The 95,600-nt window shown below is 60.6% G+C and carries 77 protein-coding genes and 5 pseudogenes (1 of these 82 running past the window's edge); 36 read left to right on the top strand and 46 right to left on the bottom strand.

Features of this window, described 5'->3' with window-relative positions:
* The 4 genes from B5P46_RS15740 to B5P46_RS15725 all read left to right on the top strand — a co-directional run.
* The coding region (locus B5P46_RS15740; RefSeq protein ID WP_164986496.1) for a transposase at positions 1-132 on the top strand (132 nt) is incomplete at its 5' end.
* 444 nt (positions 133-576) lie between these two features.
* Positions 577-1,662, top strand: a complete 1,086-nt coding sequence (locus tag B5P46_RS15735) for a cytochrome-c peroxidase (RefSeq protein WP_129419457.1) — start codon at positions 577-579, stop codon at positions 1,660-1,662.
* A gap of 31 nt (positions 1,663-1,693) precedes the next feature.
* Positions 1,694-2,014, top strand: coding sequence for a plastocyanin/azurin family copper-binding protein (locus tag B5P46_RS15730; protein WP_129419456.1), 321 nt, complete (start codon positions 1,694-1,696; stop codon positions 2,012-2,014).
* A gap of 29 nt (positions 2,015-2,043) precedes the next feature.
* Positions 2,044-4,767 carry an EAL domain-containing protein gene (locus B5P46_RS15725; RefSeq protein WP_348639852.1) on the top strand — a complete coding sequence of 908 codons (2,724 nt, stop codon included), beginning with the start codon at positions 2,044-2,046 and terminating at the stop codon, positions 4,765-4,767.
* 59 nt (positions 4,768-4,826) lie between these two features.
* Here the strand turns inward: B5P46_RS15725 and pepT are convergent, their stop codons facing one another.
* From pepT to B5P46_RS15675, 9 genes are all read right to left on the bottom strand, one after another.
* Entirely contained in the window at positions 4,827-6,059 is a 1,233-nt protein-coding gene (gene pepT, locus B5P46_RS15720) for a peptidase T (RefSeq protein WP_129419455.1), read from the bottom strand.
* Between the two features lie 105 nt (positions 6,060-6,164).
* A complete protein-coding gene (locus tag B5P46_RS15715) occupies positions 6,165-6,917 on the bottom strand; it encodes a metallophosphoesterase (protein ID WP_129419454.1) in 753 nt (250 codons plus the stop codon).
* 70 nt (positions 6,918-6,987) lie between these two features.
* Positions 6,988-8,046, bottom strand: a complete 1,059-nt coding sequence (locus tag B5P46_RS15710) for an ABC transporter ATP-binding protein (protein WP_129419453.1) — start codon at positions 8,044-8,046, stop codon at positions 6,988-6,990.
* Positions 8,047-8,050: 4 nt separating this feature from the next.
* Complete coding sequence (locus tag B5P46_RS15705; protein ID WP_129419452.1) at positions 8,051-8,881, bottom strand: carbohydrate ABC transporter permease; 831 nt, start codon at positions 8,879-8,881, stop codon at positions 8,051-8,053.
* Between the two features lie 4 nt (positions 8,882-8,885).
* Positions 8,886-9,821, bottom strand: coding sequence for a carbohydrate ABC transporter permease (locus B5P46_RS15700; protein ID WP_129419451.1), 936 nt, complete (start codon positions 9,819-9,821; stop codon positions 8,886-8,888).
* A 210-nt stretch (positions 9,822-10,031) separates the two neighbouring features.
* Complete coding sequence (locus B5P46_RS15695; RefSeq protein WP_129419450.1) at positions 10,032-11,291, bottom strand: ABC transporter substrate-binding protein; 1,260 nt, start codon at positions 11,289-11,291, stop codon at positions 10,032-10,034.
* A gap of 32 nt (positions 11,292-11,323) precedes the next feature.
* Positions 11,324-12,496 carry a PLP-dependent transferase gene (locus B5P46_RS15690; RefSeq protein WP_129419449.1) on the bottom strand — a complete coding sequence of 391 codons (1,173 nt, stop codon included), beginning with the start codon at positions 12,494-12,496 and terminating at the stop codon, positions 11,324-11,326.
* Positions 12,493-13,215, bottom strand: a complete 723-nt coding sequence (locus B5P46_RS15685) for a FadR/GntR family transcriptional regulator (protein ID WP_129419448.1) — start codon at positions 13,213-13,215, stop codon at positions 12,493-12,495. The genes B5P46_RS15690 and B5P46_RS15685 overlap by 4 nt, the downstream gene beginning before the upstream one ends.
* Positions 13,216-13,561: 346 nt before the next feature.
* Positions 13,562-19,177 (bottom strand): alkaline phosphatase D family protein, encoded by a 5,616-nt coding sequence (locus B5P46_RS15675; RefSeq protein WP_129419447.1) that lies wholly within the window; start codon positions 19,175-19,177, stop codon positions 13,562-13,564.
* Positions 19,178-19,448: 271 nt separating this feature from the next.
* Here B5P46_RS15675 and B5P46_RS15670 point away from each other — a divergent pair, with 271 nt between their 5' ends.
* From B5P46_RS15670 to B5P46_RS15660, 3 genes are all read left to right on the top strand, one after another.
* Entirely contained in the window at positions 19,449-23,471 is a 4,023-nt protein-coding gene (locus B5P46_RS15670) for an AAA family ATPase (RefSeq protein ID WP_129419446.1), read from the top strand.
* A 302-nt stretch (positions 23,472-23,773) separates the two neighbouring features.
* Entirely contained in the window at positions 23,774-24,052 is a 279-nt protein-coding gene (locus tag B5P46_RS15665; protein ID WP_129419445.1) for a hypothetical protein, read from the top strand.
* Between the two features lie 366 nt (positions 24,053-24,418).
* Complete coding sequence (locus B5P46_RS15660; protein WP_129419444.1) at positions 24,419-26,044, top strand: carboxylesterase/lipase family protein; 1,626 nt, start codon at positions 24,419-24,421, stop codon at positions 26,042-26,044.
* A 66-nt stretch (positions 26,045-26,110) separates the two neighbouring features.
* Here B5P46_RS15660 and B5P46_RS15655 read toward each other — a convergent pair.
* A pseudogene (locus tag B5P46_RS15655) lies at positions 26,111-26,940 on the bottom strand (SDR family oxidoreductase).
* Positions 26,941-27,050: 110 nt separating this feature from the next.
* Between B5P46_RS15655 and B5P46_RS15650 the strand changes: the two are divergent.
* Positions 27,051-27,956, top strand: a complete 906-nt coding sequence (locus B5P46_RS15650; protein ID WP_129419443.1) for a LysR family transcriptional regulator — start codon at positions 27,051-27,053, stop codon at positions 27,954-27,956.
* A gap of 36 nt (positions 27,957-27,992) precedes the next feature.
* Here B5P46_RS15650 and B5P46_RS15645 read toward each other — a convergent pair whose 3' ends face one another.
* From B5P46_RS15645 to B5P46_RS15635, 3 genes are all read right to left on the bottom strand, one after another.
* Positions 27,993-28,883 (bottom strand): LysR substrate-binding domain-containing protein, encoded by an 891-nt coding sequence (locus B5P46_RS15645; protein WP_129419442.1) that lies wholly within the window; start codon positions 28,881-28,883, stop codon positions 27,993-27,995.
* A 210-nt stretch (positions 28,884-29,093) separates the two neighbouring features.
* On the bottom strand, positions 29,094-29,909 hold the full coding sequence (locus B5P46_RS15640) for an endonuclease/exonuclease/phosphatase family protein (RefSeq protein ID WP_129419441.1): 816 nt from the start codon (positions 29,907-29,909) through the stop codon (positions 29,094-29,096).
* Positions 29,910-30,004: 95 nt separating this feature from the next.
* A complete protein-coding gene (locus tag B5P46_RS15635) occupies positions 30,005-31,468 on the bottom strand; it encodes a phospholipase D-like domain-containing protein (RefSeq protein WP_129419469.1) in 1,464 nt (487 codons plus the stop codon).
* Between the two features lie 215 nt (positions 31,469-31,683).
* Here B5P46_RS15635 and B5P46_RS15630 point away from each other — a divergent pair.
* The 4 genes and pseudogenes from B5P46_RS15630 to B5P46_RS15620 all read left to right on the top strand — a co-directional run bounded on the left by B5P46_RS15630 (position 31,684) and on the right by B5P46_RS15620 (position 36,105).
* Positions 31,684-32,324: pseudogene (locus tag B5P46_RS15630) on the top strand (UdgX family uracil-DNA binding protein).
* Positions 32,325-32,466: 142 nt separating this feature from the next.
* Positions 32,467-32,721, top strand: a complete 255-nt coding sequence (locus tag B5P46_RS15625; RefSeq protein WP_129419440.1) for a DUF2934 domain-containing protein — start codon at positions 32,467-32,469, stop codon at positions 32,719-32,721.
* 317 nt (positions 32,722-33,038) lie between these two features.
* Positions 33,039-33,212 (top strand): hypothetical protein, encoded by a 174-nt coding sequence (locus B5P46_RS34440; RefSeq protein WP_164986495.1) that lies wholly within the window; start codon positions 33,039-33,041, stop codon positions 33,210-33,212.
* A 175-nt stretch (positions 33,213-33,387) separates the two neighbouring features.
* Positions 33,388-36,105, top strand: a complete 2,718-nt coding sequence (locus B5P46_RS15620; protein WP_129419439.1) for a hybrid sensor histidine kinase/response regulator — start codon at positions 33,388-33,390, stop codon at positions 36,103-36,105.
* On the opposite strand, the gene B5P46_RS15615 is transcribed toward B5P46_RS15620, so the two are convergent.
* Positions 36,102-36,461 (bottom strand): hypothetical protein, encoded by a 360-nt coding sequence (locus B5P46_RS15615; protein ID WP_129419438.1) that lies wholly within the window; start codon positions 36,459-36,461, stop codon positions 36,102-36,104. The two genes, B5P46_RS15620 and B5P46_RS15615, sit on opposite strands and share 4 nt — an antisense overlap.
* Before the next feature lie 219 nt (positions 36,462-36,680).
* On the opposite strand from B5P46_RS15615, the pseudogene B5P46_RS15610 reads away from it, so the two are divergent.
* Positions 36,681-36,927: pseudogene (locus tag B5P46_RS15610) on the top strand (DUF3175 domain-containing protein).
* Between the two features lie 6 nt (positions 36,928-36,933).
* Positions 36,934-37,659, top strand: coding sequence for a glutathione S-transferase family protein (locus B5P46_RS15605; protein WP_129419437.1), 726 nt, complete (start codon positions 36,934-36,936; stop codon positions 37,657-37,659).
* Positions 37,660-37,734: 75 nt separating this feature from the next.
* Here the strand turns inward: B5P46_RS15605 and ligD are convergent, their stop codons facing one another.
* The 5 genes from ligD to B5P46_RS15580 form a co-directional block, all read right to left on the bottom strand.
* Complete coding sequence (gene ligD / locus B5P46_RS15600) at positions 37,735-38,613, bottom strand: non-homologous end-joining DNA ligase (protein ID WP_129419436.1); 879 nt, start codon at positions 38,611-38,613, stop codon at positions 37,735-37,737.
* The gene (locus B5P46_RS15595) at positions 38,610-39,617 is read right to left on the bottom strand and encodes a DNA topoisomerase IB (RefSeq protein ID WP_129419435.1); all 1,008 of its coding nucleotides are present in this window, start codon (positions 39,615-39,617) and stop codon (positions 38,610-38,612) included. Before B5P46_RS15595 ends, ligD begins: the two co-directional genes overlap by 4 nt.
* Before the next feature lie 15 nt (positions 39,618-39,632).
* Complete coding sequence (gene glgX, locus B5P46_RS15590; RefSeq protein ID WP_129419434.1) at positions 39,633-41,789, bottom strand: glycogen debranching protein GlgX; 2,157 nt, start codon at positions 41,787-41,789, stop codon at positions 39,633-39,635.
* A 95-nt stretch (positions 41,790-41,884) separates the two neighbouring features.
* Positions 41,885-42,679: an SDR family NAD(P)-dependent oxidoreductase gene (locus tag B5P46_RS15585; protein ID WP_129419433.1), complete on the bottom strand. Its 795-nt coding sequence runs from the start codon at positions 42,677-42,679 to the stop codon at positions 41,885-41,887.
* Between the two features lie 189 nt (positions 42,680-42,868).
* Positions 42,869-44,083: an MFS transporter gene (locus B5P46_RS15580; RefSeq protein WP_129419432.1), complete on the bottom strand. Its 1,215-nt coding sequence runs from the start codon at positions 44,081-44,083 to the stop codon at positions 42,869-42,871.
* Positions 44,084-44,393: 310 nt separating this feature from the next.
* Between B5P46_RS15580 and B5P46_RS15575 the strand changes: the two genes are divergently transcribed.
* Positions 44,394-46,199, top strand: coding sequence for a caspase family protein (locus tag B5P46_RS15575; protein WP_129419431.1), 1,806 nt, complete (start codon positions 44,394-44,396; stop codon positions 46,197-46,199).
* A 3-nt stretch (positions 46,200-46,202) separates the two neighbouring features.
* Here B5P46_RS15575 and B5P46_RS15570 read toward each other — a convergent pair whose 3' ends face one another.
* The gene (locus B5P46_RS15570; protein WP_129419430.1) at positions 46,203-46,685 is read right to left on the bottom strand and encodes a GNAT family N-acetyltransferase; all 483 of its coding nucleotides are present in this window, start codon (positions 46,683-46,685) and stop codon (positions 46,203-46,205) included.
* Between the two features lie 278 nt (positions 46,686-46,963).
* Here B5P46_RS15570 and B5P46_RS15565 point away from each other — a divergent pair, with 278 nt between their 5' ends.
* Entirely contained in the window at positions 46,964-47,902 is a 939-nt protein-coding gene (locus tag B5P46_RS15565; RefSeq protein ID WP_129419429.1) for a transglutaminase domain-containing protein, read from the top strand.
* A gap of 193 nt (positions 47,903-48,095) precedes the next feature.
* Here B5P46_RS15565 and pcaF read toward each other — a convergent pair whose 3' ends face one another.
* Genes pcaF through B5P46_RS15550 form a run of 3 tightly spaced genes read right to left on the bottom strand, consistent with a single transcriptional unit; the run spans position 48,096 to position 50,719 of the window.
* The gene (gene pcaF / locus B5P46_RS15560) at positions 48,096-49,301 is read right to left on the bottom strand and encodes a 3-oxoadipyl-CoA thiolase (RefSeq protein WP_129419428.1); all 1,206 of its coding nucleotides are present in this window, start codon (positions 49,299-49,301) and stop codon (positions 48,096-48,098) included.
* Positions 49,302-49,310: 9 nt separating this feature from the next.
* On the bottom strand, positions 49,311-50,015 hold the full coding sequence (locus B5P46_RS15555) for a 3-oxoacid CoA-transferase subunit B (protein ID WP_129419427.1): 705 nt from the start codon (positions 50,013-50,015) through the stop codon (positions 49,311-49,313).
* Positions 50,012-50,719 carry a 3-oxoacid CoA-transferase subunit A gene (locus tag B5P46_RS15550; protein ID WP_129419426.1) on the bottom strand — a complete coding sequence of 236 codons (708 nt, stop codon included), beginning with the start codon at positions 50,717-50,719 and terminating at the stop codon, positions 50,012-50,014. Before B5P46_RS15550 ends, B5P46_RS15555 begins: the two co-directional genes overlap by 4 nt.
* Before the next feature lie 264 nt (positions 50,720-50,983).
* Here B5P46_RS15550 and B5P46_RS15545 point away from each other — a divergent pair, with 264 nt between their 5' ends.
* Entirely contained in the window at positions 50,984-51,742 is a 759-nt protein-coding gene (locus B5P46_RS15545) for an IclR family transcriptional regulator domain-containing protein (RefSeq protein ID WP_129419425.1), read from the top strand.
* Positions 51,743-51,797: 55 nt separating this feature from the next.
* Here the strand turns inward: B5P46_RS15545 and B5P46_RS15540 are convergent, their stop codons facing one another.
* A complete protein-coding gene (locus B5P46_RS15540; RefSeq protein ID WP_129419424.1) occupies positions 51,798-53,342 on the bottom strand; it encodes an acid phosphatase in 1,545 nt (514 codons plus the stop codon).
* Between the two features lie 198 nt (positions 53,343-53,540).
* Between B5P46_RS15540 and B5P46_RS15535 the strand changes: the two genes are divergently transcribed.
* The gene (locus B5P46_RS15535; protein WP_129419423.1) at positions 53,541-54,830 is read left to right on the top strand and encodes a cytochrome-c peroxidase; all 1,290 of its coding nucleotides are present in this window, start codon (positions 53,541-53,543) and stop codon (positions 54,828-54,830) included.
* A 57-nt stretch (positions 54,831-54,887) separates the two neighbouring features.
* Here B5P46_RS15535 and B5P46_RS34435 read toward each other — a convergent pair whose 3' ends face one another.
* Positions 54,888-55,127, bottom strand: a complete 240-nt coding sequence (locus B5P46_RS34435; RefSeq protein ID WP_164986488.1) for a hypothetical protein — start codon at positions 55,125-55,127, stop codon at positions 54,888-54,890.
* Positions 55,128-55,230: 103 nt separating this feature from the next.
* On the opposite strand from B5P46_RS34435, the gene B5P46_RS15530 reads away from it, so the two are divergent.
* The 7 genes from B5P46_RS15530 to B5P46_RS15500 all read left to right on the top strand — a co-directional run bounded on the left by B5P46_RS15530 (position 55,231) and on the right by B5P46_RS15500 (position 63,758).
* Positions 55,231-56,157 carry an ArsR/SmtB family transcription factor gene (locus B5P46_RS15530; RefSeq protein ID WP_017957935.1) on the top strand — a complete coding sequence of 309 codons (927 nt, stop codon included), beginning with the start codon at positions 55,231-55,233 and terminating at the stop codon, positions 56,155-56,157.
* A gap of 210 nt (positions 56,158-56,367) precedes the next feature.
* Positions 56,368-57,876, top strand: a complete 1,509-nt coding sequence (locus B5P46_RS15525) for an alpha-N-arabinofuranosidase (RefSeq protein ID WP_129419422.1) — start codon at positions 56,368-56,370, stop codon at positions 57,874-57,876.
* 198 nt (positions 57,877-58,074) lie between these two features.
* Positions 58,075-59,979: an ABC transporter substrate-binding protein gene (locus tag B5P46_RS15520; protein ID WP_129419421.1), complete on the top strand. Its 1,905-nt coding sequence runs from the start codon at positions 58,075-58,077 to the stop codon at positions 59,977-59,979.
* A 113-nt stretch (positions 59,980-60,092) separates the two neighbouring features.
* Complete coding sequence (locus tag B5P46_RS15515) at positions 60,093-61,097, top strand: ABC transporter permease (protein ID WP_028741746.1); 1,005 nt, start codon at positions 60,093-60,095, stop codon at positions 61,095-61,097.
* Between the two features lie 3 nt (positions 61,098-61,100).
* Entirely contained in the window at positions 61,101-61,958 is an 858-nt protein-coding gene (locus B5P46_RS15510; protein ID WP_129419420.1) for an ABC transporter permease, read from the top strand.
* Position 61,959: 1 nt separating this feature from the next.
* Entirely contained in the window at positions 61,960-62,949 is a 990-nt protein-coding gene (locus B5P46_RS15505) for an ABC transporter ATP-binding protein (protein WP_129419419.1), read from the top strand.
* Positions 62,946-63,758 carry an ABC transporter ATP-binding protein gene (locus B5P46_RS15500; RefSeq protein WP_129419418.1) on the top strand — a complete coding sequence of 271 codons (813 nt, stop codon included), beginning with the start codon at positions 62,946-62,948 and terminating at the stop codon, positions 63,756-63,758. Before B5P46_RS15505 ends, B5P46_RS15500 begins: the two co-directional genes overlap by 4 nt.
* A 108-nt stretch (positions 63,759-63,866) precedes the next feature.
* Here the strand turns inward: B5P46_RS15500 and B5P46_RS15495 are convergent.
* Together B5P46_RS15495 and B5P46_RS15490 are read right to left on the bottom strand one after the other, a co-directional pair.
* Positions 63,867-64,076 (bottom strand): annotated as a pseudogene (locus tag B5P46_RS15495) (zincin-like metallopeptidase domain-containing protein); the annotation flags it as partial.
* A 243-nt stretch (positions 64,077-64,319) separates the two neighbouring features.
* Positions 64,320-64,574, bottom strand: coding sequence for a hypothetical protein (locus tag B5P46_RS15490; protein ID WP_129419417.1), 255 nt, complete (start codon positions 64,572-64,574; stop codon positions 64,320-64,322).
* 276 nt (positions 64,575-64,850) lie between these two features.
* On the opposite strand from B5P46_RS15490, the pseudogene B5P46_RS15485 reads away from it, so the two are divergent.
* Positions 64,851-64,998, top strand: a pseudogene (locus B5P46_RS15485) (transposase); the annotation flags it as partial.
* 46 nt (positions 64,999-65,044) lie between these two features.
* Here B5P46_RS15485 and B5P46_RS15480 read toward each other — a convergent pair.
* The 3 genes from B5P46_RS15480 to B5P46_RS15470 are packed head-to-tail and all read right to left on the bottom strand — an operon-like array spanning position 65,045 to position 69,163.
* Positions 65,045-66,115 (bottom strand): lipocalin-like domain-containing protein, encoded by a 1,071-nt coding sequence (locus tag B5P46_RS15480; protein WP_129419416.1) that lies wholly within the window; start codon positions 66,113-66,115, stop codon positions 65,045-65,047.
* Positions 66,105-68,507, bottom strand: coding sequence for an FtsX-like permease family protein (locus tag B5P46_RS15475; protein ID WP_129419415.1), 2,403 nt, complete (start codon positions 68,505-68,507; stop codon positions 66,105-66,107). Before B5P46_RS15475 ends, B5P46_RS15480 begins: the two co-directional genes overlap by 11 nt.
* Entirely contained in the window at positions 68,504-69,163 is a 660-nt protein-coding gene (locus B5P46_RS15470; protein ID WP_129419414.1) for an ABC transporter ATP-binding protein, read from the bottom strand. The genes B5P46_RS15475 and B5P46_RS15470 overlap by 4 nt, the downstream gene beginning before the upstream one ends.
* Before the next feature lie 1,016 nt (positions 69,164-70,179).
* Between B5P46_RS15470 and B5P46_RS15460 the strand changes: the two genes are divergently transcribed.
* Positions 70,180-70,485 (top strand): hypothetical protein, encoded by a 306-nt coding sequence (locus B5P46_RS15460; protein WP_129419468.1) that lies wholly within the window; start codon positions 70,180-70,182, stop codon positions 70,483-70,485.
* A 341-nt stretch (positions 70,486-70,826) separates the two neighbouring features.
* Positions 70,827-71,261, top strand: a complete 435-nt coding sequence (locus B5P46_RS15455; RefSeq protein ID WP_129419413.1) for a hypothetical protein — start codon at positions 70,827-70,829, stop codon at positions 71,259-71,261.
* A gap of 720 nt (positions 71,262-71,981) precedes the next feature.
* Here the strand turns inward: B5P46_RS15455 and B5P46_RS15445 are convergent.
* From B5P46_RS15445 to B5P46_RS15405, 9 genes are all read right to left on the bottom strand, one after another.
* On the bottom strand, positions 71,982-72,203 hold the full coding sequence (locus B5P46_RS15445; protein WP_129419412.1) for a hypothetical protein: 222 nt from the start codon (positions 72,201-72,203) through the stop codon (positions 71,982-71,984).
* A gap of 210 nt (positions 72,204-72,413) precedes the next feature.
* A complete protein-coding gene (locus tag B5P46_RS15440; protein ID WP_027687847.1) occupies positions 72,414-72,620 on the bottom strand; it encodes a hypothetical protein in 207 nt (68 codons plus the stop codon).
* Positions 72,621-72,684: 64 nt separating this feature from the next.
* The gene (locus B5P46_RS15435; RefSeq protein ID WP_129419411.1) at positions 72,685-72,924 is read right to left on the bottom strand and encodes a DUF982 domain-containing protein; all 240 of its coding nucleotides are present in this window, start codon (positions 72,922-72,924) and stop codon (positions 72,685-72,687) included.
* A gap of 356 nt (positions 72,925-73,280) precedes the next feature.
* Positions 73,281-74,651, bottom strand: coding sequence for an alpha-glucosidase/alpha-galactosidase (locus B5P46_RS15430; RefSeq protein WP_129419410.1), 1,371 nt, complete (start codon positions 74,649-74,651; stop codon positions 73,281-73,283).
* A 22-nt stretch (positions 74,652-74,673) separates the two neighbouring features.
* Positions 74,674-76,341, bottom strand: a complete 1,668-nt coding sequence (locus B5P46_RS15425) for an ABC transporter ATP-binding protein (protein ID WP_129419409.1) — start codon at positions 76,339-76,341, stop codon at positions 74,674-74,676.
* Between the two features lie 10 nt (positions 76,342-76,351).
* Positions 76,352-77,488, bottom strand: a complete 1,137-nt coding sequence (locus B5P46_RS15420) for an ABC transporter permease (protein WP_129419408.1) — start codon at positions 77,486-77,488, stop codon at positions 76,352-76,354.
* Between the two features lies 1 nt (position 77,489).
* Positions 77,490-78,497 (bottom strand): ABC transporter permease, encoded by a 1,008-nt coding sequence (locus B5P46_RS15415; RefSeq protein WP_026188757.1) that lies wholly within the window; start codon positions 78,495-78,497, stop codon positions 77,490-77,492.
* A gap of 173 nt (positions 78,498-78,670) precedes the next feature.
* The gene (locus B5P46_RS15410; protein WP_129419407.1) at positions 78,671-80,758 is read right to left on the bottom strand and encodes an ABC transporter substrate-binding protein; all 2,088 of its coding nucleotides are present in this window, start codon (positions 80,756-80,758) and stop codon (positions 78,671-78,673) included.
* A 123-nt stretch (positions 80,759-80,881) separates the two neighbouring features.
* Positions 80,882-82,348, bottom strand: a complete 1,467-nt coding sequence (locus tag B5P46_RS15405; protein WP_129419406.1) for an alpha-glucosidase/alpha-galactosidase — start codon at positions 82,346-82,348, stop codon at positions 80,882-80,884.
* Between the two features lie 60 nt (positions 82,349-82,408).
* On the opposite strand from B5P46_RS15405, the gene B5P46_RS15400 reads away from it, so the two are divergent.
* Positions 82,409-83,434, top strand: a complete 1,026-nt coding sequence (locus tag B5P46_RS15400) for an AraC family transcriptional regulator (RefSeq protein ID WP_206735358.1) — start codon at positions 82,409-82,411, stop codon at positions 83,432-83,434.
* A 29-nt stretch (positions 83,435-83,463) separates the two neighbouring features.
* Here the strand turns inward: B5P46_RS15400 and B5P46_RS15395 are convergent, their stop codons facing one another.
* A complete protein-coding gene (locus B5P46_RS15395; protein WP_129419405.1) occupies positions 83,464-84,525 on the bottom strand; it encodes a class I SAM-dependent methyltransferase in 1,062 nt (353 codons plus the stop codon).
* Positions 84,526-84,774: 249 nt separating this feature from the next.
* On the opposite strand from B5P46_RS15395, the gene B5P46_RS15390 reads away from it, so the two are divergent.
* Genes B5P46_RS15390 through B5P46_RS15370 form a run of 5 tightly spaced genes read left to right on the top strand, consistent with a single transcriptional unit; the run spans position 84,775 to position 88,445 of the window.
* On the top strand, positions 84,775-85,095 hold the full coding sequence (locus B5P46_RS15390; protein WP_129419404.1) for a helix-turn-helix domain-containing protein: 321 nt from the start codon (positions 84,775-84,777) through the stop codon (positions 85,093-85,095).
* Positions 85,096-85,098: 3 nt separating this feature from the next.
* Positions 85,099-85,359 carry a hypothetical protein gene (locus B5P46_RS15385; protein ID WP_025397793.1) on the top strand — a complete coding sequence of 87 codons (261 nt, stop codon included), beginning with the start codon at positions 85,099-85,101 and terminating at the stop codon, positions 85,357-85,359.
* A 9-nt stretch (positions 85,360-85,368) separates the two neighbouring features.
* On the top strand, positions 85,369-85,608 hold the full coding sequence (locus B5P46_RS15380; RefSeq protein WP_017957896.1) for a hypothetical protein: 240 nt from the start codon (positions 85,369-85,371) through the stop codon (positions 85,606-85,608).
* Entirely contained in the window at positions 85,605-85,871 is a 267-nt protein-coding gene (locus B5P46_RS15375) for a hypothetical protein (RefSeq protein WP_129419403.1), read from the top strand. Before B5P46_RS15380 ends, B5P46_RS15375 begins: the two co-directional genes overlap by 4 nt.
* A 12-nt stretch (positions 85,872-85,883) precedes the next feature.
* Positions 85,884-88,445, top strand: coding sequence for a GcvT family protein (locus B5P46_RS15370; RefSeq protein ID WP_129419402.1), 2,562 nt, complete (start codon positions 85,884-85,886; stop codon positions 88,443-88,445).
* 105 nt (positions 88,446-88,550) lie between these two features.
* Here the strand turns inward: B5P46_RS15370 and B5P46_RS15365 are convergent, their stop codons facing one another.
* A complete protein-coding gene (locus B5P46_RS15365; RefSeq protein WP_129419401.1) occupies positions 88,551-89,288 on the bottom strand; it encodes a phosphatase PAP2 family protein in 738 nt (245 codons plus the stop codon).
* A 193-nt stretch (positions 89,289-89,481) separates the two neighbouring features.
* On the opposite strand from B5P46_RS15365, the gene B5P46_RS15360 reads away from it, so the two are divergent.
* A complete protein-coding gene (locus B5P46_RS15360; RefSeq protein ID WP_129419400.1) occupies positions 89,482-90,024 on the top strand; it encodes a hypothetical protein in 543 nt (180 codons plus the stop codon).
* 6 nt (positions 90,025-90,030) lie between these two features.
* Here the strand turns inward: B5P46_RS15360 and B5P46_RS15355 are convergent, their stop codons facing one another.
* The 5 genes from B5P46_RS15355 to B5P46_RS15335 all read right to left on the bottom strand — a co-directional run bounded on the left by B5P46_RS15355 (position 90,031) and on the right by B5P46_RS15335 (position 94,820).
* Positions 90,031-91,518, bottom strand: coding sequence for an HAL/PAL/TAL family ammonia-lyase (locus B5P46_RS15355; protein WP_129419399.1), 1,488 nt, complete (start codon positions 91,516-91,518; stop codon positions 90,031-90,033).
* The gene (locus B5P46_RS15350) at positions 91,515-92,291 is read right to left on the bottom strand and encodes an ABC transporter ATP-binding protein (RefSeq protein ID WP_129419398.1); all 777 of its coding nucleotides are present in this window, start codon (positions 92,289-92,291) and stop codon (positions 91,515-91,517) included. Before B5P46_RS15350 ends, B5P46_RS15355 begins: the two co-directional genes overlap by 4 nt.
* A gap of 27 nt (positions 92,292-92,318) precedes the next feature.
* The gene (locus B5P46_RS15345) at positions 92,319-93,023 is read right to left on the bottom strand and encodes an ABC transporter permease (protein WP_129419397.1); all 705 of its coding nucleotides are present in this window, start codon (positions 93,021-93,023) and stop codon (positions 92,319-92,321) included.
* Between the two features lie 10 nt (positions 93,024-93,033).
* Positions 93,034-93,759 carry an ABC transporter permease gene (locus tag B5P46_RS15340; protein ID WP_129419396.1) on the bottom strand — a complete coding sequence of 242 codons (726 nt, stop codon included), beginning with the start codon at positions 93,757-93,759 and terminating at the stop codon, positions 93,034-93,036.
* Positions 93,760-93,977: 218 nt separating this feature from the next.
* The gene (locus B5P46_RS15335; RefSeq protein WP_129419395.1) at positions 93,978-94,820 is read right to left on the bottom strand and encodes a transporter substrate-binding domain-containing protein; all 843 of its coding nucleotides are present in this window, start codon (positions 94,818-94,820) and stop codon (positions 93,978-93,980) included.
* A 196-nt stretch (positions 94,821-95,016) separates the two neighbouring features.
* On the opposite strand from B5P46_RS15335, the gene hutC reads away from it, so the two are divergent.
* Positions 95,017-95,600: the 5' portion of a histidine utilization repressor gene (gene hutC, locus B5P46_RS15330; protein ID WP_011654961.1), read on the top strand. Its footprint extends 172 nt past the window's final position; 584 of the gene's 756 nt are visible here — the first part of the coding sequence; its start codon is at positions 95,017-95,019; its stop codon lies off the right edge, out of view.

Below are 95,600 nucleotides of genomic sequence, written 5' to 3'. Positions count from 1 at the left end.
CACCGAAAAGCCCATCTGCCAAACTGGACCCACATGTACAATTGGCATCGTCCTCATGGTAGCCTGAAATCAAAAACACCCATCGGTCGCCTCGGTCTCAACCGAGACAACCTGTTGAGGCTCCACACCTAGAGCGGTTTATGTTTTTGCCGCCTTGCTCTCCGGGACAATGCCCGACTCCACGCCTAACTCTGCCAGTGGCCGAAACATCCACATGGAAAGCCGCGCCTTGCCATATTTTGCGATCAGGGACCACTTCGGCTCATTGAATTCCGCCCAAGCAGCGATCCTTGGAGAGCTGGCGGAAGCCATTTTGGGCATATGTCCATAGCACGATGCATAGTCAGCACGCCCAGATACCAGAAGCTCCACAATCGCCAGAGAACAATTGAGATAGATTATTTAGCAAATATTAATACAACTGAAGAATGCTTTGGCGGCGCACTGCAGTCGGGGGTATTGATTAAATGCAGACTGCTGCATCGAAGGCATAACGAACAAGCGGCTATGCGAAGCTTTCACGCAGGAAGCGATCGCGGCAATCAGCTGATATCGGCCCATGACGAGGTACGCGACATGCCTGCACCTCATTTTCGACGCACAACGCTGTTCGGCGCGACAATAGCGACGATCCTTCTCGGCGTCGCCGGCTCTGCGAGCACCAGCTTCGCTGCAGTTGTCGTTGGGGAGACGTATCGCATCGATACCAGTTCAAAATCCGCTGCCGGTATCGAGGCGATGAAAGCCGAGTACCGGCGGCCGGACTCGATCCTGTTTCCTGCGGATAATCCTTACACGCCGGAAAAAGCGTCCCTCGGCAAGAAACTCTATTTTGACCCACGTCTTTCGTCGACTTCCGCGCAGTCCTGCGCCAGCTGCCATAACCCGGGTTTTGGCTGGGGAGACGGGCTGTCCGTGGGCGTCGGCCATGGCATGGAGAAGCTAAGCCGCCGCTCGCCCACTGTCGTCAACGCTGCCTGGGGGGCAATTTTCATGTGGGACGGGCGCGCTGCCAGCCTTGAAGAACAGGCGCTCGGGCCGATCCAGTCCGCCCGTGAGATGGACATGCCGATCGATCGTCTTGTCGATCGCCTCAACTCCATCTCCTCATACGGGTCGCTGTTTGAGAACGCTTTCCCAGGCGAAGGGGTGAACCCCAACACGCTTGCAAAAGCGATCGCCGCTTATGAACGAACCATCGTCTCCGAACAAGCGCCGTTCGATAGCTGGGTTGAAGGAGACGAGCAGGCGATCTCCGAACAGGCGAAGCGCGGTTTTGTCGTCTTCAACACAAAAGGTCAGTGCTCGTCCTGTCACGAGGGCTGGAACTTCACCAATGACGGCTTTCAGGATATCGGCCTTCCCAGCACCGATATCGGGCGCGGGCAATACCTGCCCGACATCGTCAAGATGCAGCATGCCTTCAAGACGCCGGGTCTACGCGAGATAGCCAGCCGGGCTCCTTACATGCACGATGGGTCTCTTGCCACGCTTGAGGATGTCGTCGAGCACTACGCCCAAGGCGGCATCGACAGGCCAAGCCGTTCCGATCTGATGAAGCCGCTCGGCCTTACGCCGCAGGAAAAAGCCGATCTGATCGATTTCCTCAAGACCTTGACCAGTAACCTCAGCCCTACGGCAGTGCCGACCCTGCCTCGCTGAAACCTGTCAACCCGGATACCAGGAAGATACCATGCGCCAGCTGATCTTGATCACCTTCATAGTTCTCACCGGTTTTTCGATGGGTGCGCTGGCGGCCAGCTTGACCATTCATCAGCAGGGCCGCAAGTTTTCCTCTGACAGCGTCAGTATAAAGGCAGGTGAGAAGCTCACATTCGTGAATGACGATACGGTTCCCCATAATATCTACTCGGCCAGCAGCGGAAACGAATTCAACCTCGGATCACAAGCCCCTGGAACGTCGACTGATGTAACCTTCACCGAAGCCGGCGACGTGCAGGTGCTATGCGCAATTCATCCGCGGATGAAGATGGCCGTGAAGATCACAAATTAATCTTGCGGGCTGTTCCCAGGGGAACCGTAATGTCGATTCTCTACAAATTTTTCGGGGCATTCAGTATCGTTGTCGCCCTTGCCTGTGGGCTGGCGTTCTATGGCATTCGCAGCATATCCAGCACGGGCGATCTTGTCGTAGACCTCTACGACGGCCCGCTGATGGGGATCAATTATGCGCGCTCGGCGCATGCGGCATTGAACGAAGCCCGCCTTCTTCTGCAGCCAGGGCCTGGCGAGGCTCCGCCGAAGGAAACTGCCGAAAAGTTCGAAAAACTGCTCGCGAATATTACGGACAACCTGCAAATAGTTCGCGAGCGGGTTAAGACAAAAGACGTCACGGTCGCCTTGGAGCAGGCCGAAAGCCGGCTTCGCGACTGGTCGAACGCGGAACTGCAAATTCTCAAACCTCCGACAGGTGGTTTGACCACTATCCCTGCGCCATTTGCGATCACCCGGAAAAGTGAAGCCACCGTGGCCGCTCTCGACGATTTGGTGGAGATCGTCGCCGCATATGGCTTCGACTACCGAATGCAAGCGGAAGCGAAGGCAACGGCGGCGCGTGCCACCATGCTGACGCTTGCTATAGGCGCGGCACTGGCAGGGCTGACGCTTGCGATCGCTTTTGCCTATTCCATGAGCAAACCGATCTTTGCCGCGATGCGGGTCGCGGAACGTGTCGCAACCGGCAATTTCACAGACAAGATCGACATCCGCCGCCGCGATGAGCTCGGCCGTCTTCTGAACTCGCTGGCGGCCATGCAGAGCACGCTCAAGGCTCGCGCGGATGAAGATGAGGCCGCCAGGATCTCAAAGGAGCGGCTGACACGAATGCTCGCCGCACTTAACGCAACCAACGAAGCGATCATGCGAGCGAAAACCCGCGAGCAGCTCTTCGAATTCGTCTGCAAGGCGGCAATTGCCGGAGCCAGGTTTACATCGATGACCATCGCGGTGGCAGAACCGGGAAGCGAGTTTCTTCGCATAGCAGCGGTGGCCGGTCCCGGCGCCAAGGTGCAAAAGGGCCTGAGGATTGCCACTTCCGACGCCTATCCCGAGGGAAGAGGATTGTCGGGAATAGCCTTCCGCGCAAAGCGTCCCTGCATCAGCAACGATTACCTGGCCGACGTTCAATCCCAAGCCTTCCACGAAGCCGTTCGCCGCACGGGGACGAAATCGGGTGCAGCCCTGCCCCTGCTCAGCCAAAACAACGCGGCAGGTGTCCTGCTTTTTCTGTCCGCCGAGATCGGAACGTTCACGCCGGAGTTCGTCGAGCTGCTGCAGCGGCTTGCTGCAAACGTTTCCTTTGCGCTCGAAGGTTTCGACCGCGCCGATGAAAAGGAAAAGGCCGAAGAACGCATCAAATATCTCGCCACACACGACAACCTGACCGATCTGCCGAACCGGGCGATGTTCAACCAGCTGCTGGGTTTCTCGATGCAGGAGGCGAGGCGCTACGATCGGCGATGCGCAGTTCTGTTCATCGATCTCGACAGGTTCAAGATCATCAATGATACCCTTGGTCATGCGGCAGGTGATGCCCTGCTGATCGAGGTTGCGCGCAGGCTCCGGAGCGGCGTGCGCAAGAGCGATGTCGTCGCCCGACTGGGTGGCGACGAGTTCGTCATTCTCCTCAATGAGATTACCGAAATCCAACAAGTGGCAACCATCGCACGCAATCTGCTTGCGTCGGTCGACAAAACCATGGATCTCGGCGGACACGAATGCGGCGTTACTGCCAGTATCGGCATCGCGATGTTCCCCGAGGACGGCGACAACGAACAGACATTGATGAAGAACGCCGATATTGCGATGTATCTTGCCAAACAGGAAGGCAAGAACGACATCCGGTTCTTCTCGACCGAGATCGCAACGCAATCCGTCGATCGGCTGATGCTGGAAGCAGGCTTGCGTCACGCTCTCGACCGAAACCAGCTCTGCCTTCACTACCAGCCAAAGCTTGATGTCGTGACCGGGCGCATAGCGGGCGTGGAGGCTCTGCTGCGCTGGAACCATCCGGAACTTGGAATGCTTCCGCCCATGCGGTTCATACCGCTCGCCGAGGAGACCGGTTTGATCGTCGCGATCGGCCGCTGGGTCTTAAAAACAGCTTGTGCGCAGAATGTGGCATGGCAGCGCGAAGGGCTTCCCCCACTTTCCATGGCAGTCAACGTCTCGCCACGGCAATTCCTCGATGAAAATCTGTTGCGGGACATCGATGATGTGCTTGCCGCCACCGGAATGAATCCCAATCTTCTCCAGATCGAGATCACCGAAAGCATGGTCATGCTCAATGTGGACCGGGCAATTCAATTGCTTGATTCCATTCAGAGCCGCGGTGTCCGGCTTGCGATCGATGACTTCGGCACCGGCTATTCGTCGATGTCGTTGCTGAAGCAGTTCCCGATCGACACCATCAAGATCGACCGGTCCTTCGTTCGCGATCTGCCGCACGGCTCCGAGGACAAAGCCATTGCCCAAGCGATCATCGCCATGGGCAAAGCGCTCGGATTGACGATCGTTGCCGAAGGGGTCGAGACGATGGAACAGAATGCATTTCTCACTCAGAATGCATGCGATGAAATCCAGGGCTTCCTGTTCAGCAAACCTCTTCCGTCGGAGAATATCGCCGAACTGCTCCGGCTCCAGCACGTCGATGCGCCAAGTCTTCAGCCGGAATTGAGCAACATCATATTGGATAGCGGCAAACAAGGTCACTGGATCAGCGAACCGGTCTCGGCGAGGGTGGAATAAATTCCATTCCTTGCCACAAGGGCCGGCGGCATTTCGCTTCAGTCAAAACATGAACCGCTCTAAGCGCGCTCTTCCCAGACCTTTGCAAGTTCTATGATCGTGCGGACTGCCTTTTCCATGTCCTGGCGGCTCACCCATTCGAGCGGCGAGTGGAAAGCATGGCCGCCGGCGAAAATGTTCGGGCACGGCAGTCCCATGAAGGAAAGGCGCGAGCCATCCGTGCCGCCGCGGATGCTGCCGCGCACCGGCGTCATGCCGGCCCGGCGCACCGCCTCGATAGCGTTCTCGACGATCTCCGGGTGACGATCGAGCACCACCTTCATATTGCGATACTGTTCCTTCACCTGGAAATGATAGGTCGAGCCGGGATAGGCTGATATCACGTCCTTGACGATGCCTTCGAGCATCGTTTCCTTTTCCGTGAGCCCCTTGTCGGTAAAGTCACGGATGATGAAGCTCAGCAACGCCTTCTCCATCGAGCCGGTCACGCCGGTCGGATGGATGAAACCCTGCCGACCTTCCGTGGTCTCGGGGGCAAGATCCCTCGGCAGCCGGTCGATGATGGCGCCGGCGATCTTGATGGCGTTTTCCATGCGGTCCTTGGCGAAACCGGGATGGATCGCCACGCCTGATATGCTGATCTCGACGCCGTCGGCCGAGAAGGTCTCATCCTCGATATGGCCGGCCGTCTCGCCGTCCATCGTATAGGCGAAGTCGGCACCGAGTTTCTTCAGGTCGACCTTGTTGACGCCGCGCCCGACTTCCTCGTCGGGCGTGAACAGGATCTTGATCGTCCCGTGCCTGATATCGGGATTGCCGACGAGCATCTGAGCCGCGGTCATGATTTCGGCCAGTCCGGCCTTGTCGTCGGCGCCGAGCAATGTCGTTCCATCGGTCGTGACGATGTCGTTGCCGATCTGGTTCTTCAGCTCGGGATGATCGCTGACCCGGATCACCCGGCCCGTGTCGCCGGCAAGCTTGATATCCCCGCCGGCATAGTTCCTGACGATCTGCGGCTTGACATCGGTGCCGCTGAAATCGGGTGCCGTATCCATGTGCGAGCAGAAACAGATGACCGGCACCGTCTTGTCGCTATTTGCCGGAATGGTCGCGTAGACATAGCCGTGTTCATCGAGATGCGCGTCCGCAAGACCGATGTTCAGCAGTTCGTCGACCAGAACCCGGCCGAGATCCTTCTGCTTGCCGGTGGTCGGTTGCGTCGACGAGGCAGGGTCGGATTGCGTGTCGATAACGACATAACGGAGAAAGCGGTCGAGAACAGTGTCGGTCATGGCATCCAATCCAGCAAGATCACACGGACGATATAGCCCTCCTGGGCGATGCGGCAAAAGATTTTTCCGCTCGCAGCACGTGAGGAATGACCCGTTCAATCCGTTTCATGCGCTCCTGTCGGATGCCGGAATCGATACCACATGCGAAACCAGCCGGACGTCACTGACCTCATGCACGAGCAGGGATGGAGCGTCGATCACCGGAAGATCGGCCCGACCTTCCAGCAGAAGCGGATTGGGCGGGCAGAGGGAGCCGCAGGTCTGGACAGGGATCGACCCCAGGCGACCAAATGCGGGTCGGTGAACATGGCCGCAGAGAATCGCCAGCGGCAGCCTGTCCATCGCCTCCAAAGTGCTGAGAAGCGCAGTGCTGTTCCTGCATCCGACCTGGTCCAGCACCTCGATGCCGATCCTGAATGGCGGTTGATGCATGAACAGAAGGGCGGGCGCCGTCACGTCGGCAAGCGCGCTCATCAGCCACGGCAGATGCGGCAGGACGTCGCCGTAGCTCTGACCGGCGACGGTCACATCGACACCGAAGAGGGTCAGCCCATCGATGGCTGCCCGGAAATGCATCGGTCCGGTCGCACTGATCCATGGGTCGACGGCGGCAAGTTCGGAGCGCATCAATTGCAGATCATCACCGTTGCCCGGCAACAGGTGGACAGGGCAGTCCAGCGACCGCAGGCTTTCGGCGACCAGGCGATAGCCTTGCCGCCATCCGTCGTCCACCAGATCTCCGGTGACAACAAGCGCATCCGGGCGGAACGTCCTCAGCCAGCCTATCGCCCGCTCCAGCGTCCGGAGCGACGAAAGGTCCGGCCTCGCATGGATATCGGATATCTGTGCAACAAGCATGTTCTGCCTCCCCGCCCCCGCCGAAGACAGTATGCCAAAACCGACAGCAACGGGCCACCGGCCCAGTGGCTCAGTCGACGCGTTTTCCTTCGCCGTCGAACACGTGCAGATACTGGGGTGGGAAGGCCACATTGACCTTCGGGCCTGCCTTCAGCGCTTCGCGGTTCAGCGTGAAGATCTTGAACGGCAGACCATGCAGGGCAAGGTGGAGGATGATGCCGAAGCCTGTCGGTTCGACGAGTTCCACATCCGCGGCAAGCCCCGCCCCGCTGTCGCTCATCAGCACATGCTCCGGCCGGATGCCGAGCGTCACCTTTGCGCCGTCTGAAAGCGGCAAAGGTTTTGCAAGCGGCACGATCGTGCCGTCCTTCAGCTTCACGCCGCCTGCATCATAGCTGGCCTCGAGGAAATTCATCCCCGGCGAGCCGATGAAGCCGGCAACAAAGAGATTGGCGGGGCGGTCGTAAAGTTCCAGGGGACTGCCGACCTGCTGGACCACCCCGCCATGCATGGCAACGATCCGGTCCGCCAGCGTCATTGCCTCGATCTGGTCGTGGGTCACGTAGATCGAGGTCGCCTTCAGGTCGCCATGCAGTTTCTTGATTTCGGCGCGCATCTGTTCGCGCAGGCGCGCATCGAGGTTGGACAGCGGTTCGTCGAACAGGAAGGCCTTCGGCTGGCGCACGATGGCGCGGCCCATGGCGACGCGCTGGCGCTGGCCGCCGGAAAGCGCCTTCGGCCTGCGTTCGAGCAGCGGATCGAGGCCGAGCTTGGCGGCCGCCGCGGCGACCGCGCTTGCAATCTTCTCCTTCGCCACCTTCCGAAGCCTGAGGCTGTAGCTCATATTGCCGGCGACGTTCATATGCGGGTAAAGCGCATAGGACTGGAACACCATGGCGATGTCGCGATCCTTGGGATGCAGCTCGTTCACCCTATTGCCGGCGATGCGGATTTCGCCACCGGTGACCTCCTCCAGCCCGGCGATCATCCGCAGCAGCGTGGACTTGCCGCAGCCGGACGGACCGACGAGCACGACGAATTCGCCGTCCTGGATTTCCAGGTTGACGCCGTGCAGCACCTGCACATGGCCATAGGCTTTGTGGATATTCCGGATATCGATCGATGCCATTTGTTTAACCCTTGACCGCGCCGGCTGTCAGGCCCTGGACGAGATAGCGCTGGATGAGCAGGAAGAAGAGGCCGGCCGGAATGAGCGCCATGACGCCCGCCGCCATCATCTGCCCGAAATCCACCGAGAATTTCGAAACGAAGGTGAGAAGGCCGACCGGGAAGGTCGCCGCGTCATTGCCGTTGATCAGCATCAGCGCGAAGAGCAGCTCGCTCCAGGCGGCAGTGAAGACGAAGCCGAGTGTGGCGGCGATGCCCGGCAGCGTCAGCGGCAGGATGATCTGGCGAAACGCCGTGAACTGCGTCGCCCCGTCAATCTTCGCCGCCTCTTCGAGATCCCTCGGGATGCCGTCGAAGAAGGACTGCATCAGGAAGGTGGCGAAAGGCACATTGAAGGCGGTGTAGACGATGACGAGCCCGGTCAGGCTGTTGGTCAGATGTAAGGGTGACAGGATCTTGAAGATCGGCGCCACCAACATCACCAGCGGAAACATCTGGGTCAGCAGCATCAGGGCGACGATCCAGTATTTTGCCCGGAAATTGAAGCGCGACAGCGCGTAACCGGACAGCGAGGCGCAGATCGTCACGGTGACGGCCGTCGAGGCCGAGACGATCAGGCTGTTCTTGAAGAAGGTCGGAAAGGCGCTGTGCCGCAGCACGAAAGCATAGTGATCCCATGTCGTGCGCGACGGCCACATGCGCACGCCCTCGCTATAGAGCAGATCGTTCGGCGTCACCGACACCTTGAGCAGCCAGAACAGCGGAAAGAGCGCGAAGGCGATGTAGCAGAGGATCGCCAGACGGTGTGCGATGGTGGGAATGACGGATCGTTTCATGATCTCAATCCTTGTTCAGCAACGTCTGCCGGAGCAGGATGATCAGCATCGAATAGGCCAACAGCAGTACGAGCAGCACCAGCGCGATCGCCGAGGCATAACCGAAATCGAGCCGCCTGAAGGCTGTCGTGAAGATGTAGCTGGCGACGATCTGCGTCCGGTCGGCCGGACCGCCATTGGTCATGACGACGATGAGATCGGCGAAATTGGAAATCCACACGGTGCGCAGCAGCACGGTGATGGCGATCGTTGGCGCCAAAAACGGCAGGGTGATCGAGCGGAAGCGCTGGAACCAGCCGGCGCCGTCGATCGACGCCGCCTCATAGAGATCGCGCGGGATCGCCTGCAGCGCGGCAAGCAGCGTGATGGCGAAGAAGGGAATGCCCCACCAGACATTGGCGACGATCGGCCCCCACATCGCATAGTTGGGATCGGACAGGATATTGCCCGGCTCATGCATCAGCCCGAGGGCGAAGAGCCAATGCGGGATTGGCCCGATGACCGGATTGAACAACCAGGCCCAGTTGAGGCCGGCGAGGAAAGACGGCACGGCCCAGGGCAGGAAGACCAGCGCCTGCGCGATTGCCCGGCCCTTGAACGGCTTGTCGAGCAGCAGCGCCAGGATCAGCCCGAAGACGAACTGCAGGACGACGGAGGCGCCCGTCCACCAGAGCGTGTTCCGCAACGCCCCGTAAAAGGCGGCATCGCCGGCAAGCTCGCGGAAATGATTGAGCCCGATGAAGCCACCGGAAAACGGATTGAGCAGCTGGATATCGCGGAAGGCGTAGGAAATCCCGACGGTCAGCGGCACCAGCATCACCGCGATGATCAGGATCAGCGACGGCGCGCTGTAGAGATAGGGCTCCGAAGCATCGGCAACGCGACGCAGCCATGGCCTGCGGTCGCGACGCATGTCGAGCGTATCGGCGGAAATGGTCATCGGTCTGCAATTTCCATTGTCTTACCCGGTTGGGAATTTGTGATGCTTTTGAATGGAGAGACCCGGAGCCCCCTCATCCGACCCTACGGGCCACCTTCTCCCCGAGGGGAGAAGGGGAACGGAAAGGTTGCGGCATATTCCCTTCTCCCCAGCGGGGAGAAGGTGCCGGCAGGCGGATGAGGGGGATTCTGGCTCAAAGCCCGCTATCTGCTACTTCTTCGCCAAGAACTTCTGCTGCGCCTTGGTGAGGTATTCCGCCCACTGGTCGGCCAGATCTTTCGCCGAGATATCGCCGAGCAATGCCTGCTGCGAGGTCTTGATCGCCAGCGAATCCTTGAAGAAGGCGAATTCCTCGAGGTAGGTCGGCATGACTGTTGGTACCGTGTTCGGGTCGGCCAGTTCCTCGAACCAGCCCTTGAACTGGTCACCGGCATAGAAGGGATCCTTCTCGGCCGCCGTATAGGCCGGCAGGGCGCCGATGCGCTTGTTCCACTCGATATTGCCTTCCGGCCCTTCGAGGGTGGCGATCAGCTTCCAGGAGAGGTCCTTGTTGCCGCTGGTCGAAAACATCGACCAGCCGCCATAGCCGATCGTCGGGAAGGACTTGCCATCCGGACCCTTCGGCAGCGGCATGACGCCGAAATCCTCCTTCTTCATGCGTTCGGCAATGGCGATCAGCGCATCGGGATCCTGGTCGAGGAAAGCGCAGGTGCCGGAATAGAAGCCGGCAACGACTTCGTTGAAGCCCCAGTTGACGCTGTCCTTCGGCGCATAGCCCTTCTTGTAGAGGTCGACCATCCATTCGATTCCCTTGGCCCAGCCGGGGCTGTTCATCGTCGAGGTGCCGTCGTCGTTGAAATACTTGTTCGAGCCGGCCATCGTGGCGGCAAAGATCATCCAGCCGTTGAGGCCGCCCGCTCCGCCGCGCATGCAGTAGCCGTATTTGCCTGGCAGTTTGGAAACCTTTTCCGAAGCGGCGGTGAATTCCTCCATCGTCTTCGGCGGCGCGGCGACGCCGGCTTCGGCAAGCAGCTTCTTGTTGTAGAACATCGCCCTGAGATAGAAGCCGTAGGGCAGCATATAGGCGGTGTTCTTGACGTCGCGGCCGAGTTCGAGCGCGCGCGGCGTCAGCTCCTTGGTGTGCTCCCACTTTTCGAGGTAGGGCTCCAGGCTCTCGAGCATGCCGTTATTGGCATAGAGCGACAGCCAGGTATCGGGCATTTCCATCACATCGGGCACGTCGCCGGCCGACACCATAGTGGCGAATTTCTGGAAGGCTTCGTTCCAGGGCAGCGAGATGATGTCGACCTTGGTGCCGGGATTGGCGGCTTCGAATTTGCCGACGATCGATTTCAGCGTTTCGGTGCGCTCCGGGCTGGTGATGACTTCGACGAGCTTCAGCGTCGTATCGGCAAAGGCCGTACCCGCCATCATCGAAGCAAAGAGCGTCGAGATTATTAGTTTTTTCATGGCTCAGTTCCCCCTTTTTAGGTTCTTGGGTTTCAGGATTGCGAGGCGGCGGCGAGCGCCTCCTCGATGTCTCTCCACAAGGCCTCGGTTCCTTCGAGACCAACATGGAGGCGTACGGATCGCGCATGGATGCCGAAGGTTTGCGCAGAATTCGGCTGCGCCTTCTGCTGCAGCACCACCTCGCCCGGTACGATCAGGCTTTCATGCCCACCCCAGCTTACACCCAATTTGAAGAGCTTGAGATGATCGGCGAAGGTGCGGATATCGACGCCGTCGCGGAAGATGAAGGAAAACAGGCCCGAGGTGCCGTTGAGCCCGGCGGGCAGGCGGTTGGCGAGCCCCGGGTGGCAGACCGCCTCCACAACGTCGAGCTTCTGCAGGCGCCTGGCGATTTCGAGGCCGGATGCCTCATGAGCCCGCATGCGCAGCGGCAGCGTGCGCAACCCGCGGATCAGCAGCCAGGCGTCGAACGGCGAAAGCTTGCCGCCGAGATAGGGATAGGCCTCGGCCTTGACGCGCGCAATCATCGCCTTCGAGCCGGCGATGACGCCCGCCACCACATCGCTGTGGCCGCCGAGATATTTCGAGGCCGAATGAATGACGAGATCGACGCCGAGTGTCAGCGGCCGCTGGAAGAACGGGCTTGCCCAGCTGTTGTCGATTATCGAGATGGCGCCGTGTTGTCTGGCGAGTGCGGCGAGGGCGCCGACATCATGCGCCTCCATCACCCAGCTCGTCGGGCTTTCCATGTAGAACAGCTTGGCGCCGGGCAGCGCCTTGGCGACCGCCTCCTCGTCGCGCCCGTCGACATAGGTCACCTCGATCTTCATCCGCTTCAGGATGGTGCCGAACAGCCGGAAGGCATCGGGATAGACGTGCTTGACAGCGACGATGCGGTCGCCCGGCTCGACGAAGCTCAGCACCGCCGACGAAATCGCCGCCATGCCGCTGGCAAAACCCAGCGCATCCTCGGCCTCTTCGAGCTTTGCCAGCATCTCCTCGAAGGCGCGCACCGTCGGGTTCAGGCCACGCGTATAGATCGGCCGCACCTTCTCGCCGCGATAGGAGGCGATCATGTCGTCGTAATCGGAAAAGGTGAAAAGCGAGGTCTGGAAAATCGGCGGCACGACGGCGTCTGCGAAGTTGCCTTCGTCATGCGCGGTGATGAGGGAAGCAAGATCGAACGGTTCTGCGCCGTTGCTCATTTGGACATTTCCTTGATGTCTTCCTCGACGATATCGAGAATTTTCAATGTTTCGGCACGCGCCGCTTCGGGATCCCCGGCAGCGATCGCGTTAAAAAGGGCGCGGTGAAAGGGAAAGGACCGGCGCGCGAAATCCTGCCGGTCGAAGGGATGCTCCCAGAAACGCTCGAAGGTCTCGCGCATCTGCTCGAGAAGCTGGCGAAACAGCGGATTGTGGGCGGCGTCATAGACGGCGAGATGGAAGGCCAGATCCTCCGGCCCGGAGGTGCCCTTCTCCAAGTGCACCCGCTCCATCGCGTTCAGCTTTTCCTCGATGACGACGAGGTCCTTTTCGGTGCGCCGCCGCGCCGCGACCATGCCCGCCTCGCATTCGATGCCGCGGCGGACCTCCAGCGTCTGCAACAGCACGTCGCGCAGATGAACCGTGTCGAGCGACAGCGGCATGTGGATCGTCGCCCTGGAAACCGGTTTCAGCAGATAGGTGCCGCTGCCCTTGCGCGTCTCGATGACGCCGAGCGCCTGGAAATGGCGGATCGCCTCGCGAATTGTCGAGCGGCCGACGGCAAGGGCTGCCATCAGCTCGCGCTCGGCCGGCAACCGGTCGCCCGCCTTCAATCGCGCTTCCTCGACATAATCCGCCAGCGCATCGGTCACCTGACGCGCGCGGTCCATGACCGGAAGCGGCCGGATCACCGGCCTGTCGCTGCTATTTGCCTTCATGGTTCCCCATTTTCTTATCAGGCAGCCGACCTCGAGAATTGGTCTGACATCTTAGCATTTCTCAAAGAGGGGAACGCGTCAAGGGGTGTTTGTTCGTGTCGAGTGCGTTAGAATTTCCGGAAATTTCAGGGTGATTTTCGAGGTACCCAGCTTAAGATTTTCGAAGATCAGGATGGTAGCTATTTTTGGGATTTTTATCCTAAGATGGTTTCGCTGGCATTGAGTCGCTCGCGTCGCAGTCGGAGAATGAGCACACACTGACATCGAGGATCAGGGCTACGCGGGTGCCGAAGACCAACGAGTCTTCAGGCGGAAGCGACTGAACAGCCAAGTTTCTTGCAGGCTATCACGCGTCTTCATGCATTTCGCCGATAACGATGGTCTGGACAGACCCGGCGAACTCATAATCTAGTTTCCAACGTCCTTCGTCCTGGCGGACGAAAAAAAACGTCGCCCCGTCTCCGGGAGGCGGTCGGGTGGCTGTCACGGTGCATCCATAGTCAACGGCTGAGTACTCAAACTCAAAGCACTCCCGTTCCACGATATCTTCGTCGATGCTGTTCGCGAAAGGGTACGGAGCGTACATTGCCGCGGTATGAATTGAGTGGACGGTGGTTATCAGGTTCCCATCGTCTTTGCCTGTCAATTGGGCACTCGCAATGCAGCCTCTGTGCTCGTCTCCGGAGAGGAACACGACATGTTGGATGCGCTGAGAAGCAATAAATCCTAGAACCTCTGCCATGCTGGCGGGATATCCGTCCCAACCATCCGAATGCAGCGCGCTCAGGTTGCTAGATGTGAGACGGGCATCGCGCTGAATTGCGCGGCGATGGCGTGGAAGGAACATCGCGGGTGTCACGATAAACTTGGGTCCGGGGCGCGAGTCCTTGAGCCAGCACTTGAGCTTTCCCATCGTTTCGTTGTCGCCGGGCTGAAACAAATGTGCGCGCTCGAGGCTTGCATCGACTCTACGATGTGACCTTTCAGTCCGGGTATCCAGCATAAAGAAAGGATACCCGTCGAACTCGAACGCCTGCAGGTCCGCGTTCATCCCGCGTTGGTATTTGCGGAACGCCTTCTTGCCGGCCCTCAGCTTTTCTTGATTGCACTCAAGATCCGGGTCGGAGAGTGGCTCCCAGTTGTCGTCGATTTCGTGGTCGTCCAAGAGCATGAAGGATGGAATGCGACGTAGGACGTTGCGTACGCTTGGCTCTCTCAACCAAGTCTCGTATGGAAGCCGATAACGATCATCCTCCTGGGCTGGATCGTAGAGGCCGGCAGTCGGATCCACATACACCTGATCCCCAACGAAGAGGGCGAATTTCGGTTTGATGCCCTTAGCAGCATCGACCCGTTCGCCAACGCGGGAGTATGATCGGTAAGCAAGCGCTGCATCCACAAAGCCTGCGGGGTATTGGCACGAGGCTATGATGAAGCTTGTGCCGCTCGGCAACGGACCCACCGGAGCCGCCTGGGGAGGATCGTACGGGACAACTCCGTCCATCAGATCGCGCCCGCCTTCGACGAGTCGGTCCAATGCTGCCTGCCCAAATGAATCGCCCTGCTGCAAGGACGTGGGAACGGCGCTGGCGTTCTGGTCGGGTCGCGACCGGTTGACCGCGGCCAGCGCAGCTTCCGAAAACCGTTCGAAAACCCGATAGTCAAATCCCACAACTTCCTTTGTGGGATCGGCGTTAGACCTTAGGTGGTCCGCTTCAAAGACCTTCTCGTCTTTGGAAACTGCATAGAAACTTTCCGGAACGAATGGCGGCGTGACTCTGTCCTCCGCATAGGCGAGGAGCACAAGCAGTGCATTGCCGGGGGAACCCGGCATGGACTGCGGAAGCGGCGCTTCGAAAACAGCCCAGCCGTCCTTTTGCAGGTCTGGTGACCAGTAGATCATCATGTGCGTCGTTACGTAGCTTAGGTCCCATGGCAGGCCATCCGGCCTGCCGATACCATTCTCATCGACCCGAACGCGCAACATGATGACGGCCTCTGCTCTCCGCAGATAAGGCACCGACCCGAGTCGTATGACGAGAGCAGTTCTGCCTTGCTGGGGTTCCACCGTAAGGACCGGCCCGATCCATGGCGGGTATGCCGTGACCTCGGTGTCGGGCGTGCCGGCCTTCGGAAAATTCGAGTCGAGGAACTGCTCGATTCTTCTCAGCGTCGCGTGCCTTGGCTTTCCCACCACCGCGTCTTGATGGCCCGCACCTTTGTTGAGGAACGGCTCATCATAGATGCGCCCTGCGTCTTTCAGAACTTTTCGCATGCGGTCCACGGTTGAAGGATGAGTGAGGCCGGTATCCGTGCCATGAATGCTGAGAGTCGGAAAATTCCAATGAGCCGCGAAATTATCGCGCGACACGAGTTCATTCTTGCCATGGAAATCCGTCATCATGGCGTAGCGCACGAAGTGCAAGGTCTTCGATACGGTCTTTAGGCTCATGGCACCGAAGTGTTCTTTGATAAATCGGAGTGTGTGCGGATCCATGTTCGCAGCATTGAAGGCACGGCCGTAGAGTGCATCCATACGATGACGCGTGCGTGTCCATGGAGTTCGCTTCCACGGCCAAACCGGATTCTCAATGTCGAATTCTTCGATTGGATAAGGAAGCGTCGATAGTACCCGATCCCAAAGGTCGTCAGCAAGAGTGGGACTCTGCGGATTGAAACTGTAGGCATCCGGCAGAAACTCAAGCAGATAACGCAAAACGTAGGCGCGGAAAATGTTGGCCGGTGTGAACACCATCAGAGGACCGACCTGAATAAACGCCGCGCGGTCCACTATCTGGCCCAACTTTCCCGAGAGTGCGGCAATGCTGAAGTAGACCGCTCCCATGCAGTGAGCGATGACATCGACCTTGTTGCCGTTTGCCTGTGAGGCGACGAACTTCAAAACGGTGGTGACGTCCTCCGCGCCCACTTGGTCGAAACTCCAAGCATCCGCCGCGGTCGGATGCGCGGGACTTATCCTTAAGTCAGCAATCCAGACGTCCCGACCCGTCTTCCAGAAATAGCTGGCAAAGTTCGGATCTACAGCGTGGTGGGCGAATGTCGTTCCACCTGCGCTGTACCCGTGAAACATCACCAGCGGTCGCTTCGCCGTACCAGGATTTGGATATCGGGTCAGCAGCAACTTAGCCGTAGACGTGTTGCCTCCGAGATCGGGCTTTCTGGGTCCGATGACAATCGTTTGCCTCACCGCTTGGACGGTACCGCCCCCAGGTATTTTGAGAACGGCCGGTGGCCTGAAGTCAATGGGTTTCGTTGGCCCTGTGTCCTTGTCAGGGGCACGGAAACTCCAGATATGCAATCCGAGCAGAAGCCGTAGGAAGAAGCCGAAGAAGGTGGCGAGTTCAGCTAGAGCGGCGACGCCGTCGCGCTGCCTAGTTATCCGGAAGAGCGGCACTCCCAAGCGAGCGAGATAGTTGGGGTCAAGCCTCAGCACCCGTTCCGCCGGCGTTCCCTCGGCCGCCGGAAACCTCTCCAATGCGACCTCCATGAGTTGCCGCCAGGGATTGCAACGGCGTTCGTACGTGAATCTCTTTGTGCCAACAATGCGGTGGTCGTCGGGGGACAATGCGAGGCCCTTGTCAGGCTCCCCTACCTCAAGTTCATATACGAACGCCCTGATTTCGCCCGACCGGCTGGCGATCGCCAGGCCCGATCGGACACGCTGCCAGAACCCTGGTCCTCCATCCCCATCGACGAGCGCTTGGTAGACATCACGGAGGCCGCGATTCAGCAACCACGCGCTGCCTGCGCGCCAAATCCTTCCGACCACCCATGTCGCTTGACGCTCAAAGATACGAAGAGTGCCCGTTAGCGGCGCGCTAAATTCGGCTGCCTCATCGAATTGGTCTTCCTTAAGTCCCGAAGGAGCCCAGGTCTGCTGGAGTAAGTTCCACTTCTTGACGGGATAAATCCGGAGCATACTTCGCACTGAATGCGTGGATGCCTCAGAAACCTTCAAGGTTGTGCTGTTACTCGCACCGGAAATTAGTTTGGCAAGCTCTGTCTGTTCAAAGCGAAGTGTAATCTCCACTATTTTCTCGACAACCGATCCATCGTTACCTCGCAGGGGTACCGGGCCGACGAGCCGCTCAATGCACTCGACGGCGGTGCCCGGTTCTGAGAGGGCCTTGTCTGTATCGCGGAAGGTGGGCCTGCTCAGCTCCGCAGTTGAACCGGCTTGTGGCGGTAGTTGATAGCCCCAATTATCTGCCAAGTTCTCAGCCGCACGAAGTGCGATTGCAGCGATGGTCAAAGCAGGATTCGTGCCTAGTGCAGTTGGTACAATCGAGCCATCTAGCACCACTAGCCCATCATGGACCGGAACACCGTCATCCGTCGAGAATACTCGACCGAGGTGGTCGACGACCCCGTCGCCCCCGCAATTGCCCATGGTACACCCTCCGAGCGGGTGTACGGTAGTGAGCGGACCGCGCTTGTTCTGCAGCAGCCACGACATGTTGTCGGGGAGTAGCTTCCAAAAGGGGTTCGGGATCATGCGCCCGCCAGAGGTTCCTATGAATTCCGCAAGCGTATTGACCTCCTTGTCGAACACGGGGTGATCCGGCAGTTCATCCCAACGCATCCTTGCGGTGCCATCGTCCTCACAACGTCTTTCGGCATCGAGTTCGAGATGCCCGGCAGCTCCATCGTCGGCCATCACCGCATAAACGGCCGAATTCTGCACTCGGGCAGCAGGAGTTGTATAGTTATCGTTCGGGAAGCCTTGCTTGTGTTTCGTCCAATCGATCTGATCGAGGCTGTGAAGCGCATCAACTGTAGAGAAGATTTCGGTAAAGGCGATGCGCAGGCTTGCCGGGACCGACAGTTCTTCGATCAGCACCCCCGCATCCTGGCGCAGATCAATGACGCCCGTAATGGTCGGACCGATTGCGCGCTTCGATGGTTGCACGGCCTCGTCGGCGACCGTGTTTACGGAAGTCGATGTGGCGTAGTCGGTTATCAGCATGTCGCCGTTTGTGGAACAATGATTTCCGAGGTGAGGAGCTGAGAGTGACAGGCCGAGTTCCTGCGAGCGTTTCATAATCTCGTAAGAGCCCAACGTGCCCGCGGCCACGATTACCTTGCTCGCCCGCACCCTCAGGACTTCGCGATCGCGGGCTCTCAGGGTCGCGTTAGTGTAAACGCAATTGACGATCCAAAATCCATTACCTGGTTCAATGCTGAGGACCGTTGCGCCGCTGAATATTTCCGCGCCATGCTGCTGCGCGGCCACGAGCAGGTTCACGTCAAGTGAGTTCTTTGCCCCGAAATTGCATCCGGTTGCGCAATCGCCGCAGCGCCGGCACTTGCTTAGCCTCACGTGGCCAGAACTCAACGTCTCCCGCATCGCAACGGTGATAGCTGCGTCGCGAAAATTCGACGGGGCGACCTTCCGTATCGACCGATACTTTTGGGGAGGGCCATCCGGGTGCTTTTGTATGGTGTTAAGGTCATCCGGAATTCCTCCTCCGAGCAGCTCGCGAGCTCGCTCGAAATACTCCATCCAGGTGCCGAGACTACTGAGCTGATGTGGCCACCGCTTCTGGAATACGCTTTCCAACGGGATTTCCAGAACCCCGGCATTAATAAGGGACCCACCGCCGACGCCATTTGCCACGACCGTTGTCACTTCCGGCCCGATACGAACATCGAAGAGCCCCTCTTTGTTGCCGTCACGGCGGACGTGCCGCGGCAATTCCGCTAACCCGCTGGGAAAGGAGCCGGGTAGATATTCTCTACCTCGCTCCAGCACTCCTACCTTCAAAACCCGGCCCCCGGTGGTACGTCCAGCCAAAGTGAATGCGGCCATGGCTCCGCCGTAGCCGCTTCCCACGACTAACACATCAAAATGGAGATCCTCGGGGGCTTTGCGCACCCGATCGATGAGCCCCTCGAATCCTTGCGAGATCCAAGCTGTCTTGGAATTGTTATCCGTGCTCATCCGACCCTCCGCAATTCGGCGGTGTCGTGCTAACGGCAGGACCGCAATGATCGCGACACTCGACGGCACTTTCGTTTTGCACGCCAGGAATGCTTCAGGAGATATCTCGTGCGACCGCTTGATTGGCCGGGGCGCACGAGAATGGAGTGTCCGCTTCCCCCTTAGCGATTGCTAAATAATATGCGAGAGTGCCAAGCTCGGCGAGAGGAATTTGCACTTTGACGCGAAAAGTGCTTTTCGCGCGACCCTTGTTCACGCCCGGACTCGTGCCATGGAAGAGATTGCGAAAACGCTCGAAGGCTTTCTGCCACTGGACCTGCTCCGTCGCATCCACGGCGCTCGCGGAGAGCGGCCTGCGTCGGTAGAGTTCTCCGCTGCGGTTATATTTGTGGATGTTTCCCGGTACACGGCGCTCGTCGAACAACTGGCCCGGCGCGGCAAGGAGGGGCTCGCTCAGATTCCACGGCTGCTGAGTCTTTCTTATGCACGCTGCGCGGAACTCATCTGCGGCCAGGGTGGCGAGGTGCTGTATTTCGCCGGAGATTCTCTTCTCGCCTATTGGGACGCCGACAAGACGGGACTTTCCAGTGCCGTGAAAACTGCGGCTGACTGCGCGCGAGCTATCTGCGAGGAGAGCCGAAACGGCGCAATATCCGAGTCCACCCCGGAGCGACCGACGCTTCATATCGGCGTTGGTGCAGGGCAACTGTGGATAGCGGCGGTTGGAGGCGAGCCTGTCTGGAATCTGGTCGCGGCCGGTGACGCCGTAAGGCAGGCCGCCCGATCTCATTCTCTGGCTCGCGGCTGGGAATTCGTGCTGTCCCAGGAGGCTTCCATAGCGTTAGCGGGCGAGAGCCTGGTGGGAACTGGCACTGCCGAGGGAATTCCTTCCGTACGGTCGCTGGATCCCGAGTGGCTCATTGGGTTCCTTCCGATGCCGTTGCAGGAAATCCTAAGAGAGTCGACCCCAATTCTGCCGAAGGAAGACGAGTGGCAACTCGATGCACGCAAGAGCAGCCAGCGAATCGTACGGCCGGACGCCCTCGCAGAAATCAGACCGGTTTCCGTAGTCTTCGCGCGAATCAGTGGGCTTGAAGACCAGCGTGCGAGCGCCTTGGCTGCGCACCAAAAGGTTTCTGCCTCTCTGCAGAGGATATCGATCCAAAATGGCGGGCCTGCCGGCGAACTGCTGTTCGACGACAAAGGGCTCATTTTTATTTCGGCGTTCGGTGCACGGGGCGCGTTTCACCGCGACGACCCTACTCGCGCCATCCTGACCGCCCTCTCCATCCACCAGAGCGTCAAGCAGCTCGGCCTTATTGCCTCAATCGGGGTGGCCACGGGCGAAGCGCTTTTCCGCGTCGTGGGCAGCCTACGTCGCCGGCAGTTGATGGTCCTCGGTACGCCGGTCAATCGGGCGGCTCGCCTTGTTGCTACTGCGTCCGACGATGTAATCTGCGACGAGCCGACGGAGCGCGCGAGCCGGGCGGCATACACGTTCGACCGGTGCGGCAGCCTGCAGCTAGAGGGTCTCGGAGACATTGCATCTGTTTTCCGCCCGCTCGAACTCAGCTTCAAACCGACGCCCCAGTCGATACTCATAGGGCGTGAAGGCGAAATCGCATTTTTGGACAATGTCTTCCAGGAGGTAAGACAGGGCGATAGTCGACTTGTTATGGTAGTAGGTGAGCCGGGCATCGGGAAAACAAGGCTGATCGCAGCGTTCACGGAAAACCTGCGCATGGCTGGCATCGATGTCTCGGTCTCCCCTGCCGAGCGCGACGATCGGCGCAGTTCGCTTCTGGCTTGGCGGCACGTGCTTGAAGGCCTTCTGGGGCTGCCGCCCAATGCCGAGGGATCCGTCATTCTCCAGGGCATCAACGCGCGACTGCATGCGGCGACCTGGATAACGGACCGCCTCCCGTTGCTCAGCGACGTTCTCTCGATCGATATTCCTCAGAATGAAGGCACACGGCATCTGGAAGGCGCTCATCGTGCCGACGCGATGATGCGCCTTCTTGGCGATCTGGTGGGAGCCCTCGCACCGCGCCCGCTCGCGCTTGTGCTAGAGGACTGCCAGTGGCTGGACTCCGCCTCATGGCGTCTTGTCGAGTGGGTCCTCGGGTCGGTCCCGGCATTGTTGCTGGTGCTTTGCATACGCTCCGGGGAAATATCTGACGAGTTCCTGCATCTGCGGAGGCGCACCGAGGCAGCGAATGTCAACGCTCCGTGGTCGGAGGCAGACGACGTCGCAAGGATGTGCCGGATCCTTGAGCTCGACGAGTTGAACGACACCTCGATAAAGGAGCTCGTCGGCCAAACGCTGGGAGACGAGCGTCCGCATGACGAGCTCGCCGGCCGAATTGCAACCCTGTCAGGAGGTAATCCCTTCTTCGCGGAAGAAATTGCCCTGACCTTGAAAAGCGAGGGATTGATCGCGGTCCGAGACGGACTGTGGCGTCCCATCCGGCCACTTCAAGACTTATATCATTTCGAAGGCGTCGAACGGGTGATCAGAGAACGGATCGACCGCCTTGACGGCACCTCTCAGGATGTCCTCAAGGCCGCCGCGGTTGTTGGGAGGTCATTTAGCATTCTCGAACTTCAGGCGCTCCTGCGTGACGAGGTGGGCGAGCACAGCCTGCGTCTTGCAGTGGAAAGGCTGGTGGATGCGCATCTCGTTCGCCAGTTCGGCCAAAGCGGACGTTATGAGTTCCGTCACGATCAGACGCGGGACGTGGTTTACGGGTCCATACCCACTGACCTGCGTCTCGAGTTGCATGAAAGGTTGGCTCACTGGCTCGAGTGCAGTCAGCTCGAAACTCTGGGCGGCGATTTGTCCCTGCTGGTGCAGCACTTTGAGGCATCGAACAACAAGGAAAAAGTCGTCAAGTATGCCGATTTAGCGGCCACGAGGGCGCTGCAAATGGGAGCCTTTCGGGAGGTCGAGGCCTTCCTGAACATTTGCATGGCTCACGAGGCGAAGGACGCGAATTGGTCACCTGAGCAAAGACTTCGGGCTGTTCAGTGGCGCAGGAAACTCGCGGAGGCCCACTACAGTCGCGGCGACATCCATGCTCAAGGCGTCGCGATACGAAGGGCGCTCAGCATGGCCGGGCACCCTGTTCCGAACTCTTCTGCGATGACATTCGTCCGTTTCACCGCTAACGCCGCTCGGCTTGCTCTTCAGCAGCTTATGCCGTCACATTTCTCAAAAATGATTGGTCGCGAGGACCTGCGAGCATGGGAGCGCGAGATGGCACGCTGCCTGAACCAGGCGGCCACGGTCGACTACTTTGAACTGCGTTTTACACGCGGGATGTGCAATCTATTCGAGGCCGTGTCACGGGCGGAGCGCACAGGATGGACGATAGAGCTGGCCATCGCTTCGTCACAACTCGCCTGCGGCTTCGGAATCATGGGACGACGCAACGTTTGCCAATATTTTATGGCCAAGGCAGAGCGGATAGCAATCGAACTCAAAGACCCCGCGATCCAGTCGCACGTGTATGGCATCGACGCGCTCTGGCAGGTCGGTCGCGCAGAATGGGCGGCGCTGGATAGGAGGATTGCGCAGGCTCAGGAACTCTGCGTACGAGCAGGAGACCAGTTGCGGTGGTGCAACGCGGAGACGGTGCGTTTCTGGTCGTTATATTACCGCGGCGATCAATCCGCGCTCGACCCGTCCGCCAGCGCGCTTTTGGCGCGCGCTCAGAACGCTGGGAATATCCAACAGGAGATCTGGGCTCTTCGGTGCAAGGCGCTATGCGCGCTGAACGCTGATCAGCCAAGAGTGGCCGTCGACATTCTTCGTCTTATTACGTCGGCAATGTTCGGGTCAGTGGATCAAGCAGCACAAATATCGGTAAAGGGGACGCTTTCCTTGGCGCTCGCTCGGACGGGCAACCATGCGGAGAGCGTGATCGCCGCAGCCGAAACTCTCCGCCTGCTGAGAGCGTCGAACCGCCCCACTTCCCATAGCACCCTGGTGGGCCTCTCGGGCATATGTGAAGTCTTCCTACGCGGCCGAGAAGCCAATCTTTCTCGTGAGTACGAAGAATGGCGGCAGTGGGAGGCGCAGGCGATCCGAGAACTCAGGCGGTACACCCGAGTGTTCCCGATCGGAGCACCTCAGCTCGCGTTGTGGTACGGCATGTCCCTTTGGCTGGAAGGACGCGAGGACTATGCGACCTCCATCTGGAAGGAGGGAATGGCTTTGGCGCAACGCCTGTCGCTCAGACGCGACGAGGTGATTATTGCCGCCGAGTTGCGTCGACGACGGGACCGCTTGTAGAACGCTGGCAGCGTAAATCGCCGCTGGAAGACTGCCCCGCCACCTCTGGCTACCATTCGAGAAGCGCACTTCTCGACCGGATCAACTTTCCGATCAAGCAACCATTGTGACGGGTATTATTCACAGGCTCGATTGTCTTGTGGCAGTATTCTAAGTTGCGCCATTCGATCTCATCGGCGAGCTGGAGTTCGCCGAGGTGGTGGACGACCGTAAGCGGTGTCCCGCTTCCATATTTGACTGAGGTGCGCCGTGGAACCGGCTCTTTCTTCAGATGTTCCTCTCGATCAGCAGGGAGCTCTCAAATGACCTACGTCGCATCGCCAAGCTACGACCGTAACGACGCCAGCCGCGCTTCGAACCTCCGTCAGTGTCTCGATACCGCCAGACACCACCTCGATGAGACTTCGCACAACTCGGAAACCGAGAAAATCGAAACGCTCGTGGCTTCCGCCATCGAGGCGGGTTGGGAAGAGGATGAAGTGCGCGAGGCACTGAGCGCCGGCGACGAGCAGGGAGACAAGATACAGGAGCGCAAACCACCCGTCCCAACGATTGGGGTGGTCCCTTCGTCATCTTTCTGACCAGTGGCGGACGCTAACGCGGTCCGGGCAAGCGGCGCCATGTATCTCGCCGCCTAATCACCTGTGCGGATAGTTGGCCAATCGCTACCACTTTGGCGCCGAGTGGTGTTCCGTCGGGCGTGCTCAAGACGCTCGATGTCCGGCAGGACCAAAGCGCGCAGAAGCGGCCCGCGCGTTGGATCTCCTGGCTCTGGAGGCCGGTCGGCAAGAAGACCCGTCCAAACCCTCCGGCGTGATCCTCTCTCCAGCAAACCATCTGACTGTGGCCTGACAATTGTCGGCGCCGACCTAGTTAGTCACCGACGGCCGGGGATGGCGACCGTCGGGCTTTTGAAAACTCGAAATCAACGACAAGAGGATAAGTTGATGAAAAGGACGTTCTTATATTATTGCGCTTTAATATCCGCGCTGTCGGCGGTGACAGCGCCCATTGTCGGCGCGCCGGCTCTCGCCGAAGAGTTTGTTGCTTCGCAGAGCAAGACGGTCGTCGAAACCAACAAGGGCAGTCTCGTCGGCGCACTCGACGATGGCATCTACAGCTATCTTGGCGTTCCCTACGCACATGCCGACCGCTTCATGCCGGCGGAAGAGGTCGCGCCTTGGAAAGGCATCCGTCCTGCAGTCACCTATGGTGAGAACTGCTTCATCCCCCGAATGAAGGAAGTGGCCGGCGACGAACTCTTCAATCCGCACCGCTATCTGCCGATGAGCGAAGCCTGCCAGTTCCTGAACATCTGGACGCCAGCGATCAAGGACGGAAAGAAACGGCCGGTCATGGTTTGGATCCATGGGGGCGGCTTCACCAATGGCTCCGGCATCGAGCTGACCTCTTATGACGGCCATAATCTGAGCAAGGACGGCGATGTCGTCGTCGTCACCCTCAACCACCGGCTCAACGTGCTCGGCTTCCTCGATCTTTCCGCCTATGGCGAGAAGTACAAACGATCGGGCAATGCCAGCGTCACAGATCTCGTCGCTGCGCTGAAATGGGTCCACGACAATGCTGAAGCCTTTGGCGGCGATCCCGGTAATGTGACGATTTTCGGCCAGTCCGGCGGTGGCTACAAGGTGCGCGCCCTGATGGGGACGCCTTCGGCGAAGGGCCTCTTCCAGAAGGCGATCGTTCAGAGCGGCTCGCGGACCGATTCCGTCATCGATCAGGCGTCCTCGCGGAAGGTGGCCGAATTGACGCTCGCCAATCTCGGTCTCAAGGCCAGCGACATCGACAAGCTTGCCGACGCGGACTATTACGATCTCCTTGCGGCAGCCGACAAGGCCGTCAAGGAGGCGACCGCCCAGGGCGCGAAGGACGCCCGCTATGCACCCGTTCAGGACGGCGACTACATTCCGGCAAACCCTGTCGGGACACAGTGGGTCGACCAGGCCAAGGACATTCCCCTGATGGTCGGGAACACCCTCAACGAGTTCGAGACGGTGATCAATCACAAGGCGGGCGAGCTCCTTGCCGACAACAAGAACAACTGGGACGAAGACAAGTCTCAGGCCAAGCTGAAGGAGCGCTTCGCCGACAAATCCGACGCGGTCGGCAAGGCATTCATGGCGGCCTACCCCGAGAAAAAGATCGCCGACGCCTATTTCCTGGATCTGCGCTTCCGGCCGGGCGCCATCCGTGATCTCGACCTGAAGGCGAAGCAGAACGGGGCTCCGGTCTACTCCTACATGTTTGCCTACGAGTCACCGGTCCTGGATGGCATTGCCATGGCCTGGCATTGTGCGGAACTGCCCTACGTGTTTGCCAACGCCGCCCTGGTTAAGACGTCGACCGGCGGTGGCAGCGATGCGCTCACGCTTTCCAGGAAGGTGAGCCAGGCCTGGGTCAACTTCGCGCGCAACGGCAAGCCGAGCGCCGAGGGCTTGCCCGACTGGCCGGCCTACACAACCGACAAGCCGGCGACCATGGTTCTCGACAAGCAGTCCCGCGTGACAGTCGATCTCGATCGCAAGCTGCTGCAGGCTGCAGGCGCCCTTTAACGCCAATTGGACATACAGCGCCGGCTGGCATAGACCCGGCCGGCGCCGGCAGCGGCTGGCCGTGGGTCAGCCATCGACATCCGTGGAGATCGTCACCTCCTTGAAGGCGTCGAGCTCAGCCAACCGCTCGACTAGTGCTTTGCGGATCGAGGCATAGCTGCCGGCGCCGAGCGCCAGCCGCTTCGGAGCCGAATGTTGTTCGGCAGCCTCGATCATCGCCTGCGCCATCTTGACGGGGTCACCCTTGGCTTCGAACGTGCCGTCGGCGATGGCGCGGCGGATTTCGCCGGCGGCGTCGCGTCATAGGCTTCCATCGGTTGCGGCGCGACCAGGCCGCGCCCGAAATCGGTCCGCGCCGGACCTGGCTCGGCGATGATGAACTCGATGCCGAAGGGGGCGACCTCCTGCGAAACGGCTTCGATGAAACCTTCGATGCCCCATTTGGTCGCATGGTAGAGGCTGAAATTCGGATAGGCGATCTGCCCGCCTTCCGAAGACACCTGCAGGATGCGGCCGCCACCCTGCGCCCGCATATGCGGCAGCGCTGCCCGGGTCACCTGGATCGAGCCGATCAGGTTGGTATCGATCTGATGGCGGATCTGTTCGTCGCTCACCTCCTCCGCAGCGCCGAACAGGCCGTAGCCGGCATTGCTGACGACGACGTCGATCCGGCCCATCGCTCCAAAAGCGGCGTCGACGACTGTGCGCACCGCCCCATCATCGCTGACGTCAAGTGTCGCGATCCAAAGGCTGTCGCCGTAACGCGACGTCAAATCGTCGAGCGCTTCCGGCCTGCGCACCGTCGCCGCGACGCGATCGCCGCGCGCCAGCAGTTTTTCGGTCATGATGCGCCCGAAACCGGAGGAGGCGCCCGTTATCATCCATGTCTTTGCCATTGTCTTAGCCCTTCATGCCGCGGGATTGCGGCTGCTCTTGAAGTTAAAGATAGATAAGCCTATTCCTGCTTCCATCCGTCGAATGCTGCATGAGTTGGTGAATTTTAGCCATGAATTACAAGCCGACCCTTGCCGATCTGAGAGCCTTGTCTGCCATCGTCACTCATCGCAGCTTCCGCAAGGCCGCTGACGAGTTGGGCCTGTCGCCTTCGACGCTCAGCCATATGATGCGTTCGCTCGAAGCAAATATGGGCGTTCGGCTTCTCAACCGGACGACCCGCAGCGTCGCGGCGACGGAAGCCGGCGAGCGCCTCGTCACCCGTCTGACGCCACTGTTCAGGGATTTCGATCTGGCGCTCGATGAGGTCAACGAATTCCGCGGCCATCCCAGCGGCACATTGCGGATCAATACCAGCGAGATCGCCGCGCGGGTGCTGCTCGATGCCGCCGTCCCGACCTTTCTCACCCGCTATCCCGACATATCGCTCGATCTCGTCACCGACAATCGGCTCGTCGATGTCGTTGCCGACGGTTTCGATGCCGGCATAAGACTTCGCGAGGCGGTGCCGCTCGATATGATCGCGGTGGAATTCGGCGGCGATACCCGCTTTGTCTCCGTCGCTTCGTCGGCCTATCTCGCCGCGCATCCGGCGCCGCAGACACCGGACGAATTAAAGACCCACGCCTGCATCCGCTTCCGGCTGCCAAGCGGCAAGCTCTTCCGCTGGGAGTTCGAAAAACACGGCCACGAGCTTGCCGTCGACGTTCCGGGCGTGCTGACGCTCGACCATGTCGAGCTGATGGCGCAGGCAGCGGCAAAGGGGCTCGGCATCGCCTATGTCTCGGATCGCACCGCCCGGCCGTTTCTCGAAAGCGGCGCGCTCATCACCGTGCTGGACGACTGGTGCCCCGTAATTCCGGGCCTCTGTCTCTATTATCCCGGCCACCGTCACGTGCCGCAGGGTTTGCGGGCCTTCATCACGGTGCTGACCGAGGTCGAGCGTCACGGTCGATAGGCCGCCTTGGCCGAGTTTTGCCGATATCGGCCGCCTTCAGAATGCTTCGATCCGGGAGCTGATCCAGCGAACAAAGAGTGAGGCAGGCGGGGCGAGCCGCTCAAAGCTGCGCGCGACCAGCCAGTAGGCGCCGTGGACAACGGCAAGCTCGGACAGGCGAAGCAATCGGCCCGCCCTGATCTCTTCTTCGGCGAAGATATCGTCCATCAGCGCTATGCCCTGCCCGCGCAGGACCGCCTGCATGACCAGCCCGCCATCGGCATAAACCGGCCCCCGCGCGGTTTCCGGCATGGTGATGCCTGCCGTCTCGAACCAGCGGAACCACACGTCGCGGGTCTCCTCATGCAACAGCGTATGACGGAGCATGTCTTCCGGGCGGTCGATCGCAGGCCCTGCCTTGAGCAGCGCAGGTGCTGCGACCGGCACCATCCTGGCATCGGCAAGATGTCCGCTCTCCGTCCTCGGCCAAGCAGTCACGCTGGCGCTGTGGCGGATGGCGATCTCGGCCTGCCCGCCCCGGAACTCGATCAGGCGTGAATCGGCGTCGATCGTCACGTCGATCTCAGGATGCCGTTCCCGAAACTCCGGCAGGCGGGGAACGAGCCAGCACGCTGCAAAGGAGGGTTCCGCGCTGATCGTCACCGCTGCCGTTGCCGGCCGGCTGCGGATTTCTTCCAGGCATTCGTCGATCCGGTCGAAGGATAGCGTCAGGATCGCCAGCAGCTTGTTGCCCGAGGCGGTCAGATGGACGCCGCGATGGCGGCGCTCGAAGAGCGCTTCGCCCAGCAGCGTCTCCAGCTCGCGGATCTGCCGGCTGACCGCCGCCTGCGAGATGAACAGCTCCTGCGCTGCCAGCGTGAAGCTTTCGAGACGGCCGGCGACCTCGAAACTCCGCAAGGCCGTCAATGGCAGGCGTCCGCGTTTCATCCATAACCTCAAGTCATTCGAGGCCGACGATAAGCTCGTTTGAAGGCGCGAGGCAAGAGGCGGCATATGATCGCGAAGGAGAGATATCGATGCGCAGACGGATATTCGAGATCATATTGAACGCCATCCGGCTGGCGACGTTTCAGCCATGGCCAGGTGAAAGCGCTGGCCGAAGTGACAAATGCGACAGGACCCACTGTCGCCATGACATCAGCCCGGCACGGGTTCCAGATCGATCAGCGCCTTGATCGGCAGGTGGTCGGAGGCGATACGTGCGAGCGGCGTATCATGGGCTTCCACCTCCGAAATGATCCCCTTGCGGTTGGCGATGATCCGGTCGAGCGCCAGAAGCGGCAGACCGGCGGGGAAACTCGGGACGGCGGGCGGCAGCGGTCCAAAGGCGGATTGGAAGGTGTTGAGCGAAGAACGGTCGCCGAGCCGCCATTCGTTGAGGTCGCCGAGCAGGATGGTCGGCATCTCGTGCCTGTCTTTGATGAGCTCGACCAGTGTGCGGGCCTGCTGGGCTCTGTTGTGACGCAGCAGGCCGAAATGCGCGGCTATGATGCGCAGCACCCCGCCCTGCTCCAGCTCGATTTCGGCGACCAGCGCGCCGCGCGGCTCCAGCCCCGGCAGCTTGACCTGGTGCACGTCATGCACCAGCCCCTTCTTGAAGAGCACGACATTGCCGTGCCAGCCATGCGCCTTCGCCATGCCGGCAACTGGCACCGGGATCAGCCCCGTCTCTCGTTCCAGCCGGCCGAGATCGAGAATGCCGGTGCGCTCGCCGAAGCGTGTGTCGGCCTCCTGCAGCGCGATCACATCGGCGCCGATTTCATGGATCACCCGGCTGGTGCGCTCCGGATCGAAGCGGCGGTCCGTGCCGACGCATTTGTGCACATTGTAGGAGGCGATCAGCGTTCCCGCACTGCGCGGCCTTGCCTCCGTATGGGCTGCGTCGAGCCGCTTTTTCCTGCTCCTGATCGAGGCGAGAATGCTGGCGGGAAGGTTGTCTTTTCTGCCGTGCATCGGAAGGCGCACTTGTTCCGTTGATCGAAAAGGCTACTCACTCCGCAGTATAGGCGGCCGAGCGGAACTTGCCATGTCCGATCACAAAAAATCCGTCAGAGATAGGGCGAACCCAGCCATAGCACCTTCTCGAGCAGCCGTACCGCGAAGGGTCGCGCGCGCAGGCTCTCGAGCGTTACCGGCGTTGCCGCTTTCAAGGTTTCCTCGATGTGCTCGTCGATCTCGGCGGCGAAGCCCTCGTTCAGCACTTCGAGATCGACCTCGAAATTCAGCCGCAGCGAACGCGGGTCGAGATTGGAGGATCCGACATAGGCCCAGGTGCCGTCGATCGTCAGCAGCTTCGAATGGCTGAAGCTGCCGGTGGAGCGCCAGATACGGCAGTAGTTCTTGAGGATCTGATCGAATTGCGCCGTCATCGCCCGGTCGACCAGCACGAGGTTGTTGAGCGCCGGCACGACGATATCGACTTCGACGCCGCGCCGTGCCGCCGTCACCAGGGCACTGATGAGTTCACGGTCCGGCAGGAAATAGGGCGACATGATGCGGATCGATTGGCGCGCCACGGAAAAGGCGCCCATCAGCATTTTATGGTTGGTCTCGACGCTGCGGTCCGGGCCGGAGGCGACGACGCGCATCAAGATGGGATCGCCGGGGCTGCGCTGCGGCGGTTCGATGCGCCAGGCCTCGTCGTTCAACAATTCCTGCGTCGAGAAGCGCCAGTCTTCGGCGGCGAGGTCGAAAAGATCGGCCACGACCGGGCCGGTGACGCTGAAATGCGTGTCGTGGGCAAAGCTCTCGCCCGTCGCCTCCTCGCTGAAGCCCGCCCTGATGTTCATCCCGCCCGTCAGCGCAATTTTCCCGTCGACGATCAGGATCTTGCGGTGGGTGCGCAGATTGGCATAGGGCAGCCGCAAGCCCATGATGACATTGCCGTTGAAGACAGCGACCGTGACGCCGCCTTCGCTTAGATGGCCAAGAATGCTCGGCACCGAATAACGCGCACCGACCGCGTCGATCAGCACCCGGACCTCCACACCACGCCTGACCGCCGCAATCAGCGCATCGGCGATGCGAAGGCCGACCGCATCGCGGTCGAAGATATAGGTTTCGAGCAGGATGCTGCGCGTCGCCTCGTCGATGCTTGATTTCATCGCCGCATAGGCCTCGTCGCCGGTCTCCAGCATGTCGATCGTATTGCCTGATGTCAGCGGATTGCGCGTCACCCGGTCGCCCAGTGTCTGCAGCGCCGCAAAGCGGCGGCCGAACTGGCTGATCACCGTCTCGGCCTCGGCGTCGAAGGTCTCCAGTTCGTCGAATTCGGCCGCAAGCAGCAGCGCGTCGCGGCGGACACTCAACGATTTGCGGCGGATGCGGTTGATGCCGGCAATCGCATAGAGCAGCGCGCCGATGATCGGAGACAGGATGATGACGCCGACCCAGCCGATCGCGGCGCGCACCTCCTCCTTGGTCATGGCGGCATGGATCGCCGCCGCGGCCCCCATGGCGATCGAAACGACAAAGAGGATATGCGGCCAGTAGGTCGACAGGAGATAGAACATCGCTGGCGAATATAGCCGCGAAACGGCGGCGTTCAATCAGGCGGCCGCTCTCCCATGACGCGAATTTTTTCACCGTGACCATTTTGCCGGCCGGCGACCGACCGCGAATGCGCCGAAGCTATCCGCCTCCTACCCATTTCCGAAAGCGCGCATTCCCTAGCGGGAACAATGCCGGCACAGATCGATTGATCCCGAGGAGACTGAGGATCGCCATCATGAACATAGCTGCAAATGTCGGTCCGGCCCTGGCGCTCGAAGTGGCGGATGCCGACAGCATTGCCGAACTCCGGCGTCAGGCGGAAGGCTGCACCCGTTGTGATCTCTACAGGAATGCCACGCAAATCGTCTTCGGCGAAGGCCCTGTGAAAGCCGAGATCGTCCTCGTCGGCGAGCAGCCGGGTGACCAGGAGGATCTGACCGGCAGGCCTTTTGTGGGTCCCGCCGGCCGGCTGCTCGATCGCTGCTTGGAAGAGGCCGACCTCGACCGCCAGCGCTGCTATGTCACCAATGCCGTCAAGCACTTCAAGTTCACGCCGCGCGGCAAACGGCGGCTGCATGCAAAACCGAATGCCGGCGAGATCAGGCGTTGCGCCTGGTGGCTCGGCGCAGAGCTCACATCCTGCAGCCGAAGCTCGTCGTGACGTTCGGCGCAAGCGCGCTTTATGCGCTGCTCGGGCCGAAGGTGAAGCTGACGCCGGAGCGCGGCCATATCCTCTATCCGGCAAACCGTCCGCCTGTCCTGGTCACCATCCACCCCTCCTATCTCTTGCGCATTCGCGACGAGGCGGAGCAGCGCCGGCAGCGCTGGGATTTCGTCTCAGATCTGCACAAGGCGGTGGAGTTTCGGCCCCGGTGAAGGCCGATCCTCAACCCTAATATGCTGCGATGCGAAATATTTCCGGTTGCGGCGCGATTTCGCTTGAAAGAGTTCCACTCCTCTGGAACCATCCGAAGAGTATCGCGTTCGAACGACGGCATCATGTGACTGGAGATCAGCGATGGCAGAAACTCGGGAAGAGTGGATCAAAAAACGTGCATATACCCTCTGGGAAGAAGAGGGTTATCCGACAGGGCGAGATTCCATCCATTGGGAACAGGCACGACACGAGCGCGACACGCTCGAGGGTTCTGCTGCGTCTTCCGACGGCAAGGAAATCAAGCCCAAGGCGAAACGCAGCGTGACGGGCAGCAAGACGAACGGCGTCGTGACACCGGCACCGAAACGGACTGCGAGCCGCAAGACGGCGTCCTGAACACCGGAATACCGAGCACGTCGAGAGAAAAGGGCGTCGTCGCGACGCCCTTTGATCCTTCTTTGTCATATGCCTGAATTAGTTGTGCTTTATGGAATTTCAGAGGTGGGCTTCCATGCGGGGGTGAACAGAGGCCGGATGACGCTGCAAGCTTTGAGGCTTCCGAAAAAAATTGAACCTTCGCCCGATAACGGGGAACAAGAAGATACGATGACTGTTTATGGCGGAACGGGGAAGTTGCCATGAACAACGGTCATACCGAAATCCTCTTTTTAACCAGCAACCGCGTTTCGACTGCGATCGTGTGAAGGATGGAGATGTCGCTCCTGCTCATCGCCGCGTTGCTCTACCTCGGTCTCGCGCTCGGATTCATCCTTGTCGTCGACAATCTCGTCGGGCTGGTCTTCCGCGATCCGCGCGCGCCGGTGCAGCTGGTCTCCGTCTACATCGGCCGCGCCTTCGCCGCATCGCAGAAACTCTATCGAAAGTAACAGCCCGCAGGCGCCGTCCGCAGACTACTAAAACTGTTGAACGCCCGGCAGTTAAGGATATTTCGACCGCGCCCTTTCCCTCCTATCGGAAGCCTCTATGTTGACGGTTTGGAAGGGCTGAAGCCCGAGGTGGCCGATCACCCCGGCGCGGCTGACGACAAGAAAGCGATTTTGAATGGGAAGCGTCGGGAACGGCTGGCCGAGAGCCGGCGGCGAAATCGGCGAATTGTTACGGCATCCGGCTTTCCACGCCGTCGGTCTCGGTCCGGTCGAAAGCTGGCCTGCGTCTCTCAAGCATATCGCCGAAATGGTGTTGAATTCGCGCCAGCCCAAATTCGTTGCCTGGGGTCCGGATCTCGCTTTTCTCTACAATGACGCCTATGTGCCGGTTTTCCCGGAGCGGCATCCCGATGCCCTCGGACGACCCTTCCGTGAGGTCTGGGCGGATATCTGGGAACAGTTCTCGCCGATTATCGCCAGCACTCTGGAAGGCAGTTCGCAGCTCTTCAAAGAGCTGCTCATCCCGATGCGCCGCGACGGCCGTACCGAAGACACCTGGTTCACCTTCTCATACACCCCGCTGCGCGACGATGACGGCAGGGTCGCCGGCATCCTCTGCGCGGCCCTTGATGTCACCGACCAGGTGTCGGCCAAGCGCGGCGAACAGAACGCGTTGGAAGAACTGCGTGCAAAATCGGAGGCGCTTGCGGTCGTCAACCGGGCGGGTGCGGCGATCACCGCCGAGCCCAGTGTCGAACGCCTCACCCAGATTGTCGTCGATGCCGGCGTGACACTGACCGGCGCGGAATTCGGCGCCTTCTTCTACAATGTCGATGATGGCGAGGGCGGCAGCTACATGCTTTATGCGCTCTCCGGTGTCGATCGGAAGAACTTCGAGAAATTCCCGATGCCGCGCAATACCAAGGTCTTCGCGCCGACTTTCAACGGCGAAGGCATTATGCGCTCCGACGACATCCTGCTCGACCCGCGCTACGGGCAGAATGCGCCGCATGCAGGCATGCCGAAGGGGCATCTTCCGGTCAGGAGCTATCTTGCCGTGCCGGTGAAATCACGCGACGGCAGCGTCATCGGCGGCTTGTTCTTCGGTCACGGCCAGCCCGGCCGTTTTTCCCAAGCGGCCGAGGCGAGTCTCGTCAGCCTCGCCGGCCAATCGGCCGTCGCGATCGACAATATCCGGCTCTTCCGTGCCGCCAAAGTCGAAATCGACCAGCGCCGCGACATGGAAGATCAGCTGCGGAAACTCAATGAAATGCTCGAGGTCCGCGTCGCCGCCGAGATTGCCGAACGCCAGCAGGCCGAAGCAGCACTGCAGCAGTCGCAGAAGATGGAATCGATCGGCAAGCTCACCGGCGGCGTTGCCCATGACTTCAACAATTTGCTGCAGGTGATCTCAGGCAATCTGCAGCTTCTCGGCAAGGACGTGGCAGATAACGGCCGGGGCAAGGAACGTATTTCCAACGCGCTTGCCGCCGTCGAACGCGGCTCGCGGCTGGCAAGCCAGCTGCTCGCCTTCGGCCGCCGCCAGCCGCTGGAACCGAAGGTCATCAACATCGGCCGTCTCGTCACCGGCATGGACGACATGCTGCGCCGCGCACTCGGCGAGGAGATCGAAGTCGAGACCATGGTCTCCGGCGGTCTCTGGAACACCTTCGCCGATCCGATCCAGATCGAGAACGCACTGCTCAACCTTGCGATCAACTCCCGCGACGCGATGGATGGCGCCGGCAAGCTGACGATCGAGGTCGGCAACGCCTTCCTCGACGATTCCTACAGCCGCACCCATCCTGAAGTCACCGCCGGCCAATATGTCGTGCTGTCGGTCACCGATACCGGCTCCGGCATGGTGCAGGAGGTGATGGAGCAGGCCTTCGAGCCCTTCTTCTCGACCAAGCCGGAAGGCAAGGGCACCGGTCTTGGCCTGTCGATGGTCTATGGCTTCGTCAAGCAGTCCGGCGGCCACGTGAAGATCTACAGCGAGATCGGCGAAGGCACGACCGTCAAGCTCTACCTGCCACGCTCGTTCCAGAGTGAGGATCGCATCACCAATGTCGACAGCGTGCCGGCAACCGGGGGCACGGAAACCATCCTTGTCGCCGAGGATGACGAGGGTGTGCGCACGACTGTCGTCGAGATGCTGACGGATCTCGGCTACTACGTGCTGAAGTCCAAGGATGCGCAAAGCGCGCTCACCGTTATCGAAAGCGGCGCCCATATCGACCTGCTCTTTACCGATGTCGTCATGCCCGGCCCGTTGAGGAGCCCGGAGCTTGCGCGCATGGCGCGTGAGCGCCTGCCCGATATCGCCGTGCTCTACACATCGGGCTATACCGAAAATTCGATCGTCCATGGCGGCAGGCTCGATCCCGGTCTCGAACTGCTCTCCAAGCCCTATACGCGCGAGGAACTCGCCCGCAAGATTCGCCATGTGCTTGCCAACCGGACGCGACGCCGCCAAGGGGCAAGCGATGCCGCAGCGCCCGCTCCCAAACAGCCCGATATCGCCGGTGAGAAGCTGAAGCTGCTGCTCGTGGAAGACGACGCCTTCATCCGCATGGATACTGCCGAGATTCTGCAGGATCTCGGCTATGACGTCATCGAGGCTGATAGCGGCGAACGAGGCGTGGAAATCCTCGGACACACCATCGTCGATATCATCGTCGCCGATGTCGGCCTGCCCGGCATGTCGGGTCCGGTCTTTGCCGCCAAGGCGCGCGAGGCCTTTCCGTCGGTCGGCCTGGTCTTTGCCACCGGCAACAGCAGTCTACCGGATGCAAACCGCTTCTCCGGCTCGGTGCTGCTGTCAAAACCTTTCAGCAGCACCGCGCTCGAAAGGGCCGTCAAGACCGCCGTCCAGCAACGGCCGATCGGCTAAAGCACTTCCGTTTTTTGTGAATGGGCGCCGTCGAACTCGGGATATTTGCGGATCAGATCCACCTCACTCATGCAGCTGTCATCGCGCGCCGTCAGTTCGATCGAGATCGTGTCGGTAGGGTCGAGACGGCCGTCGTCGTGATAGACGGGAATGCGCGCGCCGCTCTGGCTGACCAGCACGGCATCTCGCTCGAAACCCCTCTGCAGCAGCCAGTCGCGCGGCGCCATCAGGCGGATGTCGACCTCGTAGGAACGGCCCTTCCCTTCTTTAAGGCTGACGGTATAGGTGACCGGCGATACCTGGCCGTTCACGTCGATCGCGCCGTTTCCATCGGCTTTGACGATGTGTTTTTCCATGTTCTCGGCTCCTTCTTATGTGCGGGCCTGTGTGCAGGCTTTTCCCATCGGAAACCTGATAAAACCGGCTTTTGTTCCGAATCCAGGCGTTGCGGCAATGATCGTGGCCGGAACTTTTGTGCTCCTGACCGGTTCAGTCCCTTTGCAAACCGACCACCAATGAAAGATCGGCAACCGGGGGCGTGCCATCGGTCGCATCCGGGAAAAGGGATTTTCGACATGGCCAAAACCAAGAAGAAATGGTCGCAGGACGTCACCGGACACAGCGATGCGATGGGCCTGAAGGAAGGTGTGTTCAAATCGGACGATCCGAAGAAGATTGCGCGATCCGTCAAGCACTCCGCCGAGGAGAGCAATCGCCGCAAGTCGAGCCCTTATCGCGCCGCCATGTCGATGCCGGCGCGGAACCCTTGAAAAGGCCAAGGACGAACTGCGAAAAGACTTCGATCGTCAACCGAAGGATTGAGCAGACATGGCCTATGAGCTTTATTATTGGGACGGCATCCAAGGCCGCGGCGAATTCGTGCGGTTGGCGCTGGAAGAAGCCGGCGCCGACTATATCGACGTGACCCGTCAGCCCGGGCGCGGGACAGGCGCCATGATCGACATCATGGAGAGCGAAAGCGAACCGCACATTCCGTTCGCCCCGCCCTTCCTGAAGGACGGCGACCTGATTATCCCGCATGTCGCCAACATCCTGTTTTATCTCGGTCCGAAGCTCGGCCTTGCGCCCGAGGATGAAGGCCTTCGCCATGTCGTCAACGGCCTGCAGCTGACCGTCACCGATTTCGTCGCCGAAGTGCACGATACGCACCACCCGATCGATATGTCGCTCTATTACGATGACCAGAAGCCAGAGGCAAAAGCCCGCTCGGCCGCCTTCATCCGCGACCGCATTCCGAAATTCCTCGGCTATTTCGAGCGTGTGCTGCGGCGGAACCCGAAAGGCGCCGACCATATGGTCGGCGATGCGCTCACCTATGTCGACCTCTCACTCTTCCAGGTGATCGAGGGCCTGAATTACGCCTTTCCGAAAGCCATGGTGAATCGCAAGGCGGAATATCCCGCCCTGCTGGCTCTGCATGATGCGGTGGCGAAACGTCCAAACATTGCTCGCTATCTCGCCTCTCCCCGCCGCCTCGCCTTCAACGAGGAAGGGATTTTCAGGCATTATCCCGAGCTGGACGGTGCGGGCTGAGTTAAGAGCAATTCCAGGAAAAGTGCGAAGCGGTTTTCCGTCCGGAATTGCGTAAAAGCAAAAGGATAGAGCCGTTCATTCGAGCGGCACCGCCGCATCGAAGAAATTTCCCCACGGGTCTTCCGGCCGGGTCTCCAACCGTTGCGGCACGTTGCCGAGTGTGAAAGCAGCCGGACCGGTGACCTCGTTCAAATCAGCCCAATCGAGCGGCATGGAAACCGGCGCACCCGATCGCGCCCGCGTCGAATAGGCCGCGACCGCCGTGTTGCCGCGGCCGTTGCGGAGATAATCGATGTAGATATGCCCACCGCGTTTTGCCTTCGTCGCGGTTGCCAGATATTTCTCCGGCGCGTCGGCCGACATGCTTTCGGCCAGTGAATGGGCGAAATCCTTCACCTCCACCCAGCCGGCCTTCGGCGCAAGCGGCGTCACCACATGCAGCCCCTTGCCGCCCGACGTTTTGACGAAGGCAGCCAGGCCACGGGATTCCAGCCGTGTCTTCAATTCAAGCGCTGCTGAAATCACCGCGCTCCAGGCCACGTCCTGCCCGGGATCGAGGTCCATAGTGATCATGTCGGGTTTTTCCCAATTGTCGGTCGTTACGCCCCAGGGATGTATTTCGAGCACGGCCGATTGCACCAGCGCCACGAGCCCGTTGAAATCGCCGATGTGCAACAACTTTTCGCCGTCCGCATCCTGCGGGTCGGCGATCTCCTCGATATGCGGATTCATCCCCTTCCAGGCATGTTTCTGGAAAAACCGCTGGTGGCTTTTTATCCCGTCCGGCAGACGCAGCAGCGCCAGCGGCCGATTGACAACATAAGGCGCCATGAACGGCCAGACCGCGGCGTAATAATCCGCGAGCGCCTGCTTGGTCACGCCCTCATCCGGCCAGTAGAGCCGGTCGGGATGGGTCAGCGATACGTCCGATGCCGGCGGATGTCTGGGGCTCATTCTTCGATCTCGCGTGTGAGGAAATCAAGTAGCCTGTTTTCCTCGGCCCGCAAGCCCCGCAGCGGCTCGTTGCCACTCTCGACCAGCGGATGATCGTTGCCGGCAAGCGCGATGATTGCGGGATGGATATAGCTCGAGCGCGAGATCGCCGGTGTGTTGTGCAGCGCCTCGGCCGCGGCTTCCGACATCTGCTTTACCGTCGGCCGACCGCCGCCGACGATCGTCTCACGTGCCGCCCCGAAGGCCGCCAGCGATCCGGCCCAGGTGCGGAAGGTCTTCGCCGAAATGGGAATTCCCGATACTTCGGCCAGATAGGCGTTCAATCGGCCGGAATCGATTGGCTTCAGCGCCCCGCTGTCATCCTTCCAGACGAAGAGCTTGCGGCCGGGCAGGTCTGCTATCTCCTCCAGGATCTTCTGCAGCCTGGGATGCTTGAGGCTGCGCTGGACGCGCTTGCCGCCCTTGGCGCGGAATTTCAACTTTATCTGCCCGTCGACGATTTTCAGGTGGCGCTTCAGCAGCGTCGTTGCTCCATAGGTGCCGTTTTCCCTGACATAGGCCTGGTTGCCGACGCGTAAGTGCGCCTCGTCGAGCAGCGTCGTCAAAGCCGCAAGCACGCCGTTGACATCCTCCGCCCCGGTGTCGAGATGGCGCAGCACGGTGCGGCGTATCTTGGGCAACGCCCGGCCGAACTCGATCAGCTGATGGAATTTTCCCGCACTTCGGAAGGATTGCCATTCCTTGTGGTAGCGGTACTGCTTGCGCCCGCGCGCATCGAAGCCCGTCGCCTGCAGATGGCCGTTGTCGTAGAGGCAGATCCAGACATTTTCATAGGCCGGCGGCAGACCGAGCGCGCCGATGCGCGCCCGCTGCAATTGGTCGGCAAGCGTTGTGCCGTCAGGCATGACATAGCTGAAACCCTTGCCTTTCCTTCGCCTGCGGATGCCCGGTTCGGTATCGCTGACATAGACAAGGCCAAGTTCGGTGATCGTTTCGGCATTCATGCTGTTAAAGACCTGCTACTTATCGCGGCGGCCGAACTGGAACCACCGTCGGCGCTCGGCCTTGGTCGCGTCCTTCGGCGGCTCGGTCTGCCCCTTCGGTGCGAAGACCGCCACGCTCTGAGCATAGACGATGACCGGGTTCTCCGGCTCGTGAACCTCGAAGGCATCCGTCTCCGTCCCCGTGTCGAGAATCCTCGACCACTGTTTCAGCCCGTTCACAACAGGCAGGTGAACCTCGCAGTCGCCGCCGGCATTGAGGATGAGGAAGAGGTCGTCCATCGTCTCGGTGTCCGGTGCATTCACACTCCTTGAGACATAGACGCCGAGCACCTGCAATCCGTCGTCGTTCCAGGCCCCATCGTCCATGAAACCGCCGTCCGGCTTATACCAGGCGATCTCGATGCGGCCGTCCTCGGCGGTCTCGCCGGTCAGGAACCGCTCCTGCCGCAAGACCGGATGGGCCTTGCGGAAGGCGACGGCCTGCCGGCAGAAGTCGAGGAAGGGATCATCGAGCCCCGCCCAATCCGTCCAGCCGATCTCGTTGTCCTGGCAATAGGCGTTGTTGTTGCCGCCCTGGCTGTTGCCAACCTCATCGCCGGCAAGGATCATCGGAACGCCCTGGGAGAGCATCAGCGTCGCCATCATGTTGCGGCGCCTCCGCGCCCGAAGGCTGTTGATGTCCTCGTTATCCGTCACGCCTTCGGCACCCATATTGTCCGAATGATTGTCCGAATGTCCGTCCCTGTTATCCTCGCCGTTCGCGTCATTATGCTTGTCGTCGAAGGACACCGTGTCCATCAGCGTGAAGCCGTCATGGGCCGACAGCAGATTGATCGATGACGTCGCGCCGCGATCCGAGTGGTTGAACTGTACCGCCGAGCCGGTGATGCGTTGCGAGATCTCCGACACCATGCCGCCATCGCCCTTCCAAAAGCGGCGCACGTCGTCACGAAACTTGTCGTTCCACTCACGGAAGGGATGCGGAAAGCCGCCAACCTGATAGCCGCCATCGCCCACGTCCCAGGGCTCGGCGATCAGCTTGACACCGGCGAGGATCGGATCCTGGCGGATGGCGCCGAAGAACAGGCCCTGCCGATCGAATTCCATATCCTGGCGACCGAGCGTGCTGGCAAGGTCGAAACGGAAGCCGTCGATATGCATGACGCCGACCCAGTAGCGCAGGCTGTCGAGCACCATGCGCATCACCATGGGATTGGCGGCATTCAGCGTGTTGCCGGTGCCTGTTGTATCGAAGGTGTGGCGGGGATCGTCGGGTGAGAGGGTATAATAGCTGGCATTGTCGAGCCCGCGGAAGGAGAGCGTCGGGCCCTTCTCGCTGCCTTCAGCGGTGTGATTGTAGACGACATCCATGATGACTTCGATGCCGGCGGCATGGAACTTCTTCACCATGGTCTTGATTTCGGTGATCTTGTTGCCGGACATGTAGCGCGATTGCGGCGCGAAGAAGCCGAGCGTCTGGTAGCCCCAGTAATTGCTGAGGTTGTTTTCCAGGAGATAACGATCGTCGAGGAAATACTGGATCGGCAGCAGCTCGATCGCCGAGATGCCGAGCTTGACGAGATGGTCGATGATCGGATCGCTGCACATGCCGAGAAAGGTGCCGCGCAGCCGGTCGGGCACCTTCGGATGCGTCATCGTCAGGCCGCGTACATGCGCCTCGTAGATGATCGTGTCGGGCCAGGGACGGCGGATTGCCTCTTCACCCGCCCAGTCGAAATCCGGATCCTGCACCACGCCCTTGATCATGAACGGCGCGCTATCACGTTCGTCGAAGGAAAGATCGTCCTTGCCGATCTGGTAGCCGAACAGTGCGTCGTCCCATGTCAACTCGCCCGTCACCTGCTTCGCATAGGGGTCGAGCAGCAGCTTGTTCGCATTGAAGCGATGACCAGCTTTCGGATCGTATGGACCATGGGCGCGATAGCCGTAGACCGTCCCCGGGTTGACGCCGGCGATATAGCCGGACCAGATATCGCCTTCGCGCTTTGGCAGCGGCAACCGTGCGACCTCCTTCTTTCCATCAGGCGAGAAGAGGCAGAGCTCAATCTGTTCTGCATGAGCTGAGAACACCGCGAAATGGGTGCCCGAACCCGTATATTCCGCCCCGAGCTCCGGCTTGAGGAAGTCGAGTTCTGAAAATGAATAGCTCATAATGCCCCGCTCGATAAAAAGACCATGCGGGAAACGTAACGGCGGCTCGAAAGTTCCCTTGCCTTGCAAGGGAAGATCGCTGGAAGAGGCGGAGACTAAGGCATCAACTGTCCGCCGTTGACCTCGATAATCTGTCCGGTAATGTAACCCGACAGGGTCGGCGAGGCGAGGAACAGATAGGCCCCGACGCAATCCTCTGATGTGCCGACGAAGCCCATCGGGATCGATTTGCGCTGCAGCTCCATCTGCTCGTCATTGGTATAACGCTCGTGAAAGGGTGTGGCGATAACGCCCGGCGCCACCGCGTTGACACGGATCCTGTCGGCGACGAACTCCTTGGCATGACCGCGCGTGATCGTCGAAACGAAGCCCTTCGACGCTGCATAGAGGATCGCACCATTGCCGCCGCCGTTGCGCGCGGCGATCGAGGTGGTGTTGATGATGAAGCCACCCTGCTTCCTCAACCACGGATGCGCCGCACGCGTTGCCGCCAGCACCGAACGGGCGTTGAGGTCCATGACCGCGGCATAATGCGCGTCGGTATATTCCGAGGTCGGCTTGCGCCCCAGCATGCCGCCGGCATTGTTGATAAGCCCGTCGAGATGGCCGAAGGTCTTCGCCGTCTCCTCGACGACGCGTTCGGTCTCGCCTTCCCTCGAAACGTCGCCCTGGATCAGATGCACCGTGCCGCCGGCAGCCCGGATCTCCTCTGCAAGCTTCTCCGCCGGTTCGCGGCTGGCATTGTAATGCACACCAACCTTGGCCCCTTGAGCCGCAAAGGCGCGGGCGAGTGCCGCACCGATCCCGGTCGAGGCGCCGGTGATCAGCACGGCCTTGCCGGACAGGTCCGGCAGCTTGATGGATGCGAGCGATTGCGCAAGTTCGACCATGGCGACGATTGCCTCCCGAAAAACCAAGGACATAGGTGATGAAACGAATAGGAGAAGTCTTATCAGGGGAAATCGACGAAGGGCAATGCACGAAAGCGGGAGATTGCATCGCCATGGGAGCGCTACGCGGTCTTCATGCAAGCGGCCAACGTCACCGACGGCCGCCTGAAAAAACCGAGAAGAGTCTCGTTACGGCGCCACGCCAAAGGCCGGCCGTGGCTCTTGGCGGGCGAGAGGCGGGAATGCCAGCGCTATCGCCGCAGCCCCCAGCCCAACCATCGCGGAGCCGATGAACAGCCAGGAATAATTGGCGAAAGTGTCGAATATCCAGCCGCCGATGAGAGGGCCGAAGGCCATGCCGAGGCTGGAGAGCATCGTTGCTGCACCGAAGACCGTGCCGATGATGCGCGGCCCGAAATATTCCCGCGCCAGCACGGCATAGAGCGGCATCACACCGCCATAGGCACTGCCGAAGACGATGGCGAGCGCATAGAATTCGCCGAGTTGGCTGACGAAGAGATAGCTCGCAAGGGCTGCCGCCTGCACCAGCAGGCCGGCGACCAGCACCGGCTTCACCCCGATCCTGTCGGCAAGGCTGCCATAGAGCAACCGGCCGCCCAGTCCCGCCAGGCCCTCGACGCTGTAGATGCTGACGGCCGCCATCGGTGCTACGCCGCAGATCGTCGCATAGTTCACCATGTGGAAGATCGGCCCGGAATGCGCCGCACAGCAGGCAAAGAAGGTCAGGCCAAGCACGATGAATTGCGGCGATCTAAAGACTTTCGACAGTTGCGGCCGGGCGCCGTCGGCCGCGAACTCGGTTCCGGTGTCAGTGGTCTCGGCAGGCGGGCGCCTGACCAGAAGCGCGGCCGGCACCAGCAGCACCCAGGCAGCAATGCCGATGATCAGCATGGCCGGCCGCCATTCATAGGCCGAGATCAGCCAGCGCGCGAAGGGCGAGATGGTCATCGGCGCAACGCCCATGCCGGCCGAGACCAGCGACACTGCAAGGCCGCGGTTTTCGTCGAACCAGGCGGTCGTCGCCGCGATCATTGGCGCGAAGAACGTGCTGGCGGCCAGTCCGACAAGGATGCCGTAGGTTAGTTGGAATTGCAGCAGCGTCTCGGTGCGGCTCGCGAGAACCAGTGCCAGGCCGAGCAGAATGGACCCGATCATCACGACGATGCGCGGACCGAAGCGGTCGCTTGCCGCCCCCCAGAAGAAGCCGCCGAAACCCATGACGATGAAGTTCAGCGTCATCGCGCTCGCTATGCCGACATGCGACCAACCGGTCGCCGTCGCGATCGGCTCCTGGAAAATCGCCAGCGAGAACATCGCGCCGAGCGCGACGCATGTCATCAATGCGCCCGCGGCGACGATGACCCAACGATAGGAAACACCCATGGCTACACAACCTCCATGCCGACAGAGTGATCGCGACGCATGCGGCAAGCCTACCGCATTTCGCGCCCGCGATCTCAAGACGTTTGGGCCGCGGCGGATTCGACAGCGCGCACATATCTTTTTTCCGCGTGTAAATTGCTCCAGGCATCAATGGCGATCATCGTGCATAGGCTTTGCTCGAAATTAAGTCGATGCTAAAATGTCGCATTGGACAGCAGTCATTCGAGGCACGCACCCTCGCCTGTCAGCTGAGGGGAATTTTCAAGTGACATCAAACATTTGATTTGTGACGGCCTTGGGGGAGGTGATCATGATGCGAATGTGCCTGACATGTCTGCCTTTGCTCTTGATGACCATGATCGGGTCTCTTGACGCGACCGCCGCAGAAAACGGCCGGAGACTGGCGCTCGTCATTGGAAACTCAACATACGAAACCGCCAGTGCGCTCCCCAATGCCACGCGCGATGCGCGTGCGTTCGGGGCTTTCCTCTCCGCCCAGGGATTTGATGCAGACATCGTCGTCGATGCGAACCGCAGCCAGCTTGCGGAAGCCGTCGCGCGTTTTTCGCGCAAGATCACGGCCGACGACGTAGCACTTTTCTACTACGCCGGGCACGGCATGCAGCTTCGCGGCGAGAACTATCTCGTCGCCACCAACGCCCGGCTTGCGAGCGAATTCGACGTTGCTGCAGAGACGCTCGCTCTGGAAGACGTGATGCGGGCGATTGAAAGGAAAGCCAAGATCACCCTCGTCTTCCTGGACGCTTGCCGCAACAATCCGCTGGCCAACCGCCTCAACGAAGAGATCGAGGGAGCAAGCAGAAGCCTTGCGACGCGAGGGCTGGCGCCGGTAGAAACGGAGAGCGCAGGCACCATGATTGCTTTTGCAGCCGCGCCCGGCCAGGTCGCAGCCGACGGGCGTGGCGAGAACTCCCCCTTCACCACAGCGCTGGTGAACCATCTGGCGAGCCCGGGGATTGAAATCGGCACCGCGTTCAAACGGGTGATCCGCGATGTTCGAACAGCGACCGACGGCAAGCAGTCGCCACAGATTCTGTCGTCCCTATCGCTCGAATTCTATTTCGCGCCCGCCCTGCAACAATCGGAGCAGTCGCCAATCGTCACACCGACGGTTGATCCGAAGGCAACAGAGGCCGAGGCTGATTTTCAGAAAGCCTTGCGGATCAATACGCCACGCATCTGGACGTTTTTTCTCGCAAAGCATCGCAGCGGCGAAAAGGCCGATGTCGCCCGGCAGATGCTGTCAGTCATGCAGCCCAATGCTGTCGCCTCGCTGTTGTTCCCGACGCCGGAGCAGCGCGAGACCGAACTTACCCTCAACAAGGCGAAGAGAAGTGAGGTCCAGCTCGCCCTTGCCGCAAAGGGCTTCGGCACAGGAAACGCCGATGGCGTGTTTGGTGCGCAGACCCGCAGCGCCATAAGCGACTACCAGAAATCCGCCGGCCTTGCCGGTACCGGTTACCTCAATGAACCGACGGCAAAGGCGCTCGGGATCAACGTGGTCAGGGCCGCGGACGGTCTTTATTCCTCGCCCGCGGCGAGGCGGTATCTGCGGAAGGATTTCGAAGGACTGGAAACAGATGAGCGTGTCTGGAAAGTCATCGACTGCGCTCCACGGGAGGAAAAGGTCTACGGTTCGCTCCAAGGGCATATGTACGCGGTGATGTATTCGCAATCGACAACGTGGAAATTGGCGGATCTGGCGGCCAAGCGCTGCGGCGGACATCTGGCGACGATCACTTCGAAAGAAGAGAACGATTTTATCGTCTTGCTCTTCAGCAAGGACGACCGCCTCGTCGATTCCGAATATGACGCATCCCGGAACGAGACAAACAGACATGGACCGTGGATCGGCTTGATCCAGGACGAAAGCGGCCGGGAGCCCAAAGGCAGCTGGCGCTGGGTGACCGGCGAGACGATGACATTCACGAAGTGGCTGCGAGACATGCCGAACGAACACAAACCGGGCGACGATTTCGGCATGTACTACGCCAATGCTTCCGGCAAACGCGATCCGAAGGAATTGCGGGTCGACAGCTGGGACGACATGGGTCCATCGAATTCGTCGCACAGCTTCGTGATCGAATTCGAATGACAGCTAGAGCCTGCGAAACATCACCAAAGCGTCGACATAACCCTGCGTCGGATGAAGAAACACGCCGGGGAGACGGCCAACGACATCGAAGCCGAGAGACTGCCACAGCGCGACCGCACGTTCATTGCTGCTGACGACGAAATTGAACTGCATGGCTCGAAAGCCTCGCGAGCGGGCATGCTCCAGGGAATGGTCATGCATCAGCCGGGCGACGCCGCGGCCGCTCGCAGCAGCATCGGTCATGTAGCCGCAATTGCAGACATGCCGGCCACCGCCGGCCTGATTGGCCTTGATGTAATATGTGCCGAGGATCACACCTTCCTCTTCGGCGACGAAGGTCTCACGGTCCGGTCCCCACCAGTAGGCAAGCGCATCGGTTTCCGAGAGATCGCGATCGAGCGCATAGGTCTCGCCGGCGCGGATCGTCGGGCCGATGATCCTCCAGATAGCGCCTTGATCGTCATATTCCGCGGGTCGGATCAGCATGCCGGGTTTTTTATCGAAGCAGAGCGCAGCACGCAACGCTGCGCGCGCTCAAAGTCTTTCGAGCGCGGCTGATTATATCGTGCCGGTCACCGATGCACGCTGTCGACAGCGAATACGCGCGGTCTCCACAAGCTCCAATGCCATTGTGCCGGCGATGCGGCCTGAGATGCAGAGCGAAGGGGCGAATAGGGCGCAAATGTCAGCAACCAGGATCAAGCACCCCCTCAGACCCTATGGCAGAAACAGGCGTACTGGCAGTTGACCCGCAGGAGGTTCTCATGAACGACACGATCCCTTCCGCCCTTTGCACGGACAATGACGGCGCTCAGCGTCGCAAGCATGAACATTATACAAGGCATTCTGCCTTTAGCGCGCCCGGCCGCCATTCCGCGCTCCTCGACATGCTGCCGTCCGATCCGGGCGGCGTCGCCCGCACGGTCCAGGCTTTGCTGATCTACGAACACGCCGCAGAACCACTCTATGGTTACAAGGTTCCCGAAGCGCGCCGCGCCGAAAGCCATATCCGCCCGATCGAGAAAATGGTTGATGCGTTGCTAGCGCTTGACGATCGCCCGCTCTCCTGCGCCCGGCCGCCCGAGAAGCGTCTGGTTGGCATCTGCCGCCATTACATGTTACTTTCCGTCGCAATCCTTCGCCAGCACGGAGTTCCCGCCCGAGGCCGCGGAGGCTTCGGCGCCTACTTTAATCCAGGCAAGTTCGAAGATCATTGGGTCTGTGAATACTGGAAAGCGGGTGATGGGCGCTGGGCCCTGCTGGACAGTCAGCTCGACGAGGTTTTCATCCGGAATCTCGAAATTGGTTTCGACATCCATGACGTCCCGCGCGCCCAATTCTTGACCGCGTCCGAGGCTTGGCGCAGATGCCGCAGCGGAGAACTCGATCCGAACCTGTTCGGCATCGAGTTTGAGCAGCTTCGTGGTCTGTGGTTCATTGCCGGCAACCTGATCCGAGACCTCGCCACCATCAACGGTCGCGAAGTCCTGCCCTGGGACGTGTGGGGTGCACAACCCGCACCAAATTCAACGCTTTCGGACTCCGAACTGGATTTCTTTGACGAGGTCGCCTTGCTTACGGCCGATCCGGATGCAGATATCGACGCGTTGAACCGGCGATTTTTCAAGGATACGAAACTACGGCTGCCCGAAAGCGTCTTCAACTCATTGCGTGAGCGTCAGGAAAGATTGTTAGAGGGCTGAGAGGCTGCGCGGAGGGTCGAAGATTGCAGCTCCCCGCAAGGACCCTAGCTATCCTGCCACCATTCTGCCCTGCCGCATCGGCCGCGACGGGAAGTCCGATGCCAGGATTTGCGCGTGTGATATGATGGGCTTGGCGCTGTAGCACCGTGATTTGGAGATGTGGCGACGTCTCGGGATCTGACGTGTGGCGCCCTCAAATCCTTTCCAGTGCGATCGCAATCCCCTGCCCGACACCGATGCACATGGTCGACAGCGAATAACGTCCGCCGGTTTCGGCAAGCTCCAGCGCCGCCGTGCCGGTGATGCGGGCGCCCGACATGCCCAAGGGATGGCCGAGCGCGATCGCGCCGCCATTGCGGTTTACCCGTTGATCGTCATCGGCTATCCCGAGTTCGCGCAGCACCGCCAGCCCCTGGCTGGCAAAGGCCTCGTTGAGCTCGATGACGTCGAACTGGTCCTGGGTCATGCCGAGCCGCGCCATCAGCTTGCGCGAGGCCGGGATCGGTCCGATGCCCATCACCCTCGGCGGAACCGCGGCGGCCGCGCCGCCGAGGATGCGGGCGATCGGCGTCAACCCGTATTTTCGCGCCGCCGCTTCGGAGGCGACGATCAGCGCCGCCGCGCCGTCATTGACGCCGGAGGCATTGCCCGCCGTCACCGTGCCGCCTTCCTTTTTGAAAGGTGTCGCGAGTTTCGCCAGCGTTTCGATCGTCGTCGCGCGCGGATGCTCGTCCTTGTCGACGATAACAGGATCGCCCTTGCGCTGCGGGATGACCACCGGAGTGATCTCCTTCGCCAGGCGTCCGTTTGCCTGGGCGGCGGCCGCCTTCGCCTGGCTTCGCACCGCGAATGCATCCTGATCCTCGCGGCTGACATGATAGTCTTCGGCAACGTTCTCACCGGTCTCCGGCATGGAATCGACGCCGTACTGCTTCTTCATCAGCGGGTTAACGAAGCGCCAGCCGATCGTCGTGTCGTGGATCTCAGCCGCGCGTGAAAAGGCCGTCTCGGCCTTCGGCATGACGAAGGGCGCGCGCGACATACTTTCGACGCCGCCTGCGATCATCAGCTCGGCCTCGCCGGAGCGGATGGCGCGCGCCGCCGTGATTACCGCATCCATGCCGGAGCCGCAGAGCCGGTTGATCGTCGTGCCGGGAACCGTGATCGGCAGGCCGGCAAGCAGCGCCGACATGCGCGCGACATTGCGGTTGTCCTCGCCCGCCTGGTTGGCGCAGCCGAAGATCACGTCGTCGACCGCTTCCCAGTCGACGGCGCCGTTGCGCGTCATCAGCGCCTTCAAAGGGATAGCGCCGAGATCGTCGGCGCGCACTTGGGAAAGCGAGCCGGCGAAACGGCCGATCGGCGTTCTGATATAGTCGCAGATAAAGGCTTCGGTCATGGCTTTTCCTCAGAGTTGCGGGACGTCGAGGTCGGCAACCGGCCCGTCGACATGCAGCGGCGCGCCGGTCATGGCCTGCAATTCCTCCTGCGACATCGCAGCCAACTTCTCGCGCAGGACGAAGCGTCCCTTCACGATGTCGATGACGGCATGGCTGGTATAGACGCGGGTGATGCAGGCGACGCCGGTCAGCGGGAAGGTGCAATTCTCCACCAGCTTCGGCTCGCCTGTTTTGGTGACATGTTCGGTGATGACGCAGACCTGCTTGGCGCCGTGCACCAGGTCCATGGCGCCGCCGACGGCCGGCACGCCCTTGCTGCCCACCCGCCAGTTGGCGAGGTCACCGCTCTGGGCAACCTGATAGGCGCCGAGGATCGCGACGTCGAGATGGCCACCGCGCACCATGGCGAAGCTGTCGGCGTGATGGAAGAAGGCAGCACCCGGCTTCAGCGTCACCGCTTTCTTGCCGGCATTGATCAGATCCCAGTCCTCCTCGCCTGCCGCCGGCGGTTCGCCGAAATTCAGGATACCGTTTTCGGTGTGGAAGATCGCCTGACGGCCGGGCGGCTGATAACGGGCGACCATTTCGGGAAAGCCGATGCCGAGGTTCACATAGGCGCCGTCGGCGATGTCCTGCGCGGCGCGCCAGGCGATCTGCGCATTGGAAAGCTTGATGTCTTCCCGGGTGTTGATGGAGCTGTGATCGATGGTCATACGTAGGCCACTCCGGCTCGAATGAGCTCTTCTTCCTGCTGAGGATTGGAAACAGCGACGACGCGGTCGACGAAAATACCGGGCGTCACCACATGCTCTGGATCGATGCCGCCGGCCGGCACGATGGACGAGACCTGGACGATGGTCTTCGCCGCCGCCATGCACATCAGCGGATTGAAGTTGCGGCCGGCCTTGTTGTAGGTGAGATTGCCCTGGATGTCGCCGATCTCAGCCTTGACGATCGCGAAGTCGGCCTTCAGCCAGCGCTCCTGCACATAATGGCGGCCATCGAATTCGGCGATGACCTTGCCGTCGGCAAGTTCGGTGCCGTAGGCCGTCGGCGTGTAGAAAGCCGGGATGCCGGCTCCGCCGGCCCGGATGCGCTCGGCAAGTGTTCCCTGCGGCACCAGCTCGAGCTCGATTTCACCGGCCAGATATTTATCGGTGAAGGCGCGCGGATCCGAGGAGCGCGGGAAAGAGCAGATCATCTTCCGGACCAAGCCGGCATCGATCATCGCAGCGATACCGATGCGCCCGTTGCCGGCATTGTTGTTGATCACGGTAAGGTTCCTGGAGCCCTTGTCGATCAAGGCATGAATGAGCTCGATCGGCGCGCCCGAGCCACCAAAACCACCGATCATCACGGTCGCGCCATCACCGATTTCAGAGACGGCTTCCGCCGTGCTCCCGACTGTCTTGTCCATGCGGGATCTCTCCTTGGCTAGATGCGGCCGGGAATTCTCCATCCCGCCCCTCTGGCGTAGACATAAAGCGCGGCATCTCAGGCGGCAATGTATTTTGTGCGATATTTGACATTTGTTCGTATATCGCACAAATAAGGAGCGGTCGGGCGCAGCCCGAGCAATCGATCCAGTGAATCGATTGCAGCGACGAATGCCCGAAGCGCAAGCGAAGGGCGAAGCACCATAGAACGCGTTCCGACAGGCAACCCAACACAGGAGCCCACCATGCGCGAAACGGATTTCGTCAGCGGCTTTGCCCGCGGCCTGAAAGTCATCGAAGCTTTCGGCGAAACGCGGCAGCGGCTTTCGATCGCCGAGGCCGCCAAGCTGACGGAGCTCGACCGCGCCACCGTGCGGCGCTCGCTGCTGACGCTCGCCGAACTCGGTTTTGCCGATTATGACGGCAAGTTCTTCACGCTGACGCCGAAGATCCTGCGGCTTGGCCATGCCTATCTCGCGGCGACGCCATTGCCGGCGCTGCTGCAGCCGCATCTCGATCATCTCTCGGAAAAGGCCGGCCAGAGCGCCTCGGCCTCGGTGCTCGACGGCACCGACATCGTCTATATCGCCCGCGCCTCGCAGCGCCGCGTCATGTCGATCAATTTGACCCCCGGCAGCCGCCTGCCCGCCTACTGCGCCTCGATGGGGCGCGTGCTGCTCGCGGCCCTTAGCGAAAGCGAGGCGCGCGCCATCCTCGCCCGCAGCGAGCTGAAGCAAAACACGGCGAATACCAGGACGGATCCGGACGAACTCATTGCCGAATTCCGCCGGGTCCGCGCCGAGGGTTACGCCATTATCGATCAGGAGCTGGAGATCGGACTCTGCTCCATCGCCGTGCCCATCGACAACGACCGCGGCGAAACGGTCGCGGCGATCAATATCGGCGCGCCGGCCGCCGTCGTGCCGGCGGCGGAGATGAAGGAACGCTATCTGCCGCTGCTGAAGGAAACACAGGCTGCGTTGCGGCCGCTGCTGCGCCGATAACGATCAGCTTGGTGACAGAGCGGCCCCAGTCAGCGCCGGGGCCACTCGTAATCGGTCAATGCGTCAAGTCGAGCGCGGCTGTGAGGTCGCCCATCGGCGGCTGGTCATTATTGCGCAGCGCCTTGTCGCGGGCGAGGATGCCGGGCAGCACCGGCAGATCGTAGCGCGTGGTGATGAAGCGGATGATCGACGTCGTGTCGTACTGGGTGTGATCGACCATCCCGCCGTTGGCGAAGGGCGAGATGATGAAAGCCGGAATACGGTTGCCCGGGCCCCAGCGATCGGCCTTCGGCGGTGCGACGTGATCCCAGAAGCCGCCATTCTCGTCATAGGTGACGATGACGAGCATATGGCCCCATTGCGGGCTCTTCTCGAGGTGGGAGACGATATCGGCAAGATGCTGGTCGCCGCTCGAAACATCGGCATAACCGCCATGTTCGTTGAGGTTGCCCTGCGGCTTGTAGAAGGAAACCGCCGGCAGCTTGCCGTCGTCGATATCCTTGAGGAAGGCTTCGCCGCCAAGGCCGCCATCCCTCAGATGCTCCGCACGCGCCGGGGTGCCAGGCGCGAAATTGGCGAAATAGTTGAACGGCTGGTGGTGGAACTGGAAGTTCGGCACCGGGGTAGCATTCTTGCCATCAAGGGCTGCCTGCCAGGCGCCGCTATACCAGGCCCAGCTGACGCCCTTCAGCGATAACAGGTCGCCGATGGTGATTGCATGCTGCGGCGGCAGCGTCGTTGCGGCCGCCGGATCGGCATAGGCCGCGTCACCATCCTTGGCCGGCGGATTGGCGCTCGGCTGGTAGGGCGGCTGCATGGTGTTGACGGCGTAGAAGTCAGGCGTCAGCGTGCCGTCGGAGACGAATTTCGGTGCGCCCTCCAGCGCCGACTTCGGCGCGTTTTCCGCGACCGTCAGCGACGTGCCATCCGCATCCACCTTGGCGATGGTCGGCTTGGCCGGGCTCTTGTCGGCATCCGGATAATAGGGCGTGCAGGCGCAGACCAGCGCGAAATGGTTGAGGAACGACCCGCCGAAGGCGCCCTGGAAGAAATTGTCGGCAATGACGTATTTCTTGGCGACCTGCCACATCGGCAGGATGGAGCCGTCGTAATGGCCCATGACGAGGCTGCCGGAATCGGCCCAGGCGACGAACTTGTCGTTCTTGCCGCCGTCGATCTGCATCTGCTCCTGGTAAAAGCGGTGCCAGAGGTCGCGGGTGATAACCGAAGGCGCCTGCGCAAAACCCTGCGGATCGTCGATCGCGAAGGAGGCGTTGGCGAGATGGGCCGACTGCGCCTCGGTGACGGCAGGCGAGACACCCTTGGCGGTGAGGCCGCCCCAGGCCGGCGGCAATTCGGACAGCGGCTCGCCGTCCCGGTCGAGCTGGCGGGCGCGATCGGCGGTCGCGTTCGAGAGCCCGTCGGCGCCGGAAAAGCTGCCGTAGAGATTGTCGAAGCTGCGGTTTTCGGCATAGATGACGACGACATTGTCGATCTTGTCGTAGCCGGCGGGCGCCGCGTGGGCTGCCGTCGCCATGGCAAACGGCACAATGGCCGATCCGGCGAGACAGATGGAATGGAGGAGTTTCAGTCTTTTCACGGGGAGTACCTCATGGCTAGGGGCGTTGGCTAGAGGGAGCGGAGAACGCTCGGGGGGCACCCTGACGCTAATCCGGCCGTCTATCAACTTTGTGACATCAGGGGTTGCCGTGATGCCGCAGGGAATAGCCGTCATCAATTTGTTGCAACCAGGTTCGATCATGGAGGAAACCAGTCTTAAGCTATTGGAATCCTTATCATGGCAATCACGACCATCTGGCTTGTGCGGTCCGGCCTGGCCATGAGCATGGGTGCTGCAGCGCTCTGTCTGGCCATTCTTCCCCTGCGGCAAAGCAGCGCGGCGACCGCCGCCGGCGTGCATCCCGGACCGATGTCGCGCACCGAAGCCTTCGCCCGGGCCGAAACGCTCACCGCACTCGGCCGCAAGATATTCTCAGATCCCTCGCTGTCAGCCTCGGGGCTCCAGGCCTGTGCTTCCTGCCATGATCCCAGTCACGCCTTCGGCCCGGCATCGGCCGTGCCGGTGGAAATGGGCGGCGAACATGGGGACCAGCCGGGGCTGCGCGCCGTTCCGACGCTGCGTTACCTACAGGCAGTGCCTGCTTTCACCGAGCATTATTACGATTCCGAGGACGAGGGCGACGAAAGCGTCGACAATGGCCCGACGGGCGGCCTGACCTGGGACGGCCGGGTCGATCACGGCGCCGATCAGGCGAAGATCCCGCTGCTCTCGCCCTTCGAGATGGGCAACAAGGATGCGGCCGCCGTGGTGGCGAAGCTGCGCAAGGCCGCCTATGCCGACGACATCAAGGCGGCCTTCGGCGAAACGGTGTTCGACAATCCTAAGGATGCCTTTGATGCCGCCGCCGAGGTCCTCGCCACCTTCGAGCAGAGCGGCCCGGATTTTTATCCCTATTCCAGCCGCTACGACGCCTTTCTCGCCGGCAAGGCGACACTGACGGCGCAGGAGCTGCGCGGACGACAGCTGTTCGAGGATCCGGCCAAGGGCAACTGTTCGAGCTGTCACCTGAGCGAGCCGGCCAATGACGGCGAGCCGCCGCAATTTTCCGATTTCGGCTTCCTCGGGCTCGCCGCACCGCGCAACACGGCGATCCCGGCCAACAGCGACCCGAGCTATCATGATCTCGGTCTTTGCGGCCCTCAGCGTACCGACTTTGCCGGACGCAGCGAATATTGCGGCCTGTTCCGCACCCCGACGCTGCGCAATGTCGCGTTGAAGAAGAGCTTCCTCCACAATGGCTATTTCCACTCGCTGCGCGACGTCGTCTCCTTCTACGCGACGCGCGACAGCGATCCCGGCCGCTGGTATCCAAGGAATGGCGACGGCACAGTCCGGAAATATGACGACCTGCCGCAGGCCTATTGGGACAATCTCAACCAGGACCCGCCCTTCGGCAGGAAGCCGGGCGATGCGCCCGCCCTCACCGATCCCGAAATCGACGACATCGTCGCCTTTCTCGGAACCCTGACCGATGCCGACCTGCAACATGATGCGACCGGGCATTGACCCGGGCCAGCGGACCTGTTGTGGACCTGCCAGGCTGAGGACGGAAACGCATCTCGGTCATTGCTTGAGAATATGCAATCGGTGATTTATATGCGTCATCGATGAATAGAGGTAGCGATGGCCAGCATAACGATCAGGAATCTCGCCGATGCCATTCGCGCCCGCTTGCGATCGGTCGGGGGAATTGAGCTCGAAATTCCGCCCCGCCAGCCGATCCGAGACGCGCCGAACTTTGACGCGTAACGTTCCAGATACCAACGTCATATCGGAAGTCGGAAGGGCTTCACGTTCATTCATGGCGGCTTGAAACCAAGCCGCTATCTTACAAAACAGTCGAAGCATTCCCACTTGATGTATCATAATATCCGATATACATCATTTCATCGGAAATGGTGGGGGGATGATGGAACGCTCGTTTTTGACGATTGCCGCCGGCGAGAATAATGATGCGATACGCGCGCTTTCGGCGCCGGCGCGGCTGGAGATGCTCAAGCTGCTCTGCGCCAAAGGGCCGATGAATATCAACGATATCGCGCGTGCTCTTTCTCTTCCTCAATCGACCGTCGCCACCGGGATCCAGATTTTGGAAGACGCCCGGCTGGTCGATTCCCAGCTGACGAAGGCGCGCAAGGGAAACCAGAAGATCTGCTCGGCGATCTACAGCGAAATTCTGATCAGCTTTGAGGAAAGTGCCGCCCAAAGGGCCAACAATATCATCGAAGTCGAGATGCCGGTCGGGCTCTACACCAGTTGTGACGTCCATGCGCCATGTGGTCTTTGCTCCACCGAGAGCGTCATCGGCCCTCTCGATGTTCCCGACTATTTTCTGGATCCGCAGCGCATGCAGGCCGGGCTCGTCTGGTTCGGCAGGGGCTATGTGGAATATAAATTCCCCAACAACGCCAAGGTGTTGAACAAGGATATCCGCGCCATCGAATTTTCGTTGGAGTTGTCGTCGGAAGTGCCCGGCACCAATCCGGATTGGCCCTCCGACATAACCCTCTGGGTCAATGGAATGGCCATTGGAACCTGGACGTCGCCCGGCGACTACGGCGACAAGCGCGGCGCCTTCACGCCGGCATGGTGGAAGCTCGAGGGCTCGCAATATGGTATGATGAAGACCTGGCGTATCTCCACGCGCGGAACCTTCATCGACGGTGTCGCCGCCTCGAATGTCACGCTCAGCGACCTCGCGCTTGCCCAGCATTCCTCCATCCGGCTCCGGGTCGGCATCGCGGAGAATGCCGGCCATACTGGCGGCGTGAATATATTCGGTCGCGGCTTCGGAAATCACGGACGCGATATCATCATGCGACTGCATGTCTGAAATATCAAAATCGGAAATCTTGATTTACATATTACGCTTCTTTCCAGTTTTGACGACCGATAAAATCTGTCAAACATTTGTAATAAAACAGCTTTTTCGGCATATCGGATTAGTATGATTAAAACCGCAACGCAGTTGACAGAACAACATTCCTGATATCAAGTTAGAGGCAAGAAAACAAAATACCTGATATATAAACGGGAGGATCCGTTGAAGACGAACGTCGTTGTCCACCGCGATTTCCGCATCGCGACCATTGACTCCAGGCTCTATAGTTCATTTCTCGAGCATCTCGGCAGAGCGATCTACGGGGGCATTTATGAGCCCGGACACCCGACGGCCGATGAGGACGGATACCGGCAGGATGTCCTCGATCTGGTCCGTGAGCTCGACACGCCATACTGCCGCTATCCCGGCGGCAACTTCGTTTCGGCCTATAATTGGGAAGACGGCGTCGGCCCCCGTGAGGAACGCCCAGTGCGCCTCGACCTTGCCTGGCGCACCCGCGAAGCCAATCAGATCGGCGTCAATGAATTCGTCGACTGGTGCAAGAAGGCGAATACCAAGCCGATGCTTGCCGTCAATCTCGGATCACGCGGCCTGGATGCCGCCCGCAATTTCCTTGAATATTGCAATCATCCTGGCGGCACCTACTGGTCGGATCTGCGCCGCAAGCACGGCTGGTCCAATCCGCACGATGTCAAATTGTGGTGCCTCGGCAACGAGATGGATGGTCCCTGGCAGGTCGGTCACAAGTCGGCCTATGAATATGGCCGGCTGGCGGATGAGACGGCGAAGGCCATGCGCGGCTTCGACAAGTCCCTCGAACTCGTGGTCTGCGGCTCGTCCAATTCCGATATGAAGACCTATCCCGAGTGGGAAGCCCAGGTCCTCGAGCAGTGCTATGACAGCGCCGACCATATCTCGCTGCATATGTATTTTGCCAACCGCGAGAAAAATACGCTCAACTATCTCGCCCGCGCGACGAAGCTCGACCGCTACATCACCACGATCGGCGGCGTGATCGACTACATCAAGGCGAAAAAACGCTCGAAGAAGACAATCGGCATTTCCTTCGACGAATGGAATGTCTGGTATCATTCCAACCAGCAGGACAAGGAGATCCTGGCGCGCGACGAATGGCCGGATGCGCCGCATCTCTTGGAAGACATCTATAATTTCGAGGACGTGCTGCAGGTCGGCGGCATCCTGAACACCTTCATCCGTCGCTCCGACCGCGTGCGCATCGCCTGCATTGCGCAGCTCGTCAACGTCATCGCCCCGATCATGACCGAGGACGGCGGTGCGGCTTGGCGCCAGACCATTTATTACCCGTTCTATTACGCCTCCAGATATGGCCGCGGCTCGGCACTGCAGCTGGTCGTCGATGGCCCGACCTATGACAGCGACGAGGAGAACGACGTCCCCTATCTCGACGTATCGGCAGTCCATTCCGAGGATGGCAAGACCCTGACCTTCTTTGCCGTCAACCGCCATCCGAGCACGGCGCTCGATCTCGATGTGCGGCTGGAAGGCTTCGGAAGCGCCCGGGTGGTCGAGCAGGTGGAAATGATCCACGGCGATCTGGAAGCCGTCAACACGGCAGCGCGGCCGCAAACGGTCGCCCCCGTCAATGTCGAGAGTGGAAAGATCGAGGATGGACGGCTGCGGGCGGCGCTGAAACCGTTCTCCTACAACGTCATCCGGCTGTCGGTATGACAGCCACCGCCGGGTAAGCCCCGATTGGCCACCGGCTGAGATTTCGGCTCACTGCGAGGAGGCAGGGAGCCGGAGGGATGGTTCACCGAGGTCCTGGACCTGACTGTTCAGGTCCTGAGGCCTCTGCGAACCGACAACCGCGACGTGCCCATGCGTGCCTTTGCGGCCGCCGTATCGTCGCTTTCTAGGGAGGAGTTCATGCAACAGTGGAAGAGGCTCGCATTTGGCGTCGCGCTGGCCGCACTCGGCCTGACAGCGACGGCCAAGGCCGATGACTACACCTCCTTGCCGCGCAAGGAGACGCTCATCGTCGAAAATCCGGAAGGGACGATCAAAAATCCCGGCTGGTTCAACATCTGGGTCAATGGCGGCGGCGGCGTATCGACCGGCCTGCAGCAACTGACCATGGATACGCTCTGGTATATCGACCCCGAACAAGGACTTGGCGGCGCGACCTGGGACAATTCGCTGGCTGCCGACAAGCCGCAATATAATGCCGACTTCACCGAGATGACCGTGAAACTGCGCAAGGGGCTCTTCTGGAGCGACGGCGTGGAGTTCACGGCAGACGACGTGGTCTATACCGTCAAGACGCAGATGGATCACCCCGGCATGATCTGGAGTGCTGCCTTCTCGGTGCAGGTGGCAAGCGTCGAGGCGACCGATCCCTCGACTGTCGTGTTCAAGCTGAAGAAGCCCAATTCGCGCTTCCACGCCATCTTCACCGTGCGCTGGAACGGCGCCTGGATCATGCCCAAGCACGTCTTCGAGAAAGTCGAAGATCCGCTTCGTTATGATTTCGCCAATCCCGTTTCGCTCGGCGCCTACAAGCTCAAGTCCTACGATCCCCAGGGCAAATGGTATACCTGGGAGAAGCGTGACGACTGGCAGCGGACCTCGCTTGCCCGCTTCGGCGAGCCGGCCCCGAAATACGTGACCTATACCGATCCCGGCCCGCCGGATAAACGCACCATCGCTCAGCTCGAGCATAATCTCGACATCATTCACGACAACACGCCTGAGGGCATGTTCACGCTGAAGGAAAAATCGAAGTCGATCGAGACCTGGTTCCCGGGCTTCCCATTCGCCCATCCGGATCCGACGCTTCCGGCGGTGATCTTCAACACCCAGAATCCACCCTTCGACAACGCCGATGTACGCTGGGCGCTTGCCCTGCTGATCGACATCAAGGCTGTTGACATGGCGAGCTACCGCGGCGCTGCGACGCTGTCGGCGCTCGGCGTGCCGCCGACGGCGGCCACGATGAAGGACTATCAGGCGCCGATGCAGGATTGGCTGAAGAATTTCGAGATCGATACCGGCAAGAGCAAGATCAAGCCTTATGACCCGACGGTCGGGCAACAGATCGCCGATATCCTGCGCAAGCAGCCGAAGTTCAAGGACCAGATCCCGACCGACTCGCAGGCAATCAGCGGTGCCTTCGGCTATGGCTGGTGGAAACCGGATCCGAAGGCTGCCGGCGAACTGCTGGAGAAGGCAGGCTTCAAGAAATCTGGCGGCAAATGGCTGACCCCTGATGGACAGCCCTTCAAGATCCGGATGACGGTGGAAGGCGACACGCGCTCGGTCTTCACCCGGGCAGGCACCCTGATCGCACAGCAGTGGGCTGCATTCGGCATCGACGCCAAAGCCGTGCCGGCCGCGAAACTTTGGCAGGTGGCACTCCAGCCCGGCGATTTCCAGGTGGCGATCGCCTGGAGCGTCGAAACCTGGGGCGGCGACCCCGACCTGTCGTTTTTCCTGGATAGCTGGCATTCGCAGTTCGTGGCCAAGAAGGGTGACAATCAGCCGCCGCGCAACTGGCAGCGCTGGAGCAATCCGGAGCTCGATAAGATCATCGAAAGCATTCGCGGCATCAGCGCCGACGACCCCAAGGGCGTCGAGCTCGGCAAGGATTATCTGAAGCTGGTCGCCCGCGAAATGCCGACGATCCCGCTGATGTCGTATAACGTCTTCACCTCGATGGATACGACCTATTGGACCGGTTATCCGACGATCGCCGATCCCTATACCGATCCGGTGCCGAATTGGGCCAACTCCAGGCTGATGATGGTCAAGCTGAAGCCGGCACAACCGAAATAATCCTCCCAACGCCGGCGCGAGTGTTGCGCGCCGGCCCCCTAATCGACGGGCATGTGGCATGTCCGTCGATCCTTTCCACTTGATGAAGGGAACCAGAGAGGAACCACCGCCCTATGACGTCCTATCTGATCTTTGTGCTGAAGCGGTTCGGTCAGTTTCTGCTAGTCGTATTCCTTGGCGTGACCATCACATTCTTCGTCACCCACCTGACCCCGATCGATCCGGTCGAAGAAAGCATAGGCGCCATCACCCAGATGGGGCAATCCGATCCGAATGCGATCGAACTGATGCGCCAGTCACTTCGCGAGCTTTACGGCATGGAGGGCTCGATCTGGCAGCAATACCTGAATTTCTGGCTGCGGCTTGCGACCGGTGATCTCGGTCCCTCGCTCTCGGCTTTTCCCACGCCCGTTTCCACCATCATCCTGCGGTCCCTGCCCTGGACCATCGGGCTGATGACGGTGTCGACGCTCATCACCTTCGTACTCGGCAATGCGATCGGCGCGCTCGCCGGCTATTACCGCAAGGACATGGTGCTGAAAGCCGTTAGCCTCGTCTTCATCGCCCTGCTTCCCATTCCCTATTACATTCTGGCCTTCGTGCTTCTGATTGTGTTCGGCTATCTCTGGCCGGTGCTGCCGATCAATGGCGGTTACGAGATGAATGCCAATCTGGACCTCTCCTTTGCCCTCGTCCTCGATATCCTGAAACACTCGATCCTGCCGGCCCTGTCGCTGATCATGGTCGGCGCCGGCAGCTGGCTGATCGGGATGCGCGCGCTCGTTTCCAACATCATCACCGAGGATTACGTCGTCTTCGCCGAGCTCGGCGGCGTTCCGAAGCGAAAGATTCTGCGCTCCTATATCGCCCGCAATGCCATGGTGCCGCAGTTCACCGGGCTTGCCATGTCGCTCGGCGCGATCTTCAACGGCACGGTCATCACCGAAATCGTCTTCGGCTATCCGGGCATCGGCAACCTGCTGATCGAAGCGGTGCATGCCGGCGACTACAGCCTGGTGCTCGGCCTCAGCGCATTGTCGATCGTCGGCGTCGCCGCCGCGGTGTTCATCATCGACATTCTGAGCCCGCTGATCGATCCGCGCATCAAGGTGGAATAGAGCATGTTTACGATCGTCCGCGACCTCGCGCGCCAGAATATGGAATTCCTCAGCGGCCTGCTGCTCTTTGCCGTCATCGTTGGCTTGATAGTGGTGTCCTATTTCTCGCCTTACAGCGCGACCGACATCTATCTTCTGCCGCCCGACATGCCGCCGGATGGCGAATATTGGCTCGGCACGACATCGCGCGGCCAGGACGTTTTCTGGCAGCTGACGACCGCGCTTCGCAACACCCTGTTTTTCGGCATCGGCGTCGCCTTCATTTCACGCATCATCTCGCTGGTCGTCGGCCTCGTCGCCGGTTATGCCGGCGGCGCAGTCGACCGGGTGCTGATGGCCATCAACGACAGCGTCATGGTCATCCCGCAATTTCCGCTGCTGATCCTGTTCTACTTCGTGCTGAAGGACAGCATGACCTGGACGGTACTGATCGTCATCATGGCCTCGCTCGGCTGGTCCTATGATGCACGCCTCATCCGTTCGGTGGCGATCAGCCTGAAGACGAGATCCTTCACCACCCAGAGCGTCTATTCGGGCATGAGCATGCGCAAGATCCTCGTCGAGGAGCACCTGCCCTATGTTCTGCCGATCGTCTTTGCCACCACGATGAACAACATGATCTGGTCGATCGGCATGGAGATCACCCTGTCGGTGCTGGGCTTCACCGATATCGAGACGCCGACCATGGGCATGATGATCTATTGGGCCAATGCCCATTCGGCGCTGATATCAGGCATATGGTGGTGGGTGGCCGCCCCCGTCGCCGTCATCGTCGTCCTCTTCCTGGCGCTCTTCCTGCTGTCCATGTCGATGAACGAATACAATGATCCGCGCAGCCGGCTGAACCGGATGGGAAATTAGTATGGATCCTTTGGTCGAAATCGAGAATCTGAAAGCCTATTACCGTGCCTTCCTCTACGGCGTCGATCGCGAGGTGCGCGCCGTCGACGATATCAGCCTGACCATTGCCCGCGGCGAGGTCTATGGCGTTGCCGGTGAATCGAGCAGCGGCAAGACGACCTTGATCAAGACCATCGCCGGCGCGATCCGGCCGCCGCTGAGGGTCGTGTCGGGAAAGGTGACATTCCATTTCGACGGCGGCACCCAGGATATCTACGCGATGAAGCCGGAAGAGCGCCTGGCGCTGCGCTGGCGGCATCTGTCCTATATCATGCAGGGTTCGATGAATGTGCTCAATCCGGTGCGCCGGATCCGTCATTCCTTCACCGATTTCGCCTTTCGCCACATGAAAGTCGGCAACAGCGAGTTTTTCGAAAGGGTCGCCACCCATCTGCAGCGGCTGAAGCTAGATCCGCATCTGCTCGACGCCTATCCCCACGAACTGTCAGGCGGCATGCGCCAGCGCATGACCATTGCACTGGCGACGATCCTGACTCCGGAATTCATCATCGCCGACGAACCGACGACCGCGCTCGACGTCATCGTTCAGCGCGACGTGCTGTCGATGATCCGCGAAATCCAGCGCGAGATGGGCTCGTCCTTCCTGTTCGTCACCCATGATATGGGAGTTCACGCGACGGTCTCCGACCGCATCGGCATTGTCTATGCCGGTCGTCTTGTCGAAGAAGCGCCGACCGCCAAACTCTTCAACATGCCACTCCACCCCTATACGCAGCACCTCGTCGGCAGCCTGCCGCGCATCGGCGATGCGACGTCCCGCCCTTCGCTGGAGGGGCGTCCGCCGAACCTCGCCATGCCGCCGGAAGGCTGCCGGTTTCACCCGCGCTGTCCGAAGCGCATGGAGATCTGCTCGCAGAAGGTTCCGCCGCTCGTCACCGTCGAGCCGCAGCGGCGCGTGGCGTGTTTTGCCGTTACGGGAGATCAGGTTTGAGCGCTCTTCTTAGCCTCTCGCATGTCACGAAAGTCTATCGCCAAGGCGGCATGCTCGGCCGGCGCCTGATCACGGCGGTCAAGGACGTCAGCTTCGAACTGGGCGCGGAGCCGGAGATCCTCTCGATCGTCGGAGAATCCGGCTCGGGAAAATCGACGATCGCGGCCATGATCCTCGGCCAGACCGAACCAACGGAAGGCGAGCTTGAATTCAGCGGCAGGACCGTCGCCGTCCATAGCCGATCCGAACGCAAGGCTTTCATGAAAGAGGTGCAGCCGGTTCTGCAGAACCCCTTCGAAGCCTTCAATCCGCTGAAACGTGTCGATCGTTATCTCTTCGAGACCGCCCGCAATTTTTCGTTCTCGGGAAAACGACCGGACCGGCAGCAGGCGGAGAAGATGGCGGATGCCGCGCTCGTCCATGTCGGCCTGACCCTTGAAGAGGTGAAAGGCCGGTTTCCCCACGAATTGTCGGGCGGCCAGCTTCAGCGCGTCGCCATCGCCCGCGCACTGATCCCGCAACCCCGCCTGCTAGTGGCCGACGAACCGGTCTCCATGGTCGATGCATCACTGCGCATGGCCATCGTCAACCTCTTTGGCCGTCTGAAAAACGAGCTCGGTCTTTCCATCGTCTACATCACCCACGACCTCGCCACCGCCTATTACATCAGCGACAACATCATCATCATGCGTAAAGGCGAAATCGTCGAGCGAGGACGGGCCAGGGCCGTGTTGGATGATCCGCAGCATCCGTATTCGCGGGCGCTGAAGGACGCGGTGCTTGCTGCTGATTTCAGCGTGGCGACGTAAGCCTGCAGGGAGGATGCGCCGTCCTAACGCTTTTCCCCAAGAAGCGCTCGCCAGGCTATCGGGCCGCGCGGTGATCCGCGTCTCTCATATGGCTGAGGAAAAGACGGCTCACGCCGCCTCCTCCTCGTTGAGGTCCGGCTGCAACGAATGGAGGTAGTCGACGGCCCGTTGCGCATGCGCTGCCGCCGAAAAGATGGCGCGCTTGTCGTGGCCGAGAACCCTGAGCCAGCCATCGAGATAGCTTGCGTGGTCGGGTCGTGGTTCGAGCTCAGGGACGATGCCAAGATCGGCGCAGAGAAAGCAACTGCCGAGTTCGGCATGGGCCGCAACGCAGTGGAGGACGGCAAAGTCATTGCGGGCGGCGCGCGAGCCTGGCAGGACCAAAGGCCGGGGCAGGACGCGAGGCCGCAATCTTAGTGGGAGGTTTTGACGGAGGCAGACGTGGCAAATCCGCGAGGCGGCAGCCGCTTCGGCAAGCCTGCTGATCTCCTGGCGGAGTTCATCGTTCTCATTCATGGTGAGTCCTCATAGGCTGGATGCATACATTCTCGAAGGCGGCCTCTAGTCGAACTGCTCGCCGTGACCGATCTGCTCCTTCACGGCATCTCCAATCGGAGGATCGGCGGCATCGGGGTCGGCGCTGTTGGCGTCCTTCAGGGACTTGGCAGCTTCGAGCAGCGCGACGGCGATCTCCTGCGTGCCCCAACCAGCTTGGTTCGCCGTGGCGACGACCTCGTCCAGTGCATTCCGGGCAGGGTCCTTCGATTCTTCGAAACGCTGTGCAGGATCTTCGGTCGTCGGCGATGGAAACGGCATGGTCATCCCTTTCGATTGCGAGGTAACCCGTGAACCTTCGGACAGTTCCCATCGGCGCCTTGACGGATCAAAACGCGACTCCACTCTCTCCGGCATGAAGCTTGTGGTTCCACCGCCTTTCGACCCCCGACGATTCTTTCATTTCGTCTTCAAATGCGTGGTCATCATGCCATTCTGTATCCTGTTGGCCCCAACCGGGATTGCTGCAGTATTGGACCGACATGAACAACCTCTGCAAACGAAAATGGTTCGATTCCCAAGGGAGTGATGCAGCAGGAGCCGCGCCGCATGGCGGAAAAGGCTCTGACAGCGGTGATCCACGAGGCTTATATCCAAGGTGTCTCGAGCCGCTCGGTGACGACCTAGTCAAGGCCATGGGTATGAGCGACACTCGAAGAGCCAGGCCTCAAGGCTTCGCGAGGAGTCGACGATAGACGGCGACGGCCAGCCGCAACCGTGGCGGCTGAGCCCTAGTAGCCGGTCATCTCAAGATACCCGACACCTGACGTGGAGCCCGTGAAGTTTATCGGCCCCTCCCAATAAGGCGTCGAGGTTGCCATCCAGGACTTCTCGTTCAACGGTTTGGTCGTGATATCAAGTGACTTATCCGGCACGCGTATACGCCACTCTACCGGAATCTGGCGCCCATCGACCGTTGCCTTCCGTGTCGGCTCAAGGTGAACGTCGTCTTTCGATAGAGGTGTCGTTCGCCCATCCCCGGATATCCAGTTCGCGGAGACGAACCCGTCCTTGTCATCACGGAGGCGAAAGGCCATCAGCTTGTCACCGGAATCCATATGCAGTGAGAACCAGTCCCAGCCCGTCTGATTGGACGCGAGCGGCTGCGACGACCACTCTCGATCGAGCCAAGCCTTCCCGGTGACTTCGACCGGCGCCCCGGACATCGTGATTGTCCCCGCCACCTCATAGAAGGGCTGCGAGTAGTAGTAGCTCGCCTGTCCGTTCGCCGACTTCACTGAAAAGCCGTTGTCACCCTGAAGAACGAGCGGCCCGTTGGCCCTGAGGTCGAAGGTATAGCTGAAGTCCGGCCCGCCCGCGGAGATTAAAAGGTTGCCTAAGGCGTCCGAGCCAGTTCGCTCGGTACCCTCCATCCGCCAGTCGTCTATCCACGCCCGAAATGGCGTTGCCTGAACGCCCGCCTGCCCGACGCCTCCCCGGCCCAAGCGCTCTGCAACATACTGATGGCCTTGGGTGGTGATCGCTGCATGCCCGATCCAGACTTGCGGATCCGCGAAACCTGCCTTGTCTCCCGGAGCCAGCGCAGAGCGAAAGAGCGTCCACTGCGCTCCATATTGCCTGCCATCCTCATCTTTGAGGTTGGCGGTCACATACCACCACTCAATCCGATAATCAGGATGAGCGCCATGATCGGCGGGGAAAGAAAGACCATTGCCACGCTCCGGGATCGCAAAACCTTGCGCATTCGATCCCAATCCGGCGAAGCCCTGTGCGGACGCCGGACCGCTTACGCAGATCATAGCCGCCGCTATCAAGACCGATGCTAACTTTCTACCGTTCATTGGTGAAAATCCTCAGCAGGTCCAAAGGACTAATCGAGCCGAGACGCCGAACCGGCACCAGCACCGACAGCAATGCAGCGACGAGAGCGATTGTTCCCAGCCAAAGCCAATCCATTGGAAACACCATCATTGGCAATCGCCAACCAAAGGCCTCCACGTTCACGATCGCAAGCAGGACCCATGCCAGGGCAAGACCGACCGGGATCGCAGCCACAAATGTTCCCAGCCAGAGTGCAAGTGTCCGGACAACTTCGTAGAGCGCTAGATCCCGTCGCCGTACACCCATTGCCCACACCGGCGCGAGCTGTGGAAGCCGAATACCAGACAGCGTCAGGAGGCTTGAGAACATGGCAAATCCTGCCACAGCAAGGGTGAAGACGTTCAATGCGCCCGTCACCTTGAATGTCTGATCGAAGATGGCTCTCGATTGCCGCTTAAGCGAAGCCTGGTCAACAATCGCGCTACCCGAAATGCCAAACTCCTCGACCAACTGACGCTTCAGATCCTGGGCATGCTCGGGAGCAACTCGGACACCGTAGCGAAGTTTCGGGACATCGGGGTAGTGGTCGACCAGGGTATTGATCCCGACGATCACTTGTCCATTCGGGTTCCCATAGTCCGAGTATACGCCGACCACGGTCGCCCTCCAACCTCCAGGCATGAGCAATGGCTGGCCGATCTTGGCTTCGCCGCGACGCCACATCTGTTCATTGATGAGAGCGCCCTGCCCGACGGCGATCTTATCCCAAACGTCATTGTCTGAAGCGATCAAGGGCCAGTGCTCCCGATAGGTCGGATCGTCGGCGATACCAAAGATCTGGATTTGCTCGCCAAGCACCTCACCGTCAACGCTCCAGATGGGCAGGAGTGCCGTCGAGCGTTGCGGAAGCCAGGCTCGGAGCCGCGCAGCTTCCTCCTCATCCTTGGCAGTCACGTAAAGCTCGGCGGCCAGGCGCTGATCCAGCCATCCGATGAACGTCAGCCGGAAACTGGATACCATCGTGCCAACGCCGATGTTCGCCGACAATGCCAGCAGCAGAGCCATCAACGCCAGCGACAGGCCGGGAAGCTGTATGCGAGTGTCGGCCCAGAACCATTCCATGAGGGCGCTCCGTGCCAATCGCTGCGCTGCGGTCAGGATGACGGCGAGAAGTCCAGGCAGCATCAGAGCTGTTCCAAGAAGCAGGCAGCCAAGCACCGCAAAGCCCGCCACCAGCCCGGACGCAGCAATCGCCAGGATAGCAGCCAAGATGAGCAGAATTCCACCCGTTCCGGCTTGAAAGGCAAGCGATCTGGCCGACTCTCTTGCCCACGCTCGCGGCTGGGCGGCGTCCAAAATCGGCAGCTTCCAAACCCGCCACAGGCTCTGAGCTGACGAGACAGCGGTTCCTCCAAGAGCAATCGCCAGTCCAGCCAGCCACCACTCCGGCCGAATGGATAGCGAGCCTGACACATTGGCGCCGTAGAGGCCCCTGAGGGTCGCGGCGACACCCGGCATCAGGAGCCATGCAATGACGTAGCCGAGTATGACGCCGATGAACCCGGATATCAGCGCCAGCATCGAAAGCTCGATCAGGAGCATCGTGGTCAATGCTCGAAGGGAGACTCCAACCGATCGAAGTGTACGGAAAGTGCCTCGACGCTGTTCGAAGGTCAGACCCGTGGCCGAATACACGATGAAGAGCCCAACGACGAACGAAAGGAAGCCGAAAGCCGTCAGGTTGAGGTGAAAGCTGTCTGTGAGGCGAGCGACGTCTGGTTGATCAGCCGGTTCTCGTATCGTCAGCCCGGGCACAATCCGGTCGAGAGCTTCCGTGGTGACCTTCTGATCGGCTGCGACCACCAGACGGTCAATCTTCCCGTGCTTTTCGAGCAACCTGTCAGCAACCGATATGTCGACAAAGGCGGCGCCGTCGGGAATATTGCCATCTATTTTGACGGTCATATCCGTGCTGCCGCGCAGACGCTCGGCAGTCGCGCTGGACACGAGCAACTGTCCGCTGGCTGAAAAGAAGCCGGTTAGGTCTGAACCGCTGGCGATGGTCTCGGTGTCCCTTGGCATCGTCAGAGGCTCGATGCCGACCAATCTGATCCTGGTGCTTGCGAAGCGGTAGCTGCCTTCGATCACGGGCGAAACATTCAAACCCGCTCGACGTAGGCTGCCATAGAGCTCGCTAGCTATGCCATCACCGTCCTTGGCGACGATCTGCCTAAGGCCGCCTTGCTCCAAAACCGATGCTGCCCGGGCATAGCTTGCTCTCGCCTCGGCATTGATAGCCTGAACGCCGGACCAGAGAGCTGTCGCAAGTGCAATCCCCATGACGAGCGTCAGAAGCTGGAGAGGTCTCCGACGCCAGTGTGACAGCAGGGCTGCAAATGCAACGAAATTCATTCGGCAATTTTCCCACCGCGGAGGACCACCGTTCGGTCCAGACGACCTGCAAGCCTCATCGAGTGAGTGACGAGAAGCAGAGCTGATCCCACTGTCTGGGCCAGGCTGAGCATCAGATCGAGGACGGCATCGCCGGTGTGCTCATCCAGGTTGCCCGTTGGCTCGTCCGCAAGGATGAGAGGCGGTCGGGCCGCCAAGGTTCGCCCGATTGCAACGCGCTGCTGTTGCCCTCCGGAAAGCTGCTCGGGATATCGGGCGGTGTGTTCGCGCAGCCCCAACTTCTCGATCAACTCTGCTTCCCAAGCGTGATCGTACCGGTTCGCGAGCTTGGCGTGGAACGAGATGTTGGCTGCGACGGTCAGTGATGGAATGAGGTTAAACTGTTGGAAAACCAGGCCGACCCGAGTCCTCCGATATTCTGCCCGTTCGTTTTCTGCAAATAGCGCCAGATCGTTGCCGTTCATCACGACCGAGCCGCTGTCCGCACGGTCGAGCCCGCCAGCCAGATGCAGCAATGTGCTTTTGCCACTGCCGGACTCTCCGGTCAGCGCAACACTTTCCCCCGCAGCGACTTCCAGGTCGATGCCCTTCAGGATCTCGATTGGTCCCTCGGCGGTTGGATAAGATTTTCTAATACCTGAGAGGGCGAGGGTCATGTCGGTCTCTTGAACACGGAGTTTGCGGGATGCAAAAACCCTCGGGTGACCTAAGAACTTTCGCGAGGGATCACAAGATCCGTGCAACAGCACGAAAACAAGAGATTCCTGGCCATTGCTTGATCAATAGCCAGTAGAAGTTGTCAGCCTCAGCCTAAACGTCGACCTTGCGAGCAACGATGCGCGACCGCTTTTCCGACCAGACCCGAGGTCTCCGGCTTGACTATCAGGCCCTAGGGACCCTGCACCCGATTACGTCAGCGGCCTTGTTCCTGGTTAGGTCAACAAGACGACAGTGTCGATTTCTGCCGGCATCGCCTTCTTCGGTCGAAGGCAGATTGACCGGGATCGAGGCCAGCGTTTTTCATCTTCGCGAGGAGGTCAGCGACGAGAAGGATAACGCCCATGAAAGCAGATCGGTGATCCACAGCGCCTTGACGAGCAGGCGAGGCAGATCGCCCTTCTCGACATGACGCTGGCCTCACCGGCGGTGGAATGATTGCCATGCCAGTGACGGCGGAGGCGGCGCTGCGGCATTGGTGGAGGATCTGATTCTTGACCACTCGACTGGGAGCCACAAACCGAAAAGGCCCCGCAAAAAGTGGCGGGGCAAGTTTCAGGAGCAGATATGAAAAAGGGGCTCGCTGTTTCAGCGTTTTTCATATCGACGAGCGAACCCCCGTGCCAAAAGTTCCGCAAACATTCCGAGTTTACGCTAAAAGAGGCTCCGCCTTGCGGCGGGGCTAGTTGGGTTTGCGAGTGGGCCGCAAGAGAGTCGAAGTGCATGGCTGTAATAATACAATCTTCACGGTCCGAGGACTTACGATCGACGGAGCCTAATGTTCCCGCGCCGGGAGGATTTTTTTAATCGGTCGCACCAGTCGTTTCGCTGCTTGGGGCGGGGGTTGGCGCTGGATGCCGGAGGCGTCAATGAGGACGGTTCTGCAAAGTTTGAGTTGACCGCTTTCGATGGCGAGGCGACAGTTGCAACCTGCAGCGAGGCAGGAGGAAAAACGATGGACGACACAGACCGCTGGCGCGACATGGCAAGCGCACCGAGAGACGGTAGCCGGATCCTCGTCACGATTCGCCCGTCCGAACAGGGGCCGGCAGAAGTTGACCTCGCATATTGGTCGAATGGCGATCAGTTCGGTGCAGAAGGCTGGCGCGCCTCTGATTCCTCGCCCGGGCACATCATCGAATATGCCGAGCCGGAATTGAAGTGTTGGATGCCGATGCCCTCGGCCAACCTCAATCGCACCTCGATGCCCTCCCCTTGGGAAGGCGATGATGACCAGGAGCTCCACGGGTCAGGAATCTGAGAACTCGCTGCCATATTGCAATGTTTCGATGCGCGGCGGGTGGCAAATCCAGTTGAGACCCGAGACCGCCAACTCAGCGGCGCCTTAAAGGCAGCCGCGCGAACGGCGTGTCGTCGATAACCGGCGACCGTTCCACTTCAACGGTATCGCTCGACACTGCGCGGCCGGGCGCAGCCCGCAAACTTGTGTGCAACCTCATGCTTCGCCGGTTTTATGATCATAGCGCCGATCTGTTCGGCCAGCAGCAGATGCCTGCCCAATCGTGATTGGACATCGGCTGCGACCTGAGCGACGCTGTTTTTGGGAGGCGGACCATCTATTTTTCCGGATAGGAGGCCGAAATGGAACAGTACGCACTCGATCAGTTGAAAACCATCGCAACGGTCAGCCCGACCTGCAAGCGCCTTGAAATAGCGCGGCGCGAACGGCTTGAACGGTGGGCCGAAAGTCTCGAACGCAGCCCCAGACCGTTTCTCAAGACGCTGCACGAAACCGAATATCAGCCGATGGCAGATCGGCTTGCTCTCAGGGATGACGGCACCCCGATCTCCGTTGCATTCGCTGATCCCATTCTGCGGGCGGCAGGAATGGAAAATGATAGCTATGGAGAAGCCAAGCGGTTCTTCGAACTCAGCGACGAGCAATTGCATGATCTTGTCTGCTTCTGCCATTTCGGTGAACGCGTCAGCGCGGCAGTCGTCGCCCGCCGTTTGCGGAAGATGTCAGGCTCCAAACCAGACGGGTTTTTCGCTCAGCTTCGTGCGTGGTTCGCCTGACTGAGACTAAAGGCCACCATCTGACGTGCTGGTCGGGGATGCATCGATCCCCGTCGGGTCGTTGCTCCTGCGGCATCGACTATCGCTGACATTTTGAGGGGCAGATTTCTGAAGCAGTTGGTTCCTGCTGGTCAGCAGGAACCAACTGCTTCAGCGCTGGCCGACCACGCCCCCTAGGGACTTGCGTCAGGGCGTTCACCAGCAGCACCCACATCCATGTCAGCGTGCTGGGGAAAGATGCCTCGCCGAGCGACTATCCAGTCAGGGAGAGGCTTGGAGAGGCCGTATCGCTACTTACCGCCAGCTAACCACGCGCTTGCCATTGTAGGTGATTTAACGGAAAATCCTCGGCATGGCCCTTGAGGCCTGGGCAGCCTGCCATGATCGGAGAACGCCGTGCCTCTGAAAAACCTTTTGGCCGCAGCAGCAATCGTCTTCATGACACTCGCAGGATGCGCAACTAGCGGATCGGACAACACAACCTATGCACAGCCGCAGGGGATAGGCCCAGTTCGCGGTGAGATAGGCGGTTACTAGCCCATCGAGAGTGTTTCGACCGCTTTAGAAACACGGCCTGGCTGTTTACGACGAACCAACCTCGGCGCTCGATCCGATATCATCGTCGCTGTCCGCGGAGGAAGGCATGACGATGATGCTGGGCCGCAGCCGACGTGACAAATGCAGAGGCGTCGGTTCCGTGCGACAGTAGGGCTTTAAGCCTCAATATTGTCGAGCATCGAATTCCTCAATCGTTTCCGGGTCCTGCTTATATTCCCATTGCACACCGTTCAGCCGGCGCCAGATTTGTCCCGATGGGTTTCGGCCGGCGGCGTCGACGAGTGGCACCGGGAGGAGTGACTCGTGCTTGTGCCAGAGTGTGACGTCAGTGACGCTAGCCTGCTTGGGCTTCCGGAACAGGTTGAAAAGGAGTGCGAAGTCCATGGCCGATTTTCCCCAAGGGATCCGACTATAGGGATTTTTTGGGTACTTTCAAGTACCATAATTTTGGGAACCCGACGCGCGGAAAATATCGGCGCCGCTGCTCACGAGTAGCATGCGTCATAGATCGAACAAAGGTCAGCTAGGGGCCTGATTGCGAACGCAGCAAAGAGGCCTCTGAGGTAGCACAGACGTCTCCAATTCTAGAAGCGCCTACATATCCGCGTTGTCGTTGAACGGCAGTCCGCGAGTTCTCCATTCGTCCCTCAGTATATCTTCCAGGTCCTCGACCGTGAATTCGTCGAAGTTTGCCCAGAGCTGCACGGCCAGCGCCTTCAAATTCGACGTTGTTTCTGAGTCAGCTTCGGCCGCCGCGGCAAGCCGATAGATTTCCTGGCGGAGTGCATCGCTCTCTGTCATGTCGCTCCTCATGGCACTGCGCCAGCGCCTCCTGTTCGATGGCAGGCAACGAACAAGGTAATCCCTAAGTTTGTCGCAGGATGCCGGCCTCCTTCGCCGCAGCCTCAAACGCAGCTCGCGCTTCCGCACCGGGAACAATGCCATTTGCCGCGTCCAAGCATACCTTCCGCGCTGTCGCGTAGCTCGCGCTTCTGTTGTCGGGCCAGTATTTCTTCAAAAATGCGACCGCCTCTCGAGCGCTCCTGATGACGTGAAAACGATCATCTATCTTCAATTCGACGTTCGCATCCCAGATGCTGATCATGGCGTCCTCCGTGGGGCAGGCTTCCCACAAACGTATATTAGGAAGATCTGTTCCAAGCGGACGATCCGGCCGGAATTTTGGCAGCAGCATGAGGCTCTTTCGTTTTAACCCAACAACCGCTCGCAATAGCCGTCTCTGTTGCGCTGCGTCCTACCGCCGTGCTTCGAAAGCTTCGCCTTATCTTCGGTTAAGCGCCTTCGATTCGGCTCTGAAGGTGCATTCAAGAAAGTGGTGAAGGATGTCGATCCGGCCATGCGAGTCACGTCCCCAAATCGCAAAACGCCCCATCTCCACGCAAAAAGCCCCGCGGTTGTTGCGACCGCGGGGCTTCTTGACGCCTCACCCGGGAGAGGGGGTCAGGCGGCCTGTACTTTGCGGGCCGTGCGTGCCCATTCGGGCAGCCAGTCGCCGTGGGTGGCAAGCAGATCGTCGACCAGCGACCAGATCTGGTCGAGGTCGAGTTCGGCGGCCGTATGCGGGTCCATCATCGCGGCGTGGTAGATGTGCTCGCGATTCTCCGTCATCAGCGCCTGCACCGTCAGTTCCTGGACGTTGATATTGGTGCGGATCAGCGCGGTCAGCTGCGGCGGCAGGTCACCGATGAAGGTCGGCTGGATGCCGGAGGCATCGACGAGGCAGGGCACTTCGGCGGCGCAGTTGGTCGGCAGCGAGGTGATGCAGCCATTGTTGCGGACATTGCCGTAGATCACCGAAGGCTCACCGGTCCAGACCGAGTTGATGATCGAGGAGGCATATTCCTTCGACGGCGCGACCTCGATCTTGTCGGCCGAGCGATAGGCTTCCGCCTGCCCTTTCCAGCGCTCGATCTGCTCGATGCAACGCTTCGGATATTCATCGAGCGGAATGCCGAATTTCTCGATCAGGTCCTCGCGGCCCTCCTTGATGAAATAGGGCGTGTATTCGGCGAAATGCTCCGAGCTTTCGGTGACGAAATAGCCGAGCCGCGTCAGCATCTCGTAGCGCACCTTGTTCGGGCAGCGCGGGTTCCAGCCGGGCTTCGGCGCCCTGCCCTCGCGATAGGCGCGCAGCAGGTCGGGATAGAGGTTGCGATAGGACCCGTCCGGCTGGCGATGCTCGAATTTGAGATAGAAGGCCATGTGGTTGATGCCGGCCGCCCGGTAGCGGATTTCCTCGTAGGGGATGTCGAGGTCATGCGCCAGTTCCATCGCCGTGCCCTGCACCGAATGGCAGAGGCCGACCTGGCGGATGGTCGGATATTTCTCCGATATCGCCCAGGTGTTGATCGCCATCGGGTTGACATATTGCAGCATGATGGCCTCGGGGCAGACGGCGAGCATATCCTCGCAGACCTTCCAGAGATGCGGCACGGTGCGAAGCCCGCGCATGATGCCGCCGACGCCGAGCGTATCGGCGATCGTCTGGCGCAGCCCGTACTTCTTCGGCACTTCGAAATCGGTGACCGTGCAGGGCTCGTAGCCGCCGATCTGGAAGGCGACGACGACGAAATCGGCGCCCGAAAGCGCCTTGCGCTGGTCGGAATAGGTCTCCGCCTTCGCCTTCACCCCGAGCGTCGAGATCAGCTTGTTGACGACGACGGCGCTTTCTTCCAGCCGCTGCGGATTGAGATCCATCAAGGCGATCGTCGCACCTGACAGCGCGGGCCGCTGCAGCACGTCGCCGACGATGTTCTTCATAAAGACGGTGGAGCCTGCTCCGATGAACGTGATTTTGGGATTTGCTGCCATTATAACCTCCGGCATTCGGCAATTATGCTACGTCGAAAGCGGCCTTGACGAGCCGTTCGGTGTAGGCGGTCTTGGGATGGGATAAAACTTCGTTGACAGGGCCTTCTTCGACGATCTTGCCATGCTGCATGACGATGACGCGATGGCAGAGCGCCCTGACGACCTTGAGATCGTGGGAGATAAACAGGTAACTCAGGCCGCGCTCGTCTTGCAGCTTGCGCAGGAGTTCGATGATCTGCGCCTGGACGGAAAGGTCGAGCGCCGATGTCGGCTCGTCGAGCAGGATGAATTCCGGTTCCAGCGCGATGGCGCGGGCAATGGCGATGCGCTGGCGTTGGCCGCCGGAAAATTCGTGCGGGAAGCGCGACAGGATATTGCCCGGCATGCCGGCGGCAATCAGCGCTTCGCGCACCCGGTCCTGCCGTTCGGCCTTGGTTGCGCCCAGCCTGTTGACGACCAGCCCTTCCTCGATGATCTGGCCGATCGTCATGCGCGGATTGAGCGATGAGAAAGGATCCTGGAACACCACCTGCATGCGGGCGCGCAAGGGCCGCATCTCGGCCCTGGAAAGGCCGTGGATCGGCTGATGGTCGAAATGGATCTCACCGCTGTCGGGCGTGTTCAGCCGCAGGATCGCCTGGCCGAACGTCGTCTTGCCGGAGCCGGATTCACCGACCAGCCCCAGCGTCTCGTGACGGCGCAGCGTCAGGTCGAGGCTGTCGACGGCGACAAGCTCGCGCATCGCCGGCTTGAGAAAGGTACCGTGACGCATCATGAAGGAGACGCGCACGCCCTTGGCATCGAGGATGACATCCGACCCTTCGGGCAGCGGATTGGCCTGGCCACGCGGCTCGGAGGCAAGCAGATGCTTGGTATAGGCGTCCTGCGGATTGGCAAACAGCGCTTCGGTGGTGTTGTGCTCGCGCACTTCGCCGTACTGCATCACATAGACGTAATCCGAGAACTGCCGCACGACGGTCAGGTCGTGGGTGATGAGGATGACGGCCATCCCCAGTTCCTTCTGCAGGTTGCGGATCAGGTTGAGGATCTGCGCCTGCACGGTGACGTCGAGGGCCGTCGTCGGCTCGTCGGCAATCAGCACATCCGGATCGTTGGCAAGCGCCATGGCGATCATCACGCGCTGGCGCTGGCCGCCGGAAAGCTGATGCGGATATTGCATGAGCCGCGCCGCGGGATCGGGGATCTGCACATGTTCCAGCAGTTCGAGCGCGCGCTTTTGCGCATCCCTCTTGCTGATCCGGCGATGCACGCGGATCGCTTCGACGATCTGGCTGCCGATCGTGTAGATCGGGTTCAGCGAACTCATCGGCTCCTGGAAGATCATCGAGATGCGGTCGCCGCGCAGCTTGCGGCGCGCCCGCTCGGAAAATTTCAAGATGTTGCTGCCGTCATAGGCGACCGTCGATTTCTCGGAGACGACGGCGCGCTTCGACAACAGCCCCATCACCGTTCGCGCCGTCACCGATTTGCCGGAACCGGATTCGCCGACGATCGCGATCGTCTCGCCGCGATAGAGCTGAAAGGAGACGTCTTTGACGGCTTCGACCATGCCGTCCTCGACCTTGAAATTCACCGCCACATTGCGGGCGTCGATAATCGGCGTGTCCGAACGGCCATCATGGTCGTGGCGGACGGGCGGGGCAAAGGAATTGACCAGTGCAAGAGCCATATCAATCACCTCAATAAGGATCGACCGCGTCGCGCAATCCGTCGCCAAGCGCATTGAATGCGAAGACGGTGACGAGCACGAAGCCGACGGGGGAGAGAATCCAGGGATAGGAGCCGATCACCGAATAGGTCGCCGTGTCCTGCAGCATCAGGCCCCAGGAGATCAGCGGCGGCTTGACGGCGAAGCCGAGGAAACCGAGGAAGGATTCCAGCAGCACGACGCTCGGTATATGCAGCGTCACCGCGACGATGACGTGGCTCATCACATTCGGGAAGATGTGCTGCATGATGATGCGCGTGTCGGTGGCGCCGACGGCCATCGCCGCCCGGACATAATCGATGCGGGCGAGTGCCAAGGTCTTGCCGCGCACCTCGCGCGACATCTGCGCCCAGCCGAGCGCCGACATCACGGCGATGACGAAGGCAAGGAAGACGTTGGTCGGCGCCGTCACCGGGATCAGCGAGGTCAGCGCCAGATAGAGCGGCAGTTGCGGGAAGGCGAGCACCAGCTCGACGAAACGCTGCAGCCAGACATCGAAGGTGCCGCCGAAATAGCCGGATACCATGCCGACGGTCGTGCCGATGATGGTGACGATGAAGACCACCGTCAGGGCGATTGTCAGCGAGATGCGCGAGCCGATGATGGCGCGCGACAGCACGTCGCGGCCGAACTTGTCGGTGCCGAGGAAATGCACCGGCTGGCCGTCGGTCGAGCCGAAAAAGTGCCGGTTGGCCGGGATCAGGCCGAGGAGCCGGTATTCGGCGCCCTTGACGAAGAAGCCGAGCAGCCGCGGGTTGTCGTAGTCGATACCGACGATCGGCTGGAAGGTGACCGGGTCGAGCTCTTCGGAATCGGAGAGCGCGTAGACGCGCGGCTGGAAGACGAAATTGCCGTCCTTGTCGTGGAAGCTCATCATCTGCGGCGGCGCGAAGCCGACATCGGTCGCCTTCGGGTCCATCGGCGCGAAGAAATCGGCAAAGATCGCCATGAGGAGCAGCAGCACGACGAGCATCAGCCCTGCCATGCCGGTCCACGAGCGCCTCAACCGGCGCCAGACAAGGGCGATATAGCTTTCATGCCCACGCGATTGTTTTTTGGTCACGATGTCGGTTGTCGGCGGCGTTGCAGAAGAGTCGAAAGCCAACATCTCAGGCTCCTCCATATTGGCGGACACGCGGATCGAGCAAAGCGAGCAGCATGTCGGCGATGATGTTGCCGACGATCAGCGTCGCCGACAGCACCATCATGAAGGTGGCGGTGACATAGACGTCGCCGACCGCCATCGAGCCGACGATCGCTGGGCCGACAGTCGGCAATGCGAAAATGATCGCGGTTTCGATCTCGCCGGTCAGCATGTAGGGCAACACGACGCCCTGGTACATCACCAGCGGGTGCAGCGCATTCGGCACCGCATGGCGCATCACCACCGCTGCGCCGGAAAGCCCCTTGGCCTTGGCCGTCTCGACATATTGGGCATTCAGCGTATCGAGCAGATTGCCGCGCATGACGCGCATATTGTAGGCGAGCCCACCGAAGGTGGCGATCGCCACGACCGGCCAGACATGGTGAACCAGATCGACGAATTTCGCCCAGGACCAGGGCGCCCCGCCATATTGCGGCGAGAAGAAGCTGCCGATCTCGGAGACGTTAAGCTGGAAGACCAGGAGATAGACGATGATCAGCGCCATCAGGAAGCGCGGCACCGTCATGCCGAGGAAGGAAATCCCCGAAAGCAGGCTGTCGATCCAGCTGTATTGGCGCGTCGCCGCCCAGATGCCGAAGCCGATGCCGAGCACCGAGGCGAAGAGGTGGCAGACGAGCGCCAGAAGCAATGTCCGCGGCAGGCGTTCACCGACGACATCGGCCACCGGCTTGTTGTAAAACATGCTGTAACCGAAATCGCCGCGCGTCACGATCCCGCCGATCCAGTTCACGTATTGGACGACCAGCGGCTTATCGAGACCATGTTCGACCCGGTAGAGCTGCGCCTGCGCTTCGGCCTGGGCATAGGACGCGCCGCCCTGGTTGATTAGCTGGGAGCGGATGTAATCGGCGTAGTCGCCAGGCGGGGCCTGGATGATCGCGAAAGTCACCACGCTCAGGATGAACAGAATGGGGATCGCAGAGGCTATGCGCACGAGCAAGAATCGTAACATCGAACGGTTCGCTTCTCCTTGCCGCCAGTCGCTCCTTGTCAGCGCGGCCGGCTTGTTGGTCATATCAGGCCGCGCGCCACGCGCGGCCTGGAGCTCACTTCAGCTGGGAGGGAACTCTCCAGCGTCGCATCACATGCGACGCGCTTTAGCTCTTTGTGTCCTGATGACAGGCATCAGTTAATCGGGCCCTTTTCGCCGGGCTTGCCGGGCAGCTGCTCGGGGAACAACTCGTATTTGCCCTGCTTGTCGGCGGCCACCCACATGCGTTCGCGGATCACGGAGTCTTCAGCCCAATTGAACATCATGATCGGCGTACCCTGAGGCACGTTCGAGAACCGCTTGTTGATGATCAGCGCGCCCGGATATTCCGTCAGGCCCACAGTGTTGACGTGTTCCGTCGAGATCTTCTGATACTGCTTCATCAGATTGACGCGGTCCTCGTTGCTCTGGCTCGTCCTGAACTTGTTGATAACGTCGACAAGCTCCTTCTCGAACGGCATCAGATCAAGCTGATCATCCTTGCCGGCGCGATGGTGCCAGCTGGTGCGCGGACCGACAGGGGCAAGCTGTTCGGTATTCTGCACCACCGACGAGAGTTCCGTCGTGTTGCGCTGGATCAGCCAGTCGAAGCGGCCGGCATAATGGGCGTCGTCACGCTTGGCACCGTCGAGCGCGTTGATGACGATCTTCAGCCCGAGCTTCTCCATCTGGCCGACGACACCTTCGGCAAGGCTCTTGTCGGTCGTGTACTGATTGTTGATCAGCATGACGATTTCGACATCCTTGCCGCCGAGCGTCCCGGCCGGGAAGTTCAGGATGCCGTTGCCGTCGGTGTCCTTGAGACCGGCTTTCGCGAGTTCCGCCTTGGCGCCCTCAAGATCAAAGGGGTAGTAGACGGTCGAGTTGCGGTCGTAGAAGCTGGTGCCGGAGGAGAGCCCACCGGGATAGATCGCGGTGAACGGTCCCTTGACCAGCGAGTCGCCGATTGCCTTGCGGTCGAGCGCCATGGTGACGGCCTTGCGGAAGTCCTCGTTGCGGTTCAACTCGCGGATCGCCTCACCGCGCTCGTCCGGGTTGCCCCAGCCGTTGGCGGAGAAGTTCATGCGGAGATTGTAGCCGATGAGGCGCGGGCCGAAGGCAAGGCGGGCGGGCGCCGTTTCTTCCGCGGCACGCTTCAGCGATGCGACGAAGTTTTCCGGCTGCTCGAGGTTCGAGATGTCGGCGGATCCTGCCACGGCCTGAACGTCACGGTCGGCCCAGGTCGAGAGCTTGTAGTGCAGCTCGTTCAGATAGGGCAGTTGATCGCCCTTCTCGTCGACCTTCCAGTAATACGGGTTGCGGCGCATGACGATGATGTCGTCCGGGCGATATTCGACCGGTACCCAGGCGCCCATGACCGGCATGTTCATGAACTCGGGCGGGAAGGCGTTCTTGAACTGGTCGTAGGTGTTCTTCGAATATTTCGGATGCTTCGGCTTCAGGATATGCGACGGACCCGGGCAGAAGTTCGGATAGGACATCGTATAGAGATATTGTTTCGGAAACGCCTCCTTGAAGGTCCATTCGACGGTGTAGTCGTCGACCTTCTTCAGCGTCGTCCCGGCGCCGAAGGCTTCCGGCGAGGCGCCGCCGCCGAGCGGCGAGACGTTCGGGTCGATGACTTCATCGTCCCAGTAGAACATGATGTCGTCGGCGTTGAATGGCGCGCCATCGGACCATTTGGCGCCTTCGATCAAGTGCATGGTCAGCTTATGGCCGTCTTCGGACCAATCCCAGCTCTTGGCGAGGTTCGGCAGCGGCTCGGTGTCTGAGGCCTGCACCTGGAACAGCGGCGCGGTGCGCGTCAGGCATTCGGAGAGGCCGATATCGATGCCGCCCCAGCCCTGCGTCTGGCCGGCGCCATAGTTCCAGCCTTCCGGCCGGCCGCCGATGACGTGGCGCATCGTATCGCCGTAGACACCGATGCCGTCGGGCATATTGCCTGTCTTGAAGACCAGCGGCTCCTTCGGCAGGCGGTCCTTGACCGGCGGCAGCTTGCCGGTGGCGACGAAGTTCTTCGTGACCCAGTCGGGCTCGTGATATTCGGGCAGCGCCTTGAACTCCAGGATGGAGTCGCGCGCGACATAGTTGATCTTGCCTTCGGCGGGGAAGTCCGCCGGCGCCGGCGGAACGGTTGGCTCGGAGGCATATGCATTCAGCGCCGCGGCTGAGACGCTGAGCGCCAGTCCGGCCAGAATGCCTACGTTACGGAAATTCATCATCGTTTCTCCCTCTTGTTCCGGAGCACGGCTCACGCGGCTCCTTTTCCTCGAACGACATGAAAGCGGGCCTGACGCCATGGACTTCCCTCCCGGAAACCCATGACGACCCATCCTTCAAGAAAATCAGACGGCCTGTTTCAGCGCCGCCTTTTCCGCGCGCAGCTCCTCGATCGAGCGAACGTTGCGGCGTGCGGCCCCCGCCCAGTCGCGGGTCTGCACCTTCGATTTCGACAACCGCTCCTTGGCGGCCGGCACGGCATGCGCATATTGCGGCAGCCAGCGCGCCTGGGCAACGACCATTTCATCGACCATCTGCCAGACCTCTTCCGGCGTGGAGACGGCGCCGACCAGCGGATCGTGCAGCACGGCAAGCTTCAGCAGGTCGATGTCGCCCGATATCGCCGCATGCACCGACATGCGCTGGACGTTGATCGAGGCGATGCAGGTGGCCGCACAGGCTTCCGGCAGGGTGACGCCGGAGACCATGTTGATGCCGAAGCGGTCGACGAAGCCCGGCGATTCAATGATCGCATCGGACGGCAGGTTGGTGATGACACCATTGTTCTTGACGTTGAAATGGCCGCGATAGACCCGGTTCGTTTCCAGCGCCTCGAGGATATGGCTGGCATGTTCGTTCGAGCGCTTGGCGGGATCGATCGGCTTTGCGGCGGATTCCAGGAATTGCGGATATTCCGTCTCGAACCAGTTGCGCGTTTCGGTGGAATGGCGGAGATAGCCGCCGGTTTCGCCGTGGATCCAGTCGGACATGTCGATCCAGCGGGTGATTTCGTCCGGCCGCTTGCGGTACCAGGGCAGGTATTCCGAGAGATGGCCGTTGCTTTCGGTGGAATAGACGCCGAAACGCTTCAGCACGTCGATGCGCAATTTCTCCTGCTGCGAATAGACCGGATGCGCCTCGAAGGCGGCGATCAGCTCGTCCTTGCCGATCCTGCGGCCGTTGAGGCGCAGGTCGATGAACCAGGTCTGGTGGTTGATGCCGGAGCAGATATAGTCGAGCTCGCTCAGCGATTTCGCACCGAGCACCTCGGCAATCTGTTCGGCGCCATGCTGGACACCGTGGCAGAGACCGACGGTATCGACCTTGCCGTATTCGATCGCCGCCCAGGTGTTCATCGCCATCGGGTTGGCATAGTTCAGGAATTTCGCGCCGGGCTCGGCGACCTCGCGGATATCCTTGCAGAAGTCGAGGATGACCGGGATGTTGCGCTGGCCATAGAGGATGCCGCCGGCGCAGATCGTATCGCCGACGCACTGGTCGATGCCGTATTTCAGCGGGATTCTGATATCATCGGCATAGGCCTCAAGCCCGCCGACCCGGACGCAGCTGATGATGTAGCGCGCGCCTTCCAGTGCCTGACGCCGGTCGGTCGTCGCCGTCACCTTCGTCGGCAGCCCGTTCGCCTCGACGACGCGGTCGAGGATCGCCTTGATCATTTCGAGATTATGTTCGCTGAGATCCGTCAGCGCGAATTCGATGTCGCGAAACTCGGGAACGCACAATATATCGGTGAACAGCTTCTTGGTGAAACCGACGCTGCCCGCACCGATGATAGCGATTTTGAAACTCATGATCTTCACCTCGACCCAATCGAATGCTAAGGAAAAGAAGGCCATGGAGGATCGGGCCGCATGCTGACGCATGTGGCTGAAAACGCCGTAAAATCTGCCTTTTTCCTCCCGGCCGCTCCATCGGCCGTGGTCTCTTCCTCTTGTCGGTCGGGATTATGCCCGAAATCGGCAGGGCGACCAGAGAAGGATTATGCTTTCAGGGGTAATTTTGTGCTGCAGGATTTGATCGCCAACGGACAGTCGATGAGGACGGTTTCGCTGCCCCGCGGCCGCCAGCGATTGCACGCCATGCCGACCAGCGCCGGCTATGAAGTGCGCGAGAACGAGAGCTATGACTGGGACGGCCGTCGGCGCGGCCAGACCCCCTTCACCGTACTGCAGCACACGATCAGCGGCAGCGGCCAGCTGCGCTACCAGCACCGCAACTATCGCCTTCAGGGCGGCGACACGCTGCTCGTCCTGGTGCCGCACAATCATCGCTACTGGCTGGAGAAGGGCGACCGCTGGGAATATTTCTGGATCTCGATGAATGGCGAGGAAACGCTGCGCATCCACCAGATGGTGCTGTCGACCGCCGGCCCGGTGCTGAAGCTGCAGCCCTCGACCATCGATCATCTGGCCGATTGCAGCCTGCGCCTCGTCAAGGGCGCGACATCGCCGGGTGCTGCCTCGGCGATTGCCTATGAAGCGGCGATGGCGCTTTACGACGATGTCTTCGGCTCGCCGGCCTTTGCCGCCGAGCTCAGCTTCATGCAGCCGGTGATCGACCATATCAACGCCAATCTCGAAAAGCCGCTGCCGGTGAGCGAACTCGCTGGCATCGTCGGCCTCAGCCGCGCGCATTTCTCGCGCAGCTTTGCCGAGAGCGAGGGCATGCCGCCGGCCGAATTCGTGCTGCAGCAACGCCTGCAGCGCGCCGTCAAGCTGCTGACCAAGGCCGACTTCCTGCCGGTCAAGGAAGTCGCCATCATGTGCGGCTTCGAAGACCCCAACTATTTCTCCAAGGTCTTCCGCCGCGTCTACGGCACCAACCCCACCGAATTCCGCACGACGGGCATGTATGCCAGCATCGGAAAACTGAGATAGCCGGTCGTCCCGATCGGCGGACCTTGGCTTCAGGCCCGGACCTCGAACACCATGTTGAATGGCGTTTCCGTGGCGCGACGGAAGTGCGTGAACCCGGCGTCGAGCGCGACCTTTCGAAGCTTCATTTCTCCCGCCTGCGCGCCGAGCCCGAGCCCGACCTCCTGGGAGAGGGACGCTGGCGTGCAGATCATCGTCGACGCGCCGTAATAGACGCGGCCGACCGGATTGAGATTGTCCTTAAGATGGTCATGGGCAAAGGGCTCGACGATGAGCCACGTCCCGTTCGGCCCAAGCGTGTCCTTGACATGCCGGCCGGCGCCGACCGGATCGCCCATGTCGTGAAGGCAGTCGAACATGGCGACCATATCATAGCCGCGCCCCGGAAAATCTGCCGCCGAGCCCTGCTCGAAGGTCACGCGGTCGGCGACATCAGCATCCTGGGCAGCAGCCTTTGCTCTTTCGATCGACGGGCCGTGATAGTCGAAGCCGGTGAAGCGGGAGGCGGGATAGGCCTGCGCCATCAGGATGGTCGAGGCCCCATGACCGCAGCCGACATCGGCGACACTAGCGCCGGCCTTGAGCTTTTCTTCGACCCCGGCCAGAGCCGGTATCCATTCGGCGACGAGATGGCTGTTGTAGCCGGGGCGAAAGAACCGCTCGGTCCCGCGAAACAGGCAGGTGCTGTGCTCATGCCAGCCGAGACCCTTGCCGGTGCGGAAGGCATCGGCGACCTTTGCCTCGTCCATCCACATGGATTGGACGACTTCGAAGGCGCCGACGAAAAAGGCGGGGCTGTTTTCCTCGGCAAAGACCATCGCCTGCTCCGGCGTCAGGCTGAAACGATCGGTCTTTTCATCGTAAGCGACATAGTCCGCAGCCGCCTGGGCGCTGAGCCACTCCCTGAGATAACGCTCCTTTATGTTAGTTTTCGCGGCAAGATCCTGGACACTCATCGGCGTTCCGTCGGCCATTGCCTTGTAGATTCCGACCTGGTCGCCAAGCACGACCAATGCCCCTGACATGGCGGCGCCGACGTCGCCAACAAGACGACCGACAAGCGCATCGAGTTTTTGCATATCTGGCTCACGCATTGTTACCTCCCGGGTGCGTGATGAGAACAGTCTAAATTAGATCTTAATAATATTCAGTCAATCAACCTGGTCGTTCGATAGATGAGCGCGGAGTATTAAAGGTCGAAGAATGGAATAGGCGGGCCCACTCCAGCGCTCACAACATGCTGTGCCGTCATGGACCTGCTCTCATCATGGCTTGTATCGAGATTGCGTTTTTAATATAATCTGCTCGAGGCAGAATCACACTTTTGATGCAAGGTTATTGTTTTGTGTCTATCTTCCGCTCAATGCCGCGCTGCTCGTGCCCTTTTGGCATGGTCTCAGGACGATCTCTCATCGGCCTCAAAAGTCGCCAAGGCGACGATTGCTAATTTCGAGGCCGGAAAGCGCTCTCCCTACGAACGAACCCTTCAGGACATGAAACACGCCCTGGAAGGTGCAGGCGTTGTTTTCATCCCTGAAAATGGCGGAGGGGCGGGTGTTCGCCTTGCAAAACGCGCCGATGCCTCGATCGACACGAATGAGACCGAGACGGTTCAATATGAAGAATATCTCGAAAACGACGCACCGCCCGGTGCAGGTGGCTGAATGATGGCAAAGAAAGAGAAGCTCGAACACTCCGAACTGGCGGGAGAATTCACCGATGACGGGATCACCGTGCTCGTCGATATCTTCCGCACATCCGGCAGCAATGAAGACTGGACGATGGAGGTGGTCACGCAGGCGGAAGATCTGATCCGCTGGGACGAGCCATTTGCGACTGACCGGGATGCCTTCGACGAATTCCTAGCCGTCGTCGCGCGGGATGGCATTCGATCGTTTCTCGAAGATGAAGAGCCATCCGTGCATTGAGGGATATTCGTGAAAAGCATCAATGATCTGGTCGCATCGGCGAAAACCGTCTGCGATCGATACCGGGCCGGGCGGATGGAGCGCGAGACCGTGCGGGAATGGGTTCTCGGACTTGGCGCCTATCCGCCGCCGCATGGAGATCGGGTGCGGGAAGCAGCGGAATGGTTCCGGCTGCACAATCGTGAGCCTGTTTCCGAAGACATCGTGCTGGTGGACATCGACCGACTTGCAGCGATTGCGGCGCCGTGATCCCGGGGGTGCTGGCGCTGTTTTGCGGCTGCCTCGCCGCCTCGATCCGGACTGGCGCAATTACGCCGTTACTAGGCGGCGTAGGACCAATCACGATCGCGCGCCTTATGCATAATACCCTCATCGCAGCGTCCATGCGGAGCGGTCTGGGGGTCTGCTGTTTCGGCAAATGTGACACCCCTACCGCTGACATGGCTCCTGCATCTCACGCGCGAAGCGTACGTCAAGCGCGGTTAGGTCATTTTAATTCGTGCGATAAATAGAAGGAACAGCACGTGGCAGCATTTCCGGAAAAGGCAAAGGTCGTCATCATCGGGCTCGGCGGTATCGTCGGCGCCTCCATCGCGCATCATCTCGTCGAGCGCGGATGGGACGATATCGTCGGCATCGATAAGTCGGGCATCCCGACAGATATCGGCTCGACAGCCCATGCCTCGGACTTCTGTTACACCACGAGCCACGACTATCTGTCGGTCTGGACCACGCAATATTCGATCGATTTCTACGAGAAGATGGGCCATTACGCCCGCATCGGCGGCCTCGAAGTGGCGCGCACCGGCGACGATACCTGGATGGAGGAAATCAAGCGCAAGCTTTCCTCGGCACGCGCTTTCGGCACTCGCGCCCATTATGTCAGCCCTTCCGAGATCAAGGAGAAGTTCCCGCTGATCGAGGAAGATCAGGTGATGGGCGGCCTTTACGATCCGGATGCCGGCCTCGTCATTCCGCGCTCGCAGACCGTTGCCGGCAAGCTGGTCGATGCCGCCGAAAAGGCCGGCAAGCTCAAGGTGTTCGGCAACACGCCGGCCAAGTCGCTGATCGTTGAAGGCGGCCGCATCAAGGGCGTCGTCACTCACCGCGGCACGATCATGGCCGACCACGTCATCGTCTGTGCCGGCCTCTGGGGGCGCCTGATCGCGGAGATGGTCGGCGAAGACCTGCCGGTCATGCCGGTCGACCACCCGCTCACCTTCTTCGGTCCGTATAACGAGTTTGAAGGCACCGGCAAGGAAATCGGCTTCCCGTTGCTGCGCGACCAGGGCAACTCCGCCTATATGCGCGATACCGGCGACCCGGCGACGACGGAGGGCGGTCAGATCGAGTGGGGCTATTACGAAGCCACCAATCCGCGGATGTGCCATCCGCGCGATCTTCTCGAAAAACACGAAGCCCGCCTTTCGCCCTCGCAGCGTGACCTCGAGATGGAACAGATCATCGAGCCGCTCGAGCGCGCCATGGAACTGACGCCGATCCTCGGTGAACTCGGCTATAACGAGGGTCATTCCTTCAACGGCCTGCTGCAGGTTTCCGCCGGCGGCGGCGCATCCTGCGGCGAGAGCCAGAAGGTGCGCGGTCTCTGGTATTGCGTTGCCATCTGGGTCAAGGACGGCCCGGGCTATGGCAAGCTGATCGCCGACTGGATGACCGATGGCCGTACTGAAATCGATCACAACAGCATCGACTACGCCCGCTTCTATCCGCATCAGTTGACGGAAGAGTTCATCGAGGGCCGCTGCTACGAAGCCGCCCAGAAGATCTACTTCCCGGCTGTTCACACCCGCGAACCCTATGCATCCGGCCGAAACGCCAAGCGCTCGCCCTTCTACGAGCGCGAAAAGGAGCTTGGCGGCTACTTCATGGAACTTGGCGGCTGGGAGCGTGCGCACGGCTACGCCGCCAACGAGCACCTTCTGGAAAAATACGCCGACCGCGTGCCGGTTCGCGAGAATGAATGGGACAGCCGCCATTTCTGGCGCGTGTCGAATGCCGAGCATCTGGCGATGAGCGAGGATTGCGGCATCGTCAATCTCAGCCACTTCCACATGGTCGATATCGAGGGACCTGACCATGTCGAACTGATGGAATGGCTGTGCGCCGCCAAGGTCGGCGGCGACGCAAACATCGGCAAGGGCATTTACACCCACTTCCTCGACGACGAAGGCATGGTGCGCGCCGACTTCACCGTCTTCCGCTTGGCCGATCGCTGCCGCCTCGTCAACGGCGCCGACGCCGGCCCACGCGACCTGCACTATATGAAGCGGGTCGCCGAAGACCGCGGCCTTGACGTGGTCATCACCGACGTCTCGGAAAAATTCGTGACGATCGGCATCTGGGGTCCGAACGCGCGCGACACGCTGAAGAAGGCCGTGGCCGATCCGGCCGGGCTCGATCAGGAAAACTTCGCCTTTGCGGCGATCAAGCCGATCGAAATCGCGGGTAAGCCCGTCACCGCCTTCCGTATCTCCTATGTCGGCGAGCAGGGCTGGGAATTGCACATGAAGTACGAAGACGGCCTCGCCGTCTGGGATGCGCTGCGCGCGACCGGCGTGATGGCTTTCGGCGTCGAAACCTATGCAAACTCGCGCCGCATGGAAAAGAGCCTGCGCCTGCAGAACGCCGACCTCCTGACTCAGTACAACCTGATCGAAGCCGATCTCGCCCGTCCGAAGGTCAAGGAAGCCGGTTTCCGCGGCAAGGCAAAACATCTGGAATACAAGGCGCGCGAGCACCAGCCGGCCATGCTCTGCACGCTTGTGATGACCGAGAATACCGACAAGTCAGGCGTGAAGCGTTATCCCGTCGGCAACATGCCGGTCGTCGATCCCGCCACGGGAGAGGTTCTGGTCGACGAGCTTGGCCGTCGGTCCTACACGACCTCGGTCGCCTACGGCCCAACGGTCGGAAAGAACATTGCCTTGGCCTATTTACCCTGGTCGCATTGCCAGGTCGGACGCAGGCTGAATGTCGAGTATTTTGCCGAGACTTATCCGGTGGAGGTTGTCGGCGTTGGGTACAAGCCGATTTATGACCCGGAAAATCTGAAGCCGCGCACCTAAGCACTCAAGCACTTGTGGCGCTGCAAGCACGTGGCGCCACAAACATGAGGTTGAGCCGCTTGGCCGGGGATCAGGCTGAAGCCTGCGTGGAATTTCACTGAAGCGCTATATGCCGTCATCGCTATCGGCGTCGGCGGCAGCGTCAGGCGCGCGGCTCGGAATGAACCGCTTCGAGATCAACCAGCAGCCGAGCGCCCATAAAGCCCCGGCACACCATCCGGCGAAGACGTCCGTTGGGTAATGGACACCGAGATAGATCCGGCTCAAACCGATGATCACGGCAAGGAAGACGCCGGCGCCCATGGCAAAAATCCGCGTAGACCGGTATCGCTGTGTCCGCGCCAGCAGCGCCCCAAGCGTCAGATAGGTCACCGCCGAGACCATGGCATGTCCGCTTGGAAAGCTGAGATCGCTCACTTCGACCAGATGCGGCACGATATCGGGGCGCGGCCGGGCGACAAGAATCTTCAAGAGCGTGCTCGCCAGCCAGCCGGTCAGCACCGAGGAAAAGACGAAGATCGCGATCGGCCAGCGCCGGTCGAGCAGAAGATAGACGGTGACGAGAACCGTCATCAGCGAGAGAACGGTGATGCCGCCGAGGCTGGTGATATCGTCGACGGCATGCGTCAGCCAGCCAGGCCCGATCGGCACGGCAAGTTCGCCCGGCCGTCGCAAAGCCAGCAGGATCGCCTCGTCGAAGCGGAATGTCTCGCCCTCCAGGACTTCACTCGTCAATCGCTGGAGCACAAACAGCCCACCCGCGACGGATGCCAGCATAATCAGCGTCAGCGGCTCATAGGCGGTAAGCCGTGTCAAAAATCCGCGTCGTTGAACCTCGGACATGCCTGTCATCAAACTCCGTTCACATGTTGTCGACCCCCGCCAGATTGGCAATGCAAACCCAGGATTCAAGGCCTTGCGGCATACAAAGACACTCGCGAGGGTGGCCGCCGCCTGATCTGGACATGCTTAGTAGCAAAAGCTCAACCTTCTTTTGCTATCGCTGGAGCCTATTGCGTTGGAGGTGATTTCGGCGATGAAAATTCCGACAGTGGTGGTTCTGATGGCGGCCCTCCTGCAGCCGGTCTCAGCCTTCGGCGAGACCGAATGGATCGGCGGCGCGAGACAATGGTCGGTCGGTTTCGCCAACGAGAGCCCGCATCCCTATTGCCGCCTGTTGTGGGACAGCGAGATCGGCAAGACCATGGAATTCCGCCAGAGCGCGACCGAGACGTTCTGGCTGGTCGCAAAGACCACATGGGACATTCCGGCCGGCACCAAGACCGAGGTGACGCTGACCGATCGTACGGCGACGAAAGTCATCGCTGCCGATTTCTTCGACAAGAACACGCTTCGCCTCTGGGGTCCGGCCAGCAAGGGGAGCGCCGGACTGAAGAAGATCATCAAGAATTCCTTTGCCGGAATGCCTGACGTACAGATCAGCTTTGCCGGTGACGAAGGCGACTGGACACTGCCGCTCTCGCGGGTGGAGCAACTCTACCCGACCTTCGTCCAATGCCTCAAACGTCTCGAGGCCGGCGAAAAGCCAAAGCAGAATTCCGAAACCCAGCCGTTCTGAGACCGACTATAGTGGCGGCGCCGTATTGCGGATCAGGCTGCGGACAGCCTCGATATCGCCGTTGAGCGGCCGATCGTCGCCATAATGGGAAACATGTTGCCGCACTGCCTTGTAGACAAGGTCTGTGCCTGCCGCCCGCGGCGCGGTGGCCGCCAGGACATCATGCGCCTGGGCAGCCGCCATCAATTCGATCGCCAGGATATATTCGGCGTTGTCGATGACGGTGAGCAGCTTGCCGGCGGCGGCCGTCGGATGCGCGAGAAAATCCTCCTGCAGGCCGGAGGTCAGTCCGCCGTCCATGGCCGCGGGTGCGGCAAGGCGGCGGTTCTCGTTGCTGAGTGCGGCAGCGGTATATTGGGCGATCATGAAGCCGGAATGGCTGCCGGCGTCGCTGGCGAGGAAGGGCGGCAGGCCGCTCACCAGCGGATTGACGAGCCGATCCATGCGCCGTTCGCTGATCGCGCCGATCTGTGCGAGCGCAATCGCCAGGCTATCGGCCGCCTGCCCGAGCGCCGGGGCAACGGCATGCGCCTCGGAGGAGACGACCGGGTGTTCCGGCGTGCCTGAGACAGCAGGATTGTCCGTCACCGATGCAAGTTCCTGATCGACGACGCGGGCGGAATTGTCGAAGACGTCGCGGGCGGCGCCATGCGCATGCGGCACCGAACGAAGGCTGAGCGCATCCTGCGTGCGCCGGCCGAAAGCGGCGGCGACAAGGCCGCTGCCCTGAAGCCGCGCGCGCAGGGTCGCTCCGACTTTCTCTATGCCAGCCGATGGGCGCAGCGCCAGCACGGCCGCATCGAAGGCGGCGATCTGGCAGCCTGCCGCTTCCAACGTCAGCGCTGCGATCGCATCGGCCCAGTCGAGCAGCCGTTCGGCGCGGGAAAGCGCGACAGTGGTCAGGCCGGTGGCGCAAGCGGTGCCGTTGACAAGGCTCAAGCCCTCCTTGGCGCCGAGCACCAGCGGTTCGAGGCCGATCGCGGCAAGCGCCTCGCGACCGCTCATGCGCCGGCCGCCCAGTTGAGCGCTGCCTTCGCCGATCAGAACAAGGGCAATATGGGCGTTGTGGACGAGATAACCGGCAGAGCCCTTGGATGGCACATCGGGAATGCAATCATGTTCCAGCAGGGCCGCAAGATGCTCGACGATCTCGCGCCGCACGCCGGAATGACCATGAGCGAAATTGGCAATTTGTGCTGCGATGATGGCGCGCACCTCGCGGGCGGCCAGCAATGGGCCGACGCCGCAGGCGTGGCTGAGCACGATGCTGCGCGACAACAGGCTCTGCGAGGCGCGATCGACCACCGTATCAGCCAGTGCCCCGACGCCGGTATTGACGCCATAGGCGCGCACCCCCGTCTCGACGATGCGCGCAACGATGCGGCTTGCCTGCTCGACGCGCGCTGAGGCGGCGGGCGACAGCGCAAGCGCCTCCCCTGCCCCGACGCGCGCGACATCGCGCCAGGTCAGCACTTTATCGATGGTGATCGTCATTGACCGCTTCCGAAGTGGCCGATGAACTGGCGGAAAGCGGGTGTGGCGCCACTGGTAAACATTTCGTCCGGCTTGCCGCTGCTTTCGATCAGCCCTTCGCGCATGAAGACGACGCGGTTCGAGACGTTGCGGGCAAAGCTCATCTCGTGGGTGACGACCAGCATGGTCATGCCTTCCTCGGCCAGCGCGCGCATGACGCGCAACACCTCGCCGACAAGCTCCGGATCAAGCGCCGAAGTCGGCTCGTCGAACAGCATCACCTTCGGCTTCATCGCCAGCGCGCGGGCAATCGCCGCACGCTGCTGCTGGCCGCCGGAAAGATGGGCCGGATAGGCATGACGTTTATCGGCGATGCCGACCTTTTCGAGCAGCGCTTCGGCCTCGGCGATGCAGTCGGCGCGCGGCCGCTTCAGCACATGGATCGGACCCTCGATAACGTTCTGCAGAATCGTCATATGGGACCAGAGATTGAAGGACTGGAACACCATGCCGAGCTCGGAGCGGATATGGTCCACCTGCTTCTGGCTGGCCGGCTTGCTCCGCCCGTTCTTGTGCACCATGCGGATCTCCTCGCCGTCGACCCAGATCTCACCGTCGCTTGCGGTTTCGAGCATGTTGATGCAGCGCAGAAAGGTCGATTTGCCGGAGCCGGAGGCGCCGAGCAGCGAAATCACATCGCCGTCTTCCGCATCGAGGGAAATGCCGCGCAAGACCTCGTGCGTGCCGAAGCTCTTGCGGATATTGCGGACCGATAGTCGGGTTACGCCTGGCATGAGTGCTCCAATCGGGTCAAAAGCCGCTCACGCCTTCAGCGCCTGCGGGGCCGCGCGGCGGTGTCGGGACAGCGAATATTCAAGCAGAGCCATGCCCTGCAGGATGATGAAGTTGAGGACGAGATAGATGATCGCCGCACAGAGAAAGACTTCCATCGTGCGGTAGGTCTGCGAGATCAGCCGCTGGGCGACGCCGGTGACCTCCCAGACGGTGACGAGGCTTGCGAGCGCCGTCGATTTCATCATCAGCACGATCTCGGTGGAATAGGCCGGCAGCGCGTGGCGAAAGGCGATCGGCGCCAGGATACGACGGACCAGCAGGAAGCCGGACATGCCGATCGAGCGCGCCGCTTCGATCTCCTTCGGCGAGACGGCGCGAATGCCGCCGCGGAAGATCTCCGCCGTATAGCCGGCGGTGCAGAGCGCCAGCGACAGCACGGCGCAGACCATCGGCTCGCGCAGGAATGGCCAGAGGAAGGAATAGCGGATGAAGCCGAACTGGCCGAGGCCGTAGAACACCAGGAACATCTGGATCAGCAGCGGCGAGCCGCGGAAGATGAAGATGTAACCCTTGGCGAAGCTCGTAAGCACCGGGTTGCCGCTGGTGCGCATCCAGACGATGACGAGCGCCAGCAGGCCACCTGTGACGATCGACAGCGAAAACAGGATGAGCGTCGTCGGTACGGCCTTGAGCAGGGTGACCATGGTCGAGGCGATGAAGGTGAAATCCATTGTCGCCTCCTTACGCCTGGCCCATGGCGGATGCCGGCATGCTGCGATTGGCGCGGCGCTCCGCCCCGTTGAAGATGCGGTCCGAAAGGCTGGTCAGGAGCAGATACAGGCAGCCGCCGGCGATGAAGAACAGGAAATATTGCCTGGTCGAGCCTGCCGCCACCTGGCTGGTGCGCATCAGCTCGGCAAGCCCGGTGACGGAGATCAGTGCCGAATCCTTGAGACTGAGCTGCCAGACGTTACCGAGGCCGGGAATGGCGAGGCGAAACACCTGCGGCATGATGATGCGGCGAAGGCGCATGCCGCGATGCATGCCGATCGCCGAGGCGGCTTCGAGCTCGCCCTTGGAGATGGCAAGGAAGGCACCGCGGAACACCTCCGCCTGGTAGGAGCCGGAGATGATGCCGACGGCAAGCGCGCCTGCGATAAAGGAGGGCAAGCCGAGGAAACCCTCGTAGCCCATCGCCTGGCCGATCGCGGTGACGGCCGAGGAGCCGCCGAAATAGATGAGATAGATGATCAGGAGTTCGGGCACGCCGCGAAACACGGTCGTATAGACGTTGCCGAGCGAAACGAGGATAAGATTGCCGGAGAGTTTCGCCGCCGCGACGATCGCGCCGAGCACCGCGCCGATCGCCAGCGCCGTGGCCGTGACGGCCAGCGTCATCAAGGCGGCGGCAATGAGCAGCGCGCCCCATCCCGTCGAGCCGAAGCCAAGCAGTTCCAAACTTGCCATATCGTCCGTTCCCCGTCCGTGGCAGTGTTTTGCGGATTGACACCAGAGCATGATGCCGAAAAGTGTCAGCGGTTTTCGGACGACATCATGCTCTAACTCTTTTATTTAGAACAGGATTCAGATTTTAGGCCGATCCGGCCTAAAATCATCCTGTTCGAGCATGCCGTCTCCGGCGATAAAGCCGGAGACCAGTGTCTGCGGCCGAAAGACCCAAACGCTTATTCCTGCGGGCTGACGTCCATCTTGAACCACTTCATCGACAGGGTCTTGACCGTGCCGTCGGCAAGCGTCGACTTGATCGCCTCGTTGAACTTGTCGCGCAGGTCGGTATCGGCCTTGCGCAGGCCGAGACCTTCACCCTCGCCCCAGATCGAGCCAGCGATCTCTGGGCCGGTGAAGGCGAGCGTGTCGTTGGCGGCCTTAAACGCGTTGGCGAAATAGACGGCATCATCGAAGCCGAGGTCGATACGGCCGTTCTGCAGGTCGAGGTCGCGATCAGCGCCGGTCTTGTATTCCCGGATCTCGGCGATGTCGCCGAAATTGTCATAGACGAACTTGGCGTAGACGGTGGCCGCCTGAATGCCGATCGTCTTGCCCTTGAAGACTTCCTTCAGCGCGTCGATCTCCTTCACGCCGGTCTGGCCGGGCGTCATCTTGATCGTGGCGCCGGTGCCGGCGGCGTTCGCCAGCGGGCTGTCCTTGGCGGCGGCGAAGGCGGCGGGCGTGGCGGCATAGGGAATGGTGAAGTCGATGATCTTCTTGCGCTCTTCGGTAATCGATAGCGCATCCATGATGACGTCGAACTTGCCGGCGTTGAGCGCCGGGATCATCCCGTCCCAGTCGGAGGCTACGAGCGTGCATTCGATCTTGGCGCGTTCGCACAGCACCTTGGCGAGTTCCGGCTCGAAGCCGCCGAGCGTGCCGTCGGCATTGGTGAGGTTCCAGGGCGCATAGGCGCCTTCGAGTGTAATAGTCGCCTTCGTCCAGTCCTTGGAAAAGGCAGGCGCGGCGAAGGCGGAAAAAGCCGCCACGCCACAAAGCAGGATTGCGCTGAATTTCATTTGTGAATTCTCCTCTGGAGTTGAAACAGACCTTGCGGCACCACGGCCGATCTTCGCCGGCTTGCCCTTTCTTGTCCTATTTTTCTCAAAGGACCGATTGGGAGGTTGTATATGGTACCATATGAGATATTTTGTGATATGCAAGAGGGAAAGTCGAATTATGTGGCGAATTCCATTCGTGCAAAAGGAATAGGCAATGAAACGTCCCGGCGAGATGAAGCGCGAACTGGCGGAAAATGACAGCACCCCGCTCTATGCCGGCGTCAAGCAGGTGATCCTCGACCGCATCCAGAGCGGCGAGTGGCCGCCGAAATACCGCGTGCCCTCGGAAAACGAGCTGGTCGTCGAACTCGGCGTCAGCAAGATGACCGCCAACCGGGCGCTGCGCGAACTCGCCAACGAGGGCGAACTCATCCGCATCCAGGGCGTCGGCTCCTTCGTCGCCGAGCGCAAGGGTTATTCGGCACTGTTCGAAGTCCGCAACATCGCCGAGGAAATCGCCGAACGCGGCCATGTCCATGAGGCCGCTGTCGTCGTTCTCGCCCAGGAAACCGCCTCTCCCGAGGTTGCCGATGCGCTCGAATTGCCGATCGGCGCGGCGGTTTTCCACTCGCTGATCGTCCACAGCGAAAACGGCGTTCCAGTGCAGATCGAGGACCGCTTCGTCCATCCGGAAGCCGCCCCAGAATATCTCGCTCAGGATTTTTCGACGCTGACGCCGAACGCCTATCTGACGGCCGCCGCCCCGCTCAGCGGCTCCGAGCATGTCGTCGAGGCGGC

The sequence above is a fragment of the Rhizobium leguminosarum genome (assembly GCF_004123835.1).
In the GTDB taxonomy this organism is placed as follows: domain Bacteria; phylum Pseudomonadota; class Alphaproteobacteria; order Rhizobiales; family Rhizobiaceae; genus Rhizobium; species Rhizobium leguminosarum_M.
The sequence above is the reverse complement of the archived record's forward strand: the minus strand, read 5'-3'. Positions and strand labels throughout refer to the sequence as shown.

Excerpts from the sequence above, each read along its gene's own strand:
- B5P46_RS15735 (WP_129419457.1), top strand. The coding sequence starts at position 577 with ATGCCTGCACCTCATTTTCGACGCACAACGCTGTTCGGCGCGACAATA.
- B5P46_RS15730 (WP_129419456.1), top strand. The coding sequence starts at position 1,694 with ATGCGCCAGCTGATCTTGATCACCTTCATAGTTCTCACCGGTTTTTCG.
- B5P46_RS15725 (WP_348639852.1), top strand. The coding sequence starts at position 2,044 with ATGTCGATTCTCTACAAATTTTTCGGGGCATTCAGTATCGTTGTCGCC.
- pepT (WP_129419455.1), bottom strand. The coding sequence starts at position 6,059 with ATGACCGACACTGTTCTCGACCGCTTTCTCCGTTATGTCGTTATCGAC.
- B5P46_RS15715 (WP_129419454.1), bottom strand. The coding sequence starts at position 6,917 with ATGCTTGTTGCACAGATATCCGATATCCATGCGAGGCCGGACCTTTCG.
- B5P46_RS15710 (WP_129419453.1), bottom strand. The coding sequence starts at position 8,046 with ATGGCATCGATCGATATCCGGAATATCCACAAAGCCTATGGCCATGTG.
- B5P46_RS15705 (WP_129419452.1), bottom strand. The coding sequence starts at position 8,881 with ATGAAACGATCCGTCATTCCCACCATCGCACACCGTCTGGCGATCCTC.
- B5P46_RS15700 (WP_129419451.1), bottom strand. The coding sequence starts at position 9,821 with ATGACCATTTCCGCCGATACGCTCGACATGCGTCGCGACCGCAGGCCA.
- B5P46_RS15695 (WP_129419450.1), bottom strand. The coding sequence starts at position 11,291 with ATGAAAAAACTAATAATCTCGACGCTCTTTGCTTCGATGATGGCGGGT.
- B5P46_RS15690 (WP_129419449.1), bottom strand. The coding sequence starts at position 12,496 with ATGAGCAACGGCGCAGAACCGTTCGATCTTGCTTCCCTCATCACCGCG.
- B5P46_RS15685 (WP_129419448.1), bottom strand. The coding sequence starts at position 13,215 with ATGAAGGCAAATAGCAGCGACAGGCCGGTGATCCGGCCGCTTCCGGTC.
- B5P46_RS15675 (WP_129419447.1), bottom strand. The coding sequence starts at position 19,177 with ATGAGCACGGATAACAATTCCAAGACAGCTTGGATCTCGCAAGGATTC.
- B5P46_RS15670 (WP_129419446.1), top strand. The coding sequence starts at position 19,449 with ATGGAAGAGATTGCGAAAACGCTCGAAGGCTTTCTGCCACTGGACCTG.
- B5P46_RS15665 (WP_129419445.1), top strand. The coding sequence starts at position 23,774 with ATGACCTACGTCGCATCGCCAAGCTACGACCGTAACGACGCCAGCCGC.
- B5P46_RS15660 (WP_129419444.1), top strand. The coding sequence starts at position 24,419 with ATGAAAAGGACGTTCTTATATTATTGCGCTTTAATATCCGCGCTGTCG.
- B5P46_RS15650 (WP_129419443.1), top strand. The coding sequence starts at position 27,051 with ATGAATTACAAGCCGACCCTTGCCGATCTGAGAGCCTTGTCTGCCATC.
- B5P46_RS15645 (WP_129419442.1), bottom strand. The coding sequence starts at position 28,883 with ATGAAACGCGGACGCCTGCCATTGACGGCCTTGCGGAGTTTCGAGGTC.
- B5P46_RS15640 (WP_129419441.1), bottom strand. The coding sequence starts at position 29,909 with ATGCACGGCAGAAAAGACAACCTTCCCGCCAGCATTCTCGCCTCGATC.
- B5P46_RS15635 (WP_129419469.1), bottom strand. The coding sequence starts at position 31,468 with ATGTTCTATCTCCTGTCGACCTACTGGCCGCATATCCTCTTTGTCGTT.
- B5P46_RS15625 (WP_129419440.1), top strand. The coding sequence starts at position 32,467 with ATGGCAGAAACTCGGGAAGAGTGGATCAAAAAACGTGCATATACCCTC.
- B5P46_RS34440 (WP_164986495.1), top strand. The coding sequence starts at position 33,039 with ATGTCGCTCCTGCTCATCGCCGCGTTGCTCTACCTCGGTCTCGCGCTC.
- B5P46_RS15620 (WP_129419439.1), top strand. The coding sequence starts at position 33,388 with ATGGGAAGCGTCGGGAACGGCTGGCCGAGAGCCGGCGGCGAAATCGGC.
- B5P46_RS15615 (WP_129419438.1), bottom strand. The coding sequence starts at position 36,461 with ATGGAAAAACACATCGTCAAAGCCGATGGAAACGGCGCGATCGACGTG.
- B5P46_RS15605 (WP_129419437.1), top strand. The coding sequence starts at position 36,934 with ATGGCCTATGAGCTTTATTATTGGGACGGCATCCAAGGCCGCGGCGAA.
- ligD (WP_129419436.1), bottom strand. The coding sequence starts at position 38,613 with ATGAGCCCCAGACATCCGCCGGCATCGGACGTATCGCTGACCCATCCC.
- B5P46_RS15595 (WP_129419435.1), bottom strand. The coding sequence starts at position 39,617 with ATGAATGCCGAAACGATCACCGAACTTGGCCTTGTCTATGTCAGCGAT.
- glgX (WP_129419434.1), bottom strand. The coding sequence starts at position 41,789 with ATGAGCTATTCATTTTCAGAACTCGACTTCCTCAAGCCGGAGCTCGGG.
- B5P46_RS15585 (WP_129419433.1), bottom strand. The coding sequence starts at position 42,679 with ATGGTCGAACTTGCGCAATCGCTCGCATCCATCAAGCTGCCGGACCTG.
- B5P46_RS15580 (WP_129419432.1), bottom strand. The coding sequence starts at position 44,083 with ATGGGTGTTTCCTATCGTTGGGTCATCGTCGCCGCGGGCGCATTGATG.
- B5P46_RS15575 (WP_129419431.1), top strand. The coding sequence starts at position 44,394 with ATGATGCGAATGTGCCTGACATGTCTGCCTTTGCTCTTGATGACCATG.
- B5P46_RS15570 (WP_129419430.1), bottom strand. The coding sequence starts at position 46,685 with ATGCTGATCCGACCCGCGGAATATGACGATCAAGGCGCTATCTGGAGG.
- B5P46_RS15565 (WP_129419429.1), top strand. The coding sequence starts at position 46,964 with ATGAACGACACGATCCCTTCCGCCCTTTGCACGGACAATGACGGCGCT.
- pcaF (WP_129419428.1), bottom strand. The coding sequence starts at position 49,301 with ATGACCGAAGCCTTTATCTGCGACTATATCAGAACGCCGATCGGCCGT.
- B5P46_RS15555 (WP_129419427.1), bottom strand. The coding sequence starts at position 50,015 with ATGACCATCGATCACAGCTCCATCAACACCCGGGAAGACATCAAGCTT.
- B5P46_RS15550 (WP_129419426.1), bottom strand. The coding sequence starts at position 50,719 with ATGGACAAGACAGTCGGGAGCACGGCGGAAGCCGTCTCTGAAATCGGT.
- B5P46_RS15545 (WP_129419425.1), top strand. The coding sequence starts at position 50,984 with ATGCGCGAAACGGATTTCGTCAGCGGCTTTGCCCGCGGCCTGAAAGTC.
- B5P46_RS15535 (WP_129419423.1), top strand. The coding sequence starts at position 53,541 with ATGGCAATCACGACCATCTGGCTTGTGCGGTCCGGCCTGGCCATGAGC.
- B5P46_RS34435 (WP_164986488.1), bottom strand. The coding sequence starts at position 55,127 with ATGAATGAACGTGAAGCCCTTCCGACTTCCGATATGACGTTGGTATCT.
- B5P46_RS15530 (WP_017957935.1), top strand. The coding sequence starts at position 55,231 with ATGATGGAACGCTCGTTTTTGACGATTGCCGCCGGCGAGAATAATGAT.
- B5P46_RS15520 (WP_129419421.1), top strand. The coding sequence starts at position 58,075 with ATGCAACAGTGGAAGAGGCTCGCATTTGGCGTCGCGCTGGCCGCACTC.
- B5P46_RS15515 (WP_028741746.1), top strand. The coding sequence starts at position 60,093 with ATGACGTCCTATCTGATCTTTGTGCTGAAGCGGTTCGGTCAGTTTCTG.
- B5P46_RS15510 (WP_129419420.1), top strand. The coding sequence starts at position 61,101 with ATGTTTACGATCGTCCGCGACCTCGCGCGCCAGAATATGGAATTCCTC.
- B5P46_RS15505 (WP_129419419.1), top strand. The coding sequence starts at position 61,960 with ATGGATCCTTTGGTCGAAATCGAGAATCTGAAAGCCTATTACCGTGCC.
- B5P46_RS15490 (WP_129419417.1), bottom strand. The coding sequence starts at position 64,574 with ATGCCGTTTCCATCGCCGACGACCGAAGATCCTGCACAGCGTTTCGAA.
- B5P46_RS15480 (WP_129419416.1), bottom strand. The coding sequence starts at position 66,115 with ATGAACGGTAGAAAGTTAGCATCGGTCTTGATAGCGGCGGCTATGATC.
- B5P46_RS15475 (WP_129419415.1), bottom strand. The coding sequence starts at position 68,507 with ATGAATTTCGTTGCATTTGCAGCCCTGCTGTCACACTGGCGTCGGAGA.
- B5P46_RS15470 (WP_129419414.1), bottom strand. The coding sequence starts at position 69,163 with ATGACCCTCGCCCTCTCAGGTATTAGAAAATCTTATCCAACCGCCGAG.
- B5P46_RS15460 (WP_129419468.1), top strand. The coding sequence starts at position 70,180 with ATGGACGACACAGACCGCTGGCGCGACATGGCAAGCGCACCGAGAGAC.
- B5P46_RS15455 (WP_129419413.1), top strand. The coding sequence starts at position 70,827 with ATGGAACAGTACGCACTCGATCAGTTGAAAACCATCGCAACGGTCAGC.
- B5P46_RS15445 (WP_129419412.1), bottom strand. The coding sequence starts at position 72,203 with ATGGACTTCGCACTCCTTTTCAACCTGTTCCGGAAGCCCAAGCAGGCT.
- B5P46_RS15440 (WP_027687847.1), bottom strand. The coding sequence starts at position 72,620 with ATGACAGAGAGCGATGCACTCCGCCAGGAAATCTATCGGCTTGCCGCG.
- B5P46_RS15435 (WP_129419411.1), bottom strand. The coding sequence starts at position 72,924 with ATGATCAGCATCTGGGATGCGAACGTCGAATTGAAGATAGATGATCGT.
- B5P46_RS15430 (WP_129419410.1), bottom strand. The coding sequence starts at position 74,651 with ATGGCAGCAAATCCCAAAATCACGTTCATCGGAGCAGGCTCCACCGTC.
- B5P46_RS15425 (WP_129419409.1), bottom strand. The coding sequence starts at position 76,341 with ATGGCTCTTGCACTGGTCAATTCCTTTGCCCCGCCCGTCCGCCACGAC.
- B5P46_RS15420 (WP_129419408.1), bottom strand. The coding sequence starts at position 77,488 with ATGTTGGCTTTCGACTCTTCTGCAACGCCGCCGACAACCGACATCGTG.
- B5P46_RS15415 (WP_026188757.1), bottom strand. The coding sequence starts at position 78,497 with ATGTTACGATTCTTGCTCGTGCGCATAGCCTCTGCGATCCCCATTCTG.
- B5P46_RS15410 (WP_129419407.1), bottom strand. The coding sequence starts at position 80,758 with ATGATGAATTTCCGTAACGTAGGCATTCTGGCCGGACTGGCGCTCAGC.
- B5P46_RS15405 (WP_129419406.1), bottom strand. The coding sequence starts at position 82,348 with ATGAGTTTCAAAATCGCTATCATCGGTGCGGGCAGCGTCGGTTTCACC.
- B5P46_RS15400 (WP_206735358.1), top strand. The coding sequence starts at position 82,409 with ATGCTGACGCATGTGGCTGAAAACGCCGTAAAATCTGCCTTTTTCCTC.
- B5P46_RS15395 (WP_129419405.1), bottom strand. The coding sequence starts at position 84,525 with ATGCGTGAGCCAGATATGCAAAAACTCGATGCGCTTGTCGGTCGTCTT.
- B5P46_RS15385 (WP_025397793.1), top strand. The coding sequence starts at position 85,099 with ATGGCAAAGAAAGAGAAGCTCGAACACTCCGAACTGGCGGGAGAATTC.
- B5P46_RS15365 (WP_129419401.1), bottom strand. The coding sequence starts at position 89,288 with ATGTCCGAGGTTCAACGACGCGGATTTTTGACACGGCTTACCGCCTAT.
- B5P46_RS15360 (WP_129419400.1), top strand. The coding sequence starts at position 89,482 with ATGAAAATTCCGACAGTGGTGGTTCTGATGGCGGCCCTCCTGCAGCCG.
- B5P46_RS15355 (WP_129419399.1), bottom strand. The coding sequence starts at position 91,518 with ATGACGATCACCATCGATAAAGTGCTGACCTGGCGCGATGTCGCGCGC.
- B5P46_RS15350 (WP_129419398.1), bottom strand. The coding sequence starts at position 92,291 with ATGCCAGGCGTAACCCGACTATCGGTCCGCAATATCCGCAAGAGCTTC.
- B5P46_RS15345 (WP_129419397.1), bottom strand. The coding sequence starts at position 93,023 with ATGGATTTCACCTTCATCGCCTCGACCATGGTCACCCTGCTCAAGGCC.
- B5P46_RS15340 (WP_129419396.1), bottom strand. The coding sequence starts at position 93,759 with ATGGCAAGTTTGGAACTGCTTGGCTTCGGCTCGACGGGATGGGGCGCG.
- B5P46_RS15335 (WP_129419395.1), bottom strand. The coding sequence starts at position 94,820 with ATGAAATTCAGCGCAATCCTGCTTTGTGGCGTGGCGGCTTTTTCCGCC.